The organism is Luteolibacter rhizosphaerae (assembly GCF_025950095.1).
Taxonomy (GTDB): domain Bacteria; phylum Verrucomicrobiota; class Verrucomicrobiia; order Verrucomicrobiales; family Akkermansiaceae; genus Haloferula; species Haloferula rhizosphaerae.
On record NZ_JAPDDR010000008.1, the window covers coordinates 229,849 to 343,658 of the forward strand.

General features: G+C 62.9%; 102 protein-coding genes and 1 tRNA gene (2 of these 103 only partly in view). 64 read left to right on the plus strand and 39 right to left on the minus strand.

Annotated elements, in window-relative coordinates:
- The 15 genes from OJ996_RS16430 to OJ996_RS16500 all read left to right on the plus strand — a co-directional run.
- Window positions 1-960 carry the 3' portion of a C39 family peptidase gene (locus OJ996_RS16430; RefSeq protein WP_264514715.1) on the plus strand. 327 nt of this gene lie to the left of the window's left edge, so the window shows 960 of its 1,287 coding nt (coding positions 328-1,287); its start codon lies beyond the left edge, outside the window; its stop codon occupies window positions 958-960.
- Window positions 961-1,663: 703 nt separating this feature from the next.
- The gene (murG, locus tag OJ996_RS16435) at window positions 1,664-2,770 is read left to right on the plus strand and encodes an undecaprenyldiphospho-muramoylpentapeptide beta-N-acetylglucosaminyltransferase (protein ID WP_264514716.1); all 1,107 of its coding nucleotides are present in this window, start codon (window positions 1,664-1,666) and stop codon (window positions 2,768-2,770) included.
- A complete protein-coding gene (murC, locus tag OJ996_RS16440; RefSeq protein ID WP_264514717.1) occupies window positions 2,767-5,058 on the plus strand; it encodes a UDP-N-acetylmuramate--L-alanine ligase in 2,292 nt (763 codons plus the stop codon). Before murG ends, murC begins: the two co-directional genes overlap by 4 nt.
- A gap of 4 nt (window positions 5,059-5,062) precedes the next feature.
- Window positions 5,063-5,986, plus strand: a complete 924-nt coding sequence (locus OJ996_RS16445) for a D-alanine--D-alanine ligase (RefSeq protein ID WP_264514718.1) — start codon at window positions 5,063-5,065, stop codon at window positions 5,984-5,986.
- Between the two features lie 22 nt (window positions 5,987-6,008).
- Window positions 6,009-6,977 (plus strand): cell division protein FtsQ/DivIB, encoded by a 969-nt coding sequence (locus OJ996_RS16450; RefSeq protein ID WP_264514719.1) that lies wholly within the window; start codon window positions 6,009-6,011, stop codon window positions 6,975-6,977.
- A gap of 8 nt (window positions 6,978-6,985) precedes the next feature.
- Window positions 6,986-8,197: a cell division protein FtsA gene (ftsA, locus tag OJ996_RS16455; protein WP_264514720.1), complete on the plus strand. Its 1,212-nt coding sequence runs from the start codon at window positions 6,986-6,988 to the stop codon at window positions 8,195-8,197.
- A 39-nt stretch (window positions 8,198-8,236) separates the two neighbouring features.
- Entirely contained in the window at window positions 8,237-9,973 is a 1,737-nt protein-coding gene (locus OJ996_RS16460) for a cell division protein FtsZ (protein WP_264514721.1), read from the plus strand.
- Window positions 9,974-10,211: 238 nt separating this feature from the next.
- Window positions 10,212-11,444, plus strand: coding sequence for an efflux RND transporter periplasmic adaptor subunit (locus OJ996_RS16465; RefSeq protein ID WP_264514722.1), 1,233 nt, complete (start codon window positions 10,212-10,214; stop codon window positions 11,442-11,444).
- Window positions 11,441-12,139: an ABC transporter ATP-binding protein gene (locus tag OJ996_RS16470; RefSeq protein WP_264514723.1), complete on the plus strand. Its 699-nt coding sequence runs from the start codon at window positions 11,441-11,443 to the stop codon at window positions 12,137-12,139. The genes OJ996_RS16465 and OJ996_RS16470 overlap by 4 nt, the downstream gene beginning before the upstream one ends.
- An 18-nt stretch (window positions 12,140-12,157) precedes the next feature.
- Window positions 12,158-13,318 carry an ABC transporter permease gene (locus tag OJ996_RS16475; RefSeq protein ID WP_264514724.1) on the plus strand — a complete coding sequence of 387 codons (1,161 nt, stop codon included), beginning with the start codon at window positions 12,158-12,160 and terminating at the stop codon, window positions 13,316-13,318.
- A gap of 25 nt (window positions 13,319-13,343) precedes the next feature.
- Entirely contained in the window at window positions 13,344-14,531 is a 1,188-nt protein-coding gene (locus tag OJ996_RS16480) for an ABC transporter permease (RefSeq protein ID WP_264514725.1), read from the plus strand.
- Window positions 14,532-14,586: 55 nt separating this feature from the next.
- Entirely contained in the window at window positions 14,587-14,898 is a 312-nt protein-coding gene (locus OJ996_RS16485; protein ID WP_264514726.1) for a Dabb family protein, read from the plus strand.
- Window positions 14,899-14,908: 10 nt separating this feature from the next.
- On the plus strand, window positions 14,909-15,910 hold the full coding sequence (locus tag OJ996_RS16490; protein WP_264514727.1) for a galactitol-1-phosphate 5-dehydrogenase: 1,002 nt from the start codon (window positions 14,909-14,911) through the stop codon (window positions 15,908-15,910).
- Window positions 15,911-15,918: 8 nt separating this feature from the next.
- Window positions 15,919-16,341 (plus strand): DUF7685 domain-containing protein, encoded by a 423-nt coding sequence (locus OJ996_RS16495; protein ID WP_264514728.1) that lies wholly within the window; start codon window positions 15,919-15,921, stop codon window positions 16,339-16,341.
- The gene (locus OJ996_RS16500) at window positions 16,342-17,124 is read left to right on the plus strand and encodes an SDR family NAD(P)-dependent oxidoreductase (RefSeq protein ID WP_264514729.1); all 783 of its coding nucleotides are present in this window, start codon (window positions 16,342-16,344) and stop codon (window positions 17,122-17,124) included.
- A 1-nt stretch (window position 17,125) separates the two neighbouring features.
- Here OJ996_RS16500 and OJ996_RS16505 read toward each other — a convergent pair whose 3' ends face one another.
- Complete coding sequence (locus OJ996_RS16505) at window positions 17,126-17,569, minus strand: GNAT family N-acetyltransferase (protein ID WP_264514730.1); 444 nt, start codon at window positions 17,567-17,569, stop codon at window positions 17,126-17,128.
- Window positions 17,570-17,753: 184 nt separating this feature from the next.
- Here OJ996_RS16505 and OJ996_RS16510 point away from each other — a divergent pair, with 184 nt between their 5' ends.
- Both OJ996_RS16510 and OJ996_RS16515 read left to right on the plus strand, forming a co-directional pair.
- Entirely contained in the window at window positions 17,754-20,675 is a 2,922-nt protein-coding gene (locus OJ996_RS16510) for a PVC-type heme-binding CxxCH protein (RefSeq protein ID WP_264514731.1), read from the plus strand.
- A gap of 126 nt (window positions 20,676-20,801) precedes the next feature.
- On the plus strand, window positions 20,802-22,025 hold the full coding sequence (locus OJ996_RS16515; RefSeq protein ID WP_264514732.1) for a M10 family metallopeptidase domain-containing protein: 1,224 nt from the start codon (window positions 20,802-20,804) through the stop codon (window positions 22,023-22,025).
- Window positions 22,026-22,138: 113 nt separating this feature from the next.
- On the opposite strand, the gene OJ996_RS16520 is transcribed toward OJ996_RS16515, so the two are convergent.
- A complete protein-coding gene (locus OJ996_RS16520) occupies window positions 22,139-22,519 on the minus strand; it encodes a hypothetical protein (protein ID WP_264514733.1) in 381 nt (126 codons plus the stop codon).
- Window positions 22,520-22,831: 312 nt separating this feature from the next.
- Here OJ996_RS16520 and OJ996_RS16525 point away from each other — a divergent pair, with 312 nt between their 5' ends.
- Complete coding sequence (locus tag OJ996_RS16525) at window positions 22,832-23,038, plus strand: hypothetical protein (protein ID WP_264514734.1); 207 nt, start codon at window positions 22,832-22,834, stop codon at window positions 23,036-23,038.
- 4 nt (window positions 23,039-23,042) lie between these two features.
- Here OJ996_RS16525 and OJ996_RS16530 read toward each other — a convergent pair whose 3' ends face one another.
- From OJ996_RS16530 to OJ996_RS16540, 3 genes are all read right to left on the minus strand, one after another.
- The gene (locus OJ996_RS16530; RefSeq protein WP_264514735.1) at window positions 23,043-23,864 is read right to left on the minus strand and encodes a PhzF family phenazine biosynthesis protein; all 822 of its coding nucleotides are present in this window, start codon (window positions 23,862-23,864) and stop codon (window positions 23,043-23,045) included.
- A gap of 104 nt (window positions 23,865-23,968) precedes the next feature.
- Window positions 23,969-25,819 carry a M48 family metallopeptidase gene (locus OJ996_RS16535; protein ID WP_264514736.1) on the minus strand — a complete coding sequence of 617 codons (1,851 nt, stop codon included), beginning with the start codon at window positions 25,817-25,819 and terminating at the stop codon, window positions 23,969-23,971.
- Window positions 25,820-25,878: 59 nt separating this feature from the next.
- Entirely contained in the window at window positions 25,879-26,343 is a 465-nt protein-coding gene (locus OJ996_RS16540) for a hypothetical protein (protein ID WP_264514737.1), read from the minus strand.
- A gap of 152 nt (window positions 26,344-26,495) precedes the next feature.
- Between OJ996_RS16540 and OJ996_RS16545 the strand changes: the two genes are divergently transcribed.
- From OJ996_RS16545 to OJ996_RS16555, 3 genes are read left to right on the plus strand one after another with little or no spacing between them, the layout of a single operon-like run.
- Entirely contained in the window at window positions 26,496-29,033 is a 2,538-nt protein-coding gene (locus OJ996_RS16545) for a histidine kinase (protein WP_264514738.1), read from the plus strand.
- Window positions 29,030-29,677, plus strand: coding sequence for a response regulator transcription factor (locus OJ996_RS16550; RefSeq protein ID WP_264514739.1), 648 nt, complete (start codon window positions 29,030-29,032; stop codon window positions 29,675-29,677). Before OJ996_RS16545 ends, OJ996_RS16550 begins: the two co-directional genes overlap by 4 nt.
- 5 nt (window positions 29,678-29,682) lie before the next feature.
- Window positions 29,683-29,895, plus strand: a complete 213-nt coding sequence (locus OJ996_RS16555) for a hypothetical protein (protein WP_264514740.1) — start codon at window positions 29,683-29,685, stop codon at window positions 29,893-29,895.
- Here OJ996_RS16555 and OJ996_RS16560 read toward each other — a convergent pair whose 3' ends face one another.
- Both OJ996_RS16560 and OJ996_RS16565 read right to left on the minus strand, forming a co-directional pair.
- Window positions 29,896-30,543 (minus strand): DR2241 family protein, encoded by a 648-nt coding sequence (locus tag OJ996_RS16560; protein WP_264514741.1) that lies wholly within the window; start codon window positions 30,541-30,543, stop codon window positions 29,896-29,898.
- Window positions 30,530-31,351, minus strand: coding sequence for a CbiX/SirB N-terminal domain-containing protein (locus OJ996_RS16565; protein ID WP_264514742.1), 822 nt, complete (start codon window positions 31,349-31,351; stop codon window positions 30,530-30,532). Before OJ996_RS16565 ends, OJ996_RS16560 begins: the two co-directional genes overlap by 14 nt.
- An 82-nt stretch (window positions 31,352-31,433) precedes the next feature.
- Between OJ996_RS16565 and OJ996_RS16570 the strand changes: the two genes are divergently transcribed.
- The 3 genes from OJ996_RS16570 (at window position 31,434) to OJ996_RS16580 (ending at window position 32,880) form a co-directional block, all read left to right on the plus strand.
- Window positions 31,434-32,078, plus strand: coding sequence for a lipoyl protein ligase domain-containing protein (locus tag OJ996_RS16570; protein WP_264514743.1), 645 nt, complete (start codon window positions 31,434-31,436; stop codon window positions 32,076-32,078).
- Window positions 32,079-32,141: 63 nt separating this feature from the next.
- A tRNA-Pro gene (locus OJ996_RS16575) sits at window positions 32,142-32,218 on the plus strand.
- Window positions 32,219-32,325: 107 nt separating this feature from the next.
- On the plus strand, window positions 32,326-32,880 hold the full coding sequence (locus OJ996_RS16580; RefSeq protein WP_264514744.1) for a hypothetical protein: 555 nt from the start codon (window positions 32,326-32,328) through the stop codon (window positions 32,878-32,880).
- Between the two features lie 117 nt (window positions 32,881-32,997).
- Here OJ996_RS16580 and OJ996_RS16585 read toward each other — a convergent pair whose 3' ends face one another.
- The 3 genes from OJ996_RS16585 to OJ996_RS16595 are packed head-to-tail and all read right to left on the minus strand — an operon-like array spanning window position 32,998 to window position 35,773.
- Entirely contained in the window at window positions 32,998-34,395 is a 1,398-nt protein-coding gene (locus tag OJ996_RS16585) for a sulfatase family protein (RefSeq protein ID WP_264514745.1), read from the minus strand.
- Window positions 34,392-35,522 (minus strand): family 43 glycosylhydrolase, encoded by a 1,131-nt coding sequence (locus OJ996_RS16590; protein WP_264514746.1) that lies wholly within the window; start codon window positions 35,520-35,522, stop codon window positions 34,392-34,394. Before OJ996_RS16590 ends, OJ996_RS16585 begins: the two co-directional genes overlap by 4 nt.
- A complete protein-coding gene (locus tag OJ996_RS16595; RefSeq protein ID WP_264514747.1) occupies window positions 35,519-35,773 on the minus strand; it encodes a hypothetical protein in 255 nt (84 codons plus the stop codon). The genes OJ996_RS16590 and OJ996_RS16595 overlap by 4 nt, the downstream gene beginning before the upstream one ends.
- A gap of 9 nt (window positions 35,774-35,782) precedes the next feature.
- Between OJ996_RS16595 and OJ996_RS16600 the strand changes: the two genes are divergently transcribed.
- Window positions 35,783-36,322, plus strand: coding sequence for an RNA polymerase sigma factor (locus OJ996_RS16600; protein WP_264514748.1), 540 nt, complete (start codon window positions 35,783-35,785; stop codon window positions 36,320-36,322).
- Between the two features lie 5 nt (window positions 36,323-36,327).
- Window positions 36,328-37,689 carry a FecR domain-containing protein gene (locus tag OJ996_RS16605; RefSeq protein WP_264514749.1) on the plus strand — a complete coding sequence of 454 codons (1,362 nt, stop codon included), beginning with the start codon at window positions 36,328-36,330 and terminating at the stop codon, window positions 37,687-37,689.
- On the opposite strand, the gene OJ996_RS16610 is transcribed toward OJ996_RS16605, so the two are convergent.
- Both OJ996_RS16610 and OJ996_RS16615 read right to left on the minus strand, forming a co-directional pair.
- Window positions 37,673-38,524: a methyltransferase domain-containing protein gene (locus tag OJ996_RS16610; protein ID WP_264514750.1), complete on the minus strand. Its 852-nt coding sequence runs from the start codon at window positions 38,522-38,524 to the stop codon at window positions 37,673-37,675. The two genes, OJ996_RS16605 and OJ996_RS16610, sit on opposite strands and share 17 nt — an antisense overlap.
- 72 nt (window positions 38,525-38,596) lie before the next feature.
- The gene (locus OJ996_RS16615; RefSeq protein WP_264514751.1) at window positions 38,597-39,811 is read right to left on the minus strand and encodes an MFS transporter; all 1,215 of its coding nucleotides are present in this window, start codon (window positions 39,809-39,811) and stop codon (window positions 38,597-38,599) included.
- Window positions 39,812-39,872: 61 nt separating this feature from the next.
- Between OJ996_RS16615 and OJ996_RS16620 the strand changes: the two genes are divergently transcribed.
- The 3 genes from OJ996_RS16620 to OJ996_RS16630 are packed head-to-tail and all read left to right on the plus strand — an operon-like array spanning window position 39,873 to window position 42,315.
- Window positions 39,873-40,805, plus strand: a complete 933-nt coding sequence (locus OJ996_RS16620) for a LysR substrate-binding domain-containing protein (protein WP_264514752.1) — start codon at window positions 39,873-39,875, stop codon at window positions 40,803-40,805.
- Between the two features lie 60 nt (window positions 40,806-40,865).
- Window positions 40,866-41,120: a hypothetical protein gene (locus OJ996_RS16625; RefSeq protein WP_264514753.1), complete on the plus strand. Its 255-nt coding sequence runs from the start codon at window positions 40,866-40,868 to the stop codon at window positions 41,118-41,120.
- A 16-nt stretch (window positions 41,121-41,136) separates the two neighbouring features.
- The gene (locus OJ996_RS16630) at window positions 41,137-42,315 is read left to right on the plus strand and encodes a hypothetical protein (protein ID WP_264514754.1); all 1,179 of its coding nucleotides are present in this window, start codon (window positions 41,137-41,139) and stop codon (window positions 42,313-42,315) included.
- A gap of 3 nt (window positions 42,316-42,318) precedes the next feature.
- Here OJ996_RS16630 and OJ996_RS16635 read toward each other — a convergent pair whose 3' ends face one another.
- From OJ996_RS16635 to OJ996_RS16650, 4 genes are all read right to left on the minus strand, one after another.
- Window positions 42,319-43,926 carry a hypothetical protein gene (locus tag OJ996_RS16635; RefSeq protein WP_264514756.1) on the minus strand — a complete coding sequence of 536 codons (1,608 nt, stop codon included), beginning with the start codon at window positions 43,924-43,926 and terminating at the stop codon, window positions 42,319-42,321.
- Window positions 43,923-44,693 (minus strand): ABC transporter ATP-binding protein, encoded by a 771-nt coding sequence (locus OJ996_RS16640; RefSeq protein ID WP_264514757.1) that lies wholly within the window; start codon window positions 44,691-44,693, stop codon window positions 43,923-43,925. The genes OJ996_RS16635 and OJ996_RS16640 overlap by 4 nt, the downstream gene beginning before the upstream one ends.
- A 62-nt stretch (window positions 44,694-44,755) precedes the next feature.
- Window positions 44,756-45,382 carry an HD domain-containing protein gene (locus OJ996_RS16645; protein ID WP_264514758.1) on the minus strand — a complete coding sequence of 209 codons (627 nt, stop codon included), beginning with the start codon at window positions 45,380-45,382 and terminating at the stop codon, window positions 44,756-44,758.
- Window positions 45,383-45,410: 28 nt separating this feature from the next.
- Window positions 45,411-46,283: a LysR family transcriptional regulator gene (locus tag OJ996_RS16650; protein WP_264514759.1), complete on the minus strand. Its 873-nt coding sequence runs from the start codon at window positions 46,281-46,283 to the stop codon at window positions 45,411-45,413.
- Between the two features lie 76 nt (window positions 46,284-46,359).
- Here OJ996_RS16650 and OJ996_RS16655 point away from each other — a divergent pair, with 76 nt between their 5' ends.
- From OJ996_RS16655 to OJ996_RS16665, 3 genes are all read left to right on the plus strand, one after another.
- Entirely contained in the window at window positions 46,360-47,541 is a 1,182-nt protein-coding gene (locus OJ996_RS16655; RefSeq protein ID WP_264514760.1) for an MFS transporter, read from the plus strand.
- Window positions 47,542-47,641: 100 nt separating this feature from the next.
- The gene (locus tag OJ996_RS16660) at window positions 47,642-48,592 is read left to right on the plus strand and encodes a LysR family transcriptional regulator (protein WP_264514761.1); all 951 of its coding nucleotides are present in this window, start codon (window positions 47,642-47,644) and stop codon (window positions 48,590-48,592) included.
- 17 nt (window positions 48,593-48,609) lie between these two features.
- A complete protein-coding gene (locus OJ996_RS16665) occupies window positions 48,610-48,873 on the plus strand; it encodes a DUF2917 domain-containing protein (RefSeq protein ID WP_264514762.1) in 264 nt (87 codons plus the stop codon).
- Here OJ996_RS16665 and OJ996_RS16670 read toward each other — a convergent pair.
- On the minus strand, window positions 48,870-49,313 hold the full coding sequence (locus tag OJ996_RS16670; protein WP_264514763.1) for a GNAT family N-acetyltransferase: 444 nt from the start codon (window positions 49,311-49,313) through the stop codon (window positions 48,870-48,872). The genes OJ996_RS16665 and OJ996_RS16670 overlap by 4 nt on opposite strands.
- Window positions 49,310-49,831: a GNAT family N-acetyltransferase gene (locus OJ996_RS16675; RefSeq protein ID WP_264514764.1), complete on the minus strand. Its 522-nt coding sequence runs from the start codon at window positions 49,829-49,831 to the stop codon at window positions 49,310-49,312. Before OJ996_RS16675 ends, OJ996_RS16670 begins: the two co-directional genes overlap by 4 nt.
- Window positions 49,832-50,027: 196 nt before the next feature.
- Between OJ996_RS16675 and OJ996_RS16680 the strand changes: the two genes are divergently transcribed.
- The 3 genes from OJ996_RS16680 to OJ996_RS16690 all read left to right on the plus strand — a co-directional run bounded on the left by OJ996_RS16680 (window position 50,028) and on the right by OJ996_RS16690 (window position 54,208).
- The gene (locus OJ996_RS16680) at window positions 50,028-51,767 is read left to right on the plus strand and encodes a cation:proton antiporter (RefSeq protein ID WP_264514765.1); all 1,740 of its coding nucleotides are present in this window, start codon (window positions 50,028-50,030) and stop codon (window positions 51,765-51,767) included.
- 79 nt (window positions 51,768-51,846) lie between these two features.
- Window positions 51,847-52,818, plus strand: a complete 972-nt coding sequence (locus OJ996_RS16685) for a TerC family protein (RefSeq protein ID WP_264514766.1) — start codon at window positions 51,847-51,849, stop codon at window positions 52,816-52,818.
- A 67-nt stretch (window positions 52,819-52,885) separates the two neighbouring features.
- A complete protein-coding gene (locus tag OJ996_RS16690) occupies window positions 52,886-54,208 on the plus strand; it encodes a hemolysin family protein (RefSeq protein WP_264514767.1) in 1,323 nt (440 codons plus the stop codon).
- Window positions 54,209-54,214: 6 nt separating this feature from the next.
- On the opposite strand, the gene OJ996_RS16695 is transcribed toward OJ996_RS16690, so the two are convergent.
- Window positions 54,215-55,015: a TatD family hydrolase gene (locus OJ996_RS16695; RefSeq protein WP_264514768.1), complete on the minus strand. Its 801-nt coding sequence runs from the start codon at window positions 55,013-55,015 to the stop codon at window positions 54,215-54,217.
- 31 nt (window positions 55,016-55,046) lie between these two features.
- A complete protein-coding gene (locus tag OJ996_RS16700; protein ID WP_264514769.1) occupies window positions 55,047-55,310 on the minus strand; it encodes a hypothetical protein in 264 nt (87 codons plus the stop codon).
- Between the two features lie 114 nt (window positions 55,311-55,424).
- Here OJ996_RS16700 and OJ996_RS16705 point away from each other — a divergent pair, with 114 nt between their 5' ends.
- From OJ996_RS16705 to OJ996_RS16740, 8 genes are all read left to right on the plus strand, one after another.
- Window positions 55,425-55,979, plus strand: coding sequence for a sigma-70 family RNA polymerase sigma factor (locus OJ996_RS16705; protein WP_264514770.1), 555 nt, complete (start codon window positions 55,425-55,427; stop codon window positions 55,977-55,979).
- Entirely contained in the window at window positions 55,976-57,349 is a 1,374-nt protein-coding gene (locus tag OJ996_RS16710) for a hypothetical protein (protein WP_264514771.1), read from the plus strand. The genes OJ996_RS16705 and OJ996_RS16710 overlap by 4 nt, the downstream gene beginning before the upstream one ends.
- Window positions 57,350-57,448: 99 nt before the next feature.
- Window positions 57,449-60,220 carry a DUF1549 and DUF1553 domain-containing protein gene (locus OJ996_RS16715; RefSeq protein WP_264514772.1) on the plus strand — a complete coding sequence of 924 codons (2,772 nt, stop codon included), beginning with the start codon at window positions 57,449-57,451 and terminating at the stop codon, window positions 60,218-60,220.
- 150 nt (window positions 60,221-60,370) lie between these two features.
- Complete coding sequence (locus OJ996_RS16720; RefSeq protein ID WP_264514773.1) at window positions 60,371-61,798, plus strand: DUF1501 domain-containing protein; 1,428 nt, start codon at window positions 60,371-60,373, stop codon at window positions 61,796-61,798.
- 133 nt (window positions 61,799-61,931) lie between these two features.
- Entirely contained in the window at window positions 61,932-62,423 is a 492-nt protein-coding gene (locus tag OJ996_RS16725; protein ID WP_264514774.1) for a HEAT repeat domain-containing protein, read from the plus strand.
- Between the two features lie 207 nt (window positions 62,424-62,630).
- Window positions 62,631-62,936, plus strand: a complete 306-nt coding sequence (locus tag OJ996_RS16730) for a hypothetical protein (protein ID WP_264514775.1) — start codon at window positions 62,631-62,633, stop codon at window positions 62,934-62,936.
- 126 nt (window positions 62,937-63,062) lie between these two features.
- Entirely contained in the window at window positions 63,063-63,710 is a 648-nt protein-coding gene (locus OJ996_RS16735; protein WP_264514776.1) for an SMI1/KNR4 family protein, read from the plus strand.
- Window positions 63,711-63,822: 112 nt separating this feature from the next.
- Window positions 63,823-64,341: a hypothetical protein gene (locus tag OJ996_RS16740; RefSeq protein WP_264514777.1), complete on the plus strand. Its 519-nt coding sequence runs from the start codon at window positions 63,823-63,825 to the stop codon at window positions 64,339-64,341.
- A gap of 480 nt (window positions 64,342-64,821) precedes the next feature.
- Here the strand turns inward: OJ996_RS16740 and OJ996_RS16745 are convergent, their stop codons facing one another.
- From OJ996_RS16745 to rpmB, 6 genes are all read right to left on the minus strand, one after another.
- The gene (locus OJ996_RS16745; RefSeq protein ID WP_264514778.1) at window positions 64,822-65,010 is read right to left on the minus strand and encodes a hypothetical protein; all 189 of its coding nucleotides are present in this window, start codon (window positions 65,008-65,010) and stop codon (window positions 64,822-64,824) included.
- Window positions 65,011-65,440: 430 nt separating this feature from the next.
- Window positions 65,441-65,815, minus strand: a complete 375-nt coding sequence (locus tag OJ996_RS16750) for an NADH-quinone oxidoreductase subunit A (protein WP_264514779.1) — start codon at window positions 65,813-65,815, stop codon at window positions 65,441-65,443.
- 175 nt (window positions 65,816-65,990) lie between these two features.
- The gene (locus OJ996_RS16755) at window positions 65,991-66,299 is read right to left on the minus strand and encodes a hypothetical protein (RefSeq protein ID WP_052573795.1); all 309 of its coding nucleotides are present in this window, start codon (window positions 66,297-66,299) and stop codon (window positions 65,991-65,993) included.
- Between the two features lie 166 nt (window positions 66,300-66,465).
- Entirely contained in the window at window positions 66,466-66,813 is a 348-nt protein-coding gene (locus OJ996_RS16760; RefSeq protein ID WP_264514780.1) for an aspartate 1-decarboxylase, read from the minus strand.
- Between the two features lie 60 nt (window positions 66,814-66,873).
- Window positions 66,874-67,989, minus strand: a complete 1,116-nt coding sequence (locus OJ996_RS16765; RefSeq protein ID WP_264514781.1) for a mechanosensitive ion channel family protein — start codon at window positions 67,987-67,989, stop codon at window positions 66,874-66,876.
- 180 nt (window positions 67,990-68,169) lie between these two features.
- A complete protein-coding gene (gene rpmB, locus OJ996_RS16770; RefSeq protein WP_264514782.1) occupies window positions 68,170-68,433 on the minus strand; it encodes a 50S ribosomal protein L28 in 264 nt (87 codons plus the stop codon).
- A 154-nt stretch (window positions 68,434-68,587) separates the two neighbouring features.
- On the opposite strand from rpmB, the gene OJ996_RS16775 reads away from it, so the two are divergent.
- Window positions 68,588-69,352, plus strand: a complete 765-nt coding sequence (locus tag OJ996_RS16775; protein ID WP_264514783.1) for a GYF domain-containing protein — start codon at window positions 68,588-68,590, stop codon at window positions 69,350-69,352.
- 67 nt (window positions 69,353-69,419) lie between these two features.
- Here the strand turns inward: OJ996_RS16775 and OJ996_RS16780 are convergent, their stop codons facing one another.
- The 6 genes from OJ996_RS16780 to OJ996_RS16805 all read right to left on the minus strand — a co-directional run bounded on the left by OJ996_RS16780 (window position 69,420) and on the right by OJ996_RS16805 (window position 78,723).
- Entirely contained in the window at window positions 69,420-70,574 is a 1,155-nt protein-coding gene (locus OJ996_RS16780; protein WP_264514784.1) for a TlpA disulfide reductase family protein, read from the minus strand.
- 43 nt (window positions 70,575-70,617) lie between these two features.
- Window positions 70,618-72,204: a hypothetical protein gene (locus tag OJ996_RS16785; RefSeq protein WP_264514785.1), complete on the minus strand. Its 1,587-nt coding sequence runs from the start codon at window positions 72,202-72,204 to the stop codon at window positions 70,618-70,620.
- On the minus strand, window positions 72,201-74,078 hold the full coding sequence (locus tag OJ996_RS16790; protein WP_264514787.1) for a hypothetical protein: 1,878 nt from the start codon (window positions 74,076-74,078) through the stop codon (window positions 72,201-72,203). The genes OJ996_RS16785 and OJ996_RS16790 overlap by 4 nt, the downstream gene beginning before the upstream one ends.
- 57 nt (window positions 74,079-74,135) lie before the next feature.
- Window positions 74,136-74,540 (minus strand): DoxX family protein, encoded by a 405-nt coding sequence (locus tag OJ996_RS16795; protein ID WP_264514788.1) that lies wholly within the window; start codon window positions 74,538-74,540, stop codon window positions 74,136-74,138.
- 63 nt (window positions 74,541-74,603) lie between these two features.
- Window positions 74,604-76,877 (minus strand): hypothetical protein, encoded by a 2,274-nt coding sequence (locus OJ996_RS16800; RefSeq protein ID WP_264514789.1) that lies wholly within the window; start codon window positions 76,875-76,877, stop codon window positions 74,604-74,606.
- Window positions 76,878-76,977: 100 nt separating this feature from the next.
- On the minus strand, window positions 76,978-78,723 hold the full coding sequence (locus tag OJ996_RS16805; protein ID WP_264514790.1) for an ABC transporter ATP-binding protein: 1,746 nt from the start codon (window positions 78,721-78,723) through the stop codon (window positions 76,978-76,980).
- A gap of 148 nt (window positions 78,724-78,871) precedes the next feature.
- Here OJ996_RS16805 and OJ996_RS16810 point away from each other — a divergent pair, with 148 nt between their 5' ends.
- The 3 genes from OJ996_RS16810 (at window position 78,872) to OJ996_RS16820 (ending at window position 80,777) form a co-directional block, all read left to right on the plus strand.
- Complete coding sequence (locus tag OJ996_RS16810) at window positions 78,872-79,651, plus strand: hypothetical protein (RefSeq protein WP_264514791.1); 780 nt, start codon at window positions 78,872-78,874, stop codon at window positions 79,649-79,651.
- A gap of 50 nt (window positions 79,652-79,701) precedes the next feature.
- Window positions 79,702-80,511, plus strand: a complete 810-nt coding sequence (locus OJ996_RS16815; RefSeq protein ID WP_264514792.1) for a hypothetical protein — start codon at window positions 79,702-79,704, stop codon at window positions 80,509-80,511.
- 74 nt (window positions 80,512-80,585) lie between these two features.
- On the plus strand, window positions 80,586-80,777 hold the full coding sequence (locus tag OJ996_RS16820) for a hypothetical protein (protein ID WP_264514793.1): 192 nt from the start codon (window positions 80,586-80,588) through the stop codon (window positions 80,775-80,777).
- An 892-nt stretch (window positions 80,778-81,669) separates the two neighbouring features.
- Here the strand turns inward: OJ996_RS16820 and OJ996_RS16825 are convergent.
- A complete protein-coding gene (locus OJ996_RS16825; protein WP_264514794.1) occupies window positions 81,670-82,110 on the minus strand; it encodes a 23S rRNA (pseudouridine(1915)-N(3))-methyltransferase RlmH in 441 nt (146 codons plus the stop codon).
- A gap of 85 nt (window positions 82,111-82,195) precedes the next feature.
- On the opposite strand from OJ996_RS16825, the gene OJ996_RS16830 reads away from it, so the two are divergent.
- The gene (locus tag OJ996_RS16830) at window positions 82,196-82,501 is read left to right on the plus strand and encodes an EF-hand domain-containing protein (protein WP_264514795.1); all 306 of its coding nucleotides are present in this window, start codon (window positions 82,196-82,198) and stop codon (window positions 82,499-82,501) included.
- Window positions 82,502-82,928: 427 nt separating this feature from the next.
- Here the strand turns inward: OJ996_RS16830 and OJ996_RS16835 are convergent, their stop codons facing one another.
- A complete protein-coding gene (locus tag OJ996_RS16835; protein ID WP_264514796.1) occupies window positions 82,929-84,509 on the minus strand; it encodes a glycine--tRNA ligase in 1,581 nt (526 codons plus the stop codon).
- A gap of 375 nt (window positions 84,510-84,884) precedes the next feature.
- Between OJ996_RS16835 and OJ996_RS16840 the strand changes: the two genes are divergently transcribed.
- From OJ996_RS16840 to OJ996_RS16885, 11 genes are all read left to right on the plus strand, one after another.
- The gene (locus OJ996_RS16840) at window positions 84,885-85,991 is read left to right on the plus strand and encodes an L-dopachrome tautomerase-related protein (RefSeq protein ID WP_264514797.1); all 1,107 of its coding nucleotides are present in this window, start codon (window positions 84,885-84,887) and stop codon (window positions 85,989-85,991) included.
- Window positions 85,992-86,333: 342 nt separating this feature from the next.
- On the plus strand, window positions 86,334-86,417 hold the full coding sequence (gene kdpF, locus OJ996_RS26425) for a K(+)-transporting ATPase subunit F (RefSeq protein ID WP_345783793.1): 84 nt from the start codon (window positions 86,334-86,336) through the stop codon (window positions 86,415-86,417).
- 13 nt (window positions 86,418-86,430) lie between these two features.
- Window positions 86,431-88,194, plus strand: a complete 1,764-nt coding sequence (gene kdpA / locus OJ996_RS16845; protein ID WP_264514798.1) for a potassium-transporting ATPase subunit KdpA — start codon at window positions 86,431-86,433, stop codon at window positions 88,192-88,194.
- A 24-nt stretch (window positions 88,195-88,218) separates the two neighbouring features.
- Window positions 88,219-90,240, plus strand: a complete 2,022-nt coding sequence (kdpB, locus tag OJ996_RS16850; RefSeq protein ID WP_264514799.1) for a potassium-transporting ATPase subunit KdpB — start codon at window positions 88,219-88,221, stop codon at window positions 90,238-90,240.
- A 2-nt stretch (window positions 90,241-90,242) separates the two neighbouring features.
- Window positions 90,243-90,833 (plus strand): K(+)-transporting ATPase subunit C, encoded by a 591-nt coding sequence (gene kdpC, locus OJ996_RS16855; RefSeq protein WP_264514800.1) that lies wholly within the window; start codon window positions 90,243-90,245, stop codon window positions 90,831-90,833.
- Entirely contained in the window at window positions 90,830-91,195 is a 366-nt protein-coding gene (locus tag OJ996_RS16860; RefSeq protein ID WP_264514801.1) for a hypothetical protein, read from the plus strand. The genes kdpC and OJ996_RS16860 overlap by 4 nt, the downstream gene beginning before the upstream one ends.
- A gap of 32 nt (window positions 91,196-91,227) precedes the next feature.
- A complete protein-coding gene (locus OJ996_RS16865) occupies window positions 91,228-93,873 on the plus strand; it encodes a DUF4118 domain-containing protein (protein WP_264514802.1) in 2,646 nt (881 codons plus the stop codon).
- Window positions 93,870-94,535 carry a response regulator transcription factor gene (locus OJ996_RS16870; RefSeq protein ID WP_264514803.1) on the plus strand — a complete coding sequence of 222 codons (666 nt, stop codon included), beginning with the start codon at window positions 93,870-93,872 and terminating at the stop codon, window positions 94,533-94,535. The genes OJ996_RS16865 and OJ996_RS16870 overlap by 4 nt, the downstream gene beginning before the upstream one ends.
- A gap of 155 nt (window positions 94,536-94,690) precedes the next feature.
- The gene (locus OJ996_RS16875) at window positions 94,691-95,248 is read left to right on the plus strand and encodes a DNA-3-methyladenine glycosylase I (RefSeq protein WP_264514804.1); all 558 of its coding nucleotides are present in this window, start codon (window positions 94,691-94,693) and stop codon (window positions 95,246-95,248) included.
- Between the two features lie 250 nt (window positions 95,249-95,498).
- Window positions 95,499-97,367: a GNAT family N-acetyltransferase gene (locus tag OJ996_RS16880; RefSeq protein WP_264514805.1), complete on the plus strand. Its 1,869-nt coding sequence runs from the start codon at window positions 95,499-95,501 to the stop codon at window positions 97,365-97,367.
- Window positions 97,364-98,308, plus strand: a complete 945-nt coding sequence (locus OJ996_RS16885) for a histone deacetylase family protein (RefSeq protein ID WP_264514806.1) — start codon at window positions 97,364-97,366, stop codon at window positions 98,306-98,308. Before OJ996_RS16880 ends, OJ996_RS16885 begins: the two co-directional genes overlap by 4 nt.
- Window positions 98,309-98,459: 151 nt before the next feature.
- Here the strand turns inward: OJ996_RS16885 and cls are convergent, their stop codons facing one another.
- The 4 genes from cls to OJ996_RS16905 form a co-directional block, all read right to left on the minus strand.
- Window positions 98,460-99,893, minus strand: coding sequence for a cardiolipin synthase (gene cls / locus OJ996_RS16890; protein ID WP_264514807.1), 1,434 nt, complete (start codon window positions 99,891-99,893; stop codon window positions 98,460-98,462).
- 54 nt (window positions 99,894-99,947) lie between these two features.
- Window positions 99,948-100,463, minus strand: a complete 516-nt coding sequence (locus tag OJ996_RS16895) for a 3'-5' exonuclease (protein WP_264514808.1) — start codon at window positions 100,461-100,463, stop codon at window positions 99,948-99,950.
- A 38-nt stretch (window positions 100,464-100,501) separates the two neighbouring features.
- Entirely contained in the window at window positions 100,502-102,145 is a 1,644-nt protein-coding gene (locus tag OJ996_RS16900; RefSeq protein WP_264514809.1) for an Aq_1262 family (lipo)protein, read from the minus strand.
- A gap of 95 nt (window positions 102,146-102,240) precedes the next feature.
- Window positions 102,241-103,746, minus strand: a complete 1,506-nt coding sequence (locus tag OJ996_RS16905; RefSeq protein ID WP_264514810.1) for an alkaline phosphatase PhoX — start codon at window positions 103,744-103,746, stop codon at window positions 102,241-102,243.
- 233 nt (window positions 103,747-103,979) lie between these two features.
- Between OJ996_RS16905 and OJ996_RS16910 the strand changes: the two genes are divergently transcribed.
- From OJ996_RS16910 to OJ996_RS16930, 5 genes are read left to right on the plus strand one after another with little or no spacing between them, the layout of a single operon-like run.
- Window positions 103,980-105,161 (plus strand): cysteine desulfurase family protein, encoded by a 1,182-nt coding sequence (locus tag OJ996_RS16910; protein WP_264514811.1) that lies wholly within the window; start codon window positions 103,980-103,982, stop codon window positions 105,159-105,161.
- A gap of 12 nt (window positions 105,162-105,173) precedes the next feature.
- Complete coding sequence (locus tag OJ996_RS16915) at window positions 105,174-107,210, plus strand: thioredoxin domain-containing protein (protein ID WP_264514812.1); 2,037 nt, start codon at window positions 105,174-105,176, stop codon at window positions 107,208-107,210.
- A 57-nt stretch (window positions 107,211-107,267) separates the two neighbouring features.
- Window positions 107,268-107,558, plus strand: coding sequence for a hypothetical protein (locus OJ996_RS16920; protein ID WP_264514813.1), 291 nt, complete (start codon window positions 107,268-107,270; stop codon window positions 107,556-107,558).
- Between the two features lie 48 nt (window positions 107,559-107,606).
- Complete coding sequence (locus OJ996_RS16925) at window positions 107,607-110,423, plus strand: PD-(D/E)XK nuclease family protein (protein WP_264514814.1); 2,817 nt, start codon at window positions 107,607-107,609, stop codon at window positions 110,421-110,423.
- Window positions 110,420-113,560 (plus strand): UvrD-helicase domain-containing protein, encoded by a 3,141-nt coding sequence (locus tag OJ996_RS16930; protein ID WP_264514815.1) that lies wholly within the window; start codon window positions 110,420-110,422, stop codon window positions 113,558-113,560. Before OJ996_RS16925 ends, OJ996_RS16930 begins: the two co-directional genes overlap by 4 nt.
- Before the next feature lie 85 nt (window positions 113,561-113,645).
- Here the strand turns inward: OJ996_RS16930 and hpf are convergent, their stop codons facing one another.
- Window positions 113,646-113,810, minus strand: partial view of a ribosome hibernation-promoting factor, HPF/YfiA family gene (gene hpf / locus OJ996_RS16935; protein ID WP_264514816.1) — the end only. The gene runs 423 nt beyond the window's last position; the window shows 165 of its 588 coding nt (coding positions 424-588); its start codon lies beyond the right edge, outside the window; its stop codon occupies window positions 113,646-113,648.

Here is a 113,810-nt window from a genome sequence, read left to right on the forward strand (position 1 = left end):
TTCGGCTACTTCGACGAGGAGATGCCGGATGGCCTGAGCCGGCGGGAGATGCGCAAGGAGGTGGCGGCACGTTTGGCGGAAAAGCAGGCGGAGTTTACCAAGCTCTACGGCGAATCGCGGATGGCGCTGCGCGAGGCGATCGGTGCGGCCTGCGGAGGGAAGGAAGCCGAGGAAGTGGAGATCGGGAGGACGCGGGGCTTGCGGAGCCCGGTGGAGGAATGGCGGAAGGACGGACGGCGGATCCGCCTGCTGGCCGGAGAGAACCGCCTGCTGCGGGTGACGATCCTGAATGCGGACGAGAAGGCAGACCAGTGGCTGGACCCGGCGCTCTCCAGATTGGAGCCGCGTGAGAAGGTTGCGAAGCTCGCGGAGGGTGTTGCGCGGGAGAGCGATGGAACCGTGCACCTGCCGGGGCTGAAGCCGATTCCCCAAGGATACCGGCCCTACTGCGGCCTGAACACGCTGGCGATGGCGGCGCGGCACTTCGGCCTGCATTTGGACGAGGACTGGCTGGCGGTGGCGAGCGGGTTTAAGAACACCGGCCGGGCCGATGGCGCGAACATGGTGAAGCTCTACCACAGCGTGGCGGCAGAGGCGGGCTTCGGGCTGGACCGCTCGACGAAGTTTGACGCAGGCGCGGCGACACGGGCGCTATCGAACGGCTTCCCGGTGATCGTGTGGCGGCGTTATTCGGCGGAGCGGAATGCGTTGCATTCGCGCTTCATGCGGGACTTCGGCAAGGATCCCTCGGCGACTCTGCCGGATCCGGCGGGAGCGGAGGAACGGGCAAGTTGGCCGGGGGAGAAAGCCCCGCTGCACGCTTCCGTGATCGTGGGCTACCACCCGGGACGGAGGGAGTTCCTGTTCCTCGAAAGCTGGACGGGGAAAGACAAGCCGCGACGAATGCGGGTGGAGGAGCTAACGGCTACGACCTATCTGAGCTTCGTCTTCAAGCCGTGAGGCTGCCTGGATCGGGAGCCTCTGAAAACCCGGAGGGTTTAGTGGCAGTCCGCCCGGCGGATCGGGGGATTTGACCCGCCGGGCGGCTGACAACACACACTAACACACACACTTAACCGGGGGAAATCTTCCGGCTCGCAATCGGGGGGAAAGGAGCCGGTTTCCGGCGAACCGGCCTCGGGATTTGGGGGGCTCCCGTGGTCGGTTCGTCTCTTGATCCTCTGTCGTCTGCCGGGGGGAGCTTCGGACTCGGGATGTTCGCTGGGAACGGGGCGATCCAACACTCTCGGACCGCGTTTCGGCAAGTTAATTCGCATAACGCCATCGCGTGTGTGAGTTATGGTTCTCTTTTTCGGCAGTTTGGCGTCTTTCGCTTTTATTTCATGTAAGGCTTTGTAAATGAGTAAAAAGTGAATTTGGTAAGGATAAGTGAAATATTTATGATTCTGTTGGTTTGCTTCCTTGCTTGCTGGTGCAATGGAATGTCGATGTATCGTTCGCAAAATCCGACGGGTGAAGGGTTTCCGTGCGATTCGCAGCGGGTGGGTGGTGAGCGATGACGGGTGCTACGGGAGGAGATGGCGACGAGCGGGGCGCATTCGATCTAACCGGTGGTTTTCGGATTGCCTGATATTTAAGATTTGTTGCATTGTTTGTCGTCGCCGCTCGACGCCTAGGGCTGGGGGTCTCGGGACACAGCAATATGCAACGTACATGCGGCAATGCGTCCTTGGTGATCGCGTGCGGCGGCACGGGGGGGCACCTGTTCCCCGGGCTCGCCGTGGCTGAGGAGTGGACAGCACGCGGGGGGAGGGTGCTCCTGTTGGTTTCGGAGAAGAAAATCGACCAAGAGGCGCGGCGGAAATACACCCAGTATCAATTTGAGACGGTGCCCGCGATGGGGAAGCCGTCGAACCTCTCGCCAAAGATGCTGCCCTTCGTGTGGCGGCTGTGGCGGACGATGGGCCGCTGCCAAGGGATTCTGAAGGATTTCAAGGCGGATGCGGTCTTGGGAATGGGAGGCTTCACTTCGCTGCCACCAGCCTGGGCGGCGAAGAAAGCGGGCCTGCCTGCCTTCATCCATGACTCGAACGCGCTCCCCGGAAAAGCGAACCGGCTGACTGCCCGATTCTGCTCGAAAGCCTTCATCGGTTGGGAGGCGGCGCGGGCCTACTTCGGCCAGCGCGAGGTAGTGGTCACCGGCACTCCGGTGCGTGCGGAGATGCGTGATCTGCCGGACCGCTACACGGCGGCGGCGAAATTCGGCCTGCATCCGACCAAGCCGACCCTGATGGTGACCGGCGGCAGCCAAGGCGCGCGGCGACTGAATTCCTTGGTCGCACAAGCCTTCGACAGCTTCCCGCCGGGGACGCAGGTGCTGCACATCGCCGGACCGGGCGACCAAGAGCGGGTGGAAGCGGAAGTCGGGCCGAAGGAAGGCTACCGGGTGGTGGGATTCTGCGATGACATGCCCTCCGCCTATGCGGTGGCGGATGCGGTGCTCTCGCGCTCCGGCGCCTCGAGCATGACGGAGTTGTCGTTCCTGGGCCTGCCCTCGATCTTGGTGCCTTTCCCCTTTGCCGCGGATGACCACCAGACGCGGAATGCGGAGGTTTTCGCCAAGGCCGGGGCCGCATTTTTGGAGCCGGAAGCGGCGCTTGATGCTGCAAAACTGGCAGAGCGCGTGACGACGCTGATGAGCGACTTGCAAACCCGCGACCGCATGGCACAAGCGGCCCGTTCGCTCGCCGTGCCGGATGCCGCCGCACGCGTTTGCGACGCCATCGAAGCGACCCTTTCCCGGAAATGAACGATCTGAATCTCACCGACCGCGACCGACCACTGCGCATCCACCTGATCGGGGTGGCGGGCTCGGGCATGAGCGGGCTGGCGCTGCTGCTGCTGGGCATGGGCCACCGGGTGAGCGGATCGGACAAAGTGACCTCCGCGGAAACCGAGCGCATGCAGCGGCTCGGGCTGATCTTTTCCTCTCCCCCCACGGCGGAAGCGGTGAGCGGTGCGGATGTGGTGGTGTACTCCTCCGCGATCCGCCCGGAGAATCCTGCCTATGCGGCAGCTGTTGCGGCGGGGATTCCGGTGATCCGCCGGGCCGAGTGCTTGGCGGCGATCCTGCACACGAAGAAAGGCATCGTGGTATCCGGCACGCACGGCAAGACGACGACCTCCTCGATGGTGGCCCATGCGCTGCGTGAAGCGGCGCTCCAGCCCAGCCACTACGTGGGTGCCGAAATTCCCGTGCTGGGTGCGAACGCGAAGTGGTCCGAGGACGGCGAGTGGATGGTCGCGGAAGGTGACGAGAGCGACGGGACATTGGCGCTGTATCGTCCGGCCTGCTCGATCATCCTGAACATCGAGGCCGAGCATTTGGATCACTACAAGGATCTGGATGAGATCAAGGCGGTCTTCGCCACGCTGGTGAAGCAAACCTCCGGTCCGGTGGTTTACTGCAAGGAATGCGCGGTGGCGACGGAGGTGGCGAGCAAGTCGGCGCAGCCGGTGAGCTATGGCTGGTCCGGCGCGGATTACACGGCGGCGGAGATCCGCGAACTGCGCGGTGCGACGGCTTTCACGGTGGTGAAGAACGGCGAGATGCTGGGCGACGTGGAACTCGGGATTCCGGGTCGACACAATGTGCTGAACGCGCTGGCGGCGATCGCCACGGCGGACCAGCTCGGGGCTGACTTCCGTTTGGTTTCGCGGGCTTTGAATACCTTCGCGGGTGCGAAGCGCCGGTTCGAGACCAAGTATCTCTCCTCGCGGGTGCGGATCGTCGATGACTACGGTCACCACCCGACGGAGCTGGCGGCAACGCTGCAGACGGCGCGCTCGCTGAAGCCGGGGCGCGTGGTGGTGCTTTTCCAACCACACCGCTACACCCGCACGCAGGCGTTGGCTGATGACTTCGGGAAGGTGCTGCAAGCGGCGGATCATGTCTTCGTCACGGACGTCTATCCGGCGAGCGAGCCGCCAATCCCGGGGATCAGCGGCGATACAATCGTGCAGGCGGCGAAGAAGCTGGGCTGCGATCACGTGGTATCGCTGCCCAGCTTGGCGACGGCGCATCACACGGTGGGCAATTTCCTGGAGCCGGGTGACCTGCTGATCACGCTGGGTGCGGGCAACGTTCACGAGGCGGGCACGAAGATCGCACAGCATCTGAAGGTGCTGGAGGAGATCATCGGCCAAGCCCCGCGCACCGACATCGATGCGAAGCTTTACGAGCCGATGCGACGTCACACGACGATGCTGGTGGGTGGCCCGGCGCAGTATTGGATCGAGCCGCACAGCTTCGAGGCCTTCGCGGCGGTGGTGAATTGCTGCCGCGAGCGCGGTATCGCGATGCGCGTGGTCGGCCGCGGTTCGAACCTGCTGGTGCGCGACGGGGGGATCCGCGGTGCGGTGATCCACCCGACGGGCGGGGCCTTCACGGAGTGCCGTGCGGAGGATGGCAAGATCATCGCGGGTGCCGGTGTGCGCTTGAAGAAGCTGGCGAGCGTCGCGCAAGCGGCGGGGATCGGCGGCTTTGAGTGGATGGAAGGCATTCCCGGCAACGTAGGGGGTGCGCTGCGGATGAATGCGGGCGCGATGGGCACGGAGACTTTCGACCAGGTGGTGAGCGTGACCTTCCTCGATGAGGACGGGGAGATTCGCACGCGCTCGCGCGAGGCGATCGTCTCGAACTACCGGGATGTGCCAGAGCTGCGGCGGAACTTCGCGCTGCAAGCGGTCTTCGAAGGCAAGCCGGACACGGCGGAGGCGATTCAAGGACGCTGGGATGCCTCGCGTGCCAAGCGCCGTGCCTCCCAACCGGTGGCGGCGAGTGCCGGATGTATTTTCAAGAACCCCACCGAAGTGCCGGCGGGCAAGCTAGTGGACGAGCTGGGCCTGAAGGGGAGCGGCGAGGGCAAGGCCCGCGTCTCCGAGGTCCACGGCAATTTCATCGTCAACGGCGGTGGTGCGACGGCAAGCGACGTGCTTGCGATGATCGAGCGCATCAAGGCCTCGGCCCGCGAGACCCGCGGAATCGAACTCGAGACCGAAGTGAAGGTGCTCGGGGAAGATGATTTCACTTTCTGACCCCATGATCCCCGACAATCTCCTCATCGCCGTCCTGATGGGCGGTCCCGGTTCCGAGCGCGAAGTCTCGCTGGCTTCCGGGAAGGCCGTGCTCAAGGCGCTTCAAGCTGCGGGCTGCAATGCCGTGGGCGTGGATGTGAAGGATGCCGACTTCGAACTGCCGGAGGGCACCGGGCTGGCCTACAACGTGATTCACGGAACCTTCGGTGAGGACGGCCAGCTCCAGTCCCTGCTGGAGAGCCGCGGTATTCCTTACACCGGTGCGGGCGTGGCCAGTAGCAAGACCGCCTTCGACAAGAATCTGGCGAAGGAGAAGTTCCTGGCGGCGGGTGTGCCGACGCCGGCTTCGGAGATCGTGGATGTGTCAGGCGGCGTGCGCTTGCCGTCCATCCCCGTGCCCTTCGTGGTGAAGCCGCCGCGCGAGGGATCGAGCGTCGGTGTGACCATCGTGAAGGAAGAGAGCCAAGCGCTGCCGGCGATGGAAACCGCGGCGAAGTATGGCAACGACATCCTGGTCGAGGCTTTCGTCGAAGGTAAGGAACTGACCGTCGGGATCCTGGATGATGCGGCGATGCCGATCGTCCACATCGCACCGCGCGATGGCTTCTACGACATGGCGAACAAGTATCCGTGGCTGTCCGGCGGGGTCGGCAGCGACTACTACTGCCCGGCTGATCTGGATGCCGAGACCACGCGACGCGTGCAAGAGGCCGCGCTGGCCGGGCATCGCTCGCTGGGCGTGGAGGTTTACTCGCGTGTCGACGTGCTGCTGGACGCCGCGGGCAACCCTTTCGTGCTGGAGGCGAACACCATCCCCGGCATGACCGAGACCAGCCTGCTGCCGAAGTCCGCCGCAGCGCACGGAATCGATTTCCCGGCCTTGTGCCTGCGCATCGCCGAGCTCTCGCTGGCCGCCCGTTCGAAGTAATCACCCTTCCCGCTTCGCCCCCATGTTCAAGAAACGCACCACCCGTGTCCGTCACAGCAAGGAGCTCACCCGCTTGCAGGTGAATGTCCTGTCGCCGCGCATCGTGTGGTTCGGCTTCCTGAAGGCGTGCCGCCAGACCGTGAAGGTGGCAGTGCTGGTGACCTTGGGGGTGGCCGCGGTGTGGGGGATTCGTGAGCTGATCCAGAAGGGTCTTGTAGAGAACAAGGAATTCCAACTGCAAGCGATCGAGCTGACGCCGAATCCGGCGATCGACGAGCGGCGCTTGATCAAGGTGGCCGGCATCGACATCAACGGCAGCCTCTTCGATTGCGATGCGGGCAAGATCGAGGAGACCCTGCGGGCGCTGCCGGAGCTATCGGCGGCATCGGTGCGGAGGGAGTTTCCCGGAACCTTGGTGGTCGAGGTGATTGCTCGTGAGCCCTACCTCTGGGTGGCGAGCACGAATCAGGAGGTGCAGCCGCGCGACCCTGAGAAGGGCTTGGTGGTGGATCGGCAGGGAATCGTCTTCCATTGCCCGCCCGCGCTCCATGCCAAAGCGGAACTGCTGCCTTTGATCCAACTGAGCGAGGGCGGTGAACCGCTCGTGCCCGGCAAGCCGGTGGTGCATCCGGAGTATGATCGTCTGCGGCGCTTGTATCAGGTGGCCTGCCGGGAAATCCCGGTGGCGGAGTCCTGGGTCTATCTTCTCCGCCAGAGCCGCGAGTGGTCGCTGGAACTGGTTTCACGCGACGGGACCGAGGCCTGCTTCGGTCTGGGTGACCACGAGCGGCAGATGAAGGATCTCAAATCCGCCTTGGATCACGCCCGCGAACGCGAGCAGCAGATTGCCTCGATCGAATTGATCCCCGAGCGAAACATCCCGGTGAAGCTGCGCGGCGGCGTGCCCCGCGCGATTCTCATCGACGAGCCCGCCCCCGCAGGTGTGCCGGACCGGCGCGCCCGCGATCTCAACGACCTCCTCAACCGTTAATCACGTACATGGCCCGCTCGAAAATCCACGTCGGCCTCGAAATCGGCACCAGCAAGATCTGCATGGTGGTCGGCGAGGTGAAGTCGGATGGCTCCGTCAAGATCCTTGGCGTCGGCCAATCGAAGTCGGTCGGCGTCAAGAAAGGGGAGATCTACGATTTCCCACAGGTGCGCGCCTGTGTGAAGGACGCGCTGGTGAAGGCGGAGGACGCGAGCGATGTGGAGATCGGCAGCGTCTATCTGGCGATCACCGGCGCGCACATCCAAGGCGTGAACAACCGTGGCAGCTTCCGCCTGCCGGACGACGAATCGGTTATCGCGCCGTCCCACGTGCAGGAGGCGAAGGAGATCGCCCGCGCGGTGGCGATCCCGCCGGACCATGTCTACCTGCACCACATCATCCGGCGCTATGGCGTGGATGGTTTCGAGCATGCGACCACGCCGATCGGGCTTTCCGGCAAGACGGTGGATGCGGACTTCCACGTGATCCACGGCATCCGCTCGCGGATCGAGAACCAGATCAAATGCGTGCGGGAGATGCCGCTTGATATCGATGACCTGGTGTTTTCCCCGATCGCCTCCGCGCAGGTGGCGCTCGACCGTGAATCGAAGGAGCGTGGTGCGCTGGTGATCGATATCGGCGGCGGCACCACCGACTACGTCCTGTATCTGGATGGAGCGGTGGAGGCGACCGGCTGCATCCCGGTGGGTGGTGACCACGTCACGAACGACATTCACCTGGTGACCGGCCTGGCCTTCTCGAAGGCGGAGATCCTGAAGATCCGCGAAGGCGATGCCTCGGCGGATCCTGCGCGCTCGGTGGGCCTGATCAAGGTGGCGGACGAGAAGGGCTTCGCCGAAGCCGAGGTGAAGCGGCAGTTGCTGAACGACATCATCCGCCAGCGTCTCGAAGAAACCTTGCGCCTGCTGCAGCGGCGTTTGCCGGATGGAGCGGTCGAGCGGATCGGCACGGGCGTTTTCCTCTCCGGGGGGACCAGCCTGATGCGCGGATTCGGCGAATTGGCGCACGACATCTTCAAGCGGGACATCTACCGTCCGGAGCCGCCGGAACTCAGCGGCGTACAAGCGAATTTCAAGGACCCCCAATTCACCACCGCCATCGGCCTGATCCGCTATGCGCAGATCATCGAGGCGGAACGCGAGCCAAAACGTGGAGTCTTCCGCAAGCTCGGTAATGTGCTCTGGCCCTTTTCACGATAAACCCTCACCAGGCGGCCTGTCCGCCCCACTTCGAACGCCATGATCGAATTCCCACGCGACCTTCAGAACACCATCCCCTCCTCCTCCGTGAAAATCGTCGGTCTCGGCGGTGCGGGGACCAACATGCTCGACCGGGTCGTCCTCGACGGCATGGACGGCGCGGAAATGCTGGCGATCAACACGGACATCCGCACGCTGTCCGGATCGGTGGCGCGGGACCGGATCCAGCTCGGCCGCAACCTGACCAAGGGTCTGGGTGCCGGTGGTGATCCGGAGCTGGGCCAGCAAGCGGTGCTGGAAGCGGAGAGCGAAGTGCGTGCCTCGCTGAAGGGGCGCAAGATCGTGTTCCTCTGCGTGGGTCTCGGCGGTGGCACCGGCTCCGGTGCGGCGCCGATCGTGTGCCGCATCGCGCGTGAGGAAGGTGCCTTCGTGGTGGTGTTCGCGACGATGCCCTTCAGCTTCGAAGGCCGCCGCCGCCGCGAGCAGGCGGATACCTCTCTGAACGAGCTGGCGGTGCTCTCGAACGCGTTGGTGACCTTCGATAACACCCGCATGGGTGATCTGGTGCTAGCCAAGCAAGGCATTCACGAAGCCTTCGCCGCGGCGGACCGGATGATTTCCGAAAGTATCAAAGCGGTGATCCGCTTGGTAATCCGCCCGGGCCTGATCAACGTCGGCCTCGACGACCTGATGGCCGCGCTGCGCACGACGCGTTCCCGCTGTCTGTTTGGTTCCGGCATCGCGACCGGCAAGGACCGCGCGCAGAAGGCGCTGCGGAATGCGCTCAACAGCCCGCTGCTCGACCAAGGCGCGTTGCTGCGCGATACCGAGACGGTGCTGGTGCACCTGTGTGGTGGCGAGGACCTGACCCTTTACGAGATCGAGCTGCTGATGCAGAGCCTGTCGAAGCATGTGCCCGAGAAGGCACACGTGCTCTTCGGCGCGGCAGTGGACCCGAGCATGGGCGACCACCTGAGCATCACGATGATCAGCTCGCTGCCCGAGGACCGCCTGCACATCCCGCGGACCTCCCCGATCGAGCGTCCGGGTCTGCTGGAGCCGACGGTGGGATTCGCGGATGACGTCGAGGAGGAAGAAGAAGAACCGGTGGCGATAAAGCCGGTGGCCCGCGAGAAGAAGCCTGCCGTGAAGGCGGCGGTGACCGCAGCCAGCCTGTTCGCCGATCCGGCACCCGCGCCGGTGGTGGCGGAATTTACTTCTCGTGCCGCCGTGGTGGTGGATGAAGCTCCCTTTGCGGAGCCGGAGCCATCGCCCTTCACGATCGACCCGATCAAGCCTGAGGAAGAGGAAGACGAGGAGGTTTTTACCAGCCTGAGGAAGGAAGAGCCGGAGCTTGAAGTGGAGCCGGAACGGGAGCCCGAGCCTGAACTTGAATCCGAGCCGGAAGCGGTGTCCCTGCCCGAGATCGAGGATGAGGATTTCCCGGAGCTGGAGGCTCCGCCGGTGTCCGAGCCCGAGGAAGAAGAACCTGCGTTCTTCTCGATCGCCGACGATCAGGAAGCTGCAAACGAGAAGGAGCCCGAGGGCGAGAAGCCGGTGGTGCTGCCGGGCGTGTTCGATGATCTGGAGGAGGAATTCGCGGATCTGGAAGAGCCGGTGGTGCTGGAGAAGCCTTCCGGCAAGCCCAAGTCGGGCAAGGCTCAAACGGAACTGAGCTTTGAAGGCGGCCCGCGCGGAAAGTTCGAAGGGGCTTCGCCGAGCTTGTTCGAAGGCGAGGATCTGGATGTACCGGCCTTCCTGCGGAAGAAACGCTGATTTCGCGGGGTTTCACCCATTTGCTATCGCGGTCGCACCGGGACATGGCTTTCCGGTGCGACCGCTTTGGTTTGAGCCCGTGTTCGAGGAAGGGGGAAAAGGCCCCGGGATTTGTAGGGCTCGGGTCAAGCTTGCGATATCAACAGGTTGTGTTGATGGGGCGGCGGGTGATGTCACCTGACATCAGACGGGCTTTGCATTCTTTCCAACAGAAGTCATCGTCCCGGCCAGCCGACCGATGGAATCCAAGCCGTCCAGTCTTGAAAGCCTGCGGATCGACCGCTCGCAGACGCCGCTGAAAAGCAGCAGCGGAAAGGCTTGGTGGGTGATCCTGACCGTGATCCTGCTGGCCGCCGGAGCCTTCTTCTGGACGAAGCGACCACAAGCCGTGGCCGTGAAAACTGCCCCAGCGCGGGTGCAGCAAGGCACGGGCGGAAGCTCGGCGAAGACGCTGCTGAACGCGACCGGCTACGTGACGACCCGCTTGGATGCCACGGTATCCTCCAAGGTAACCGGCAAGGTGGCCGAGATCCTGGTGGAGGAAGGGATGAAGGTGGAGAAAGGTCAGGTGCTGGCGCGGCTCGATGACTCGAACGTGCAGACGGCGCTGCGGCTGGCGGAAGCGCGGCTGGAATCCAGCAAGCGCGCGCTGGAAGAAGCGGAGCCGGCGCTGGCCTATGCCGAGGCCGAGCTCAATCGCCTGCGCGGGCTGGAGCAGACCCGGGCGGTGAGCAAGACGGACTACGAACGGGCGGAAGCGGAGGCCCGGGGACGGCGCGCAGGGCTGGAAAGGCTTCGTTCCGAAGTCACGGTGTCCGAGCGCCAGGTGGACGACTGGAAGCAGCAGCTCGACGACACGATCATCCGCGCGCCCTTCGCCGGGGTGGTGACGACGAAGGATTCGCAACCGGGTGAGATGATCTCGCCGATTTCCGCGGGCGGTGGCTTCACGCGCACGGGCATCTGCACGCTGGTGGACATGAAGTCGCTGGAGATCGAGGTGGATGTCGGCGAGAGCTTCATCAACCGCGTGAAGTCCGGCCAGCCGGTGGAAGCGACCCTCGACGCCTATCCCTCGTGGAAGATCCCGTGCAAGGTGATCGCGATCATCCCGACGGCAGACCGGCAGAAGGCGACCGTGAAGGTGCGCGTGGGCTTCGATCAGCTGGACCCGCGGATCCTGCCGCAGATGGGCGTGAAGGTGGCGTTCCAGAGCGACGAGGCACCGGAGCCGGTGGCCGCGAATGCCGTGCTCGTCCCCAAGGATGCGGTGGCGAAATCGAGCGCGGGCAAGGATATCATATGGGTCGTGCGGGAGGACAAGGTGGAGCGGCGCGCGGTCACCCTCGGCCCGGAGCAGGGCGGAGATCTGGTAGTGAAGGCCGGCGTGTCGTCCGGCGATGCCGTGGTATTGAATCCACCTTCCACCCTTGAAGACGGCGCGAAGGTTACCTTAGAAAAATCACGATGAGCGATTCCCGTCCCACACTCGTCCGCATCGACAACGTGACCCGGACTTTCACGCGGGGTTCCGAGCAGATCCCGGTGCTATCCGGACTTCATCTCGATGTGAAGGAAGCGGAGTTCCTCGCGTTGATGGGGCCTTCGGGGTCCGGCAAGTCAACACTGCTAAACTTGATCGGAGGCTTGGACCGGCCGAGTTCCGGGGTGGTGCAGATCGGGCCGGACCGGGTGGACCAGCTTTCGGATGGGCAACTGGCGGCGTGGCGCGCGCGGCATATCGGCTTCGTGTTCCAGTTCTACAACCTGCTGCCGGCACTGAACGCGGAGCGGAACGTGGAGCTACCGCTCCTGCTTACCCATCTGAACAAAGCGAAGCGGCGCCAGCATGTGGCGGCGGCTCTGGATGCGGTGGGCCTGTCTCATCGCGTAAAGTCCTTTCCGCGCACCCTCTCCGGCGGTGAGCAGCAGCGGGTGGGCATCGCGCGGGCGATCGTGACCGATCCCACGGTGCTGCTCTGCGACGAGCCGACCGGCGACCTCGACCGGAAGTCGGGTGACGAGATCCTTTCGCTGCTGCAATCGCTCAACCGCGACCACGGCAAGACCATCATCATGGTGACCCACGATCCGCATGCTTCGGCACGCGCGACACGGACGGTGTATCTGAACAAGGGTCAACTCTCCGACACCCCGGAAGACTAAGCCAAGCGCGACCACGCCATGAAGTTCCTACCTCTGATTTGGGCGGGCCTGAAGCGGAAGAAGCTCCGCACGGTGCTCACGTTCCTCTCGATCTTCGTGGCCTTCCTTTTGCTCGGCTTCCTGGGCATCATTCACACCGGTCTAACAGGCGGGGTACAGATGGCCGGACAGGACCGGTTGATCATGCGCCACAAGGTCTCGCTGATCATGACCTTGCCGCAGGCCTACAAGGCCCGGGTGCTGCAGATTGACGGCGTGGAAGCGGTGGCGCACCAGACCTGGTTCGGCGGCATCTACAAAGACGACCCGAAGAACGCGATCGGGACCTTTCCGGTGGAGCCGGACGACTTCTTCGACATGTATCCTGAGATCCTTCTGAAGGAGGATGAGAAGGCTGCATGGAAGGCGGCACGCACGGGCGCGATCGTCGGGCGTACGGCAGCGAACCGTTTCCAATGGAAAATCGGTGACCGGATCGCGCTGAAATCGCCGATCTGGGGTCAGCCCGCCGGGATGGAGCAGTGGGAATTCGACATCGTCGGTATTTATGACGGGGCGAAGAAGAACACCGACACGAGCGGCTTTTACTTCCGCTACGATTACTTTGAGGAAGCGCGGCAGCGGGAGAAGGGAAAGGTGGGCTGGTACTCGGTGCGCGTGAGCGACCCGAACCGCGCCGCCGAGATCGCCGGGAAGATCGACGATGAATTCGCGAACTCTCCCTACGAGACGAAGACCGAGGCGGAGGGTGCTTTCTTCCAAGGCTTTGCCAACCAGATCGGGGATATCGGTACGATCGTGATGTCGGTGGTGAGCGCGGTGTTCTTCACGATCCTGCTGGTGGCGGGAAACACGATGGCGCAATCGGTGCGTGAGCGGACGGAGGAACTGGGCGTGCTGAAGGCACTGGGCTTCACGAATCTGCGCGTGCTGGTGATGGTGTTGATCGAATCCTGCGTGATCGCGACTCTCGGCGGCTTCGCCGGCTTGGGAGTGGCATGGCTGATCGTGCAGGCGGGCAATCCGATGCCGCAGGTGCTGCCGATCTTCGACCTGCCGGATCAATTCGTGATCGCGGGAGCGATCACGGCAGTGGCGCTGGGTCTGGTAGCGGGAGCCATTCCCGCGTGGCAGGCGATGCGCCTGAGAATCTCCGAGGCCCTGCGCAAGGGCGGCTGATGAATCGCTAAATCCTCATCGAATCATGTCCGGACTCTATCAGGTCATCTCGGCCGCCCTCTTCAATCTCCGTTCCCTGCCGGAGCGGAAGGGTTCGGCCATTACCGCGGCGATCGGCATTGCCGGGGTGGTAGGTGTGTTGGTCGGCGTGCTGGCCATTGCGGAGGGATTCCGCAAGGCGATGACGGTTTCCGCCTCGCCGGAAGTGGCGGTGGTGCTGCGCAGCGGTGCGGACAGCGAAATGACCAGCGGCCTCGAGCGCGAGGCCACGCGGGTGATCAGCGATGCGCCGGGGATCGCGCGCGGGGCGAATGGTCCGCTGACTTCCGCGGAGCTTTTCGTGATCATCAATCTGCCGAACCGGAAGACCGGCACGGATGCGAACGTGCCCCTGCGTGGCGTGCAGCCCGGGGCCTTCGAAGTGCGTGGAAATGTCGAGATCGTGGAGGGCAGGCGCTTCGAGACGGGCAAGAATGAGATCATTGTCGGAGCAGGGGCGGCGCGCTCTTTTATCGGCTTGGAGGTAGGCAAGGAGATCAAGATGGGCCAGGTGACCTGGACCGTGGTGGGTATCTTCACGGCGGAGGGAGGAATCGCGGAGTCCGAGATTTGGTCGGATGCGGATGTGCTGGCACCGGCCTACAACCGCAGCGAGGGCTTCCAATCGGTGTATGTGCGCCTTACGGACAAGGATGTCTTCGAGGACTTCAAGGACACGCTCACGGCGGATCCGAAGTTGAGCGTGAAGGTTTCGCGGCAATCGGACTTCTACGAGGAGCAGGCCACGATCATGACGGACTTCATCACCAAGATCGGCGTATCGATCGCGGTGTTGATGGCCCTCGGCGCGCTCTTCGGGGCGCTGAACACCATGTATAGTGCGGTGGCGGCACGGACGCGGGAGATCTCCACGCTGCGGGCGCTGGGATTCGGCACCGGGCCGGTGGTGATCTCGGTGCTGGTGGAGTCGGTGATGCTTTCGCTGCTGGGCGGGGCCATCGGGGCGATCGCGGCCTACCTGCTCTTCGACGGCTACAAGGCCTCGACGATGAACTTCCAGACCTTCAGCCAGGTGTCCTTCGCCTTCAGCGTGACGCCGCGTCTGCTCCTGAATGCGATCCTGTTCGCGACGGCGATCGGCTTGTTCGGCGGGATCTTCCCGGCGATCCGCTCGGCGCGGCTGCCGATCGCATCCGGCCTGCGCGAATCGTGATGCCCCGCGCGGCGCTTGCGGTGGCGGACCGGCGGGTCTAGAGCATGCGCTCGATATGGAACACCACGTGTATTTCTGGCTGAAGGACGAGCACAAGAACGAGGCCGATCTGGCGACCTTCGAAGCGGGTCTGGATGACCTGTTCAAGGTGAAGGGTTGCACCGGCGGCTTCTGGGCCGTGCCGGCCAAGGTGATGGAGCGCCCGGTGATCGATCAGTCCTGGGACTACGCGACCACCATGACCTTTCCCTCCGTGGAAGCGCAGGACATTTATCAGGAAGACCCCGATCACTACGTCTTCATCAACAAGTTCAAGGACTGGTGGGCGAAAGTGGAGGTGAAAGACCTGGAGCGGAAGATGAAGTAAGGAGACCTGCATGAAAGCGCTGCAACTCGTCGCCCCGTCCGAACTCGCGGTGGTGGATCTGCCGCAACCCGAGCCGGCTGGCGGCGAGGTGCGCCTGCGGGTAAAGGCCTGCGGGATCTGCGGCAGCGATCTCCACGGCATGGATGGCAGCAGCGGCCGGCGGATCCCGCCGATCGTGATGGGCCACGAGGCCAGTGGTACGGTGGATGCCGTAGGTCCGGGCGTGACGGCATGGAAGCCGGGCGACCGCGTGACCTTCGACTCCACGGTCTGGTGCGGCGAGTGCGGCTACTGCCGGGAGGGAAAGGTGAACCTCTGCGATTCCAGGCAGGTCGTCGGCGTGTCCTGCGCGGAGTTTCGCCGGGACGGTGCTTTCGCGGAGTATGTGACGATTCCGCAACGGATACTCCATCGCCTGCCGGAGGGGCTGTCATTTGAAGAAGCAGCCTTCGCCGAGCCGGTAGGGGTGGCCCTGCATGCGGTGCGGCGCGCGGGGGAAATCGCCGGAGCTACGGTTCTCGTCGTAGGCGCGGGCTTGATCGGCTTGCTCATCATCCAGGCGCTGAAATATGCCGGGGCTGCCAAGGTGATCGCGGTGGATCTGGATGAAGGCCGCTTGAAGCTGGCCCGGGATCTCGGTGCGGATGAGACTCATCTTTCCGGCCGCGATACTCCCGCGCTCAGCGTGGACATCGCAATGGAGGTTGTGGGTGCCGCTCCGACCGTGGACCTCGCGATCCGTTCGGTGAAGAAGGGCGGCAGGGTGGTGCTGGTGGGGAATCTCTCGCCGAGCGTGCCGCTGCCGCTGCAGATCGTGGTCACGCGCGAGCTGGACGTGCTCGGTTCCTGTGCGATCGCCGGGGAGTATCCGGAGGCGCTGGAAGCGATTGCTTCCGGTGCGATCCGGGTGAAGCCGCTGATCACCGCGAGCGTGGGTTTGGAGAAGGGCGCGGAAGCTTTCGTGAAAGCGAAGGCCCCGGGTGCGCTGAAAGTGCTGGTCGTGGAAGATTGATCCTAGCGATGGACTCTTCCGAAGATCCGCTCTGCACCTCCTGCGGGAAGAATCCAAGCAGGCACCATCTGGCCATCGTCAAGAATGGGAGCAGGGATAGTCAGAACTTGTGCGACGATTGTTTCGAGGCCGAAGCTCCGCAGGAATACAAGGACGAGCTTGCCGCCATCCGGGCGGCCAGTTGCGGCTATTGCGGTGCCCAAGCAGCCCTTAAGGCGAGCACGATCGACACGATCATCGGCCGACCGGCGGACCGCTTCGCCTGCTACTCCTGTTTCCAAGAGCATCACCGGTTTTTGTTAGAACGGCTGCACGGTATGGAAGCCGGGCTGACAGATGCCAAGGCCTCGGACCAGATCCAAGTGCTGCAGCGGCTCTCGGAGGAAACCGAGGCCCACATGCGGGACTGGGTAAGACAACGCGACAACTGAATGAACCTCTTCGATCTCAGCGGTAAGACCGCCCTTGTCACCGGAGCCAGCCGCGGGCTGGGCAAAGGATTCGCCCTGGCCCTGGCGCGTGCCGGTGCGGACGTGGTGGTGACCAGTCGCACGCGCGAATCGCTGGATGCTACCGTGGCGGAGATCCACGCGCTGGGCCGCAAGGCATGGGCGGTGGTGCTCGATGTTCGCGACCAAGACAGCATCACCGAGGCCGCGGAGGCGGCATGGGCGGCGGCGGGCAAGCTCGACATTCTCGTGAACAACGCGGGCTGCAATGTCCGCAAGCCGGCGCTGGAAGTGACTTGGGAGGATTGGAACCTCATCCTCGATACCAACCTGCGCGGGGTCTTCTTCATGGCTCAGGCGGTCGCCCGGCGGATGGTCGAGCGCGGCTACGGACGCATCGTCAATATCGGCTCCGTGACCTGCGTGAACGGCTACGCGGGCCTGGCTCCTTACGGTGCGAGCCGCGGCGGCGTGAAGCAGCTCACCATGAGCCTGGCCGACGATTGGGGGAAGCACGGCGTGACGGTGAATTGCCTCGCTCCCGGCTGGTTCAAGACCGCGCAGAACGCGGTGATGTACGAGGACGAAGGCTGGGTCGACTACCTGACCGACCGCATTCCTCTCAAGCGGCCGGGTGCCCCCGGCGACCTTGATGGCACCTTGGTTTTCCTCGCCTCCGATGCCAGCGCCTACATGACCGGCCAGACCCTGCTGGTGGATGGAGGGATCTCGGTAGGTGCGGTGAAAGCGGTACCGAAAAAGTAGCTCACACGCTACGCTTCCAGAGCCAGACCGGGCCGTCTTCCGGATGGTCGATCGCCCCTTCAAAGGTGAATCCCGCCTTCTCGCAAATGCGGGTGGAGGGGCTTTTCTCCGGGAGGGTGTGGGCGATCAAGGTGCTCACTCCCGCGGCTTCCTTGGCGATCTTCACCAGTTGCCCGGCCATCCATGATCCGTAGCCCTTGCCCTCGTAGGGAGGGAAGGTGAACCATGCGAGCTCCACCGTGCCGGTCTCATCCGGTGGCCCTTTGAAGGCGCAGGTTCCCACCACCGACTTATGCTCCGTGAAGCCGAGATAGCCGCACCATGGGGGGGTATTGCCCATCGCCACGGTGCCATTGATCACGTCCATGAGAATTTCGGAAACAGCTTCGTAATTCTTGCAATCGAACTCCATGTCCGGAGTGATCGGGATGAGTTGGGGCGTCATGTGAAGGCCTCTATCATCTCGCGGGAATGCCGCTTGCCAAGTTCCTTCCTTGTCCGGGGCTGCTTCGAGGCGTAGCTCGGGCCCGGCGCGGAACCCCGTGATCTTTCAAGATCTTCGGGATGGCGCGATTTTAAGCGATTTTGATAAACCCTCCGCCCTGAAACCGACGAGTGTAGGGAAACCCATGATACGTCTCGCTTCATTCACCTGCTGTTTTGCGTTTGCCGCCGTCGCGCTTGCGGAGGAAGGCATGGTCAAGGGCGCTCCCGCGAAGGAGGCGGCGGGCCGGATGAAGGTGCCTGCAAATTTTGCGGTGGACCTGATCGCCGCCGAGCCGGACGTGGTGCAGCCGATCGCGATGAGCTTCGATCACCGCGGCCGGATCTGGGTGGCGGAGGGCATGACCTACCCGAAGCGCGCGCCGGAGGGCGAGGGCAAGGACCGGATCCTGATCTTTGAAGATGCGGATGCGGACGGGAGCTTTGAAACCAAGAAGGTTTTCGCGGAAAACCTGAACTTGGTGAGCGGCATTGAGTGCGGATTCGGCGGGCTCTTCGTGGGTGCGGCACCGTATCTCATGTTCTTGGCAGACAAGGACGGCGACGACCGTGCGGACGGGCAGCCGGAGATCCTCTTGGACGGCTTCGGTTACCAGGACACCCACGAAACGTTGAACTCCTTCATCTGGGGACCGGATGGCTGGCTCTATGGCTGCCACGGTGTCTTCACCCACTCGCGGGTCGGTAAACCGGGGACACCGGACAAGGAGCGGGTGCCGATCAATGCCGGGATCTGGCGCTATCACCCGGTGACGCGGAATTTCGAGGTCTTCGCATGGGGCACATCGAATCCGTGGGGCCTTGATTTCAACGACCGCGGCGAGGCTTTCTGCGAGGCCTGCGTGATTCCGCACCTGTGGCACATCATCCCGGGCGGCTACTACCAGCGGCAGGCGGGCTCGCATTTCAACCCGCACATCTACGATCCGATCGAGACGATCGCGGATCACCGCCACTGGGTGGGGGATATCAAGGATCACGCGCACTGGGGACACGAGAATGCGATCCCGAAGAATGTCTCCGAGGCGGGGGGCGGACATGCCCATTGCGGATTCGTGGTCTGTCTCAGCGATGCCTTCCCGAAGGAATTCCGGGACAGCGCGATCTTCTTCAACGTGCACGGCCATCGCCTGAACCGGGACACGCTGGTGCAAAAGGGCTCGGGCTTCGTCGGCAAGCATGCACCGGACCTGATGCTTTCGATGGACGAGTGGTTTCTCGGCGTGGCGCTGGAGGCAGGGCCGGATGGCGCGATCTATTTCACGGACTGGCACGATGAGACGAGCTGCCATCGTCCCGACCCCGAGCGCTGGGACCGGGGGAACGGTCGTGTCTTCCGCTTGCGGCACGGCGAAGTGAAGCCATGGAAGGGTGATCTCTCAAAGCTGTCCGATCTGGAGCTCGTGAGGCTACAGGCAGGCCGCGACGAATGGGCGCTGAGGACCGGTCGACGCATCTTGCAGGAGCGTGTGGCAAAGGGGGCCGAACTTGACCCGGCGGCGCGGGAGTTTCTGGTCAAGACGCTGCTCGATCATCCGGATGAAACGCGGCGTCTGCGGGCGATGTGGTGCTTGGCGGCAAGCGGCGGCATGGGCAAGGAGCCCTTGTTCAAGGATGCGAGCGAGTGGGTGCGCGCGTGGTCGGTCAGGCTGGCCTCGCAGGCATCGCGTTCGATCGATACCGCGGCATGGCATGAGCTGGCGGAGAAGGAGGAATCGCCGGTCGTGCTGCTGGCGCTGTGTTCCTCGCTCCAGAAACTCACGCCACGGCGTGCGATCGAGATCGCGGAGCGGATCGCACCCAAGATGAACGCGGAGGATGCGAATTTGACGCGGATGTTCTGGTTCGGCTTCGAGGCGCTGGTGCCGCGGAATGAGAAGCGCGCGGTGCAGATCGCGCTGAGTTGTCCCGATGGACGTCTGCTTGAATGGACGGCCCGCCGTTTGGCCGCGCCGGATGCGTTGCTCGAAGCATTGCCGACCGCGGGAGACAAGACTACTGCACTGCTCGCGGCCCTTTCGGGAAGGCTCGACAAGGCGCCGGATGAACGCCTCAAGCCGGAGCATCTCGAAGTGCTGGCGAAGCTTGCCGCTTCCGGCGATGCGGGCATGAAGGAGAAGGCGGAAGCACTCGCGGCGAGATCCGGCGACAAACAGGCAGCGGGCAAGCTGTGGTCCACGGTGGAAGACCGCAAGGCGGGTGCCAAGGAGCGCTTGGAGGCGCTGAAGCTACTGGCAGGTAACTTAACCAAGAATGATGAAGGCCGCTTGGGCGGACTCTTGGATGATCCAGCACTGCGCGTGCCGGTGCTGCTGGCGCGGCCGGATCTGCTGGACCAGCCGGCGGCAGGTGACCGGGTGGCTGGATTCACCCCTGAGGAGAAGCTCGCCGTCAGCCGCTTGGCTGCGGGTGAGGGCAAGGTGGCGCGCGTGATCGAATGGCTGGAGGCCAAGAAGCTGCTCGACAAAGATGTGCCCGCCGACGCGGTGGCACGGCTGCGGGAAGTACGAGATGCATCGTTGTTGGCAAAGGTGGAGGCGCGCTGGGGCAAGCTGAGCTCCGATCAGGCGGCGCGGCGTGCATTGGTTGCCGAATGGCGTGGCAAGCTGAAGCCGGACATCCTGGCGAAGGCGGAACTGCCGAAGGGCCGCGCGATCTTCGATCGCACCTGTGCTGCCTGTCACAAGCTCTTCGGTGAAGGCGCGGAGATCGGGCCCGAGCTCACCGGTGGCGAGCGCGGCAACGTCGATCACTGGCTGGACAACATCCTCGACCCGAACGCTCTGATCGGGCAGGGCTATGAGCTGCATCAGATCGAGAAGAACGACGGTACCGTGGTCACCGGGATGCTTGCCGCGCAGAATGACAATGAAGTCACTCTGAGAATGGTAGGGGTCGAAACCCGGGTGGCGAAGAAGGACATCAAGTCGGACAAAGCTCTCGGGATGTCGATGATGCCGGAGGGCCTGTTGAGTGGGCTCTCGGATGCGGAGGTGCGCGATCTGATCGGCTATCTGATGGCACCTGCCCAAGTGAAAGCCGAGTGAACCGGTTTTGCCGCTTGGCTTGATTACGGTTGATCATCAGCACCGGCAGGTTTTCCGGATGCGCGGTGGAAGGAACTAATCCTTCACCTCGGGGGGGCAGGACGCTAGTTTACCGCCACCCCTCCCATGAAATTTGCAATTCCACTGATGCTTGTGGCCGCGGCTCCTTGCACGGAAGCCATCACCATCGAGATCCGCTACGAGCTTGCCGGCAGTAGCTTCTATAACCAAGTGGGGGCGAAGGAGGCTCTGAGAGCCGCGGCGGACTTTTATGAGGATCTGATCTCCGATTCGCTCGGTGCGATCAACCCCGCTCAGTATCCCAGCGCTGCATGGACTCCCACCTACGCCAGTCCGGTGAACGGGAATACGGTGAGCATGAACGCCCAGGCGAATCTGGTGGTGCCGGCGAATACCATCATCATCTATGCCGGATCGATGAATCTGGGTTCCGCCGCCGCGCGTGCCGGGGCTGGCGGCATCAATCTCGGCGGCAGCTCCTTGGCGTGGTGGAATCAGGTCTACAACCGGGGCGAGCCGGGTGCGGTGCAGTTGGTGCAAATCGGCGGCAATGTGAACTTCACATCGAACCCGACGGACTTCGCTCCATGGGGAGGTGTGATCTTCTTCAATTCCGCGATCGCGAACTGGAACTTCTCCACCAGCAACGCGACCGGAACGGCAGGGCCGGATGCGCTCTCGGTGGCGCTGCACGAACTCGGGCATATCCTGGGTCTGGGGACCTACCGCGCGGATTGCAGTTGGACCACCCTGATCAATCAGGCCAACGGGAAGTTCATGGGTCCGCTAGCCCTGAATTCCTTCGGGGTGAATCCGCAGACGGATGCCGTCCACGTGCTTCCCGGGGTGACGAAGAGCCGTGCCTATGGTTGCTTCGGTGTTCCGCACGGGACCGCCGTGTTTCCGCTGATGTCGGAGAGCTTGCCGGTGTCCAATACCTTCGATGTGCCGACGGATTTGGATCTGGCGATGCTCCGGGATATCGGCTGGGAGCTGACCCTGCCGGAGCGGCAGATCGGCATTTCCAAGGGCGCAGGTGCCGCGAGTGTCTCGGTGCCGACTTCGACCGGATTCAACTACGAGATTCGTCGTAGTACGAACCTGTCTTCGTGGGGTTCCCCCGTGGCCACGCTACAGGGCAACGGGCAGGTGAAGTCATGGGCCGACTCCACGGTACCTTCCAAGGCCTTCTACCGGGTGACACGGGTCGCAGCCGCACCGGCGGGTGCGGCTGCGCCAATGGTGGCGGTGAAGGATACGGGGGATTCAGGTCTGGTCCCACCCCCGGCGCCCGAGCCGACGCTGTGCGGATGCGGCGGGACTCATTGAAGAATGGCAGGGCGTGAGGTGAGATCGGCGCAGGGACGGCTCGTTTGGGTTTTCGCCCCCGTGCCCTCCCTCATTCGGAAGGCACGGGGGCGACAGCCATCAATGCGGCCGGATCAGATCCGGAGTTGCCACATGGCTTCGGTATCGCGGTCGCGCCACGCGGGGCGGCGGGCGATTGGATCCTGCAGCGTGCGCACGGCCTTGCGGCCGCCGGTGTAGACGAAGCTTTCGACTTCGATCTCCACGACTTCGAGACCCATGTAGTACGTGTCGCGAAGGGTCGTGACGGATTCGGCCCCGAAGGCGCGAGCCAAGTGTTCACGCAGCAGGGATGCTTCTTTCTTTCCGAGGAAGAGGAATGCCGGTGTCTCACCGAATTCGCACTTCGAGCGGATCAGTTCGGAGACGGCAGCGGTATTCCAGGTGCCGTCGAGTTCCAGTTCGGCAGTGAGGGTGGCACTGTCGGGGAACGTGATGTCGTGTTGTGTGTTCATGCTATCGTGTGGGGTTGGGAGCCCGTCCGAGGGCGAGCAAACTACGCTACCCGCCCCCGGTTTTATCAAAACGGGCGGCATGATCCGGGTGAAAGGATCAGTGAGTCGACCCGTATGGCGGCGCCATTTCAGGCCCTAAAAGGCCCCGAAAAAAAGTTCTGCTAGGCCACGATCCCGCCACTTTGGAGGCATCCGAAACACGTTTGATATGAGCGGATTCGATGATTCTTGCGCTGGAGTAATAAGCAAAGTCATCACGGCGCAGGGTGCCCGGGGGATTGCGGCCGGGGGATTGCTCCTCTTCGCCTTGCCATGAGCAACTACGGCTCCCCTCGTAAATTCCGCTCGCGCTATCGCACCTGCCATCGTCAGGCAGCCGCACGTGCCTTTACATGGGAGCAGTGGGCCCGTGAAAGGCGGCACCCTGAAGCAACGCGGAAGGCGATCACGTGGTGCCTTGCCACAGTGTCGATCTGCCTCCTCCTTCTCAGTCTGATCTATCAGCTCGCGAGCCGTTGACCTGTTAGGCGGGCCGCTCTCCCGTGAGCCAAGCCTTGCGCTCCGCTGCCAGATGAATGCTTCCGGTCAGATAGGTGCGTGCCCGGCCGGAGATCGCGACACGATCTTCCCGCAGCAGGCAAGTGAGCTCGCCACCGCGCGCCGATACCTGCCGTGCGGTCAATTCCTGACGACCGATCTGCTCCGCCCAATAGGGGGCCAGCGTGCAATGGGCGGAACCGGTAACCGGATCCTCGTTGACTCCGGCCTTCGGCGCGAAGAAGCGCGAGACGAAATCGCATTCCATGCCGGGCGCGGTCGCGATTACTCCCAGACCCTCGAGTCGGGAGAGTTCGGCGAAGTCCGGCTTGAGTGCCCGGACATCCTCTTCGGACTCATAGACCGCGAGCAGATCGCGGGACTTCGCCGTGAAGAGGGGAATTTTCCCGAGTCCCTTCACCAGCGGTCCCGGAGGATCGCAGGCGGTGGGCGGGGTGCTAGGGAAGTCCAGCACCAGTAGCTCGCCGCGACGGAGAACGCCGATCTCGCCGGACTTTGTCTGGAAGCTCACCTCATCCCCTTCGAGCCCGCGATGGCGGAAGAGAACATGCGCTGCCGCGAGAGTGGCATGACCGCAGAGGTCCACCTCCACGGTGGGGGTGAACCAACGGAGTTCGAAGCCCTCCGCTCCCTGAGCCACGAAGGCGGTTTCGGATTGGTTGTTCTCCGCGGCGATCGACTGGAGCGTCTCGTCGGGAAGCCAGGTTTCCAGCAGGCAGACGCCTGCCGGATTACCGGAGAAGAGCCTGCTGGTGAATGCGTCGATCTGGAAGTAGGGCAGGTCCATGGTCGGGATGCGGGGTGGGGAAATCAGATCGGATGATCTGCATTCCTCTATAACCCGGAAAGGACCCCGGCGTCATGGAAATCCTTTGTGCTTCCCCGTGATTGTTAGCGCTTCAACAGGAGCGAGCCCTCGGAACCCATGACCGCCTCCGCTGTCCGTGTCTCGTCGCCGTCGTGGAGGATCGCGAGGAAATGGGCATCGACGAAGATGCCCTCGACCACTTCGCGAAGGATCTCCATGGCTGCTCCGTCCCGCATGCCACGCGGGAAGGCCAAAACGAGAACATAGCTGCGCCAGGCGGGATACTCGGAGACCTTCTTCCTTGCGACCCAAGCTCCGCGAATCGCTTCGTGCCGCTGTAACAGGGTCATCAGGTGGGATTGCTCTTCAGGTCCGAGTTCCGGTGGGAGGAACCGATCGCTTGTCCTCGTCGAGTTCCGTTCTTCGAAGGCCCGCTGCATGCTTGCGAAGTTGAAGTGGGCGCGATTCTTGAGCGTGCTGATCTCGCTGCTCCGCCCGAGACGGTCATAGAGACCGGCAAGCATGTTGAGCGATCCTTCGAAGAGATCGGGACGCTCGGATGCTTTCTCGAGATGGGCGATCGCAGCCGCGTCAGCCTCGCTTGCCAAGTGCATCCCCCGGAAATAGTTCGCGGGAGGGTGCTCGGGGTTTTCGATGAGGAAGCCGAGAAGCTCTTCTTGGATCGACTTCACTCCATGGAGCCGGGCGCGCATGAAAAGTTGCTGCCACTTGCCCTCCCGGGTGGATGGCGAGATGCCCTCCAGGAGGGCATGGATCTTGCGCTTCGTTTGATGGTCCTCCTGCCATCGCGGGGAAACATGCTCCTGCCACTGTAGGCTGAACTTGTCGCGAGCAGCCATGGCCACCGTGGTGCCGAGGAAGGCATCGGAAGCACGGATATCCAGTTTTCCGGTGGATCCGGCGGTCGCGCTTACTCCCAGCGCTGCGAGACGGTCCTTGAGGCCAGGATGAGTATCCGCGGTGCCTGTCTCGATCGACAAAGCATCCTCGAGCCAGCGGTTCTCCAAGTGTGGATCTGCCGCCGTGCCGAGAAAGGCGTGCATGCGGTGGAAGACATCTTCCGGCGGCCGCGGGGTGCTGGCCGTGGAGCGGCCGATATCATTCCAGAATCCTTCATCCAGGCGTTGGGATTCGATGGCGATGCGTTGCAAGGCCATGGCGGATGACTGCGGTGAGGTGACCTTCGCGGCAAAAGCGTCGGCCTGATATTCTTGGGCGCGGGAGAGGACGAAGGCGCTCGCGTTGAAGCGCGGCCAGAACCAGTTGATGAAGGCGATGACCGGTCGCGGTGCTCCCTGCTCGGAAAGGGAAGCCATCACCTTTACCCATGACACCCGCAGGCGGTAGAGCCAGTTCCCCAGCCGCCCGTGCCGATGGGAGAGGTGGGCGAACTCATGAGCCAAGACTGCGGTGAACTCGTCCGGGGTGAGGGCATCCAGGAGAGGGACGCCGAGGATCAGATAGGTCTTATGCCAGCCGAACACCCCTAGCCGGGGAATCTGGACAACGGCCGCATTTAGTTCGCCAGTGAGTAGAACCTGGTTGAATTTCACGCCGCCAGCTTGCCGCGAGATCGAGTCGATAAGCTGGAAGAGCTCCGGGCAATCGCGACGATGGACCGGGATACCCTCGGGTGCCGTCAGTCGGACCCACAGCCCGCGGATGATCGCAAAGGTGAGGATAGCTGAGGGAATACCGACCACGAGCCCGACCTTGATCGAAAGGAAGCTCGGCGCGTAGAGGATCCAGGCGGCTGCGAGGAGGGTCAGCGCTAGGCCTGCGATGAGAAAGAAAGCGAGCCCGCCATAGCCGAGGATGGCAAGAAAAGCAGAGCGCCGCGCCAAGGCGGGGTGGCGTCCTTTGTAAGCGGCTTCGAGTTGGGATACGAGGGCATCGAACTGCGCTTCAGTCACGCCATTCCCATAGGGAAGAGATAGGATTCTGTCAGGCTGAAAGCCGGGATCTCCCGATCTCAGTTCCCCGCCAGCGCGCGCGGGATCGACTTCACCTGTTTCTTCAGGGCGCGAATCACCTTGGGGGCGGCGAGCACGAAGATGCGGACGCGGTTCTCATTGTCGCGCGACCACTGGAGGTCGATCTCGCTGCGGACGCCGCTGACCTTTACCGGGAAGAGGGCGTTCTTCGCCGCGTTCGGCCGCGGCTCTTCAATGCGGTCGAGCAGGTTGCGGACCTGCTTTTCCTCGAAACCGGAATCCACATTCTCCACGATGCAGCCGAAAACGTAAGGGAGATACTCGCTCTGGGTGCGGATCTCGATCCCGCGCCGCGGGGTGTAGGCCAATTCGAGCTCATCGAGGATCTCCTCGGAGCTGCCATGTCCGCGATAGTAGCGTCTCTCCAGAATCCGCGCGAGGATCCACCCCGCGATGAGCCCGCAGCACACGATCGCGGGCAAAATCAAATAGGCGTAAGGCATTCGGTTCTCTCTTTCCGGTCATCTCTCGGGGGGAGTGGCGGTTCGGGGGGCACTAGGTATGACCCGGCGGAAGGCTCCCGCGTTCAATGTTCGCGGTCTTGAAGCGTGTCACCGCTTGCCACGGAGCCCGTGCATGTTTCTCTTTGGATCGCATGCTTTTCCGGCTGGGTTGCATCTTGCTCTCCGCGGTGGCGGCCATCACGGCCTCCGCCGCACCTGCCTTCCTGCCCTATCAGGCGGACGAGCACACGCTGCACCTCTGGCACCTTGATGAGGCGGGAGCGCCCTTCAAGGACGACGGCATCAGCCCCACGCCCCTGTTGGGCCTGTTGCACGGGGCGGAAGCAGGCAAGTCTCCCTTCCCGGGGTTTGGTGCGGCGGTTTCCTTTTCCCTCGCCTCGGATTCGACCCCGGGGATGCGTCGCTCCTACGGGCCGATTCTGCTGGCGAAGCCGGCTCTCGATTACGGCCCGAAGGACAACGTGGATCCGCCCTTCCCGGTGACCGGCCATGACGGGGCCTTCACCTTCGAGGCGCTGGTGAAGCTGGATTGCCTGCCACAGGACGCTCCGGGACTGGCGCTGGATATCGTGAGCATGGACGACGATGCGGGCGCGAACCGGGTCTTCATCTTCCGGATCGAGAAACCGGGCTTCCTGAGTTTCCTGCCCATCTCCGGGAGCGCGGTTCGTGGCGGCGGTCTCGCGACCATTCCCTCCACCGGTCCGCATGCGGTGGCGGTGGGCGAGTGGTTCCACGCGGCGGTCGCCTATGACGGTCGCGAGACCGCGGTGAACAACCTGAAGCTCTACTGGACCCGGCTCTCCGCAGGCAACGAGGTGGCAAACCTGATCGGGCAGGGAACCCTGACTGCCGACCTCTCGCCGATGCTCGGTGACTTTGCGATCGGGAACTCGGGTGCCTATTCGGGAGGCGGCGGACCTTGGGAGTTCTTCCCCGGTTCCATCGATGAAGTGCGGATCAGCGGGACCGCGCGCCAGCCATACGACTTCTGTTTCGTCAGCGAAGACGCGAAGTACCGCGCGGTCGAGCTGTCGCGGCGGCAGCCGGTGAAGACTCCGGAGTTGGGGATGATGCTGCGGCAGGTATCCGTGGCGGAAACGCCGGTGGCCATGCCGCAGCCGGGCAAGCCGCTGGTGCTGGGCTGGGGCCTGCACCGCTTGGATTTCGATTTCGGGTTGCTACCCGGCGTGAATGCCGACCCGCTGGCCGTGCGCTGTCGCCTGGAGGGGCTGGACGACGAGTGGCACCCCTCGGCACGCGGGATGACGATGGAGTGGGAGATGCTCGACAGCAGCGGCAGCTCCCTCGCTAGGCGACTCTTTGCGGTGACCGGGTCCAGCACCGGCTGGGAGATCGATGCGCTTGGCTCGCCGCTGGTGAATCGCACCGAACCTCTTTTCGTCCCGGAAGAGACGAAGAAGATCCGAGTGACGGTGTCCTCCGGCACGCCGGACACGACGGGCACCTGGGTGATCGATGATCTCTCGCTCGCGCGGTCCAGTTCGCCGGGCACCAACCTCTGGCCCAACGGGCACTTCGGGATCGGCGAGCGGATCAACCAGATCGGTGGCATCCCCGCGGGCTGGGAGCGGCGTGGCACGGAGCCCGCGATCGCCCGCGTGATGCAGCTCGGCCGCAGCTCCGCGCTGGGTTTGCTGGATGCGGAGCAGGATCACTCGGCGCTGTGGACTTCCACGCAGGAGCTGCCGGTGAAGCCTGCCAAGGGCGGCGAGACCTTCCTGCTTTCCTGGGCGGAGTCTTACAACGTGATTCCCGGTGCCTCGCTGCGGGCGACCTATCTGAACGTCCCGGCGGGGCACTACACTTTCCGCGCGATCACGGTGGGGAATGCGCCTGAAGCCGGGACCACGCATCTGTCCTTCCCGGTCATCGTGCGGGAACCTTTCTGGCAGCAGGGCTGGTTCGCTCCCGCGGTGGTCGCCGCCTGTGTGCTGATGGTGGGACTGGCATCCTTCGCGGCCTACCGCCGCCGTTCTCGGCATCGCTTGGCGGCGATCAAGCTCCAGCATGCGGTGGAGCGCGACCGGGCGCGCATCGCACGGGATATGCACGACGATCTCGGCACTCGTGTCACGGTGCTGAATCTCGCCGCATCCTTCGTGCGGCGCGCCATCGGCGGCGATCCCGAGAAGGCGCGGCAGCAGATCTTGCGGCTGGAATCCGCGGCGCGGGATCTGGTGAATGCGATGGACGGGCTGGTGTGGGCGGTGAATCCCTCGAACGACACGCTGGACCATCTGGCGACGCACCTCTCCGCCGTGGCGCAGGAAATCTTCCGTGATAGTCCGGCGAAGATCCGGATCTCGATTCCGCCCGATCTCCCCGCCGTGCCCCTGCGCTCGGACTTCCGCCATCACTTCGCGCTCGGGGTGAAGGAGGCGCTGCACAATGCGCTCAAGCACGCGGGGCCCTGCGATGTTTCCTTCCGGCTCTCCGTGGTGAATGGCGATCTCATGGCGGTGATCGAGGATAATGGCCACGGCTTCGATCCCGCCGCGCACCGCGAAGGTAACGGTTTGAGAAATCTCGCAACCCGGTTCGAAGAGCTGGGCGGCACTTGCAACATCGATTCCACCCCCGGGAAGGGTACTCGTGCGGTCTTCCGTTGCCAGTTGCCCCAAGTTCCGGCATTGCCTCGTTCATGACCTCCGGCAAACGCTCCATCGCCATCGTGGAGGACGACTCCGTCCTGCGCGAATCGTTCCGCGAAGCTCTTAACGCCTCCGACTCCTGGAAGGTGACCGGCTGCTACGGTCGCGCGGAGTCCGCGCTGCCCGCGATCCAGAAGGAGCCGCCGGATGCCTGCGTGGTGGATATCCAGTTGCCCGGGCTCTCGGGGATCCAGCTCCTGCGCAAGCTCAAGCCGCTCTGTCCGCAGACGCAGTTCCTGATGGTGACCGTGTTCGAGGATGCGGACCGCGTCTTTGAAGCACTGGCAGCGGGGGCCTCCGGCTACGTGCTCAAGAAGGACATCGATTCGAAGCTGCTCGAATCGCTCGATGATGTGGTCGCGGGCGGTTCACCCATGTCGAGCGGGATTGCGCGCAAGGTGGTGCAGCACTTCCAGATCCCCGTGGCCGAGCCGAACGAGGAGTACCACCTGACCCAGCGCGAGAAGGAGACTCTCGACCTGCTGGCGAAAGGCTATCTCTACAAGGAGATCGCCCACGAACTGGGCGTGCGCATGGAGACCGTGAGCTTCCACCTCGGAAATATCTACCGGAAGCTCCACGTGCGCACGCGCACCGAAGCGGTGCTCAAATACATGAACCGTCAGCCTGACGCGTGATCGCCATGGAAACCGAGCGGAAACAGTTCAACCTCTTCATCCGGCGCTGGCAGGCGCGGCTCTTCATCGCGGGACTGATCTTGCCGGCAATCATCTTCGTGACCCTCGGCCTGGTATTCCGGATGGAAGCGGACACCTCCGTGATAGCAGCGCTGATCGTGGGCGGGAGCTTCCTGCTCGTCGCCCTGATCTTGCAGGGCTGGCGCTATGAGCGCTGATCAGCGCGCGGCATCCGCCTCGGCCTTGGATGCCTTGCGGGCTTCGGCCACGAAGTGATTGCAAGCCTCGCGGCAGAGCAGGGGAATCGCCGCATCCGGCGCGATTCCACCCACGACACCGTCATAGCGGCTAGCCTCGCTGTCTTCGAGCGGAGTGGCTTCATCAATCTGCCAAAGGATCTTCTTCACGCAGCAATTGCCGGGTCCGCAGACTTCCTTGACGAGGCTTTGCGCACCCGCATCGCTGAGATTGCGGGCGAAACGATACATCCCGGTCTGCCGGTTGAGCTTGGTACGGAGATGCTCGACTTCGATGCGGTCGTCCTGCGCGGCGAAGTGCAGTCCGATGGCGGCGGGATAGAACAGATCGAGCGCCTGCTTGAGCTCATCCGCCGAGGAGAGCTTGAGCGCCCAACCCCGGATCAGGGAAAGCTCACCCTTCGTGAATCGATAGTGCCCATCCGAACCCCACGTGCAGATGTCGCGTGCCTTCTCCGGATTCTCATGCAGCTCCAATTCCGCAAGAGGCAGACTCTCGTCGTCGATGTGGCGGAGGGTATATCCTCCTGCATCCGCTTCGATCGAGACTTGGCCGATGCGGTGGACACCGGCGGCGATGGCTCCAGCCAGGCGTTCAGCGAGCTTCATGATATTTCGCGTCGAAGTCGGTCACTTGATCGAGAATCACATCCGCCATGTTCCGGCCGGTGCCGATCGCGGAGGAGTAGTAGAGCGTCTTGCCCCGCAGGTGATGCGGATTGTGGCGGAAAACATCGCGCTGGCTGGCAGCCTCCCCGGGCTCCGCCTCGATTCCCAGCAGCACCGGGATGTCCTGATAGCTGTGCAGACCGTCCGCGATGAAGAAGGGCACCACCACCACATTCGGCGTGGCGGCGAGCTTGTCCCATTCCGCGATGAAGGGCTGCTCTTCCATGTAGGCATCCAGAACCTCGGCGTAACCCGCACCGGACGCCTTGATCAATTCCGCCTGATCCCGCACCGCCTTGGTTGAGTTCTGGTTCAGGCCGGTGCCGTGACCGACGATGAAAAGCGTCGTCTCCGCCGGGTTCGCATCCGGCGCCACCTCCCGCGCGCGTTGCAGCAGTAGTCCGGTCATCGAACGATGCACGCCCACCGGCAGCGTGTAGTGCCAAGTCTTCCCGGCGCGGCGGGTGCTAGGCCCCTCCAACTGCAATTCCCGCGGGATCACATCCTGCGTGAAGTAGCCCTCGCTGATGAAATCCGGCACCACGTAGACCTCCTCCGCGTCGATCATGTATTTGACCTCGCGCATCGAGGGTTCCTCCTTCCAGAAGCAGCAGTGGACCTCGCCGAAAAGACCGCGGGAGCGGATCTCCTCCGCGTGCTCGAAGTAGGGCGTGGAGGAATCCGGATTTTCCGTCGAGCCGTGCCCCACGATGAGGAGGGCCGCATGCGGCTTGGGCGAGAAGGACATGCCCCCGAACTTGAGCGCGAGGGCCGGGGATGCAAGGGTTTGTTGTGCTTTGCAAAGCGGGCACGGGATCACAGCCTGCCGCGTGCTTCCGCGCCTCCAGCTTTGGATCGACCCTGTCCCGCGCGAGGGCCCGGAGAACATGGCGGTGGACCAATGGCTTGCGGAAACTTCCCGTGTGCCGGTCCTACGCCCCTACCGCTGGACTGAGGGCTGGGGGAGCTTCGGTTACTTTGTGAAGCACGCCGATCTGCCGCCTAAGGATCTGCGCTGGGTGCGACGCTGGACCGGCGGCGGGATCGTCGATCACCGTGCGGACTGGACCTACACGCTCTTCATCCCGAGGGGACTAGAGCTGGCGGAGGCCCGCGGTGCGGAGAGCTATCGGGTGATCCACGCGGCAGTGGTGGCGGCCTTGAATGGGGCGGGGATTCCCGCGCGGCTCGCAGGTCCGGCGGCACCGGCAGCCGGGGGGGAATGCTTCATCCAGCCGGTGGAGCATGACGTGCTCGATGCAGAGGGCCGGAAGATCGCCGGGGCGGGCCAACGGAGGACCGCTAGGGGGCTTTTACATCAAGGCTCCGTCGGCTGTGTCCCCCCCGCGGCGGAGGCGCTGGCCTCGGAATTGTCCGTAGAGGTCGATTTGGTGAGCCTTGAGCCGCCTCCGGAGGTGATTTCCAACCTCGCCGGAGAGCGCTACGGCAAGGAAGGATGGACCTTCCGGAGATGAATCGCATATCCGCAGGCTTTCGCCTTGCCAGCAGGGGGGAGCTTGGAGATTGTCCCGCCCGTCCGGGGCGTAGCTCAGCCTGGTAGAGCGCCTGCTTTGGGAGCAGGATGTCGTCAGTTCGAATCTGGCCGCCCCGACCACTTTTCTTTCACGGAGAGGTCCAAGCCCTTGGTGAGATCGCCGGGGTCTTTGTTATCCTGAGGCTGAATCCTCTCGCATCGAGACTCCAACCACTGCTCTCCGACCCATGAGAACAATAGAATTGGTGAGATTTCTCTTACCGACTCTGATGCTCGTTTTTCCGCAAGCTAGTTCTTTGGATCAATTGCCGGATCAGAGGACCGAGCTACAGAAGAGGGCTGCCATAGAAAGGGAGGCTCAGAAGGCCGAGGTTCAAGAGATTCAGAGAATCTCGGATGAGGCAGAGATCTGGTACCTCGAGCCGACAACAAAGGATTGGTCCAAGTTCCGTTGGAAGAAGATCCGTGGGAATGCAAAAAGTGGAATCGCGCGATTGATCAAAGGTGCGATAGTGTCCGACAGAGCGGGGATGTCGTTTACGCTGGATCTGCCTGCCGAGACCAAGCGAGAGCGAGCCGAAGGATTCGCGATCCTGAAGGGGCCTGACGGAGGCTTCAGCGGATTCGTGCGAAGGGCCAACTTCGAGGAGAAGTCTTCATTGAAGTTGATTACGGTGAACTCCTTCATCAGCGAGAAGGAAGTATTCTCATGGTCACCCAAGCCATGGTTTGTGGGGATCGTAACGGAAGTCTCCATCACGTCGCTTCTCAGGGCCGATTAAAGCGAAGAGGACGAGCAAGTTCGCGACTGAAGCCGGCCCGAGCTTCCTTTGCTGCCGAAACTACTATTGGTTTCAGCAGCAGTTCCGGGCGCCCCGACCATTTTTCCCTCAAGCCCTTTATGGCTTGCCAGGATACACCGGCTTCAATTCCTCCGCGGCACGGAAAGCTTCCGGCGTGTCGAGGATGACTCCGGGATCGAGTTGTTCACTCAGATTGCGGTCCAGCGCGGCTGCCAGTCGGGCCTTGGTTTCCGCATGCTTCGGATCGGCAGCCAGGTTCGTCAGCTCGAAGCGGTCCTCCGCGGTGTGATAGAGTTCTTCGGCGGGACGGTGGAGGAAGCGCTCGACCAAGCGCAAGGTGCGCGGGTTCTCCGTGGCGGTGAACATCCACGAGCCCCAGTAGGGATTGTGCTCGGTGCGCCCCATCAGGTGTTTCTCGATGTAGGTGCGTTCCGGGGCGAGATTCCGGATGTAGCGCCACTCGCCGTCGCCGATCGAGCGGATGGGATAGGGCGGGCCTTCGGGATAGTTGTTGTGCATCCCGTAGACGAAGTCTCGGTGCTTCTCGCTCTGCCCACGCAGCACGGCAGCGAAGCTGCTACCATCGAAGATCGCGGGGTCGGGCTTGCCCCCCGCGAGCTCGATGAAGGTAGGCAACATGTCCGCGTATTGCACCAGCGCCTTGGTCCGGCGTCCTGAGGGGACGACCTGTGGCCAGCGGGCTACGATCGAGGTGTGCAGGCCGGCATCCCAGTTCGTCCACTTGTTACCGGGGAATTGGGCGCCTTGCTCGCTGGAGAAGATCACCAGCGTGTCATCGGCCCGCTTGGTCTCGTCTAACAGGCGGAGCAGTTCGCCGACCTGCCCGTCCATGTAAGTGATCTCCGCGAGGTAGCGGGAGAAGCTCTGCCGCGTCATCGGCGTGTCTGCCAGATTCGCGGGCAGCTTGATCGACTTCGGCGGGTAGGCGGAGGCATCGCCCATCACCCAGGGAGCATGCGGCTCGGTCAGGGCCACGACGAGGCAGAAGGGCTGCTTCTCATCGCGGGTGATGAATTGCCGCGTGCCGCCGAGGTCGTGCGGGTTGGTGGGATCACGCACGCAATTCTCATCGAAGCCCGGGACCTTCTCGAAAGGGAAGGAGGCGGCTGGCTTGATGTGGGTCTTGCCTGCGAGGCCGACACGGTAGCCGAGATCGCCGAGGAAGTGCGGGATGCTGCGCGTGCCGGGGCGGCAGGTGCTCTGGTTCCATGCGCAGCCATTCCGCAGCGGCAGACGGCCGGTGTAGAATTCGGAGCGGCAGGGCGAGCACATGGCCATGCTCAAATAGCCCCGCTCGAAGACCGTGCCCTGCTTCGCCAGTCCGTCCAGATTCGGCGTGCGGGCGTTCTCGCCACCGTGGAAGGACAGGTCGCTGTAGGTGCAATCGTCCGCGAGGATGACGAGGATGTTCGGCTTCTCCGCCGCGACCAGGGGAGTGGCGAAGAGGAAGGAAAGGAGCAGTAGCGACTTCATTGGAACTTCTGGGCTTCGTCGGGACCGGGCGTGGCGTAGGCGGGATCCTTCGCGCGGATGAAGGCATCACCATCCTTGGTGCCGACTTCGATCGGCACGATGGTGACCCCGCGCTGGTTGATCGTCTGGGCATTCGCGGAGAGATCGCGAGTCTCGATTCCGTCACGCGGCAGCGGTGGCACGTTCGCGTTGAAGAAGGCGGTGCACCACCATTTGCCGTCGCGGGTCTGGAAAGGTGTGCCATGACCGAGGAAGCGTCCGGCGAATTTCCGCGGGCCGTATGGACCGGTGATCTTGTCAGCGCTGCAGTAGTAGAGATTGTAGGAGCCCTTGCGCCCCTTGTCCGTGGACCATGCGGTGCCGATGTGGACATACTTGTCGCCCACCTTGAGCATGGTAGCGCCTTCGTGGCCGATGCGGCTGATCGGCTTGCCCTCCGGGCCCGGGCGGCTCCCGGCGGGATCGATCCGCAGGGCTTCCCCGGCGAATCCGGTGAAGCCTTTCTCAAGCGGCGCGATCAGTGTGTCCGCCCAGAGCAGATACCAGGTATCGCCGTCTTTGAAGAGCGATGGGTCGTGCTTATCGCCCAGCTTGCCCTTCATCGGGTGGCTCCATGGGCCCTTCAGTTCGGGGCCCGCGCTCAGCGCGAGATTCGCCTTCGCGGCGGGGCAGTGGACCAGTGCCCAGCGCTCTCCGGTCCAGTGTAGCTCCGGTGCCCACACCAGCTTCCCGGGTTTCGGGCGCATGCTGTCCTTCATCGTGAAGGGCGTGCCGAGCGATTCCCATTCGACAAGATCCTTGCTGCGCCAGACCTGCACCGTGCCGCCCACGATCGAGTTGTCGCCCAGGCCCACATTGTAAGGATCGGATTGCTCGCGTGGATCGCCGACATCGGGGGTGGTGCCGGTGAGATAGTAGAAATCATCCGGCCCCAGCACGATGTAGGGGTCGCGGATCCAACCGGTCTTGATGAAGAGGGCGCGCTCGTGCTTGGCCAAGCCGCTCTCGATCTCCGTGCGGCTCATCACGGTAGGCAGCGGTCCGGGCTCGGGGGAGGGGTAGATCTCGGCTCTAGCCTGGAACACCAGGCTACCACCGAGCATGAGGAGTGAGGGGATGAGTTTCATTGGGCGTTCTCCCGGTTCTTCTTGTTGCGCTTTGCTTTGGGTTTTGGTGTGGCCATGTCCGGGGTTCTGTATTTCAGCTCGGGCTCGCGATTCTCGGGCAAGGGAATCGCCGGCTTGGAATGACCTTTCATTTTGCCAAGCGGACAAGTGTTGCCGGAAATCTCCGGGAGCGGCGAAAATTCCTGCTTCATGCGGAACACGTCACGCCTTGGCAAAATCCTCCTTTCAAGGACCGGTTTCCGGTCTTCCATTGTCCGCAGATGACCCGCCGGGAAAAAGACCAGCAGATCGATGCCGCCGTCCGCACGCATCACTCCGGATTGCGCTATTTCATCCGCTCGCTCGGCGTGAGCGATGCCTGGGTAGACGACCTCGCCCAAGAGACCTTTCTGATCGCGCATCGCAAATGGGAGGAGCTGGATCACCCTGACCAAGCTCCGGGCTGGCTGCGCCAGATCGCACGGAACCTGGTGATGAACGAGCTGACCAAGACCGGCCGCCGCCAGCGCCTGCTCGACGAGAAGGTGACCACGCTCCTGATCCAAGCGGATTCCCCCGTGCCCGCGCCGGGAGCCTTGCAGGACGCCGAGATCCGCCATGAGGCGCTGCGCGAGTGCCTCGACGGTCTGCCCGGCAAGGTCCGCTCCGTCATCAATGCCCGCTACTACGACGACCGGAACGCCACCGAGATCGGCGAAGAGCTTTCGATGAATCCGGCAGCTGTCCGCAAGTTGCTCTACCTCGCGCGCAAGACCCTGGCCGAATGCTTGGCCAGCAAGCAGATCCACGCCTCCTCCTGAATCCGATGAGTGACACCACCTCCGAGTTTGAAGAGCTCGCCGCCCGCTATCTGGATGGCTCGCTGACGGACACGGATCGGGACCGCTTCGTGGAGATGCTCGAGGCCGATCCTGCGCGGGTGGAGGAACTGCGTGCGCAACTCAAAGTCTCCGGCGCGCTCGCTCGCCTGCGCCCGGAACTCAGTGACGATACCTTCCTGAACGCGGTGCTGCCGCACTTGGGCTCTCTTACGGAAGAGCCGGAGGATGCCTTCGCTGGTCGCGTGAAACAGCGCCTGCGGATCGCACGTTGGCGGCGGAGCGGTCTTGCGATCGCCGCGGCAGTGGCTCTCGGCGCAGGACTAGCCCTCTTCCTATCGCGGGACGCGGGGGGCGAAGGCGAGGTGGTGGCCCAGATTTTTGAAGGAGGCGATTCACGCCCGGTTCGGAAGGGCGAGAAGCTGGCCTTGGCCTCGGGGGTCAGCCGCATGGAATTTACGAACGGCGCGGTGATCGCGATCGAGGCCCCGGCGCGCCTCTCGATCCGCTCGGCGGACGAGGTCTCGCTGGAACGCGGGCGGCTGAACGCGTGGTGCCCGGAGACCGCGCACGGCTTCCGCGTGGTGACCACCTCCGCTACGCTCACCGACCTCGGCACTTCCTTCGGCGTTTCCGCCGCGGACGATGGCACGGCGGATTTCCTTGTCTTGGACGGCAAGGTAAGGGTGGCCAAGGACGGGGAGACACAGACGATCGAGAAGGGCTCCGCACTGCGAACGGGTCATGGCAAGCGCCTGAGCAAGGTGGCCTTCGAGCCATCGCCTTTCCTGCGCACTTGGTCCGTCGCGTCCGGCATCAACCGGACCTCCGGCGAGGTGATCCCCGCACCGCCGGGAACGCCGGAGTCCCTCGCGGCGATGGAGGACGATGATCAGATCCTCGTCATTCCGGAACGCCGTGACCTCAAATTGAGTGAGCCGCTCCGCGTCGATATCCGCAAGCCCGGCACGTACGAAGCAGCTTCCCTGTTGGCTCCGGAAGACTTTCTGCCGAAGGAAGGCGTCAAGGTGCGCAGCTACTTGCTCCGCTACAATCCGGTGGGAAAGGCGAAGTCGCATACACGGCGCTTCGAGGGCTCCGTCACCTTTGATCGCCCGGTGCTGGCCATCATCGTGGGCAGCGGGAAACTCAACCGCAGCGATGAGCTGCTCTCGAAAGCGCCGCTGCCCAAGTTGAATTCCAAGGATAGCGACTTGCGCGGGCTTGAGCGGGGCCAACTTCCTTATCTCGATCGTGTGACGCTCTCGAAGGACAGGCGCACCATCGAGGTGACCTTCTACGCTGGCGAGTCGATCGACGAAATCCGGGCCATCACGAGGGACCGGTAAGCGGCGGCTTGGTGGCGGTGAAGACCACGTAGCGCATCGCGCCCGTGACGTAGGCGATCCAGATGCGCATCAGGGTGAGCGCGAAGATCCGGTTGCGGGAGAAATCGCTGAGCAGATAGCGCCGGAGCGAAGGGTCCGCGAAGAACCCTGCGAGGGTGCGGCGGATGCAGATTGGCCAGGTGCGGCGGACCTTCCGGCTGATGTCCTCTTCGGATTCCATGGCCAGCCCGGCATCCGCGATCCAGCGTTCATAATCCTCCTTGTTTCCCATGCCGACCAAGCAGCCTTCGCGGCAGATCGGTTTGAGCAGGTGCCGGACTTCCCATGGCTCCGGGTCCGGCCCGGCCATCCAGGCGCAGATCACCAATCGTCCGCCGGGCCGAAGCACGCGCGACATTTCCCGGACGCCATGGGCAACGTCCGGCAAATGTTCCGTGCTCTCGATCGCGATGACCGCATCGAAGGATGCGGAGGGGAAATCGTTCTCCATCCAATCGCGGAGGACGAAATCCGGATTGGCTCCGCCTTGCGCGATGGCCGCCTCGTACTGCTTCGGGGACACCGTGATGCCGGTAACCTGCGCCCCGTAGCTGGCCGCCAGCAGATGCGCCGTGCCGCCATAGCCGCAGCCGACATCGCAGACACGCATTCCCTCGGTAATGCCGGCACGTCGTGCGACCGTGTGGCTAAGGGCGATCACCGCTTCCTGCGCCGACTCGCGACCGGTTTCCCACAGGCCATGATGAACATGCTGTCCCCACAGGGAGCGGTAATAGGGGTCGAGTTCGTCGTAGTGGGATGCGACGGCTTCACCCGTCGTGGCCGCGGAGATCATGGCGGCGGGGACCCTAGCACCGATCCCCGCAAGCAACCCGCGAAATTCTCACTCGTGTGGATACCGCCTGCCTCATTCGCTCGCGAGAGTTGCACAAATCGGGGCTTTGCGTCGCTCGCGTCGCATGCTCCACAGGGCCACGGCTACCGCCCCGGAGGTAATCAAGGCCGCGATCCACGGGATGGCGGAAAGCCCCGGGCCGCTGGAGAGCACCCAGCCCCCGGCCCAAGCTCCGATAGCATTGCCGAGATTGAAGGCTCCGATGTTCAGGCTCGATGCCAATGTTTGGCCGGCATTGCCTGCATGCTTCAGCACGCTCAGTTGGAGCGGTGCCACGGTGCCGAATGCCGCGGCTCCCAGCAGTCCTACGAATACCACCGCGCTCGCCTTCTGGTGCATCGCCAGTCCCATCAAGCTGAGGACGGCTGCTAGCAACACCAGCGAACCTAACAGGGCCGTGCGGAGTCTCCGGTCCGCCAGCTTTCCTCCGAGCAGGTTTCCCGCGATCATGCCTGCGCCGAAAAGCAGCAGGATTCCCGACACCGCCTCATCGCTGAAACCGGCCAACCGGGTGAGCATCGGCTGCACGTAGGTAAATACCGCGAACACCCCGGCCCAGCTCAGCACGGTCATCAACAGAGCCGTGAGGACTTTGGCTCCGAGCACCTCGCGCACTCCTCGGCCATGGCCTTCATCCACCGCTTGAGCTTCCTGTTTCGGCACCAGCAGTGCGACCGCCAGCAATCCCAAGATGCCGAGAATCGAGACGGCCCAAAAGGTGGCGCGCCATCCAAGCTGGAGTCCCAGCCATGCTCCGGCAGGCACGCCCACCAGCGTCGCGAAGGTCAAGCCCGTGAACATCACGGAGATGGCTGAAGCCTTCCGATCCTCCGCCACGAGTCCGGTCGCCACCACCGATCCCACGCCGAAGAAGGTCCCGTGTGTCAGGGAGGTGATCACCCGTGCCACCATCAGCAGGGCATAGTTCGGTGCCAGCGCGCACACCACGTTCCCCACGATGAAAATCCCCATCAATGCCAGCAGCACCTGCTTCCTCGGCCATCGAGCACTCAGCAAGGTCAGCACCGGCGCTCCGATAAAGACCCCCAGTGCATAACCGCTCACCAGCAGGCCTGCCGCCGCCAAACTCACCTGTAGGTCTGCCGCGACCTGCAGCAATAGTCCCATGATCACGAACTCTGTCGTGCCGATCCCGAAAGCCCCCACGGTGAGCGCGTACACTGCCGCAGGCATGCGCCTGCCGTCCGAAGCGGATGAAGAATGCATGGCCCGAGAATGCATGCCGGGACTTGATTCACCCAATCTCTTGATTTAATCATAACGATAGATGCCAACGATCAAAGAAGGGGTGGCCGAACTGCGCCATCTCCGCTACTTCCTTGCAATCGCTTCGGAAGGCAGCTTCCGCGCGGGTGCCCGTAAGCTCTTCCTGTCCCAGCCCACGCTCTCCCATCAGATCCAGCAGCTCGAGATGCAGATGGGGGCCACGCTCTTCGAGCGCCTGCCGCGCAGTGCCCGGCTCACTGCCGCCGGCCGGGTCCTCCATGCCCGCGCGATCCGCATCCTGCGTGAGCTTGATGACGCCAAACGCGAGATTGCCGATCTCCAGCAGCTGTCCGCTGGCGAGCTCCGCATCGGCATCGTTTCCACCGTGAACGTCGCGGTTATCCCCGAGGCGGTCGGCAACTTCCGCAACGCTCACCCGAACGTCTCCGTCTCCGTTCGCGAGCTGCCCATGGAGGCACTGGAAGCTGAACTTCTCGCCGGGCATCTCGATCTAGGAATCAGTTTCCTGCCTGCCAAGAGCGGTCGGCGCATCGAAGCCGAGCCCCTCTTCATCGAGAATCTTGTCGCCGTTCTTCCCCCGGGACACGCCTTGGCCCGCCGCCGCCGGATCACTCTGCCCGAGGTGCTTGATCACCCCATGGTCTTGCTCAGCCACGGCTTTTGCACTCGCGAGCTTGTTCTCGAAAGCGTTGCCCTCCAAGGGCTCGAACATGTGCTCAGGCCCGCCATTGAGATGAATTCCATCGAGGGGGTTCTCGCCACCGTCCGGCAAACCGGAATGCTCACCCTCATGCCTGATGCCGCCGTGCGCTGGGAGCACCATCCCGATCTCGTCATCAAGCCTCTCCGCGATGCCGCCGAGCAACTCTCCTTCCGCCGGGTCGGGCTCATCTGGGTTTCAGGTGGTCATCGCACTGCCGCCGCCTGCACCTTCGCCGAGGGCGTTAAATCCGTGCTCAAGTCACGTGACTGACGGAGATGATAGGCAGGATGCTTGCGGGACCGTAGAGGAGGCCCCAAAGCTCCAAGCTGCATGAGATCCTTTCTGCTTCGCGTCATCTGTTGGATCGTCGGCATCGGCACCCTTGCTGCCGAGATCGTGGTTCCCGCGGGCGGCAAGGAGCTGGTTAGAGATCCCTCACTCAATGCCTTCGCGGACGAAGCTCATGCCTCGGCCAGCCGCTTTGATAGTGGCGGCTGGAGGGTGGTGACAAACAAGCCGGATGAGGCTCGCGCCTATCGCGCACAGGTTCTTTTGGGCGGCAGCTTCGAAGCTCTCTCCCGGTGAAATAGTGCTCGCCTTGGTGAGAGTTCGGTCCACGGGAGGCAAGGGCTTGATCGAAGCGAAACTCCAGCTCGGCGAAGCCCCCTTCACGCCCGCCGCCGCAACGACTACTTTGGAACCCGGCTCCGATCTCGTGGAACTGCCGGTGATGTTTTGCGTCACCGAAGCGATAGCCGCAGGCAAAGCGACGCTGACATTCCTCTGCGCCGCGAAGGCCCAGACCATCGAGATCGCCTCCGTGCGTGCGTTTCACTACCCTGCTGGAACCGACACCTCCAACTTCCCGCGAATCCGCAAGACCTACCCCGGCCGCGAGCCCGGAGCTCCTTGGCGGGTCGCCGCGCTCGAGCGGATCGAGAAACACCGCAAGTCCGACTTCGAGCTGCGGGTGATCGGCGCCGATGGCAAGCCGCTCGCCAACTCGGAACTGAAGCTGAACCTTCGCCGCCATCGCTTCGGCTTCGGATCCGCGGTGACGGCGGAATTGCTGACGGCGGATAGCGAAGACGCCCGCCGCTATCGCGAGATCGTCGATCGCCTGTTCAGCCAGGTCGTATTTGAGAACGACCTGAAGGACTTCGGTTGGGAGCAAGGGGCCGCAGGAAAAGAGGAACATCTGAAGCGCCTCGAAGGTGCCTTCGCGTGGCTCGCGGAAAGGAAGATCGGTGTTCGAGGCCACTACCTCATGCAGGTCGCCGTTCCACCGAATCTCGCCGAGGTGAAGGATGGTTGGCGCATGGTGGAGGAGGATGTGGAACTCCGCTGCCTGTGCTGCGCGAATCTCCGCCGGTCGCGGGTGCTGGATTGGCGGGTGATGGGTGAGGAGGGGCGGCGGATCTTGCGCTATTCAGAGGCTGCTTCCGTGTTCTCCGCGGACTTTCCGGAGTTCTCCTGCGGCCACTACTGGATACCGCGGAACGAGGAATCGCTGGCACCAAACCTATGTGGTCCGGCTTGGGGATTCGGAGGGAAGTATTCGGAGGACGGATTGCTGCGTGAACGGGTGCGGGAGGAACTCTCCCAAGGACGGCTTGATCGCGAGTCCGTGATCAAACGGGTGGAGGGTGAATGGGTCGACGACCAAAGCCCGGGGCAGGCGATCCTCGATGAGATCGAATATGGTCCCCCGCCGCCTGTCTTCGATCCGCTGCCGCTGAGCGTTTCGGAGCCTCTGGTGACGGGCTTGCGCCCGCGCTAACTGCTACTCGAGCGGATCCCACTTCTTGTGGTCGATCGCCCTCGAGAGCGTCCAGCAAGCGATCCCGACGACGATGATTTCCGCGATCAGAAAAGGGCCGAATAGGTCGTGCTTCCTCGCCACGAGGGCCAGCCCGGGAATCACCAGCGAAACCACCATTAGCAACACCATGATCCCGCCGCGAGCCGCGGACTTCGCTTCCTCGGTCGGTTTCGACAGAGGAACCGTTTTCTCGATGGCGCCCGGTATCAGGGCGAAAGCAGGCATCGCCAGCAGACCCGGAAGTAGCAGCGATGCCTTCGCCATGCCGCCTGGCATGAGACAGACGCCGGTCAAGATGAGAGCGATGACCGGCAAGGCGAGCAGGAAGCACACGGCCCGCGTGGCGCCGTGGATGAAAGGCCCGGGTCCCACCACCGGAGCCAAGCGGTAGAGATCCGCAGCCTGCCAGTGCTGGGAGAACTGGACCAGATTCATCGCCATTAGCGGCAACATTCCAAGGTAGCCACCACCCAAGGCGATGCCCCAGCCCTCGTCGCGTCTGCTCATGCCCTGCACGAGGAAGACCATGGGCATGACCATGACCGGAGCGAGCCCGGGATAGAGCCGCAGCTTCATGTCACGGTCCCGGAAGAGATAGGCGGCGGTGAGTCGGAAGGAAGCGCGCGTGATGGGTTCTCTCAGAAGCCAGCGGAGCAATGGCCCATCCATCAGGCGGTCGAGCACGCGCTTGTCCCCGCTACTGCGGACCTTGCGTGGCTGGCTTTCCGCGAGAGTTTGGAGGCCTTCTTCGTAGGTCCGCGCCATCCTCCCGAAGGCCAGGGCTAGGATCACGCCGGTGATCATTACCCCGGCACCGGCCATCACGAGGGTCGCCTCGGTGCCGCGGCCCAGAAGCGCCTCATCCAGGGCCGCGAACCACGCCGGAGGGAGGAGAAAGAGCCATGACTTGCCCGCCACCGGATCGATCGCCCCGCGCATGCCGCTCATCAGCTGCGGGATGAGCTGGCTGCCCGCCACCATCATGATGGCCAGCAGGACCTGGGCCGTGGTCATCAGGTTGTCGAGCCGCTCGCGCCCGAACCAGCGCAGGCAAAGCTGGTAGAGAAGTACGACACTCCCCGTACAAAAGAGCGAGGTGAGGCAGGTGGTGAGGAAATGCACCGGCGCGAACCACGGGGAACCATTGGTCACGACGCTGCCGGCGATCATCCCCGCAATATTGAAAGCACAGGTGATCCAGAGCGAGACGCGCACCAGCACCCCGACCTTCGCCCACAACAGGGTTCGGGAGTTCACCGGACGATGAAGCAGGATCTCCGCCTCGTCCTTGTTGAAAAGGATCTCTCCCGCGGACGCGGCGATGAACATGCCGAGAAAGAGCAGCGACATGCCGTGCAGGTAGAAGGACAGGACGAAGCTGCCTTCAAAGGAGAAGGGCACGGCAAGAAGTCCGATGAGACCGTAGATCGCGAGGGTGCCCCACAGCTTGGTGCCCACGGATTGCGGGGCCTTGTCCTTCTTCAGCCCGCGCGAGCTGCGCCCGCGCAGGAAAAGCGTCAGATAGAGCCGCTGCAGCGTGGCCGCTTGGGATGGAACCTTGCTGCTCACGGGCGGAAGGTTTTCGCGAAGTCCTCCGCCTTGCGCTCCAGGTCGTCGCCCCCGGTCAGGCTGGTGAAAAGCTGCTCCAGGGAGCGGGCGCCATGGAGCGCCACCAGCTCCGCGGGAGAGCCATCGACCTGCAGGCGGCCCTTGTCGATGATCAGCACGCGGTCGCAGACCCGCTCCACCACGTCGAGGATGTGCGAGCTGTAAACGATCGCCTTGCCTTCGCGCGCGAGGGTCTGGATCAGTGCTTTGAATCCCACCGCGGCATTCGCATCCAGGCCGTCGAGCGGCTCGTCAAAGAAGACCACCGGAGGATTGTGAAGCAGCGCCGCGGTGATCACCACCTTGCGGCGCATGCCCTTCGAGTAGGCGCCCAGCAACTTGTCGGTGAGCGTGTCGAAACTGAGATCGAAGAAGGCGATGAACTGGCGGATCCGTTCGCGGGCCGCCTCCGCCGGTATGCCATACAGGGCGGCCACCATCTCCAGGTATTCCAGACCGGTCAGCGACTCGAAGACGGCCCCCGAATCCGGCACGAATCCCACGCAGCGCTTCACCTCCATGGGGTCCTTCAGCAGATCATGTCCGCAGATTGTCGCGGTTCCCGAGGTAGGCACCAGCAGCCCCGTCAGCATCTTCAGCGTGGTCGATTTGCCGGCACCATTCGGGCCCAATAGTCCCACGATCTGGCCTGCAGGGATATCCAGTGAGAGTGCATCCACCGCGACCTGTGAGCCGAAGTGCTTGGTAAGTCTTTGGAGGGATATCACGCCGGGCTCAATCTGGGCGAGGAAGGGCGGGGATACGATGAGAAATCATCTCGCTTGGGACTTCACGATTTGAGCCACCCCGCCAACTGCGCGGCTGCCACCAGGGATTTCACATGCTGCCAGAGCTCCGCGGAAACCCCCTCGATCACGCCCGCGCGTCCGAGCACCTGTTCCGTCGTGATGCCGTGCTCGGACCAGGTCCCGCCACCATTCGCATGGTTCTGGATCAGGGGCATCACCCGGTCGAGCGCGTTGGCAAACTTCGCCTCCGGCGTCGCGGCTTCCTCGAACTCATGCCAGAGTTCCATGAACTCCGCCGCGCGCTCCGCAGGAAGCAGCCCGAAGATCCGGTCCGCTGCCGCCTGCTCGCGCTCAGCCTTTCCGCTCTGGTCGGCATAGCAGAAGGTATCTCCGGCATCGATCTCCACGATGTCGTGCAGCAGCAGCATCTTGATCACCCGCAACATGTCCATGGCGGGATTGATCTCCGGACCCAGCGTCATCGCCATCAGCGCCAGCGTCCAGCTATGCTCGGCCGAGTTCTCGCGGCGCGGCATGCCGATGGGGCGCGAACGGCGTTCCACCGCCTTGAGCTTCTCACATTCGATGATGAAGCTTAGCGCCGGAATGGTCACGGCGGCTGGCGGGACTTCCAAAGGATGGGCTTCGGGGTCGATGGACGGAGCCATAGCGGGGTAGGGGAGAAATGTAAATCCGCTAGGGGCGCTGTTTCATCTCCTCCTTCAGGAGGCCTAGGAAGCGGGCCAGCGCGGGATTGGAATCGCCCTTGCGGCAGGCTGCCGCCACTGACCAAGCCGCGTCCTTGTCGCGGGAGGAATGAATGCGCATCCCCGGGAAGCGGCTGATGCCCACCGATTCCGGAATCACTGCCACGCCCAGCCCCGCCTGTACCAGCGCCAGCGCCGTGGTGAATTCCGGCACCTGCTGGACCACGCGGGGGTGAAAGCCATGCTTCGCGCAGAGCCGGATCATATGGCTGACGAATCCCGGCGAGCGTTCCTCGGAAATACTGACGAAGGGCATGTTCTTGCACTCCGCCAGACCCGCATTTGGCGGCAGCGGCAGCGCGGTGGAAGAGACCAGCACGAGACGGTCCTTGATCGCCGGCAGTAGCTTGAAGTTTTCCTTCGTGGGCAGCCGGATGAAGCCCAGATCCAGATCGCCGGAGCGTAGCGCGGCCTCTTGCTCCGCGGTGGACATGTCGCGCAGGCCGACCTCGATTCCCGGCGCGATCTCCCGCAACTTTACGATCAGCCGCGGAACCAGCTCCAGCGTGTGGAAGCCGAAGCCGATATTCAGCCGCCCGCTTTCGCCCGCGGCGGTGTTGCGTGCCCGTTCCATCAGCCGGTCGAATTCCGTCACCGCAGTTCTCGCGTCCTTCAGGAACTGCTTGCCGAAACCGCTCAACGCCGTGCCGTGACGCCCGCGCTCGAAGAGCGGGCTGCCCAGCTCGTCCTCCATTCTCCGGATCTGCTTGGTCAGTGCCGGTTGGCTGAGGTGCAGGAGCGAGGCCGCGCGACCGAAGTGCAACTGCTCGGCCAGCAGGACGAAGGATTTCAGTTCACGCATTTCCATAACCTGAGGCTATCACAGTCATGAGAAGTTGCCATTGGAAGAATCGGGGCATTTCCGGCATGGTCAACGCGTGAATCAGGAAGCCGCTTGCAACGCACTCCCGGGCACGCTCGCGAACAATCACGCCCGCACCCGCTTCTCCGCTTCGCTCCTCTTCCTTGTCGATGGCATCGGCTTCGGTACTTGGGCGGCTCTCATCCCCTCGATCAAGCAGCGCTTCGCGCTCGGCGAGTCCGGTCTCAGCATCGTGCTGCTTGCCATTGTCGCAGGCGCGTTGCTCTCGATGTCTTTGGTTGGCCGCGCGCTCGCCAAGCGCGGAAGCAAGGCCATGCTGAGCGGGCTGGCTCCGGGCTACGGCATTGCTCTCGCCCTGCTCGTCCTTGCACCCGGCTTTGGCTGGCTGCTTGCCGCCGGGGTTCTCTTCGGCGCTTTCAAGGGGGCTCTGGATGTCTCGGTGAATGCGCAGGCGATCACGATCGAGAACGCGATGGCGCGCCCGATCATGTCCACCTTCCAAGGGCTCTGGAGTCTCGGCGGTTTGATTGCCGCGCTGCTTGTCGGCCTCGCTCTCCGGCAGGGCATGTCCGGCGTGGTGATCGGATTGGGCATCGCGGCCGCCTTGGTTGTCGTGGCGCTGGCCAGCGTCGGAAGCTTGGCGACGGGGGATGCCTCCACGGTCGAGCGCAAGCGTGGCTTCGCGCTGCCCAATCGCCGTCTCCTGAAGATCGGCGCGCTCGCCTTTCTCGCGCTCTTCTCGGAAGGCGTGATGCTGGATTGGAGCGCGGTCTACGCCCGCAGCGTCTCCGGCGCGGCGGAGTGGCTGGCACCGCTTGCCTTCGGCGTGTTCTCGCTCTCGATGGCTACCGGGCGCTTCATGGGCGATTGGATCGCGGCACGCTATGGCGGTCCTTCGGTGATGCGTTTCAGCGGGGTGCTTGCTTTCATCGGCATGCTTCTGATGATCCTCGTGAAAGTCTGGCCGGTGACCTTCCTGGGTTTGGGCTTCATGGGCATTGGCGTGGCGAATCTCGTTCCCGTCTTGCTCGGGGCCGCGGGTCGCGCTCATGAGCAGAGCGTGGCGCAGGGTGTCGCCACGGCCTCGGTCATCGGCTACTTCGGCTTCCTCGCCGGACCGCCGGCCATCGGTGGCCTCAGCCACTGGATCGGCCTGCCCGGGGCCTTCTCGGTAGTGCTGCTCTTCGCACTTTTGCTGGCTATTCCGGGCCCGAAGATCCTCCGATCCGCCTCCTGATCGCTGCCATCGGCGGGACCGATCGCCCTTATCGGAAGATGCGATTGGCCGCCGGATCGGTTTCGGGGAATGATGGCGGCCAGTCAGCACTCTTGCCGCCATGGAACTCTACCAACTCCGCACCTTTCTCGCCGTCGCTGAAGAGCAGAACCTGACGCGCGCCGCGGAGAAGCTTTTCACCAGCCAGCCCGCCGTCAGCGCGCAGATCAAGTCGTTGGAGGATGAAGTGGGCGTGCGCCTTTTCGATCGCGGTGCGAAGGGTATGAAGCTGACCCGCGCCGGCGAGGTGCTGCGCGAGCAGGCCCGGCGGATTGTCGATGCCGCCCGCGATTTCAAGCACAGCGCGGACAATCTCCGCGGCGCCGTTTCCGGCGAACTCGTCTTCGGCGTGAACAACCGGCCGGAGGTGCTGCGCCTGGTGGAGATCCTGCGCTCGATCACGTCCGAGCATCCCGAACTTTCCTTCGAACTGGTGAACGGCAGCAGCGGCGTCGTGCTGCAGGGAATCGAGGATGGCTCGATTTCGATCAGTTTTTTCGAGGGCGAGTGCAGCTCGTCCAAGGTTGCATTCTATGAACTCGATCGCATCGAGCTGTGCATCGCGGCTCCGGTGGCTTGGGCGGAGGAGCTGGCGCTTCCCGATTGGAAGCTGCTTGAGACGAAACCCTGGATCTTCGTTTCGCAGGCTTGTTCGTACTCGCGTTACATCCAGCGCATCAGCGAGGAGCAGGGCCTTCAGCTCAATCGCCGCTTCCAGGTGAACGAGGATCTCACCGTCCTGAATATGGTCGCAGAGGGCCTCGCCCTCACCGTCACCGCCGTGAATCAGATCGAAGCGAACGGCTTCCAGGATCGCGTCGTCGCCCTGCCTCACTTCCGCGCCTCGGTGCCTCTGTGCATCGGCTACCTCGCGGCGAATGAATCCGATCCATCCATCGCCGCGGTGCTGAACCACGTCCTCCGGGTCTGGAATCATCCCGCGGCCCAAGCTCCCGCCCAGCCGGATGTCATTCCATTCCGGGCCTCGGGCAAATCCCGCAAACGCTCATGAACGCCTGTATCCCTGCCATGAATCCCTTTGTCCAAGTGCCCGCGGCTTTTCGCCGTGGCAAGGCACCGTCGATGCGGCTCGCGTACGGCCAGGTGTTCTCCCGTTTGCTCGATGCCTCGGAGACCCTCCGCTTCCGCGTGATCTCCGGGCATCTCTGGATCACCATGGAAGGCCGGCGCGAGGACTATCACCTCAGTTCCGGGGAAATCCTTTCCATGGACGGACCGGGACGCTTGGTTGCCGAGGGCATCGAGGATGGTGCCGTGGTGGAGATCGCCTAATAGCGTCTCGCCATCATCACCATCTTCGGGCTCAGGTAAAAGCCTTCCTTCTCGTAGAAGCTCTGCGCCGCCGTGTCGCGCGCGGTAAGCGTGTAGATCCGTGCCACGCCCGCCGCCTGCAAACGCCGGTGGAGGTCCGTGAGCAAGCTGCTGCCGATACCCTCGCGCTGACGCGTGTTCGCGACGCAGAACTCCAGCAGGAAGTAATGCATCTCCTCCTGATAGCGCTGCGAGTAGCCGAAGGCCATGCCCACGATCTCCGCTCCATCCTCCGCGATCAGTCCGAGAAAGTGGGGCGTCCGCGCGCAATCGGCGATTCGCTGCAGGGCGCTGTTGGCGGTCCATGCCTCGTTCCATGGTGGCGCATTGAAGGCCTCCATGAAGAAGTCGGCGCAGTCCGTCCAATCGGCGGGGACCGTCTCGCGAATGGTGATGCTCATGGGGCGGGCGAGGGGTTCAAGTGCTTCGACAGGATCACGCTGATGTAGTTGGTCGAACTCCAGTCCACCCGCTCTACCTCGCGGAAGCCGCAGCGTCCATACCAGTCGCGCAAATGATGCGCCCCTTCTGCCGTGTCGAGCGCAAGCTCTTCGGCATCTCGCGAGCGCGCCTCGTCCTCCATCAGCCTCAGAAGCCGTCCACCCAAGCCGCGACCCTGCCAGTCCGGTCTAACCCCGAATTGCCCGAAAGAGAACACCCCGGGCCTGCGATACCATCCGCAGGACGATTCCGGATCGCTGCCATAAAGTGTCACCGTGGCCACGATCTCGCCCTCCACTTCTGCCACGAATGGGAAGCCGCGCTTCAAGCGCATCAAGGTGACTTCGTCGTCTTGATGGGTCGCCGTGTAGCGTAGCCCCATCTCCGCCAGCTTGGCATAGGCCGCATGCAGCATCGCGGTGATCGGAGCAATCGCATCGTCCTCCCGATAGGCACGGATCACGGGAGTGGCGGGCATGACCGGAGTCTAACCGCTTCTGTGCGTGCCTGTCGATTCACTGGCTTTCATTGCGCGCGAGGTCGCCCCTACGCTGTAGTGGAAACCCCTAAAAGGCCGATATCGTGCAAAAAGTCGCAGACAAGAGGTCGAAGCTCCGTAGGGTGGGGCGGCGTTTTTCTCCCTACCTCACCACAGCTTATTTCCCTGTCCCGACATGCATGATTTGATCCTCACCTTCACGGGTGGCCTTGGTGCCGCGGTCCTTCTCGGCTTCATTTCCCATCGCATGGGCCTCTCGCCCATCGTCGGGTATTTGCTCGCGGGGATCGTGGTGAGTCCCCACACGCCCGGCTTCGTGGCGGACCGGCATCTCGCGGAGCAGATGGCTCATATCGGGGTGATCCTCTTGATGTTCGGCGTGGGCCTGCACTTCCATTTCAAGGAGCTGCTGGCAGTGAAACGGATCGCCGTTCCGGGTGCCGTGGTGCAGAGCGCCGTGGCCACCATCTTGAGCATGCTGATCATGCGCGCTTTCGGTTGGTCGTGGACAGAGGGAGCGGTCTTCGGGATGGCCATCGCGGTGGCCAGTACCGTGGTTCTCACCCGCATCCTGGTGGATAACAACCACCTCCACACCCCCACCGGGCACATCGCCATCGGCTGGCTGGTGGTGGAGGATATCTTCACGGTTTTCGTGCTCGTCCTGCTGCCCGCGATCTTCGGCGGAGACGCCAACGCCGGGGGCGGCGGGATCGCGATGGCCTTGGTGTGGACCACCCTCAAGATCGGCGCGCTGATTGCTTTCACTTTCATCGTCGGCGGCTGGGCCATTCCCCGCTTGCTCACCTTGGTTGCCCGCACCGGCTCGCGCGAACTCTTCACGCTCACCATCCTCGTCCTCGCGCTGGGGATTGCCGTGGGCTCGGCGAAGTTCTTCGGCGTTTCGATGGAACTCGGCGCCTTCCTCGCCGGAATGGTGGTCGGACGCTCCGAGTTCAGCAACCGGGCCGCCATCGATGCCCTGCCCATGAAGGATGCCTTCGCCGTGCTGTTCTTCGTTTCGGTCGGCATGCTCTTCGATCTCAAGAGCTTCTTGGACAATCCTTGGCTCGCCGCGGCCACCCTCGCCATCGTGGTCATCGGCAAGCCCTTGGCCGCCATCGCCATTACGATCGCGCTGCGCTATCCGCTCCGCACCGCCCTGTCCGTGGGGGCTGTCCTCTCCCAGATTGGCGAGTTCTCCTTCATCGTCGCTACCCTGGGCATGCAGTACGGGGTGGTGAACGAACAGGCCTTCAATGCCCTCGTCGCCACCGCGATCCTCTCGATCACGCTTTCCCCGCTGCTCTACAAGGCGGTGGGTCCCGTCGAACGCTGGGTGGCCGCCCGTCCGGCCCTCTGGAAACTGCTCAACCGCGTGGAGATCAAGGACAACGGGGACGGCGAACCGGAATCGGACGGCTTCACCCGCCGCGCGCTGGTAGTGGGTTATGGTCCGGTCGGCCGCACCTTGGCCAGGCTGCTGAAGGACAACGGCTTCTCTCCCGTGATCGTCGAGATGAACGTGGATACGGTGCAAGGCCTGAAGTCCTCGGGAGAACGCGCCTTCTACGGCGACGCCAGCCACCCCGAGACTCTCAAATCGGCCGGGGCCGCCAAGGCTGACATCCTGATCCTCAGTGCCTCCAGTGTCAGCATGGGCCGTGAGGTGATCATCGAGGCGAAACGCCTGAACCCTTCCATCAAGGTTCTGGTCCGCACTTCCTACCTTCGGGAGGCCGACGAGCTTCTCGATGCCGGGGCCGACGAGGTTTTCTCGGGCGAGGGTGAGGTGGCTTTGTCCATGACCGAGAGTGTCTTACGGGGATTCGGTGCGACTGCCGAGCAGCTCGACCGCGAGAACGAACGCGTCCGCCGGGAGTTCTTCCCGCACCACGAACCCGCCGTCCGCTGAGGAATCCGGCCTCAATTGGAAAATCCATGCAGGTTTTCCAATTGAGCGCATCTTCCTCAAATCGTTCTCTTCAAGGTTCATGCTTGCTGAAACAACCGCTGCAATCCCCGTCTCTTGGTGGGTTGCCTTCAATGGCTTCGTCATCTTCATGCTCGCCCTCGATCTGGGCGTCTTCAATCGCAAGGCCCACGTGGTCAAATTGAAGGAGGCCCTTGGATGGACCGCGGTCTGGATCGCCTTGGCGATGGTCTTCAACCTCTGGGTCGGCTGGAAGCTCGGAGCCGACGACGCCAAGGAGTTCTTGGCGGGTTATATCCTCGAGAAGTCGCTGTCCGTGGACAATGTCTTCGTTTTCGCGGTGATCTTCTCCTTCTTCAAGGTGCCGCGGGAGTACCAGCACAAGGTGCTCTTCTGGGGCATCTTCGGCGCCCTCGCCCTGCGCGCCGTGATGATCGCCGGCGGTGCCGCCCTGATCACGAATTTCGCCTGGATCATCTACATTTTCGCCGCCCTGCTGGTCTTCACCGGCTTCAAGATGTTCTTCCACGACGAGAACTCGGTGGACCCGGGCAAGAGCATCGCCATCCGCCTTCTAAAGAAGGTGATGCCGATCACCCCCGGCTACGAGGGCAGCAAGTTCCTCGTGAAGAAAGACGGCCGCTGGTTCGCCACCCCGCTCTTTGCCGTGCTGCTTTGTGTGGAAGTCACCGACGTGATCTTCGCCGTCGATTCCATCCCCGCGATCTTCGCGATTACGACCGACACCTTCATCGTCTACACCTCTAACGTCTTCGCGATCCTGGGCCTTCGTTCGCTCTACTTTGCCATCGCCGGAATCCTGCCCTACTTCCATTTCCTCAAGTATGGCCTGGGCGTGATCCTGATCTTCGTCGGCGTGAAGATGTCCTTGGCGCACAGCCAGTGGAAGATCGATACGAACATCTCGCTCGGCGTGATTGCCGGTGTTCTCGCGATCTCCGTGATCGCCTCGATCATCCATCGCAAGCGCCACCCGCTGCCCGAGAACACCTTGGAATCCGGAAACGAATAAACCGGATTTCCAAGAATCTTGGCTGAAATTCGCGCGCTGCCGTGCTTAAGGTGGCGCGCCAAATCACATGACCGTCCTACTTGAGATCGCGCTGATCTTCGTCCTGCTCTTCTGCAACGGGCTCTTCGCGATGACCGAAATCGCCATCGTTTCCTCGCGCCGGGGGGTGCTCCAGGCTCGGGCTGAAGCAGGAAGCAAGGGCGCGGAGAAGGCGATCTTGCTGGCCGACGCGCCGGACCGCTTCCTCTCCACCGTTCAGATCGGGATCACCCTCGTCGGCATCTGCGCCGGTGCCTTCGGCGGCGCCCGGCTCTCCGATCGCCTTGCCGATGTGCTTGATCCGATTCCTTACATCGGCGCATGGTCGGGCGGCATCGCTTGGGTGGTCGTCCTCGGCATGATCACCTACCTCCAGCTCGTCGTCGGTGAGCTGGTGCCGAAGCGTCTCGCGATGAAGCACCCGGAGTCGATCGCCTCCGGCATGGCCGGCTTCATGTCGAAGATCGCCTCCTGGACCAGCCCCGCCGTTTCTCTCCTGGCGTGGTCCACCAGCGGCATCCTCCGCCTCTTCGGTGTGAAGGACAGCGAGGAGTCCAAGCTCTCGCGCGAAGAACTCACCGTCCTGATCCGCGAGGGCATGGTCGCTGGCGGTGTCCAGCACTCCGAGTCTCGCATGATGGAAGGCGTCCTCGAGTTTGAATCGCTCGACGTCTACGACATCATGATCCCGCGCCCGAAGATGGTGTGGATCGATCGCGACGAGAAGCATGCCGAGGTCTGGCCGCGCATCGTGAAAAGCACCCAAGGCTTCTTCCCCGTCTATCAGGGCCAGCGCGACAACCTTGTCGGAGTCATCTCCGTGAAGGACTGCTACGCCCAGCTCGCCGCCGGCATCGAGGTCCGCTTCGCGAATCTCATGCAGCCGCCCCTGCTCGTCCCGGAGGTGCAGAAGGCCAGCCTCCTGTTAGAAGACTTCCGCCGCACCGGCCACCACGCCGCCTTCGTCGTCGATGAATTCGGCGGCGTGATCGGCATGGTCACCCTGATCGATCTCATGGAAGCCATCGTCGGTGACGTCCCCTCGAAGGAGGAGCGCCTCAGCATGCCGATCAAGCAACGCAAGGACGGCTCCTGGCTCATCGACGGTCTTTTCGAGATCGAGAAGCTTGAGAACTTCCTCAAGGGCTTCGTGATTCCGGAAGGCGCGGGCGACGAATATCAGACGATCGCCGGATGGTTCTCGCAGCGCCTTGCCCGTGTCCCCACCGAGGGCGACATCATCGAGGAAAGCAACTGGCGTTTCGAGATCGTGGATATGGATGGCATCCGGGTGGACAAGGTCCTCGCCATGCGCATCCCGAAATCCGCCAAGACCCCTGCCGCCGTCTAAGCCGAGTCAGAGCTTGAAGTTCTTCGACTGGCTGAGGAAACGCTTGGGGTTCTCGTAGAGCACCCTCTCGATTTCCTCCGCCGTCTTCTTCCGGCGCTTCATCTCGAAGCCGCACTTCACCACCGCCAGCGGATCGGATACACCCCAGTCACAGGCGGAGTTCAGCCACAGTCGGTCGCTGTCGCAGGTCTCCAGCATGTCGATCGCCCGGTTCGGCGTGCACTTGCTCTCCGGGTAAAGGGTCATCCCGGCCCAGTAGCCCTGCTCAAGTACGAGGTTCACCGTATGTTCCTCCACGTGGTCGATGATTACCTTGCCGCGGTCCAGCTTCGAGAAGGACGCCAGTGCGTCGAGAATCAGCCGCGTGCCCTTCAGCTTGTCCTCCAGGTGCGGGGTGTGGATCAAGATCGGCAGGTCACGGTCCAGCGCGAGCTGCACGTGCTCGTGGAAGATCGCCAGTTCGTTCTTCGTGTTCTTGTTCAGGCCGATCTCGCCGATGCCCAGCACCGTGGGCTTGTCCAGGAACTCCGGGATGATTGACATCACCTCCCGCGCGAATCCCGCGTCCTCCGCCTCCTTCGGGTTGATGCACAGCCAGCAGAAATGAGGGATGCCATACTTCGCCGCCCGCTTCGGCTCATACTCCGTGAGCTGCCGATAGTAGTCGTAGAATCCGGCGGGGGATGAACGGTCGAAGCCGGCCCAGAACGCCGGTTCACACAGCGCCTCGCAACCGGCCAGGGCGAGCTTCTCATAGTCGTCCGTCGTGCGGCTGACCATGTGCGCATGGGGCTCGATATATTTCATGGAAGAAGCGGGAAAAGAAAGATGGGGAACCTCAAGCCTGCGGAGCACCGTAGGCGAACTGGATCGTCGCCGCCTCGGCCGCTTCGGTCGAGTGATCGGAGAGAGCCTCCAGCACCGCCTTCGCCCGGCCCGGCTGATCGGAGAGTAGGATCGGCAGCGCCTTCTTCAGCCCTTCAAGCCGGAAATCCGCCTCACCGGCGTGACGCTCCACTCGGTCGAGGAAGGCCGCCAGATCGATCAGCTTGTAGCGGGCGTCCATGAAATGGAGGTCCAGGATGTCCTTCTTGCTGGGCATGGCGGGAATGTAGGCAGGCTTTCGCGGATTCCAACGGGAAAGAGGTGGCAGGGAAGAACCGCACTCCGAATCTAAACCTTTCACCCCGCCCCGACATCCCCTCTACTGGAGAGCATGGACCCTGCCCCGAACCCGGCATCGCCCGAGGTTTCCGAGACCTTCGTGCGCGAGCTGACCGACCACCAGACGGCCATGCTCGCCTTCATCCGTGCCCTCATGCCCGGGTCCTCTGCCGCCCGCGACTTGCTTCAGGAGGTAAATATCATCCTCTGGCAGAAGCGGGAGCAGTTCGAATCCGGCAGCAGCTTCAAAGCCTGGTCGTTTCAAGTGATCCGCTACCACCTCATGAACCATCGCCGCCGCCTCGCTTCCAGAGGCTGGCTGATCTTCGACGACGAACTGGTGGAGAAGATCTCCCCCGCGCTTGAAGCGGATCCCGGCGAGCTCGAGGGCCGTCATCAGGCACTCAATCATTGCCTGCAGAAGCTGCGCCCGAAGGACCGCGAGCTACTCCAGCACCGCTACTCCAGCGGCGCGCCCCTCAACGATTACGCCAAGGCGATCAACCGCAGCGCCGGGACCCTCAAGGCGACCCTCTTCAATCTCCGTGCGGCGCTCCGCAAATGCATCGAGCGCCGCTTCCATGAACAAGGCCTCCCCCTTCAATGAGACTGACCGACCACCAGCTCGTCGCCGCCGCCTTCGAAGGAGCGCTGGGTGAAGGCGAGTTCGATACCCTCCAGCGCCGCTTGGCCGCCGAGCCCGATCTCTTGGCTCTATACCGCGAACATGCGCTGCTCCATCATTCGCTCTGCGAGGAATACGAAGGCCGCGATTCCCTCTCCGATCTCTCTCCTCCCACCGGCCGCGCGCCCCGCTGGTTGTTGCCCCTGCTGATCATCCTCGCTTTGGGTGCGCTGGCCCTCGCCGCATGGAAGTTGACCCGCCCGCCCGCGGGGGCCGCCCTCACCGCCGGCTCCTCGCTGTCGAAAGATGGCCGTGCCCTGCTCGACGGTCAGCCGATGCTCGATGGCTCCGGCTTCTCGCCGGGCTCCCGTCTTGCGATCGAGCGCGGCTGGGTCCGGCTCAAGCTGCCCGGCGGCACCATCGCCATCGTCGAGGCACCCGCCGCGGTCGTCTATCAATCGGACCGCCGCCTTCTTCTGGAAAATGGCCGGGCTCGCTTTCAAATCTCCTCCGGCGCGGAGGGCCTCACCGTGGGGACGGCCAATCTCACCGTGCAAGGCCCGGGCCCCGGCTTCGGACTGGTCAGCCGTCCCGGCGGTGCCGACGAAGCCCATTGCTTCAGCGGCGAAGTCAGCGTGCAGGCCGCGACAGGCAAGGCGACTGCCTCCTTGAAAACGGCGGAAGCCGCCAGCATCGACGCGAGCGGAACTCTCAACCGCATGCCCGCGCGTGAGAACGAATTCGCCTCGCTCACGCCGGAGCAGCGCGTGCTGATCGAGGACCGCTTCGAGAGCGGAACCATGGAAACCGGTCGCCGTCCCCGGATCGGGGCGAGCCATTGGCGCTTGGAGAAGGGCTCGCCGACCATCGTTGGCCAGCACCTCGAGGGCTCCGACTTCGAGGCCTACTTCTGGCTGCCCGCCGATGCCATGTCAGCAGCCCGCCCCATCCTCCTCGTCACCGTGGAGACCGTCCCGGGCAGTGGCAGCCTGCCCTTCCATTCGCAGCAGTTCGCGGGCTTCAGCTTGTATCAGGAAGGTTACGAGGTCTGCTTCTTCGGCGATAGCTACGGGCCGGAAGAAACCTGGTCGCTCGATGTGAAGCGCAATCTGGTGCCCCTGGTCCCTGCCACCAAGGTCAGCGGCCCGCGCACCATGACCCTGCGCTACGACCGCCGTGATGGCACCGTGGAGCTCCATGACGGCCCGGAGCCCGGAGGCGCACCGCTGGTCCGGTCAAAGCTCCTGCCGGGCCTGAATTTTGATCAGGTCCGCATCGCCGCCGGTCCTGGCGCCTCGCTCGGGCTTGCGTCTTTGAAGGTGAGTGCCATCGAAGACACGGGCTCCCCCTGATCGCGCCGCAAACCCCGTAAAATCGTGGATTCCGCCGCTGGCGATCTTGCGCATCCGTGAAAGATTTGGCCGGGAAAATGCGTCCCGCCTGTCGATATCATGCGTCTCTCCGTCGCCATCCTCGCCCTCGTTTCCTCTTCCCTCGCGGAGGAGCTGCATTGGGCTTACGCACCGCCGGTGAAAGCCGCGGTTCAGGAGGCTGCTCACCCGGTGGATGCACTCCTCGCGGACCTGTGGCAGAAGAATCATCTCAAGCCCGCCCCGCCGGCCCCGCCCCGCCAGTGGCTGGAGCGCGCCGCCTACACGCTCACCGGCCTGCCGCCTTCGGAGGACCAGCTGCGCCGGATCGAGGCGAGCCCGGATGAGGCGACATGGAAGGCCCTGATCGACGAGCTGCTCGCCAGCCCCGCTTACGGCGAGCGCTGGGCCCGCCACTGGATGGATGTCGCGCGCTATGCCGACACCCGCGGCTACAATTTCGATCAGGATAACCGCTATCCCTTCGCCTACACCTACCGCGATTGGCTGATCAAAGCCTTCAATGAGGATCTCCCCTACGATCGCTTCGTGAAGCTCCAGCTCGCCGCGGACCTGCTCTCGGATCGGCCGGATCATCCGGACCTTGCGGCTCTTGGATTCCTCACCGTCGGCCTGCGGAACGGCCCCGTCGAAACCCTCGATGATCGCGTCGATGTGGTCACACGTGGATTCCTTTCCTGCACGGTCGCCTGCGCCCGCTGCCATGATCACAAGACCGACCCGATCTCCATGCGGGACTATTACTCGGTCTACTCCATCCTGGAGAATACGAACGAGCCGGACGACAAACCGGTGATCGGCAAGCCCTCGGATGAAGGCGCGTTTGCCAAATATCAGGAGGAAGTCGCGAAGCTCGATGAGATCGACCGCGATGCCCGCCAGAAGATCGTCGATCACGTGCGGGCCAAGGAGAACTTCGCCAACTACATCGACATCGCGTGGACGGCCAAGAAGGAGAACTGGGATCAAGGCAAGGCCACGGCCGAGGGCTTCAAGCGCGGTAAGCTGCGCGCCCGGGCGATCATCGCGTGGCGGGATTTCTTGAACGAACAGGCGTGGACCGATTCCGGCTCCGCCAGACTCAAGCAGTGGGCGGCCGAAATGGACGCCGCTGCGGATGCCGCGGCCCGCAAGACCCTCTGCGATGCGCTCGTCGGCGAATGGCTCGGGGCAGGGGAGGGCAGCGAGCTCGCCACCTTGGGAGCGAAGGGGAACTGCCCGCTGAGCTACGATGTGAATCGTATCTCCGAATTCATGGATCAGGAGGATGGCAACCAGCGCCGCCAACGCGGCAGTGCCATGAGCAAGGTGATGGCGGAGCATCCCGGTTCCCCGCCGCGTGCGATGAGCCTGAGCGATCGCAAGGATTGGTCGCAGGCCGTGATCTTCCTACGCGGGAATCCCGCGGCGCGCGGTGATACCTTCGAGCGTGAATGGCTGTCCTTCCTCGGCGGTGGCAAGTTCCCGGAGGGTAAGAACCCGCGTCTCTCCTTCGCCGAGAAGATTGCGGATCCGGCCAACCCGCTCACCGCCCGCGTCTTGGTGAACCGCGTCTGGGCATGGCATTTCGGCGCCCCGCTTGCGGAGCCCGGCGACTTCGGCCCTCAGACTCCGCGTCCCGAACTGTTGTCCCTGCTCGATACCCTCGCCATCTCCTTCAATGAGAAGGGTGGATCGATCAAGGAACTCCATCGCCTCATTCTGACCTCGCGGGCCTTCCGCCTCGGCGCTGTCGGCCCTGCGGAGAACAACTCGATCGACGAAGCGAACACGCGCTTCTGGAAGTGGAATCGCCGCCGTCTTGATTTCGAGACCATGCGCGATCGCGTGCTGGCTACCGCTGGCGCTCTGGATACCAGTCGCACCGGCGGGCGCTCGGTGCGCTTGGAGGAGGAATCCTCCGACCCCCGGCGCAGCCTCTATGCCTTTGTGGACCGCTATGCTCTCCCGGGCACCTTCGTTTCTTTCGATCTGCCGCACCCGGACCACCATAGCCCGAAGCGGGTGGAGACCACGGTGCCTCAGCAGGCCCTCTACTTCCTGAATGGCCCGCTGGTCTTGCGTCAGGCTTCGCGGCTCGTTTCAGATCCGGCCTTCAAGGGACTCGCCGATGACCGCTCCCGGGTGAATGCGATCTATCGCAAGCTCTTCCGCCGCGATGCGACCATGGAGGAGTCTGCCTTGGCGCTTGATTGGCTCGCGACCGCAAATCCTTCCGACTATACTCCGCGGCTTGGCGGTCACTGGGAAGTGCGTCACGGCCCCGAAACCGGCGCTCCCACCGAAGACCTCGCCAGCTTCCCCATCTATGCGGACAATGTCTGGAAGACCGGTCCCGATCCGTCCACCGCACCGATCCGCTGGCTCAATGTGGGCGCGGGTGGTGGTCACGTCGCGGCCAATCACGTGATGGTCCTCCGCTGGCGTTCGAATGGCGCCGGTCAGGTCAGGATGCTCGGCAACCTGAAGCGCACGCAGCAGGGCGGGAACACGCTCGCTTGGCGCATCGATGCCCAAGGCAAACCCGCGGCGGAGGGCAGCCTGGCACCGGATTCATCCATCGATGGCAATGGTCCATGGATCGATGTGAAGGCCGGAGATACCATGGATCTCGTACTTCGCGCCCCTGAGGGCGACTCCTGCGGCGGCGTGGCGTGGAATCTCCGCGTCGAAGGCCGCGAGTCCCCGCAGGCACCGCTCGAGGAGATCGCCAGTTTCAACCGCCAGTTCCCCACCTCGAATGACCCGGCTCCCGGCGCCACCGCCGCCAATCCGTGGGCCGATCTCGTCCAGATGCTCTGGGCTTCGAACGAATTCCACTTCATCGACTAGGGTCATTCCCTCGTTTGCGAACCATCTCATGTCCGCCTCTTCCATCCCCGCGGCAAGCAGCACTTGTAGGAACGGATCCACTTCCGGACTCCGCAGTGGTTTAATTTTCGCGCCTTTTGCGATTTTTCGCGGCTAGAATCAGCAGTTCTCATGTCCCACCACGCCTTCACCGCACAGGACCTCGTCCTCGACCGCCGCGACTTCCTCCAGCGCTGCGGCACGGGCTTCGGCATGCTCGCGCTAGGTGGCCTGATGAGCGGCAGGGCGTCCGCCATGCCCGCTGGTGGTGGCATGCCCGAGCCTCACTTCGCACCGAAGGCGAAGCGGGTCGTCCACCTCTTCATGAATGGCGGGCCCTCGCAGGTGGATACCTTCGATCCCAAGCCCAAGCTCCAGGAGTATCACGGCAAGACCATGCCGCTGGAGGGCCTCAAGACCGAGCGCCCGACCGGTGCCGGTCTCCGCACGCCTTTCGAGTTCAAGCGTTACGGTCAATCCGGCTTGGAGGTCAGCGAGCTCTTCCAGCACACGGCGAAGCATGCGGACGATCTCTGCGTGATCCGCTCGATGCATGCGGACGTGCCGAACCATGAGCCCTCCCTGATGCTCATGAACTGTGGGGATGGCCGCTTGCCGCGCCCCTCGATGGGCTCGTGGATCAGCTACGGTCTCGGCAGTGAGAACGAGAACCTGCCCGCTTACGTTTCCCTCTGCCCCGGCGGTATGCCGATCAAGCGGGCGGAGAACTGGCGCTCCGCCTTCCTCCCCGGGAACTTCCAAGGCACCTACCTCGATAGCTCGATCGAGCAGGTGGACAAGATGATCGAGAACCTCCGCAATCCCGGGGCCCGCGATTCGCGTCAGGCTCGGCAGCTCGAGTTTCTCCGCGGTCTTAATGAGCGCCACCTTGCCTCGCATCAGCACGATCCTCAACTGGAAGCGCGCATTCGCAGCTTCGAGCTCGCCTACCGCATGCAGAGCGAGGCGACGGATGCCTTCGACATCACCAAGGAGCCCCAGCATGTCCGCGACATGTATGGCCCCGGTGCCTTCGCCCGCCAGTGCCTCATGACCCGCCGTCTCCTGGAGCGCGGCGTTCGTTACATCCAGCTCTGGCACGGCAATGGCCAGCCTTGGGACAGTCACGACGACATCGAAGATCACCGTCGCTTGGCGAAGGAGTGCGACCAAGGAATCGGTGCCTTGCTCGCGGATCTGAAAATGCGCGGTCTCCTCGATGAAACCCTCGTTCTCTGGGGCGGCGAGTTCGGGCGCACCCCCGCCGTCGAGCTTCCTCAGGCCGGTTCGAATGCCGGGGTGATGAAGGGGCGCGATCACAACCACTTCGGCTTCACCGTCTGGATGGCGGGCGGCGGCGTGAAGGGCGGCCATGTCCATGGCGCCACGGATGAGTTCGGCTTCAAGGCCGTCGATAAGCCGGTCCACGTGCACGACCTCCACGCCACCATGCTCCACCTCTTGGGCTTCGACCACGAGAAGCTCACCTACCGCTACTCCGGCCGCGACTTCCGTCTCACGGATGTTCACGGCCACGTGGTGAACGACATCATCGCCTAGTTCGGCCCGGGAGCGCGGAACTCCGGCTTTGCGGAGTGGTCCGACACGGATTTTCTCTCTCCTCGGACAAGCTCTGGCCCGCAGAACGAACCTTGCGCGATCTCGCCGTCTTCGCCATTCATCTCACTGGAAGATGAAAGTCGATTGGACCCGCATGTCGGAAGAGTTGGGAGGTGGCGAACGAGGTGGCACGGATCTGGCCGAGCGGGCCCTCGATAGCATTCTCGGAATCGAGCTGATTCACGGCGCGATCGATCACTACATCAACCATCTTCCAGGCTTTGAACTGGCCCGTTCCTTCCTGATTCACGTCAGGTCTCCGGCAGCAATGGATTACTGCTACCGCCTTTACAAGGAGCACCCGGACATTGAATGCCGGCGTGCAGCGGTAGAGCTTCTCAGAATGATTTGCGACCGAAGCAAACTTCCATGGGTGGACGAACTCTTGGAAGATCCCGACCCCTCTATCCAAGCCTTGGGCGCCTCAATGCTCGATCAGCTGCTATTTGCGGGATCTGTTGATGCATCGGAATGCGCCGGGCTTCTTACCAAGCTGCTCCATCATCCCAACGCGCATGTCAGACACTACCACTCCTTGATCATGCAAGCGGCCGCATCCGCTTGAACCCACTTCAATTCCGCCAAGTCAGCGCGCCCTTCGACCCGTCTCCATGGGGATCCAAGTGAAATCCTACCCTGAGGAGATCCATCCAGTGGATTGACATGCAACGGCTTCCTCACTTGGATGCGATTCAGAAATGCCGAGGCATCCTCCGCGAGCCGATATGCTCACTGGGCTAATAAACACTGTTCGGCAGAAAATCTTCACGATATGAATACCATTACCGATTTTGAAGGCTGGCTTGATCAAGTCGATCTCGGCGGAGAAGGCTACGAGGATGTCTATAGCTTGTATCGCTCCGTCACTGACGGCGGAAGGTGGGGCCGATTCGAGTGCAAGCACACTCCGAACGACACCAAATGGTTTGTTACGGCGGATTCGGTTGATGATCACCTGATGCTCGCATCGGAGAAGGCCAGAGACTATTTTCTCGCCTATATTACCAAGGAGCACTGCGGCGACATGGAGATGGAAAGTTGGTACTACTACCATCACGCGATGTCCAAAGATGACTAATCCAAGCCGAACAGGCCGCCTGACCCGCTCCGAGTCGAATTTTCACCGTGATTACCGACCCTAACCCACAGTCATCGCGCGGCTGCCGTCAGGCGGTTGGTGTGCTATGACGTTGTGCCAAAGAATATGAGCGCTGAATACGCGAAGGCTTTTGATGAGGTGACCGCGTTCCTGAGGTCGCAAGGCGTCGAGCCCGAGATTGAGAGGTCCGCTCCGGTGACACTCGAGGAAGTTGCCAGATTTCAGGAGGCGACGGGCATCGAGCTGCCGCCTGCGTTCAGCGAATTCTTTACGGCCTTCGCCAATGGATACGAATTTGCGTGGGATAGCGATGGTGAGGGAGGGGCATTCTCGATGCCGGACCTCGCGACGCTGGCGGATCTGAGAGGAGATTGGGTCGAGCGAGTCTCTGAATTCGCTGACGACCCGGGCAGCATGGACCAATGCGTCGAGCCGGACTATCGCGATGAAGCATTCCGGATCTGGGGCAGGATGAGGTCTTGGGTCCCGTTCATCGAGGAGTCCAATGGGGATTCGTTCTGTCTTGATCTCGCGTCCGGGACCATCGTTTTCGACAAGCACGATTGGTTCGACGGATTCGGGGAAATCGCAGAGACGAACGGCATGATCGCCGGGTCGTCCCTTCTCGATTTCATCCGCACATGGGGCCGGTTCTCGTTCATGCCGCAGTGGTTCACTGATGCCCCTCATCCCGCGCCCCAAACGCACCTTGAATGGATTCCAGGTGACTCTCGCTTTGAACGCGAAAACTAACGGTACAACAAGCCATGGTAGGCAATCCCGCGGGCTGGTCTGCTCCGCTAGTGAATTCAGGCTCCACCTCAGCCCGCTGGTTGCCTACACTTTGAACGTTGGGCCAAGAAATATGACCTCGCCTTTCAACTTCGGACAGCGATTCATCGAGTCGAAGGGACAGCCGATCGCTCACGGAGCGAGCACCGTTCAGATGATCGACAGGTTTCCCGCGAAGCTTGGCGAGGAACTTGAGGTGACGATCGAGTCCACCGCTTCACTCTTCAGGCAAGGAGTGGGCTTCTCGGAAGGGGTGGAGGTGTTTGGCGAGCGCCAGAAGAAGGCCGTCGTATTCGAGCACTTTTCGGTGCCTCCCGAAGAGAGGGAAAGTGTTCGCTCTAGGCTGCCATTCACGTTCACCGTCACCTGCCGGAATCGAACGGGGTTTGTGCAGTTCTACAATATGGCTCTCGTTTCGGGACGCCAGGAGTGGTGGCATGGAGGCTCGGCGATGATCGTCGAGGAGGTCGACGGTGGACGCCGTTATCGCTGCAATGATTTCGAGTTGGATGACGACTTCAACGACCTCATCTTCACCGTAAAACCCAAAAGCCCAACAAGCCGTGGTAGGCAACCCCGCGGGCTGGTCTGATCCAGTGGTGAATTCAAGCTCCACCTCAGCCCGCTGGTTGCCTACACTTTTATCGTTAGGCGGCAACCGAACTGTATGCTTCTTTCCTTCACGATCGATGACGATCTGGCCACTCAGGAGACGGGTGGCGTCGAAGTCACCTTGCACCTAGATACCGGTGAGCGCCGGTGGTGCTACTTCATGACGCCCGCGGCGCTGGCAGCATGCGGTGACTGGATTTCGGGAACCACCGTTAGGTTCCACTATGGGGCTCCGCACATGATTGTGGTTGCGGGTCACCTAGATCGTCCGTTGATCGAGCGTGTGCTGCGGGATATCGACGCGTCTGGGGAGCTCACACAATGCTCACGCAGTTTTGAGGACGCGTAGCCAATGAGGAACACAATAGATGCCGCGTGCCAGCCGCCTAACAAGCAGTTGGAGCGGACGGTCATACGTCGGTGCGCTTGCTGCGCGCTGGACAGCGCGGCACGCCGCCGCTCAACTGCGGCGTTCTCCAAGAAAATGAATTCCGCTGACAGCGCCCACGCCGAGGATCATGTATCCGCGCACAAGCGAAGCAGTTGGCACCGCCGCGAACTCATTGCCGCTCAATGGTGCGGATGTTTCCACTGTTGTGAGATCTATTCGCCTGAGACCATCGATGAATGGGTTGATGACGACGACCAAGGTCAGGGGCAGACAGCAATGTGCCCGAAGTGTGGAATTGATTCGGTGATAGCAGTGGCTGGTGACACCGCCGAAGTTAGGGCGTTTCTGCAGAAGATGCGGAGGCACTGGTTCGGCGAATGAGAAAAAGACCGGAGAACAAGTCGCTGGTGGCAAGCGGCGACAACGCTCCAGTTTGAATTCGAGCTTCCTCTCCGCCGCTGCCACAGCTATTACGTTCGGCTGAAAATGAGCGCCCACTACTTAGCCGATGTGAGGTGAACTGGATTTCTGGACCAACAACCTCCAGAGTCCATGTCCATGAAGTCCAAGCCCCGGAAACGCGATACCCCGGAGTTCAAAGTCCAGGCACTCCAATTCCCAACGAGCATGTCAGACACTATCACCCGCTGATCACGCAAGCGGCAGCATCTGCTTGAACCCCCCCGATTCAATTCCGCCAGGTCAGCGCGCCCTTCTTGAGCGCATAGACGTAGGCGAAGGCCAGGATACCCGCAAAGCCAGCCATCGACACCAGCGGCACGGCATTGCCACCGGCCACCAGATCGCGGAATTGCACCGCCCACGGATACATGAAGACCACCTCGATGTCGAAGATCACGAAGAGCATCGCGACCAGGTAGAACTTCACCGAGAAACGCGGTGAACCTTCACCGATCGGAAGCATCCCGCACTCGTAGGCGCTGTCCTTGATCTTGTTCGTCCGCGCCGACTTTCCGAGCAGCACGCTCAGGGTCAGGCTCACCGCGGCGAAACCGATGGCGACCAGGATCTGGACGAAGACGGGAAGGAACTGCGAGGACATCCGCGCGAGTTCTTAAGGACCGGCCGCCGGGCTGGGGAGCAAAAAATCCGTGTTGGCGCAATTAGCCGCATTGCGGGAATCGCCACACCGGGAAAAAGAAAACCCGCGTCGGGGCAGCCGACGCGGGTCATTCCAAAAGGGGAGGCAAACGGGCACCTTGTGGCGCCTTCTGGCATCAATCTTCCTGCTGCTGCGCGAGGTATTCGCTCGACGCTTCATGAACACGCTTGGTGCCCTTGTATTCCTTGCCGATCTTTTCGACCAGACCGCGGGTCACCAGGTTCTGAAGTTTCTCATAGGCGCGCAGGCGAAGCATCTCCTCGCCACCGCTCACGGCATTGCGAACCTTGAGATTGTCGAACACCCGTTCGAACAGATCGTTGAAGCCAAACACCTTGTCTTCCGCGAGGACGTTGCAGAGCTCATCCGTGACGTGATCGGGAAGCCGGCGTGAAAACCGGGTGCGTTTCGTGGTGGTTGCCATAGCGCCGCAATCATAGCAGCAAATTGCCCGACGCGCGACCCAAAAAGAGTCGTGCATTCAAAAAAATCCTTAAGATTTCTCAAGCAAAATTTTTTAAACAACTCATCAGAATCATGACGTTATGAAAATCAGAGCATGTTTCAAACGGAAACCTGCCGATTTTGGACTAGCGTCCGTCACGCAGGATTCGATTTTCTTCGTCGAGGACGACCTTCTGCGCAAGCACAGGTGTCTCCGAAATGCCGAAGGCCATGATGGCGACGCGTTCGCCCTTTTTGATCCGGTGCGCAGCCCCGCCGTTGATGATGATGTTACCCGTGCCGGCCGGTCCCGGTTGCACGTAGGTCTCCAAGCGGTTGCCGGTGGTAATGGATGCCACCAGCACCTTTTCTCCGGCCCACAGGCCGACCGTTTCCATGAGATCCGTCGGGATCTCGATGCTGCCTTCGTACTCGACGTCGGCGGCAGTGATCATGGCACGGTGAAGCTTGGATTTGAGCACCTGGCGGAACATGGCGGGCGGGAAGAAATCGGGGTCTCGGGGTAGCGTCAAGTGACAAGGAGACAAATCCGCTTATGCGGGTTGCAGTGATTTGGAATCTCGTTCCAGCACCACCGGCGGCGATGGCGAGGCGAAGCCCGCTCCTTCCCCGGTAACGATGTCCATGATCCCGAGGAACACCTTCTCGCGAACCTCTAGGAACAGGTTGAAGTCGCGCGTCTTCACGTAGGCGAAGATCTCGATCTGCAGGGCGGACTCGGTGATCGCGATGAAGCGCACGCGGGCCCCCTCCGCGATGTCGTCCCGCTTGGCGAGCATCTGACGGATCCCCGCGAGAATGGCCCGCATCTGCTGCGGTGAGTTGTCGTAGCTGATTCCGATCGTGGTCTTCAGCAGGATCCGGTCGCGGTAGGCGAGGTTCTCGATCTCCATCTCCGAGAACTTGGAGTTCGGGATGGTGATCAGGGTTCGTTCCGGCGTCCGGATGCGGGTGGAGCGCAGTCCGATGTCTTCCACCGTGCCAGTGCTGTTGCCGTACTTGCAGACGTCTCCCACCCGCGCAGGTTGGTCCACGACCAAGGTGGCCCCGGCGAACAGATCCTCCACCGTCTTCTTGCTGGCGAGGGCGAGGGCCAGACCGCCGATTCCGAGACCGGCGAGCATCGCACCCACATCCACGTCGAAGTTCTGCAGCAGGAAGATCAGGCCGAAGAGGACCACCGCGGTTTTCACCACTTTGCGCAGCAGCGGGATCACCGCCTTGGCGTGGGAGCGCCCGCTCCGGTCGAAGAAGCTCGCGAGCCGGTCGCAACCGAAGCTGGTCAGCCGCACCAGCAGCCAGATGCCCACCACCGTCCATGCCGCGAGCTCGCAGTAGCCGAGAAATACTTTGGTATTCTCCGCCATCGGCATGAAGGAGCGCCCGATCTTGAAGATCCAAACGCCGAAGGCGAATTCCGCCGGGGTGCGAACCGCCCGCAGCAGACCGACGAGGCGGGCGGCACGGGGTTCACCTCGCCGGATCACCGAGTCGGCCACCCGGCCAGCCAGCTTGGCGAGGAGGAACGCCACCCCCACGAGAAAGGGCAGGCAGATCCAGACCCACAACGGCGTGCCGTAATATTCTGCCGCGGCCCACGGGGTGATGGCGAGGGCTCCCGCCGCGTGAAAGAAATGATGCAATCCCATGCCGCTTCCTTTGCGGCACGGGTGCCAAGCCGAAGTTCACTCACCCTGAGAGGGTAATAGGCCGTTCTCGGAAGGTGGGGGATGCAATTTGCCTGTTTGGCAGGGTCCGGAGGGACGGGTACGCAAAACGGCCCGGAGTAGCTCCGGGCCGCTTCAAATCTCGGAAATGGGATCGGATCCTTAGATCAGGCCGGCTTCCTTGAGGGTCGCGTGGGCACCGTTCTTGTTGATCGTCTTGATCGCCTTCGCGCTCAGGGTGAGGCGGACCCAGCGGTTCAACTCGGGAACCCAGATGCGCTTGGACTGGAGGTTCGGAGCGACCTTGCGCTTCACGACCTTGGTCACGTGACGACCGATACCGCCCTTCTTCTTGGCGAGACCGGAACGGTTGATTTTGCCGCCGGAACGGACTCGGCTTCCTCGGATGCTGCAGACGCGGGCCATGATAAGAATTGGAAAGGGGTTGCTTGCGCGGGGCGGGGAGAATGGCGGTCGGCGACGGGGGGTCAAGGCAAATTTTGACGGGAATCGCCACAAGTCGCCGCTTCCTACCCCAGTATGTTTGACGTTTCTAAAAATTTTGGATACATGAACTGCCGTGATCGCCCGCGACCAGCAGCAATGGTTCTATGCCACCCCGGATGGACAAAAAGTCGGTCCGGTGGGCTTTGATTATTTGATCGAGCTCTCCCAGTCGGGTCGTCTGGATCCGCGCAACGATCTGGTCTGGAGCACCGCCTTGAACGATTGGGAGCCTGCCGGCGAGGTCGAAGGTCTCTTCGAGCGCCGGGCGGTAAAGCGGGATTCCGATTCGCTCGCCGGCACCGAAACGCTTTCGCAAACCGGCGAGTACAATGCCGCCCCGATCGTTTCCAAGGGTCATCCCGCGGGAGTCGGCCGGGTCGGCTTCCTCATGGGCGCGATCGTCGTTCCGATGGCGATCGCACTCGGGTGGGGCATGGTGACCGGCTACATTCTCCCCTATGCTCCCGAGAGCGTGAAGCCCTACCTGCCGATGATGGCGCTGCCCTTGGCGAACCTGCTGTCCTTGGTCACCACCATCAAGCGGCTCCAGAACGTCGGCATGAGCGGATGGTGGTTCTTCGGCTTCTTCATACCCCTGCTGAATTTCTGGCTGCTCTATCGCTGCATCGCCTGTCCTCCGGGTTACGCGGTGGTGAAGAAGCTGGGGGCGATGGGTATCCTCCTTGCGATTCTCTACTGGGGTAGCCTCGTGGCCTTCGGCTCGCTCCTGGCTCTCGGTGCACTCGGCTCCCTGGGCGAGTTGAAAAGCTCGGGCACCCTCGACGAACTCCTCAAGCAGTTCAACGAGCTCCGCGACTCGGCGGTTCCGAACCGCTGACCCAGCCAAGCAAAACGGCTTCCCCGCAATTGCCGGGGAAGCCGCTGAAGTAAGACTGAGGTGAGGATTAGTTCTTGGTCGCCGCTTCAGGAGCCGGCTTCACCTCCGCCGCCGGGACGGCAGGCTTCACGGCGACGCTCGAAGCTTCCTTGATCCAGCCCGAAAAGGTGGCGTCATCCGGGATTTCTCCCTTTTCGACCGCTTCGGCGAAACGCTCGAAGGGAACCACCGGGAACTTCGGGTTCTTCGCGGCCGCCTCACGGGCGTATTCCGCGCCCTTCTTGGCGGAGGCTTGGGCCGCCTCCTTCTCGCCGAGTCCCCACTGGAGCTTCACCAGCGTGGGAATCAGGAAGGCCTGCTTGTTCGTCTCCAGCACCGAGGACAGCTCGGTGGCCACTACCTTGCGGAAGCCCGCAGGCATCTCCGGCTCGGAAGCCGTGCGTGCCGCCTGCATGAGTACCATGATGGCAGATGGTTTCCCATGAAGCTCCATGATCTGGGTCTCCGCCGCCGCCCAATCCTGCTTCGCGATGCTGACCTCCATCTTCAAAGCCGTAAGGTTGGGATTTTCCGCATCCAGCGTCCCAAGCTCGCCAAGAGCCTTCTCCATCCCGGCGATGTCCTTGTTCTTCGAGGCCGCGCGGAACTCCTGGAAAACCTTCGACATCTTCTCCTGCTCCGCCTGCTTGGCCTTGATCGCCTCCAGCGCCTTCGCCTCGCCATCACCGCCGGAAAGCAGAGCCTCGATCACCTCTTCGCTGAGTTGCGCCGGGTGGCTCGTGAGCACCACCTTGCCATCCTTCACGATGAACGCGTGCGGGATGCCCTTCACTCCGGCCGGCTCCAGCCACTCCTTTTCGAAAGCGCCACCTTTGCCGGTGTAGGCGATCGGGTATGACATGCCGTCGCCCTTCGTCTTCACGAATTCGGCCACCTTGTCCTTACCGTCTTCCCAGACGTTCACGCCGATCACGCCCAGACCCTTCTCCTGATACTTGTCGTAGAGGGCGTCGACATGCGGGATGGCGGCAATGCAGGGACCGCACCAGGTGGCCCAGCATTCGAGGATATAAACCTTACCGGGCTCCCAGGAAGCCGGTGCTTCACCCTTCACCCATTCGAGCTTGCCGAGGGATTCGGGAGTGACCGTGTCTCCCTGCTTCTGGCCAAAGGCCGCGGTGGCAGAGAGGGCGAGGAACAGTGCTGCAAACGACGTTTTCACCCCTCCAAGCTGTGTCGAGCTGCCGGGGCCTAGCAAGGGTATTTCAGCGTATAAGTTGGCGCACTTCCTCCGGCACGGTGCCGCCGCTTTTCGTCTGGTAGTCAGCCATCTTGCGGAGTCCCGAGATGGCGCTCTCGCGCAAGCCGCCCCAAGGCAGATTGGAAATCCACCCGGCCGCTGCGACCGGATCCTTGCGATACCAAAAGTAGGCGATCCGTTGGGCTCCGTCGCCCGTGGCGAGCTCGGGACGGGAATCGAAAGCCGCCGCCGCTTCAGCGGGAGAATCGAGAGCCCAGCGGGTGTAGGCGGTCTCCAGGATCGGTCCGCGACGAGCGGTTGGGAGCGTGGCGATCCAATTGAAAGTTCCCTCGCGATCTTGCATCAAGCGGTTCACGGCAGTGCTGACCGTGGCGGGTGGCAGGTCCGGAGAATCGGGAGAGGCAAGGAAGCTGCGAAACGATTCAGGATTGGCCTGAATCCATGCATTCCCGATGTCGGAGGCCGATCCGAAGAAGTTGTTGTCCTTGAGCTGGTCCTTCCCTGCATTAGCGAGCCACCATCGGACAGCTGCATCCGGCTCGGTCTTCAGCCAGTGTCCGACGATGCTGGCGGCTGCCAGATTCTTGGCGCTGCCGGGAGGCAGTTCCTCCACCATGCCGCGTGCAGCGGGCAGATCGCTTTGGACCATCTGTGTGACAATGCCTTTGGTTGCCTCGGCCAGTTGGCGGGAGGAGAGATTGTTGCCCGCCCATTCCATCGCAGCCTTCGGGTCGGTCTCTGCAATCGCCGTGGCGAGGGAAGTTCCGAGCTTCTTCTTGATCGATGTTGGCGCCTCGTCCGTCAGCCAGGCGATGGCTGCGTTCTTGCTTTCGGGTGTGGCTTGGAAGGCGTTCCGGAGCGAATTCGTTGCGAACTTTTCCATGGCCGTTGTTCGTAGCGGTTCCGGGGCTTGGCTAAGCCAAGCGGAAGCGGCGGAAAAATCCCGAACCAACCATGTAGACGCGAGTTGCTGGAGCAGGATGTCCCGGGAACGCCCTTCCGGGAGGCTCATGAGAAGATCGACTCCCGCTTGGGATGGTTCCGGTAGGTGGGCGTGGGTGAAATTATTGCCGAGGCAGGTGACGATCTGGTCGAGATGCTTAGCGACCGCCGCCCGGTCCTCCGGTTTGCCTTGGGTGAGCTTTCCCATGATCGCACCGGCAAGCTCGCTACGCTCAAAGAAGTCCACCGTGGAGATCCGGGCCAAAGTTGCATCAGGATTCGAGCTGAACCATACCTCTGCGACGATTTGGAGATACCGTCTTTTCTCTTGGAAGGGATAGTTCTCCTCGATCCATTGCCATGTGCCTTCGGGATCTTGCCCCGCCGCTTCACGAATCGCGTTCTGCAGATCATCTTCCGACAGGGAGCCGCTGCGATGAAAGCGGTCGAGCAAGGCGACGGAGCTGAAGTCTCTTGAGGCAAGACGTTCGGCCTGGCGGGCGAGACCGCGAGGCTCGCTGCGCTTTCCCAACACGGTTTGGACGCCGGCGGTGACGCTCGGTGGCCGCGACGGATCCTGAATGTTCCGGAGATAGCGAGCCGCGAAAAATGCCAGAAGGCAGGCGAAGAGTGGCGGCAGATACTTCATGATCCGGTGAAGCAGGAGGAAAGTTTGGAGACTTCTGCTGCGGAAAGCCCGGAGGAGATCTGGCGGTAGGCGGCTTGGGCGGCGTCGGGATCCTGCACGGCCCAAGCCTTGAGAGCGGAGGCGCGGGCTTCCAGTCGCTGCCCGGAGGCTCTGATCGAATTCGACCATGCCCAAGCGGCTTCGGCATCGGTCTTGGCGAGATTCTGGACCAAGGGCAGCGCTGCCGCATCACGATCGGGCGACTCCTTCTGATCGGCCAGCCAATCGGCCGCCGCGTAGGGATTATGGTGAGCCCAGCCTTCGAAGGCAGAGGTGTAAACGGTCTGGCGCTGCGTGGGATCCTTCAAAGTGGCCGCCCATGCCAGCGCAGCGGAAGGATCTTGCTCGCCCCAATCCAAGGAGATGACCTTTAGAGAGCGATTGAGTTCATCCGAGGGCGGAAGCTTCTCGAAAAGAGGAGCCAGCAAGTCTCCTTGGAGAGGGGGGCCGGAGTAATTGCCTCCGCCATAGCCCTCGCCCACCTTGCGCTCTCCATACCGAAACACGTAGGTGCTGAATGCCGCGGCGCGATCTCCCTCGGGAATCATGGCCAGCAGCTCTGCTTGATGCCGCGGATCTGTATGGCCGCCGTAGGTGGCACGAAAAAGCCCGCTGTAAGTCCGGGCTTTGAGATTAGGATCGGAGATTTCCGAGATGAACGCCAGGGCTGCCTGCGGATCCTGCCTCAGCCATTCATTTGCGATGCCGCCCAACGCATCGTCCAGACGATCGGCGCTTGGTTCAGTAGAAATCGCCCGTGCTGCTTCCGCCAGTTGGTCGCCGGATAGTCCGCGCCAGAGAGAGGGCAGCGTGTTCAGCCCGAGAACGGAGTATTGAGCCTTGGCTGAGGAGATCAGGCGGTAGGCTTCGATCGGGGATAGCTTCCCACTGGCGACCAGATGGGGAAAGGAGCTGCGAACGGCTTCGATGGCCTCTGTCCGGTCGGCTTGAATACCGGCCTCGCGGATCAGTTCGATGGCTTGCGCGGGATTCTCCTTGGCTAGCTTGGTCAGCACCAGCTTGCCGATCAGCCGCATGGTCGAATCCGGAATCTTCCCGTCCGCCCTAAGATGCTGCCAAACGGCCAAGGGATCGGTTTCGCTCCATTGGTAGAGAGCGGAACTGAGCGCGCTATCGCGGACCATGGAGTCAAGGCCTTGCGCCCATTGACAGGCGGCCTCCGGATCCTTCAAAGCGCGGACGCGGGCGATCAGGGCGAAGAGTCCGGAGTACTGATTGCTGCGCCCGCCGGTGGCGGCAAGTTCAGCAGTAAGGCCATTCGCGACCTCCTCGAATTCGGAGAGATGACGTTCAGCCACGAGCAGCCATGCGGGGTCTGCATCCGGCATGGGTCCGCGGACTTGGCGGAACCACCACATGAAAGTGTCTTGATCCTCGTTCAGGAGCATGCGAGTGACGGCTTGGCGCTCATAGCCCCCTTCCTTGCCCGCCGGGATCGTAGCCCAAGCGGCATCGGAATCGAGGAGCGCCCATTCTTTCAGTAGGTGATGCCGGGCGATGGTCGGAACCTTGTTCGCCTCGAAGAATGCGAGCGCCCCCGCAGGATCGAGTTCCGCCCAGCGGGCGCACAGGAGCTTGAGCGGGTCGGTCCAGTCCGGAGAGTCCTGATTGGCGAGAAGTGCGAGGAGTTCCTTTTCGAGATCGGCGGTGGTCGCCTTCTCGAAGCGTGCGGACCATGCGCGGATTTCGGCGGCGCGGGGTGAACTGGACAGGCTGGTTCCGGCTTTGTTTTCCGGGCCGGTGGTTGGGCGCGCGGTCTGATAACCGGACCATGCGGCCAGCGGGATCAGGAGCCAAAAATAGCCGGGCTTCATCGGGCCGCAGGGTGATCCCGGGGCCAGCCGCTGTCAGGCATTTTTGGCGGGGGGCGCCTAGCTCTTCTCGATGCCGTATTTGCCCCCGCCGCAGAGGAGGATGGCGAGAAAGCCGGCGAGGTAGATGAAGGCGAGTTCGCCATTGCCGGGCCCGGAAAGCGCCATCTTGTGGCTCACCGCCCAAGCGATGGCCATGGTGCAGGCGAGCATCAAGGCGGAGAAGCGGGTAAGGAAGCCGAGGACGAGGAAGGCGGAGAGAATAAGTTCGGTAAAGACGGCGAGAATCAAGGTGGGTACGGGGCCGATACCAATGGGATCTCCGATTCTGTCACCGTCGAGGAGCTTCTGCAGCTTGCTCCAGCCGTGCAGGCCGATCATCGAGCCGCCGAGCCAGACGCGGAGCAGAAGGAGGCCGATGGAGGGATTGAGCGGGATGAACTTGAGCTGCAGGAACGATTTCACGGGCTTGCGAGGTGAATGGACCAAGGTTGCTTCCGGGAAAGTTCCGGGTCGAGGGGAATGAGGTCACTCGCAATGGAGCACGATGGTGCTGCGGGGCGCGAGTTTGGCGGTGGCGCCGGGTTTGACATCCTTGCCGGTGACGAGGTTGCGGATCTTGCCGCTGGGAGGGGCTTGATAGTCGAAGGTCTTGTCCGCGCTCATGTTCATGGCGATGCGGTAGGAGCCGTAGTCGAGGCGGTAGAAGTCGCCGCGGCCAGCGTGGATGTTCTCTTGGCCGGGTTTGAAAGCGATGCCCTCGGGAATGCGGGCAATGGGGAGCTTCTCCCCGGTATGGGCGGATATGAATTCCTTCGGGTAGCGGTGGCCGCCATTCGCGAAGCCGAAGTTGGTCCAATCGGGGCGGGTGTAATCCATGCCGGAGGGGGTGAACTCGACCTGCTGATAGACGGTGGCGATCCGGTCGATCTCCGGGGTCAGGTAGTGGATGCGAGCGAGCGAGTTCACGGCGTGGCGAGCCCGCCAGTAGAGGGACGCGTAAAGGATCTCGTCGCCGTTCTTCAGGGCGATCACGCCATCTTCTTCATCGCTGAAGACGAAGTCCGGCTGGCCGGGGGACATGGGGAGGCGTTGTGGAGATGCAGGTTGGGCGAGGACGATTTCGAGGTGATCCGGGATGGCGAGCAGGCCGGCGCTGGTGCGGAAGCCTTTACCTTCGACCGCATCCTTGAGTGTGGCGTAGAGCTGGCGGTCTTCGATCATCTGTTGGACACCGCCGACAAGCTGTGGATCGAGGGTGGCGGCTGCGGCTTCTACGGGGGAACCGTCCCATGAGGGGCGCTGGCTGTAGGTGACATCGCCGGGGTAGTGGACATCCCGCCAGCCGACGGGGGTTTCCTGGATCATTGCGCGGAAGCCTTCCCGGTCCGGAAGCGGATAACGGAAGGGCGCGCGGGCGCGGGCGATCTTTATCAGTTGCTCCTTCAATCGCTTGTCGCCGTCCTTGTCGGGTGTGGGGCGGGTGGCCTCATAGATCTGGGTGGTCCAATCGAGGACTTCACCATAGTTGCCGACAAAGCCGAGTTCCTTGGTTAGACCCTTCGTCGTGAGCTGGTAGTAGAACTCTCCGAGCGGTTTGAGAGGCTTGCCGTCCTTCTCGCTGCCGAGCCAAGGTTCGAGGCCGACCGATTCATAGAGATAGCGGAGAGCCTTGGGTTCGGGCAGGGCATCGGCAGGTGCGACCACGGCGAGACCCCGGTTGGCGAGGTAGATGCCGTAGAGGTCGTTGATCATCGACTGGTTCGTGTACTGGCGGCGGTTCTCGCGGTGCCAGTCGCAGCAGGCGAGAAGCATGGCGCGGAAGCCCTCGCGGCGCTTCACCTGCTTGCCGCTGCCGTCGTCGATCGTTTCGTCGAGGCGGGGAGTGAGTTCCTTTTCGAGGAGCTGGATGACTTGGCCTGCGGGACCGAGGCCGAACCAATTGGGATTGTAGGTGGAGGGCTCGGCTTGGGCGAGCTTGGGGTCCGCGACGTAGGAGCGGTAGAGGTGGTCGAGGCTGAGGAGGATCTTGGCGAAGGTCTCGGGCTTCCCGGCGGCGCGGGTCCATTTGGTGTGCCAGGCCTTTGCCAAGAAGAGCGTCTGCATCTGGCTGGCCGGTTGATCGGGGTGGCGGAGGAGGCGGTCGATCTCGCCATTCACGCGGCCCTTGATGGCATCGACGACTTCCGGGCCCGGGGATTGGCGGACGACTGGTGGCGGGGGCGTGCCTTGTTTCTCGGCGGGGTCGGGCTGGAAGAAGCCGTCGGTGTGGGTGTAGGCGCGGTAGAGGTTGCGGGTGGGTTCGGTGATGGGTTTCTGGTATTGCTCGAAGTTGCGGCCGTAGCCCCAGATCGGGCCGGTGGCGCGGATCTCGCAGGTGATGCTCTGCTTGCCGGTGGTGAGCGAGAGCGGGAGTGGACAGGTGCGATAGGTGAAGCGGCCGGGGTAGGCGGGTGCGTCGGTGCCGATGTCGAGGGCTTCGATGTCGCCGAGGTGGCGGTAACCGATCTGCTTGCCCTCGACGTGGAGGGTGAGCTGGTTGTGGTTCACGTCGCCGCCCCAGAGGCGGAGGGTGAAGTAATTCTGGCCGGCGGGGTCGACCTTGGCGGTGAAGCGGAGGGTGCCGCCGCGCCATGGGTCCGAGCCGCCGGGGAGAAGCTGGCGGGATGGTTCGGAGAGGGCAGCGGGGATGGCTTGGGAGAGTTCGGCGGTGAGGGTGTGAGCCGACTCGGAGGCGGGGTCGCCGAAGGTGATGGTATCGAGGGTCGAGGCGGAGAGGGTGCCGAGGAGGAGGAGGGGCAAAAGGTCAGGAAATGTCTGTCTCATCAAGAAGCGTGTCTGGGGGAGAGAACGGGATGGGGACAAGGCTTCCTTCTGATTTGTATGACAGATCAGGCTGATCTTAGGTTAACGTGGTAACTGGCTCTTGGTTGAGGAAGGATTTGCGGCAGAGTTCGGCATACTTGCCACCGCGGGCCCAGAGTTCGTCGTGGGTGCCTTCCTCGATCACGCGGCCTTTTTCGAGAACGTAGATTTTGTCGGCGTTGCGAATGGTGGAGAGGCGGTGGGCGATGACGAAGGCGGTGCGATTTTCCATCAGGCGATCCAAGGCGTCCTGGATCTGGCGCTCGGTCTCGCTGTCGACGGAGGCGGTGGCCTCGTCGAGGAGGAGGATGGGAGCGTTCTTGAGCAGGGCGCGGGCGATGGAGAGACGCTGCTTCTCGCCGCCGGAGAGCTTCACGCCGCGCTCGCCGACATTGGTGTCGAGGAGCTGGGGCAGCTCGCGAACGAAGCGGGAGGCGTGGGCGGCTTCGAGGGCGGTCCACATCTCCTCATCGGTGGCCTCGCGTTCGGCGAGGGCGAGGTTCTCGCGGACGGTGCCATTGAAGAGGAAGGGTTCTTGGGTGACGTAGCCGAGATGGCTGCGGAGCGACTGCTTCGAGAGGCCGGCGATATCGATGCCGTCGATGCTAACGGTGCCGCTGTCGCGTTCGTAAAAGCGGGTGAGGATGGAGAGGACCGTGGACTTGCCGGCGCCGGTGGAGCCGACGAGGGCGATGGTCTGGCCGGGCTTGGCCTCCAGATCGACGTCGTGGAGAGTGGGCTGGTCGCCGTAGGCGAAGGAAACCTTGTCGAAGCGGACGTGGGCCTTGATGGCGGCGGGAAGGGTTCCCCCGGCGGTGGCATTCGGCTCGACTTCGGAATCGAGGATCTCGAAGACCCGGTCCGCGGCGGCGCGGCCGGAGAGGATCATCTGGTTCAGGCCGTTGAGACGGTCGATCGGATCGTAGAAAAGGGAGAGCGAGAGGAAGAAGGCGGCGAAGTCCCCGATTTTGAGGGTTCCTTCCATCACCGCCCGACCGCCGAATGCGAGGACGAAGACGTAGCCGGTCATGCGGACGAAGGACATGAGGGGCGAGTAAATGGCCCACCATTTCATCATGCGGAGGCTGGCGCGGCGGAGGGCTTCCGAGTAGCGGTTGAAGCGGCCAAGTTCGGGCTCTTCGGCGGCGTATGCTTTAATCTGACGGATTCCCGAAATATTATCGTGGAGGATCGCGTTCAAATCCGATGACGCGTCGCGCTGGTTGCGGTAACGGTCGCGGCCCTTCGTGGAGTAAAACCAAGCCCCGATCGCGAGGATCGGAACAGGCAAAGTGGCCCAAGTGGCGACCACGGGATTCAGGTAAAAAAGGAAGATTCCGACCCCGATGACTTGGAGGGCGGCGACGAGGCCCTGCTCGATGCCGTCGATCAAGACACGTTCCATATTGGTCACGTCCTCGACCACGCGGGTCATCACGTCGCCGGTCCGGCGGGTATCGAACCAGCGGAGGGGGAGCTGCTGGATCTTGGAGTAAAGGTCCTCCCGGATATCGTAGATCACCTTCTGTTCAAAGGTGTTATTGACGAAGATGCGAAGGGAATTGAGGCCGTCCTTGAGGAAGAAGCCTAACAGGGAGAGGCCGATCCAGAAGCCGAACTCGCCGTGACGGGCGGGATCCGGGATAACCCGGTCGATGACGATACGGGTGGCATTAGGGAAGACGAAGACGGCGAGAGTCATCCCGATCGCGCAGGCCAATTGGGCGGCCGCGAGGCCCGGATAATGGCGTAGATACGAGAAAACGCGGGGTATGGAACTCATCGGAGGGTGTGGGGTGCTGCGGTGTCCATCCTTTGTAAAGTCACGTTGCACAATCGCGAAATTTGGTATTGCCGGGGCCAATGGGGCGTCCCTAGTTTGCGCCTTAGAACAAGAAAACAAGACCCAACCAGTCACCTGTCAAAACCCCATGGCCAACGTATTTGCCATTTTGAGTGCGATCGCACTCGCCGCCGCCGCCTTCCTTGCCGTCAAAAACAAGGATGCGTACAAGAATGAGATTGCAGCCCGGCAGAACGAGCAGGACCGCAATACCAAGCTGACCGCGGAATATAACGCGCTGGTCGACGACTTCAACACCACCGAAACCGAACGCAAGTCGACCGAGACCGAAACGGTGGGCCTGCGTGAGAAGGAAACGGCGGAGACGAAGAAGAATTCCACCCTTGAGACCGAGAAGGGTTCCAAGAGCAAGGAAGCCGAGGACAATGCCGCCAAGATCGGCAAGATCGAGGAAGAGCTCAAGGAGTTCGGCAGCATCGAGGAACTGGTGGACAAGCTGAAGGCGACTCAAGAGTCGCTGCAGGGCCTTGACCTGGACATCGCTTCCGCGACCGCGAAGCAGGCCGACCTGACCAGCGAGAAGACCCGCACGGAAGGCGTGGTGAACGCCTACACCGTGAAGAACACGAACTACTCCAGCAAGAAGTCCTTCTTCAGCAGCACCCGCGTGAGCGCGATCTACCCGGCTTACGGTTTCGTGACGCTGCCGGTGGGTGGCACGGCCGGCGTGGTTGCCGGTTCGCCGCTCGATGTGGTGCGCGACGGTGCGGTGGTGGCCAAGCTGCGCGTGAGCACGGTGGAAGCCGGTCGCGCCGCTGCCCAGATCGTTCCCGATTCCGTGGCCGAAGACACGACGCTGATGGTGGGCGACCGCGTGGTCCCCGGCTCCGAGCCCGCCGCCAAGTAATCCGAAGCCCGTCCCGAACAGCCCGACACAAATTTTCCTAAAAGCCCGCCATGAAAGCCATTTTCTACGCTCTCTCCCTTCTCGTCACGGGAGCGGCTGCCTTCTTCTCCTATCAGAACGTTGGTAAGTACCAGGTTCAAAAGGAAGAGAAGGAAGCCACGATCGGCAAGAACGACACGCTGACGAAGCAGAAGACGAAGCAGCAGGCCGACCTCGACGAAGAGAAGGTAAAGCTGGAAACCGCCAATCGCGATCGCGAGTCGGTGAAGCAGTCGATCTCCTCGCTGGAGTCCAAGGGCAAGGCTCTGGTTCGCGACATCGCGACCCTTAATGCCCAGCTCGAAGAGCAGAAGGCCAAGTTCGCCGAACTGAAGAAGTCCGAAGAGCAGCTCAACCAGATGCTCTCCGAGCAAGGTGGTGGCGTGACGCTTGAGACCCTCCCGGCCACCGTGCAGGAGATGGAGACCAAGAAGCAGGCGAAGACCAAGGAGCTGGAAGAGCTCAAGACCGGTATCGAAGCGCTCGAGAAGGCCGTGGCGAAGAACCAGGAGGAGATCTCCCGCTTGGCCGAGCGTGACACGACCCGCGACAGCCGCATCCGCCGCAACTCGATGGAGTCCGTGGTGACCGCAGTGAACGAAGACTGGGGCTTCGTGATCATCGGTGCTGGCAGCAACACCGGTTTCACCCCGCAGACCAAGCTGCTCGTCAAGCGTGACGGCCGCCTGATCGGCATGGTGAAGCCTTCCTCGATCGAGCCTTCCCAAGTGGTGGCCGAGATCGACAACGACACGGTGGCTCCGGGCGTGCGCATCCAACCGGGTGACCGCGTGATCCTGGCCGAGCCGGCCGCCAACTGAGTCGATCCGACTGAAGTTCACTTTCAAGGCCTCCGCGAGCTTGCAAGCCGCGGGGGCCTTTTTATTGTCGGGCCATGCGATTCTTTCTAGCCGCCCTCGCCGTGACCGCCGTGATGCCGCTCGTTTCCTGCAAGACGGGGGATGAGGAGGAAGTCCGCAAGCCGGTGGGTCCGCCGAGCCAGTCGAGCCAGATTCCATGGAACAAGCCGGTGCCCGGACAGGGTGGCGGTGCCTTCGGTGCCCTGCCGCAGCAGCCCCGCCGCTGAGGTGATGATGGCGAGGTGGGTGATACTGGCCGGAGTGGTGATGGTTTTGGTGGCTTGTGCAGGGCACGAGCCGCAGCGCGGTCCGGTTTCGGAGAAGGATCAGAAGTCGTGGAGCCGACCGGAGCCGGGTCGTGGTGGCGGGGCATTCCGGGTGATGCCGCAGCAGCCGCGGAGGTGAGGGGATGGACGGGGATGCCGGGGTGATGGCTCCGTGTCGTCCCTGCCGGGACTCGGGTGGTTGCCCCTTGATACCGGTGGCTTACGCCACCGGCTAATATCTGTCGCCCCTGCCGGGGCTTTGTTCCGTAGTTCCTCTGCGACAGTGATGGTTTGAAGGGGGGCTGGAGGGAGAGGGTGGATTCAGAAGAGCGGGCAGCCTGTTCCAAGCAGTGGTGAGGTGAAGTGGTGGTGTGGGGCAAGCTGGGGTGGCTGCTTCAGGGGCACGCGGGACGGTACGGACCACTTCTTATACCATCTCCAATGGTTCATGTGTCTTTTGGGTAATGCGGGCCAAGCGACCACGGATTTACGGATTGGACGGATTACGCGGATTTTGAACCGATGGACGGGCTGGGATTCACCTCCTTGCCCGAGGAAATCCGTAAATCCGTTGAAACCCGTACCATCCGTCGCTACTGCCCGAAGCAGCGAAAAGTCACCTTATAGAATCGACTTGGTATTAGATCGTGCGGGACGCGAATGGAGAGAGAACCGGGGCCGTATCCGCTGCTTCACGGCAGCAGGCTGCCTGCCGAAAGCGGCAGCAGGCTGCGCGCAGTCCAAGGCGGCGGTGCCGCGGGAGGAAAGGCGTCGGGGGTGGGGCGGGATGACAGATGGCTTCGACCGCCTGAAGGCGGGACTACGTGCCCTTGGTGGCGGGCGGCTAGGGTGGCTAGCGGTGGTAGGGCTCGCCGCGGCGGAGGGTGGCGACGCGGTAGAGTTGCTCTAGCAGGACGACGAGGGCGAGTTCGTGCTGCATGGTGAGGCGGGAGAGGGACCAGACAGCGTCGCAGGTTTGGCGGAGTTCGGGGGTGTGGCCGTCGGAGGCGCCGATGAGGAAGCTGAGGGCCTTGATCTCGCCGCGCAGCTCAAGGGAGGCGAATTTGTCGGCCCAGGCCTGGGTGGCGAGGACTTCGCCGCGCTCGTCCATGGCGATGCGGAAGTTTCCGGCGGAGCGCTCTAACAGGGCGGCGGAGACGGTGGCGGAGTCGCCGGCCTTGAGGTATTCGAGTTCGTAGGCGCCGTAGCGGGAGAGGCGCTTGAGGTACTCCTCGACGCCGCTCTTGGCGTAGGCGAGGGCGGGTTTGCCAGCGGCGAGGATGCGGATACGCACGCGGGAGGGTCCGGCGCGAAGGGAGGGGGAGTCAATGCGCTTTCCCGCTTGTCGCGCGCGGAGGTTTCGGGAAGAAGGTGGGTCGATGAAATACCTGTCGCTGCTGCCATTTCTGTTCGTTGCCTGTGCTCATCAGGATCCCCACTCCGAGGCGGCGCACGGGCGGAAGATGATGGCGCTGATCGAGAAGTTCGACCGCTTCGACTACAATGCGAACGGCTTGCTGACGCGGCAGGAGATCGAGCAAGGAATCAAGGAGACGGACGTGGAGGGGGTGAGCACGGAGGAACTTGACGCGATGATGAAGTACTACGACGTGAACAAGGACGGGTCGATCTCGCGCTGGGAGTCCGAGCATGTGTTAGACAAGCCGGTACCGGATTTGCACTGAGGTGGCGCTGTTCCGTGGCTGTGGAGTTGACCGCGGAGGCGCAGAGGTCGCGGAGAAACGCAGAGGGGGAGAGAAAGGATTTTCGGGGGCCCGCCCGCTTTGTGCGTTGGCGGGCTTTTCTTTTTCTCTTTGGGGGGGGCGCGGATGAGGAGGCTGGGGCCAGGATAGGAGGGATCAGGATGATCTGCGGTTGAGATCTTTCGGTGGAGATGGCGGAGCCGTTTCAGGTGGGGCGGGGCGCGGACGGAGGGAGGCCCGGGACCATGAGCGCTGCTTCACGGCAGCAGGCTGCACGCAGTCCAAGGAGGCTGCGCCTCGAGAGGTGAGGTGAGCCGGGATAGCGGCTTCGTCCGCCTGAAGGCGGGACTACTTACCCTTGGTGGCCGGCGTTGGGGGTTGGGGCGCGAGACGCGCCCCCTCCTTGGGATTAGCGGACGCGCTCGAGGAGCCAGGGGAGGAGAGCATCGATGGCGATGCGCTCTTGTTCCATGGAGTCGCGGTGGCGGATGGTGACGGTGTCCTTCAGCTCGGGGCCGTTTTCGCCGAGGGTGTCGAAGTCGACGGTGATGCAGAAGGGGGTGCCGCACTCGTCCTGGCGACGGTAGCGCTTACCGACGGAGCCGCCGTCGTCGTAGAAGACGGTCATCCACGGTTGAAGCGTCTTCTGGATCTCCTTGCAGATGCGGACTTGGTCTTCGTTCTTCTTGAGAAGAGGGAAGATGCCGACCTTCACGGGGGCCATGCGCGGGACGAAGCGGAGGACTTCGCGGGAGTCGTCCTTGCCCTTGTCATCGGTAAGCTTCTCGAAGTCGTAGGCCTCGCAGATAAGGGCGAGCACGGTGCGGTCGCAGCCGGCGGAGGGCTCGACGACGTGCGGGAGGAAGCGCTCCTTGGTTTCCTCGTCGAAGTATTCGAGCGGCTTGCCGGAGCCCTTCTGATGGACGCCGAGGTCGTAGTCGGTGCGGTAGGCGACACCTTCCAGCTCCTGGATGCCGAAGGGGAACTCGTATTCGATGTCGTAGGTCTTCTGCGAGTAGAAGGCGCGCTCGCCATCGGGGATGTCGAGGATGTGGAGCTTCTCGCGCGGGATGCCGATGTCGCTGTAGAAGTTGAGGCGGGCTTCGAGCCACTCGTCGGTGAGGCGGAGGCCGTCTTCCGGACGGCAGAAGTACTCGATCTCCATTTGCTCGAACTCGCGGCTACGGAAGGTGTAGTTGCGCGGGTTGATCTCGTTGCGGAAGGACTTGCCGATCTGGGCGATGCCGAAGGGCAGCTTGATGCGGTTCGAGTCGAGGACGTTCTTGTATTGGACGAAGATCGACTGCGCGGTCTCCGGGCGCAGGTAGGCGTCGGAGGACGGATCGTTGTCGTCCGCGGAGGCACCCATCTTGGTCTTGAACATCAGGTTGAACTCGCGGGGCTCGGTGAGGAGGCTGCCGTTGTCCGGATTGAAGGAGGTGGTGCCGGTGACTTCCTCGCGGCGGTCTTCGATCAGCTCGAGTTCCTTCGGGGAGATCTTCTTGTCCGGCATGAGCTCGCCGTAGAACTTGCGGGCGGTCTTGTGGGACTCGATGGGGTCCTTGCCGGGGGCGACGAGGACGGCGAAGGGGCGCTCGACGCTCCAGCTGGTGGCCGCGTGCTTGGCGCCCTTGAAGTAAACGGCGGTGCCGTCCTGGGCGGGGACCTGGTCGGCGCGGAGGCGGGCCTTCGAGAGGAGGCAGTCGCACATCGGGTCGCTGAAGCTATCGAGGTGGCCGGAGGACTTGAGGACCTGCGGCATAGTCAGGATGGCGCCATCCATGCCGAGGACGTCATCGCGCTCCTGGACGGTCTTGCGCCACCAGTAGTCCTTGAGATTGCGCTTCAGCTCGGCCCCGAGCGGACCGTAGTCCCAGCAGCCATTGAGACCGCCGTAGAGTTCACCGGCTTGGAAGATGAAGCCGCGGCGCTTGCAGAGAGAGACGATTTTCTCCATGCGGGCGGGGTCGGTGAAGTCCTTGTTGGCCATAGGGTCGAGCGGGTTGGGGGGCGGATGGAATCAGGCCGGGGGGCGGGGGGCAAGGCGGGATTGTGGAAGCCGGGAAGCGCGAATTACCAAGCACTAGTTTTCAAACGGGAGTGGGGCTGGGTTGGGGGGAGGCAGGGTGCCGAGCAAGTGGTGGGCGGTGGGAGACTACCGCGGAGGCGCAGAGATCGCGGAGGAGCGCGGAGGCAGGCAACTACCAATGGCCAAGCACCCTTGAGGCGGCCGGAATGAAGTGACATTTCCGGGGTCTCCCGCCGCCGCCAAGGGAGGGCGAGGAGTCCTGAAGGCTGAACGCTGAACTCCGGATTTCGAACGGGAGGGTGGCGCGGAGGAATAGAGGGGATAGGTTGGCCTCTGATGAGCATGTACCGAAGGATCTTTTGCGGGGTGCTGGGGATGGTGGTGATGGCAGGGGCGGCTCGAGCGGAGGAAGCGGGGAAGCTGGAGGAAGTGGCGGCCTTCGGGAAGAACCAGCCGATCGGGATGGCGGTGGCGTCGAAGCCGAACCGGGTGTTCGTGTCGTTCCCGCATAAGGAGCCTTTTTTGTACGGGCTGACAGAGATCGTGAACGGGGAGCGGAAGCCATTCCCGAACGAGGAGTGGAACCGCTACGATACGACGAAGCCGGAGAGCCACTTCGTGAACGTGCAGGATCTTTTCGTGGATGGCGGGGATGACCTGTGGGTGTTGGATTCGGCACCGGGGGCGGCGGGTTCGATCTTCGGGAAAGAGGGCGGGGCGAAGGGCGGCTACTTCAAGCTGGTGCGGATCGATCTGGAGAAGAACGAGGTGGCGCGGGTCTATGATTTTCCGGATCTGGCGAAGGAGAAGAGCGGCCTGAATGACGTGTGCGTGGATCTGGGTCACGGGCTGGCCTATTTGTCGGACCCAGGGCAGAAGGCGATCGTGGTGCTGGATCTGGAGAGCGGGAAGACGCGGACGGTGCTGCAGGAGCATGCATCGACGCTGGCGACGCCGGGCTTCAAGCTGAGCTACGAGGGCAAGGAGATGGTGGATGGGGAGGGGAAGCCTTTCAGCTCGAACGTGAACGGGATCGCGCTGACAAAGGATGAGAAGTATTTCTACTACCGGGCGATCAACCAGACGAAGCTGTACCGGATCGAGACGAAGTATCTAGCGGATGCGGGACTGAGCGCGGAGGAACTGGGGAAGAAGGTGGAGACTGTGGCGGAGACGGGGGTGTGCCACGGGATGGTGACGGATGCGAAAGGGAATGTTTTTCTAACAGATTCGATGAATCAGGCGATGAAGTATGTGACGCCTGAGGGAGAGCTGAAGACCCTGGTGACGGATGAGAGATTGATCTGGCCGGATTCGCTGGGGGTGGGGTCGGACGGGTATCTGTACCTGACCTGCGCGCAGATGAACCGGCTGCCGAAGTATCACGGCGGGGAGGACAAGGTGAGCTATCCTTACCGGGCTTTCCGGGTGAAGTTGCCTTGAGGGGAGGAAGAGGTTTTTGAACAGGAAGGAAGGGAGGAGAGGTGAGGTTGGATGGGGGAGTGGTGTTCTTCCCGAAGGTTCGGATCGACTGAAGTTGTTCGATCCATCCAAGAATAGGCAGTCGGACCTCTTCGATTCGCGAAGCGGGCGCAGCCAGTGGTCGGGTGGCGGGCTGGCTTTGATGCTTTTTTTACGGGGTCGGGCGGGGCTTTGACTCCTGCTTCGGGAAAGGCGTGGGACGATGGTGACGAATGAACGACCTCGTTTACCTCGCCGTGACGGCCGGCTTCTTCGGGCTGGCGGTCTTGTACTCCCGCTTCTGCGGCAACCTCTGAACCCGCCATGGAAACCATCATCGTCGGGCTGATTGCCCTTGCCCTGCTTGCCTACCTCTTCACGGCCATGATCCGGCCGGAGAAATTCTAACAGACCTGACATCATGCATGCGAAGGACTGGATACAATTGATGCTCTTCCTGGGAGTGCTGGCGGCGATCACAAAGCCGCTGGGGATCTATTTGAGCAAGGTGCTGGATCCGGAAGGGAAGACCTGGCTCGACCCGGTTTTGAAGCCGCTTGAGCGGCTGAGCTACCGGGTGATGGGAACGGAGCCGAAGAAGGAGCAGGACTGGAAGGGATACACACTGGCGATGTTGGTCTTCAGCCTGACGGGCCTGGTCTTCACGTATGCGATCCTGCGGCTGCAGCATCTGCTGCCGATGAATCCGGAAGGATTGCCGGGCCTGAGCCCCGCACTGGCTTTCAACACGGCGGTGAGCTTCACGACGAATACGAACTGGCAGAGCTACGGGGGTGAAGGGACGATGTCCTATTTCTCCCAGATGGTGGGGCTGAGCTTCCACAACTTCGTGTCGGCGGCGACGGGGATCGGGATCGCGGCGGCGCTGGTGCGGGGTATTGCGCGGCAAACGACTTCGTCGCTGGGGAACTTCTGGGTGGATCTAGTACGATGCACGTACTACTTGCTGCTGCCGATCTGTGCGGCTCTGGCGGTGTTCCTTGTCTCGCAGGGGATGATCCAGAACTTCAAGAGCTACGATGTGGCCCAAGTGGTGGAGCCGCAGGTGGTGCAGGTGGAAGATGCGGAAGCGACGACGGTGGGCACGCAGAAGATCGCACAGGGTCCGATGGCCTCGCAGGTGGCGATCAAGATGCTGGGAACGAACGGCGGCGGCTTCGTGAATGCGAATGCGGCGCATCCTTATGAGAACCCGACGCCGCTGTCGAACTTCGTGCAAATGCTTTCGATCTTCGCAATCGGTAGCGGGCTGACCTGGTATCTGGGGAAAGCGACGGGGAACCAAGGGCACGGGTGGTCGGTGTGGGCGGCGATGATGGTGCTCTTCGTGGCAGGCACGCTGGGCTGCTGGTGGGCGGAAGCGCGGGGGAATCCGATTCATCACGGGCTGGGGCTGGCGATGGCGGACGGGAACTTCGAGGGGAAGGAGGTGCGCTTCGGGATCTTCAATTCCTCGCTGTTCGCAGTGGTGACGACGGCGGCTTCGTGCGGAGCGGTGAACTCGATGCACGACTCTTTCACGGCGCTCGGCGGACTGGTGCCGCTATTCATGATGGAGCTGGGCGAGGTGGTGATCGGTGGCGTGGGTGCCGGGCTCTACGGGATGCTGGTCTTCGTGGTGTTGGCGGTGTTCATCGCCGGATTGATGGTGGGGCGCACGCCGGAGTATCTCGGCAAGAAGATCAACGCCTTCGAGGTGAAGATGGCGATGCTGTCGCTGCTGGTGCTGACGCTGACGATCCTCGGCTTCACAGCGTGGGCCTCGGTGAGCGACTGGGGTTTGGCGGGCTTGAACAATGCGGGACCGCATGGCTTCAGCGAGATGCTGTATGCCTATAGCTCGGCGACGGCGAACAACGGCAGTGCCTTCGGGGGGCTGACGGCGAATCCGGCGAGCGGTGATCCGCACTACAATGTGACGCTGGGGGTCGCGATGCTGGTGGGGCGCTTCCTGATGATCGTGCCGATCCTGGCGATGGCGGGTTCGCTGGCGAAGAAGAAGACGTCGCCGCCGGGGCCGGGAACGTTTCCGGTATCGGGCGGGACCTTCGTGGTGCTGCTGATCGGCACGGTGCTGCTGGTCGGTGCGCTGAACTTTCTGCCTGCGCTGGCGCTGGGTCCGATCGTCGAGCACTTCCTGATGCTGGGTGGCAACCTGTTCTAACAAAAATTTCAAAGGATTACGATCATGTCTGCAAATGCTCCATCACTCTTCGACAAGGCGATTCTGGTGCCTGCGATCGGAGATGCTTTCAAGAAACTGGATCCGCGCCTGATGGTGAGGAACCCGGTGATGTTCGTCACCGAGGTGGCGGCGGTGCTCACGACGGCGGCGATCTTCACCACGCCGGGCGAGCGGGGATTCATTTTCCAGCTGGCGGTGTGGCTGTGGTTCACGGTGATCTTCGCGAATTTCGCGGAGGCGGTGGCGGAGGGGCGAGGCAAGGCGCAGGCGGACAGCTTGCGGAAGGCGAGGAAGGACACGATGGCGCGGCGCCTGGTCAAAGGTCGCGAGGAGAAGGTGCCGGCGAACTCGCTGGAGAAGGGGGATACGGTGGTGTGTGAAACCGGTGATGTGATCCCTGCCGACGGCGAGGTGACCGAGGGCATCGCGAGCGTGGATGAAGCGGCGATCACGGGTGAGTCCGCGCCGGTGATCCGCGAGAGCGGCGGGGACCGCAGCGCGGTGACGGGCGGCACGCGGGTGATCAGCGACCGGATCGTGATTAAGATCACGTCCGAGAAAGGGAATACTTTCCTGGACCGGATGATCTCGATGGTGGAGGGGGCGAAGCGGCAGAAGACGCCGAACGAGATCGCGCTGACGATCCTGCTTTCGGCGATGACGCTGATCTTCCTGCTGGTGTGTATCACGCTGAAGCCCTTCGGTGTCTATGCGGGCATGGAGTTCACGACGCCGGTGCTGGTGGCGTTGCTGGTGTGCCTGATCCCGACGACGATCGGTGGTCTGCTGAGTGCGATCGGGATCAGCGGGATCGACCGGCTGATCCGGAGAAATGTGATCGCGACGAGCGGCCGTGCGGTGGAGGCGGCGGGTGATATCGACGTGCTGCTGCTGGACAAGACGGGGACGATCACGATCGGGAACCGGATGGCGTCCGCTTTCCTGCCGGCACCGGGAGTGGGCGAGCAGGAACTGGCGGATGCGGCGCAGTTGGCCTCGCTGGCGGATGAGACGCCGGAAGGGCGGAGCATCGTGGTGCTGGCGAAGGAACAATTCGGCATACGCGGGCGGGAGCTGCAGGCGCCGCATGCGAGCTTCGTGCCCTTTGCGGCGCAGACGCGGATGAGCGGCGTGGACCTCGATGGACGAAGTATCCGGAAGGGTGCGGCGGAGTCGGTGCAGCGCTGGGTGGAGGAGCAGGGAGGGAGATTCCCCGAGGAAGTTTCGGCTGCGGTGGAAGCGGCGGCGCGGGCCGGGCGGACCCCGCTGGTGGTGGCAGAGGGGAAGAAAGTGCTCGGCGTGGTGGAGCTGAAGGATGTGGTGAAGGGCGGGATCAAGGAGCGCTTCGCGCAGCTCCGGAAGATGGGCATCCGCACGGTGATGATCACCGGCGACAATCCGATGACCGCGGCGGCGATCGCGGCGGAGGCGGGTGTGGATGATTTCATGGCGCAGGCGACGCCGGAAGATAAGCTGAAGCGGATCCGGGCAGAGCAGGCCGCAGGTCACCTCGTCGCGATGACCGGCGATGGCACGAACGATGCACCGGCATTGGCCCAGGCGGACGTGGGCGTGGCGATGAACACGGGCACGCAGGCGGCACGCGAGGCGGGCAACATGGTGGACCTGGACAGCAACCCGACGAAGCTGATCGAGATCGTGGAGATCGGGAAGCAGCTGCTGATGACGCGCGGTTCGCTGACGACCTTCTCGATCGCGAATGATGTGGCGAAGTACTTCGCGATCATCCCGGCGATGCTGATGGTGACCTTCCCGGCGATCTCGCCGCTGAACGTGATGAAGCTGGCCTCGCCGCAGAGTGCGATCCTGAGTGCGGTGATTTTCAATGCGCTCATCATCATCGCGCTGATCCCGCTGGCGCTGAAGGGAGTGGCCTACAAGCCGCTCGGCGCGATGGCGGTGCTGCGCCGTAACCTGCTGGTTTACGGACTAGGTGGCTTGTTGCTGCCCTTCGCGGGGATCAAGGCGGTGGATCTGGTGGTTTCAACTCTCAAACTTGTCTGAACATGAATGCATTTGTTTCTGAGATTCGCAGTGCGGTCGGAGCGACCGTGGTGCTGGGTGTGATCTGTTGCGGTGCCTATCCCGTGGTGGTGACGGCGATTGCGAAGACGGCGTTCGCCGAGAAGGCGGATGGCAGCTTGATCCGGGATGGCTCGGGCAAGGTGGTGGGCTCCGCGTTGCTGGGGCAGAACTTCTCGGGTGAGAAGTATTTCCATCCGCGGCCTTCGGCGGCGGGGGTGAATGGTTACGATGCCGCGAGCTCGAGCGGCAGCAATCTGGGGCCAACCTCGCAGAAGTTGGCGGACTTGCTGAGAGAGCGGGTGGCGGCTTACCGGGTGGCGAACGGTCTCGCGGCGGACCAAGATGTGCCGGCGGATGCGGTCACGGCATCGGGGAGCGGCTTGGATCCTCACATCAGTCCGGCGAATGCGGGGCTGCAGGCCGGGAGGGTGGCAAAAGCTCGGAATCTTCCGGTGGAAAAAGTGCGGGAGCTGATCGAAGCTCACACCGGGAAGCCCGATCTCGGAATCCTGGGAGATGCCGGGGTGAATGTCCTGCAACTGAACCTCGCGCTCGACGCGATCTCGCCATGAAAATGCCGGTGTTGTGTTTCCTCTCGGTGATGATGCTCGCGAGTTGCGGGAAAGAGGGCGAGCTGCCCGATGAGAAGAAGGTGGCGATGGAGCGGCTGGTGGAATCGCAGTCGGGGCCGCGCTACTTTCAGGCGGTGGAGGGGAAGGCGGTGCCGGACGAGCAGGGGGAAGTTTGGATCGATGTGGGAGAGGCTCGCGAGCAGGTCGAAAGGATTGTACGCGAGAGAAAGGGTAATCAGGCAATGAAGGAGCGGATCTACAAGCTGATCGACGAGGCGGCGACTCCCCATCCCTCGCGGGCGGTGGGTGGCGAGCGGGCGAGCCTCGCGAAGCTGAACGTGGCGCTGGATGCGGCCCCGTGAACTGCTAGGGTGGTGACAGGCAAGGCCAAGCGATGAGCGACGACTACCGCCCGGACCCCGACCTTCTGCTCGCGCAGATGCAGCGCGAGGAGCGGGGGCGTCGCGCGGGGCGACTCTTCATCTTCCTGGGCATGTGTCCGGGGGTGGGGAAGACCTATGCGATGCTACAGGCGGCGCGGCAGCGGCGGAACGAGGGGATCCGCGTGTTGGCGGGAGTGGTGGAGACTCATGGCCGGGCGGAGACAAAGGCGCTGCTGGAAGGGATCGAGGTTCTGCCACGTAGGAAGATCGAGCACGGCGGGCATCTGCTGGAGGAGTTCGATCTGGATGCCGCTTTGGCGCGGAGGCCGGAGCTGCTGCTGGTGGATGAGCTGGCACACACGAATGCGGCGGGCAGCCGCCATAACAAGCGTTATCAGGACGTGCTGGAGCTGCTGGACAGCGGCATCGACATCTACACCACGCTCAACGTCCAGCACATCGAGAGTCAGGTGGACATCGTGCGCCAGATCACGGGGGTGGCGGTGCAGGAGACGGTGCCCGACTCGGTGCTCGATCGCGCACATGAGATCCAATTGATCGACCTGAGCGTGGAGAAGCTTCTGCAGCGCTTGGCCGAGGGGAAAATCTATCAGAGTGAAAGGGCGCACGCGGCTTTCGACGGGTTCTTCCGTGAAGGGAATCTGACGGCATTGCGCGAGATGGCGTTGCGCTTCACGGCGGAGCGGGTGGACCGGGATGTGGAGGATTTTCGCCGGGCAAGGCGGGATCCGAGTCCGTGGAAAACGAATGCGCGCTTGCTGGTGGGAGTGGCGCCGACTCCCTACTCGGAGAGTTTGGTGAGGTGGACGCGGCGTGCGGCAACGAGGATCGGCTGCCCGTGGATCGGGGTGTGGGTGGAGGGCGTGAGGAAGCTGGGACCGGGCGAAGAAGAGTTGCTGGCGCGCGGACTGGCGCTGGTGAGGAAGCTGGGAGGAGAGGTGGTGCATGTGACAGGTGAGGATGTGGCCAAGGCCCTGTTAGAGGTGGCGCGGGATCGGAACGTGAGCCAGATCGTGGTCGGTAAGTCGGACGGGAAGAAGCCGTGGAAGCGGACTCTGACCGACCGGGTGATCGCGGGGAGCGGGGATATCGATGTGTGTGTGGTGCGGCCCTTTGCGGGGAAAGCGGCGCGAAAGGTCGATGAAGTTCCCGAGCCGATAAAGTCGGCGTGGGGCGATTACACGGGGGCGGTGGTCCTGACTGGCGTAGCGACAGGCTTGGGCTTGGCCGCGCAGCCATTCACCGGATACACGGTTCCGGCGTTTATCTACCTGCTGGCGATCGTGCTGGGCTCGATGCGTTGGGCGAGAGGCGCGACGCTGATGATGGCGGCGATCTCGGCATTGGCGTGGAACATTCTGTTCATCCCGCCGAAGTTCACGGTGAACGTGGACCAGCCCGAGGACATGGCGATGCTGGTGATGTTCTTCGTGGTGGCACTGGCGATGGGGCAACTGACGACGCGGCTGCGGATGCGCGAGGTGGCGGAGCGGCAAAGGCAGCGACATACGGATGCACTGCTGCGGGTGACCCAGCAGGCGGCGCTGAGCCCCGAGACGGGGAAAGGCTTGGAATCGGCCTTGCGCGTGATCGAGTCGATCTTAGGCGGGCAAGTGGCGCTGCTGCTGCGGCAGGATGACCACTCGCTGGGCCGGGTGCCTCACGCAGCGAGTGCCTTTCAGCCGGAGGAGAGCGAGTTTGCGGTCGGGGCGTGGAGTTTCACGAACCACCGGCCGGCGGGGCGCTTCACGGACACGCTGCCTTCCGCGCAGGCGACATGGTTTCCCCTGCAGACGGCGACATCGACGATGGGAGTGATCGGCCTGAAGCGTGACAAGGAGACGCTGGTCTTCACGGAGCGGCAGGCGATGGAAGCCTTCGCGCTGCAACTCGCTCTGGTGCTCGAGAAAGAGCATTTCATCGAGGCGGTGCAGCATGCGGAGAAGCTGGAGGAAGGGGAGAAGCTGAGGCGGGCGCTCTTCGACAGTGTCTCGCATGAATTGAAGACGCCGATCGCGGTGATCCGGGCGGCGGTGGAAACGGGGGAGTCCGATCCGCGCCTGGCGGAGATCGACGTGGCTTCCCGGAGACTGCAGCGGATCGTCGAGGGTCTGCTCCAGATGACGCGGCTGGAGGCTTCCGTGATCGAGCCCAGGCCGGAGTGGTGCGATGTGAACGACATCGTCTCGGGTGCGCTGGAGGTGACGCGGGAGCCGCTGAAGCATCGCGAGGTGAGCTTGGACATTCCGGCGGATCTGCCGCTGGTGAAGACGGACCACGGCCTGCTGGAGCAGAGCCTCGCGAACCTGCTGCACAATGCGGCGGTGCATACGCCGGAAGGTTCGGCGGTGGAGCTGTCGGTAGCGCGGCGGGCGAGGGGGATCGAGTTCGTGGTGAGGGACCATGGCAAGGGGCTGGCGGAGGGCGAGGAGCGGAAGATCTTCGGGAAGTTCTATCGGGCTCCGGGTGCTCCGGCGGGGGGGACGGGGCTGGGCTTGTCGATCGTGAAGGGATTCCTGCGGGCGCTTGGCGGGGAGGTGCTGGTGCGCAATCATCCTGCGGGTGGCGCGGAGTTCACGATCCTCTTGCCCGCGGAGACGATGGATGCGAACACCTTGACCCCTGCGACGACGTGACCGCTTTGATCATCGATGACGAGGTGCAGATCCGGCGTTTGCTGCGGCTGGCGTTGGAGTCGCGCGGCTACTCGGTGCAGGAGGCGGGGAACGGCCAACTGGGGCTGCAGGCGGCGGCGGTACACCGGCCGGATGCCGTGCTACTTGACCTGGGCCTGCCGGATATGGACGGGCTCGAGGTGCTAAAGCGTCTGCGGGAGTGGAGCGAGGTGCCGGTGCTGATCCTGTCTGTTAGAGACGAGGAGAAGGGAAAGATCGCGGCGCTGGAGAACGGGGCGGACGACTACGTGACGAAGCCCTTCGCGACCGGCGAGCTTCTCGCGAGGCTGGTGGCGATCCAGAGGCGGCGGCACGGGAACGATACTCCGGAGATTGTCTGCGGGCCCTTGTTGGTGAGGCTGGACCGGCATGAGGCGATTTTGAAAGGAAAGGAGATGAAACTGACGCCGACGGAGTATGCGTTCCTGAAGACGCTGGCTCGGCATCCGGGGAAGATCGTGACGCAGCGGCAGCTGCTGAGGGAGGTGTGGGGACCGCAGGCGGAGGATCAGACGCACTATCTGCGGGTGTATGCAAACCTGCTGAGGAAGAAGCTGGGGGATCTGCTGTTGATCCGGAACGAGCCGGGGATCGGTTACCGTCTGGTGGAGCCTTTGGAGTGAGGGTTTTGAACAGGAGGGAAGGGAGAGAAGGCAGGAGAGAATGTTTAACCGGGAATGGACGCGAATTGGCGCGAATGGATTGAGATGAGGAAGAGAAGGCTTGAGGGCTGCCTTTTGGGGTTGGATCGGGGGGAGGGATTTGAAAGATGGCGAGGATGACGCGTTGTCCTTGGTTGCCGGTGGATCGTGAGCTGTATGTGGAATACCACGATACGGAGTGGGGGGTGGCTTCGCGGGACGAGCGCTATCTATTCGAGATGATCAATCTGGAGGGGGCGCAGGCTGGCTTGTCGTGGTGGACGGTGCTGCAGAAGCGTGAGCACTACCGGAAGGTCTTTCACCATTTCGTGCCGGAGAAGGTGGCGAAGATGAAGGATGCGGAGCTGGAGAAGCTGGCGCTAGATCCGGGAATCATCCGCCACCGGGGGAAGATCGAGGCGGTGCGGGCGAACGCGAAGGCATGGCTGGCGCTGCGCGAGAAGGAAGGGGATCCGGTGGAGTGGATCTGGAACTTCGTGGGAGGGAAGCCGCGGGTGAATTCGCCGAAGTCGATGGCCGAAGTTCAGGCGAAGACGGAGGAGTCCGATGCGCTGAGCAAGGCGCTGCGGAAGGCGGGATTCAATTTCGTGGGATCGACGACGATGCATGCGTTCATGCAGGCGGTGGGCATGGTGAACGATCATACGAGGGACTGTTTCCGGTATGGGAAGTGACGGGTGGTGGATTCTGCCGCAAAGAGGCGCAGAAAGGCGCAAAGATTGAGTGGGGTAGTGAGTGAGGTTCTTGAGTGGCTTATGGTGTGGGAGGAATATCAAGGGGTCTCGGCAGGGCGATGAGCGGGGTGAGGTCGATCAAAAGCGGCGATGCTCGCCGCACTCCATAGCGGCTGCGCCGCGAAAGGGGATACTCGGGGTGAATGGAACGCGGGCTGGTTTCGAGGGATGCTTGTGTTAGGCTGGCGGGGTGATTCCGCTGGATGAACGTGAATGGCCGCGACTGGTGAGACCGGGGAGCCGGGTCTTTATCGGGGGCGGTGCCTCGGTGCCGCAGGCCCTCGTTGGATCGATGCTGATGCATGCGGAGGGGCTGAAGGATATCGAGATCGTGCACATCCACGGGCTTGGGGATGTGCCGTGGATCGATCCGCGTTATGAGGGGATACTGAGAACGAATTCGTTTTTCCTGACGCCTGCGGTGAGGAAGGCGGTGGAGCGAGGCCAGGCGGATTATACCCCGTGCGCGATGTCCGAGGTGGCGGGTCTATTCTCAAGCGGGCGGATGCCTCTGGATCTGGCCTTGATCCAAGTTTCGCCGCCGGATGCGGAGGGCAACTGTTCGCTGGGGGTGAGCGTGGACATCGTACGCTCGGCGGTGAAGGCGGCTCGAATGGTGATCGCGCAGGTGAACCCGCTGATGCCGAGGACCTGCGGGGATACGGTGCTGCCAGCGCGGAAGATTGCCTACTATCTGACGCACAGGGTGGCGCTGCCGGAATGCGTGAAGCCGGACTTCGACGACCGGCACGAGCGGATCGGGCGCTATGCGGCACAGTTGATCGACGACGGAGCGACGATCCAGGTGGGACTGGGCAACACGCCGGAGGCGGTGGTGCGGGCGCTGCGGAAGCACCGGAATCTGGGGATTCACACGGGGATGTTCAACGATGCGCTGATGGAGTTGGTCCGCTGCGGGGCGGTGGACAACTCGCGGAAGAACTACAAGCCGGGCAAGATCATCGCCAGCCATGTGATGGGGAGCCGGAAGCTCTACCGCTTCGCGAACGGGAACGTGGATCTGGAGTTGCACCCGAGCGATTGGGTGAACGACCCCTACCGGATCGCGAAGAACGACCGGATGGTGGCGATCAACGGTGCGCGGGAGATCGATCTGACCGGGCAGGTGGTGCGGGATTCGCGCGGTCATCGATTCTACGGAGGGCTGGGTGCGCTGCAGGATTTCGTTCGCGGGGCCGGGCGCAGCAAAGGTGGCAAGCCGATCGTGGCGCTGACGGCGACCTCCGATGACGGGACGGAATCGCGAATCGTGGCCGGGCTGAAGCCGGGTAGCGGGGTGAGCACGAGCCGCGGGGACGTGCACCACGTGGTGACGGAGTACGGGATCGCTAGTATTTACGGCCTGAGCATCCGCGAGCGGGTGGCGAAGCTGGTGGAGATCGCGCATCCGGACCACCGCGAGAAGCTGCTGGAGGGGGCACGGATGCGGGGATGGCTGCCGCAGTTCTTCACGATGCCGGGCGGGACACGGAGCGGGGTGGAGTCGGTGCAGGTGGATTTCCCGATCGGGAGGTTCCGGCTGAGGCCGCTTTACCCAAGCGACATGCATGCGCTGCAGGATTTCTTCTACTCGCATGACGAGGAGACGGTGCGGCTGCGCTATGGCTACCAGAGGGACCGGATGAGCGGGGAGTCCGCCTACAAGCTTTCGGCGATCGATCAGGCAAAGGACCGGGCACTGGGTCTCTTCGTAGAACACTCGGGCCGTGAGGAGCTGCGGGCGATCGCGCGGTTCTATCTGGATGAAGGCGGGGAAAGCGCGGAGGTGGCCTTCGTGGTGCACGAGTCGGCGCGGCGGGCAGGGATTGCGGGTTACCTGCTAGGCGAGTTGGCGAGGACGGCTTCCAAGCGGGGAATCAAGCGGTTCTGGGCGAGCGTGCTGCCGGGGAACCACGGGATGGCGGCACTGCTGGAGCAGGCGGGCGGGGTGAAGACAGGGGTGGATGAGGAGATCCAGTATGAGATTGCGATCCCGCGTATCTTGCGCTGGCGCAAGGGCTACCTGCTGCGCAAGAAGATCCAGGAGATGGCACGATGAAATCCAAGAGAATCGGTATTCACTATGACTCCTGCTATGAGGCGCATGATACCGGGCCGGGACATCCGGAATCCGCGGAGCGCTATCGGGTGCTGAGAGCGGCGCTGGAAGCGCTGCCCGAGGATTACCCGCGCCTGCAGGGGAGGAAGGCGACGGTGGGCGAGGTGCTGCTGGCGCACGAGGCCTACTACCACGATGTGGTGTACCGGGATGTGGAGTCCTGCGCGGACGTGCTGCGGACAGGCGATACGAACCTGTGCACCGAGAGCTACGATGTGGCGCTGGAGGCGACGGGGGCGGTGCTGAATGCGGTCGATGCGGTGATGAGCGGCGAGTTGTTGCGTGCCTTTTGTGCGGTGCGGCCGCCGGGACATCACGCGACCTCACAGCGCGGGATGGGATTCTGCATCTTCAACCATGTGGCGATCGCGGCGAGGTATTTGCAGAAGCACCACGGCGTGAAGCGGGTGGCGATCGTCGACTGGGACGTGCACCACGGGAACGGGACCGAGGAGATCTTCTATGGCGATCCGAGCGTGTTCTATCTCTCGCTGCACGAGGCGGGGATTTATCCGTATACCGGAGCGGCGGAGGATCGCGGGATGGATGCGGGGATTGGAGCCACCTTGAACTTGCCGCTGAGGCATGGTTCCGGGGGAGAGGGGGCGCTGAGGGCGTGGGACGAGGTGGCGGAGGCGGCTTTGGATGCCTTCGCGCCGGAGTTTGTGCTGGTGTCGGCGGGATTCGATGCGCGGGTGAGGGATCCGCTGGGAGGACTGGATTGGGAGGATGAAACCTTTGTCGGTCTAACAGAACGAGTGTGCCGGCTGGCGGAGAGGCATGCGGGGGGAAGGGTGGTTTCCTCGCTGGAGGGGGGATATTATCCGCCGGGTCTGGCCTCGGCGGCGGTGGCGCATGTGAGAGCGATGAGGGGAGGATAAGAGGGCCTTGTGATGGGGGGGCACGGGAGCGTCCGCAACGCCTTCGGCGTAGACGATGTGCGGTGGGACGAACCCCCGGGTAGGCCTGCGGCCAACCCGGGGCTTTGTTCCGTAGTCCCGTTGGGACATTGAAGCGTGACGGGGCGGGAGGCTACTGGACGGGTGCCATGAGGCGGGCGGCGCGGCAGGCGAGACGGAACCAGAAGGGGCGCTTGGTGAAGTCGGTAACTTTCACCGGGGTGGAGTGCTCGAAGTCGATTTCGAGCATGTGCGCGACTTCGTCGACGAAGGCGGGGTCGGGGGAGAGGCCGGAGATCTCGAAGTTCAGGCGGAAGGAGCGGTTGTCGAGATTGGCAGTGCCGACGCAAGCCAAGGTGTCATCGACGAGCATGACCTTCTGGTGGAGGAAGCCGCGCTTGTAGCGGTAGATCTTCACGCCGAAGGGAATGGTCTGCTCGAAGTAGGTGAAGGCGGAGAGCCAGACGAGGAGGTGGTCGGGCTTCTCCGGGATGAGGATGCGGACATCCGCGCCGCGGATGGATGCGGTGAGAAGCGAGGTGAGCACGCCACCGTCCGGCACGAAGTAGGGTGAGGCAATCCAGAGGCGTTCGCGGGCGGAGTTCGCGGCTTCCGCAACGACGAGTTGCCACGACTCCGCGGGATCGGCGGGACCGGTGGGGATGATCGCGGCGATCTGGTCAGCGGTTTGAGCGTGACCCGACCAGTTGAGGTCTTCCGGGTGGCTGTCCGCGGCCCAGTTCCAATCCTCCAGGAACACGAGTTGGATGGCCTGGACAGCGGGGCCTTTCAGTTTGAGGTGGGTATCGCGCCACTTGCCGAAGCGCTGGTCGCGACCGAGGTATTCATCGCCCACGTTGATGCCGCCGATGAAGGCTTCCTTGCCATCGACGACGACGATCTTGCGGTGATTGCGGAAGTTCAGCTGGAAGCGCGACCACCAGTGGCGGTTAGCGCCGAAGGAATGATGGACGATGCCTGCCTGCTCCATCTCACGAAGGTAGGAGCGTGAGAGCTTGTGAGAGCCGAACTCATCGTAGAGGAAGTAGATCTTCACTCCTGACTTGGCGCGCTCGATGAGGGCGTCCTTGAAGCGGGTGCCGAGGCGGTCGTTCTTGACGATGTAGAAGTTGACCAGCAGGTAGCGCTCGGCGGACTGGATCGACTTGAAGATGGCATCGAAGGTTTCCTCGCCGTCGATCAGGAGGGTGAGTTCATTGCCGCGGGTGTAGGGCAGGCCGCCGAGATACTCCGCGGCACGACCGAAGGCGTCCTGCTGCTTCATCTCGTAGTGACCCAAGCGCCGGTGCATGTCCTCGGCGAGCTTGCGGAGCTCGGCATCCTCGCCGCGGCGGGCGCGGACATAGCCGGAGAACTTGCTGCGGCCGGCGATCCAATAGAGAGGAACCGCCACGTAAGGCATGGCGATGAGGGAGACCATCCACGCGATGGTGCCCTGCGCCGTCCGGACCGTCATGAGGGCATGGACGACGTGGATCACCCCGAGGACATGGGCGATCACGATCCCGGCGCCGATCAGAAAGGGGGTGGATTCGGGTTCGGGCATCGACCGATCCTAACCGATGCCGGGGAGGTGGCAACGGATAGTGTGGTGCCCGGATCAAAGCCGGATGCCGAGTCCCATTTCCTTCATGGCCAAGAGGGCTTCGGCATTGCCCTTGGCGTCATCGACCGGGTGATGGGTGTGCTTGGTCTTCCTGAGATGCTTGAAATTCTTGAAGGTGTCGCGCACCAAGCCCTTGTAGAGCGATCCGAGATTGGTGGAAGAGAAGCCGAACGGGTTCTTCCCGGTGAAGTGGTGGAAGTACCAGTTGATGAACTGCCAGTCGAATCCGTTGTTGTCCGAGATGAATACGAGGCGCTCCTTCGAAATGCCTGCGAGCCAAGTGGCGAAGTCCTGCATGACTTCAGCGGGGTCGCGGAACGCGAGGGTCTCCTCACGGCTGAAGCCGCTAACCGCCAGTGCGCCGGGGACCCATTGTTCCGAGATGGGAAGGAGCTGCCCGTAGAAGGTGCGGGATAGCCCCTGCTCCACGACCACGGCGCCGAAGCAGATCATCGAGTAATCTCCGGGGATCGGCCCGTCCGACTCGATATCGACCATGATGTAGCTCATGATAGGAGAGTGGACGGGCCGGCAGGACGGTCAAGCTGCTAGCGATCCGTGGAGGGCGCGGGCCAGTCGAGCAGGATATTCCATTTGAAGATGCGTTCGGCAGGGAGGGTGGGTGAGTTCTCGTTGTCGATCTTGTCGTAGACGTTTTTCGGCGGGACGAGCACGGGATCCTTGCCGTAGATGAAGTCCTGATCCTCCACGATGGTCTTGTAGGCCTTGTTCAGCGCGAGGGCGCGTTCGCGGGACGGCGTGATGAGGTCGTAGACATCCTTGGCCGTGGCCAGCTTTTCGTGGTCGAGGGTGCCATTGTCACGGTACCATCTGGAGGTCATCTCATCGTTGTTGCGGAACTCGCTGCCGCCGCCGGCGCGGGCGAGGTAGGTGGCGATCTCACCGACGGTCTCGCCTTTGTTCGGGGCGTCCGGCATGCCCTTGAGATCAAGGTAGCCCCAGCCGGCGGGACCATCCATCTTGCGGGGGAAGCTGAAGGTTTTATCGATGGTGGAGCCGACGGAATTGTGGCAGCCCATGCACGAGAAGTTTTCCTCGTAAGTCATGGCGCGGAGGCGGCCCCGGTGGTCTTCGATGAAGCCATGGAGTGCCCAGCCATTGCCATTGTCGAGGCCGTAGTGGCCGAGGTCATAGTAAGCGGGCAGGTTGCCGGCCTCCTTCTCCATGGCTTCGAGGGCATACTTGCGGGCATACATGGGCTTCGAGTAGGCCTTGGCTTTCTTCGAGTAGCGGACCTCCTTCATGCGGGCGGATGAACCGATGAGGCCGTCCTCGGCGATGCCAACGTAGCGCACGGTGTGGAGGAACTCGGTGCCCTCCGGATAGAGGGACCGCTCGATGGGGAGATCGCGCGCCGCGCCGACCCATGCGGTGGTCTTCGCGATGCTGCGGACGACGCCTTGTTTGCCGTCGCCATCGAGGTCTTCGCCGATGACGGTTTCATCGACGGGTAGGGAGGCGATGCGGTCGAGGCCTTTGATGTTGGCTTCGAGGATGGCGAGGTTCGCCTTGTAGATTTCGGCGGATGGCTTGCCCTCCTTGTTGCAGCGGTAGCTTTGCGGGAGACGGATCATCACGTCGTCGGTGGATCCGTTGGTAGGCCAGAAGGTGCTGGGGAAAGGCTTGTAGCTGAAGGCGACCCATTGGCTGCCGTCCTTGGCGAAACCCTGCTCATCGAAGGCCTCGCGTCCGAGGTGGAGATTCTTGAGATCGGGGATCCAGCCCTTGAAGTTGGCCTCGCGGAGCCGGGAGGGGAGCTCGGAATAGTTGTCGCCCTTGATCCATGCGGTGATGTCCGCGTCGCTGATTTGCTTGATGCGGGAACTGCGGTCCTCGAAGAGGTTTTTCCAGTGGTTGGTCATGCCGACGTCGCTGAAGCTGTAGGCTTCCTGGAGGTCGGCGTCATTCATGACATTCTCGCGCCCGTCGATGGTGTCCTGATGGCAGACGTAGCAGGGATTGTTGAGCGTCTCGGTGCGGGTGTAGCACTGCGGGGGGACGACGGCCTCCGCGTTCGAGAGAGTGAAGACAGGAGCGGCGTGAGGGATGGGGGGAAGTACGGCATCGCTCGTACGAAGGGACTCGAGGATCTGTTGGTGGAGCGGAGATTCCTCGGCCGGGGAGGAGGAGAGGAGGGCTCCGGCGGCAAGAATACGGAGGGACGCTTTCATGGGACGATGAGGCGCAGTTAGGTAGACTCGACAAAGGGCGGACCCGTGCGGGTCCGCCCTCCGACATGAGCCTAGTGTCGGGGCCTGGAAGCGGATTACTGGTTGGTGTTGCGACCGCCCTTCCCGAGGTTCTTCACGAATCCTTGGTTCGGGATGTTTTCGAGGTTGAACATCCAGACGGAGTCGCCGAGGCCGTTTGGCACGGCGACGAGGTCGGTGCTTTGCGGGTGCTGCACGCAGACGGCGTATTCCAGCGGATTGCCGGGATTGAAGATCATGCCGGTCGCTTCCGAGCCGTTCACGCGGATGCTCATGAAGTGATCGAGGGATTCGGCCACGCCGTCGCTGTTCTTGTCGCGAACGAACCAGATGTCGCCGCCGGTGGAGGAGCCGTTCGGTGCGTCCTCGACGACGTAGACGTTGCCGAGGGAATCGAGCGCGATGTTGTCGGGCGAGTTCAGCACGCCGGTGGTGGGGGAGAATCCGAGGTTCTTGGGCGAGGAGGCATTGACCATGGTGCGGACGATTGCCTTGCCGGTGGAGACGACGGGCCTATTGCGCGGGCGGTCGTCGACGATCTCGATGGAGATCACGGCGTTCTCCGAGGTGATAGCAACGTAAAGCATTTCATTGCCGTTGCTGGCGCGGCTGACGGACATATCCTCCGGGCGGCCGAAGGGAGTACCGCCGGCGTCGTCGGCGGCCTTGCGTCCACCCAAGGTGGTGTCCGCGAAGGGGTCGGAGATGCCAGGGAGGGGCACGCCGTTCTTGTCGGTGAGCGGGATCCAAGTGGCGGTGCCGGTGCGGAGGGCGCCTGCAGGTTGCTGGTTCCAGTCGGTGGCGGGATTGCCACCGGCGGAGATGAAGCCATCGACGGAGAGGACGAAGCTCTGGCCGACGGTGTAGTCGCCGGGGGTCTTCATCACGAACTTGTAGATCGAGCCGGAGTTGAACTCGTCGATGAAGTAGATAGTGTCCTTGAACTTCTCGCTGAAATTGATGCCTTCGTGAGCGACGTTCGGGATGCTCTCGAGGACGCGGTGCTGAATTTCACCGACGGGGGCGAGGGGATTGAGGATCTCCACCACGCGGCCGTAACCGGCCCATTCCTCGGCGAGGAAGAGAGTGTCGTTCGGGGTCCAGCGGCTGGGGTCGAAGGCGCCGAAGTCGTTCGACCAATTGCCGGTGGCGCCCTGTTGGTCGCCGGCGAGGATGGTTTCGGCCTTGTTGTCGTAGAGGCTCACGCGGCTGCAGCCGGCGCCGATCGGGGTTTCGTGCGGGATGAAGAGGTAACTGCCGGTGGGATCGAAGGACAGCATGTCGAACATCGAGGCGCTGGTGCCTTGGCCCGGGACGCGAATGAGGGATTGGCCGGGGCTGAGCACCTGGTCTTCGACCTCGCGCAGGCTGACGATGTTCTTCTGGTAGATGCCTTCGGGAGTGACCCAGGGTGAGCCGAGTTCGGCGACATCGTGGACGGGAACGACCGGGGCGGACTGGGTCAATGGAGTGAACCAGACATCGGTGCCGGCGAAGGCGGCGTGCGAGGCGGCGAGGAGGGCCGTGAACGCGAGCTGGTTGCGCATGGTATGGTGTTTCATATCGGTCAAACGCTGCAATGTTTGGATTGTGGGAGGTATCGGAGAGCGGACACTCTCCCATAGCCGCCGTGATAGGCGCAGATGGCTTTGCAGGATGCATCGCTTTCGGTGTGGCGATGTTTTCACGTGGCAATTGCGTTGCAGGTGATGGCGGGTGAAGGGCTTGTGAGTGACGCGGGTGTTGCACATGGGGCGGGCTTGCAAGGAGGGGAGGCGGGGTCTAGGCTCGGCGCGTGATCTACCTTGATGCGAATGCCACGACCCCGCTGCTGCCGGAGGTGTTGGATGCGATGCTGCCGTGGCTGCGGGAGGGCTTTCACAATCCGAATGCCAGCTATCGCGGCGCGAAAGAGGCGCGGCGGGCGATCGAGGAGGCGCGTGCTCAGGTGGCCGGGCTGATCGGAGCAGATCCGGACGAGATCGTTTTCACGGGTGGAGGGACCGAGAGCACCAATGCGGCGCTGAAGTGGTTGGCGCGTCTGGTGGGGCGGAAATCCGGACGGGTGGTGACGAGTGCAGTCGAGCACAGCGCGGTGCTGAAGCCGGTAGAGACCTTTGCGGATGTCGGCTATGCAGTGGAGAAGGCGGGAGTGGATGCTGGCGGGCGCTTGAAGATCGATGAATTTGAAGCGGCCTGCGGGCGGGCGAAAGAGGGTGGCGGATTCGCCTCGCTGATGTGGGCGAACAACGAGACCGGCGTGATCCAGCCGGTGGACGAGGCTTGCGCGATCGCGAAGGAAAACGGGTTAGCCTTCCACACGGATGCGATCCAAGCGGTGGGGAAGATCCCGGTAAACGTGCGGGAGCTGCCCGTGGATTTCCTGTCGCTCTCGGCGCACAAGTTTCACGGGCCGAAGGGAGTGGGGGCGCTTTACATCCGCAGCGGGTGTCGCTTCGAGCCCTTGCTGCGCGGCGGTGGTCAGGAGAAGGACCGGCGGAGCGGGACGGAAAATACGGCGGGCATCGTAGGTCTGGGCAAGGCTGCGGAGCTGGCCGTGGCGCGGATCGCGGCGAAGGAAACGCCGCGGGCGTTGCGCGATGCTTTCGAGGCAAAAGTCGTGGATAGCCTCTCCGGCGTGAGCGTGAACGGCGACCTAATCCACCGCTTGCCGCATACCAGCCATCTTTCGTTCGCCGGATGCGAGGCCGCGGGTCTGTTGATCCTGCTGGATGAGATGGGTGTGGCCTGCTCTGCCGGTTCGGCGTGCATGACCGGGAAGCAACAGCCTTCGCATGTGCAGAAGGCGATGGGCTTCACCGATGCGAAGGCGAAGAGCAGCCTGCGCTTCGGTTTCTCGTGCATGAATACGATGGAGGAAGCGCTGGAGGCCGCCGGCGCCGTGACCAAGGCGGTGGAGAAGCTGCGCAAGGTGCAGGGCGGTGGCACGGGGCCGGTGGTGGTCTACTCTCCCTGAGCTTTCCTGATCATGAGCAACGCACTCGCGAACGAAACTTCACCGTATCTACTCCAGCACGCGCACAATCCGGTGGATTGGGTGCCGTGGAGTGAAGATGCCTTCACGCGTGCCAAGGAGGAGGACAAGCTGGTGTTCCTCTCGATCGGCTACTCGACCTGCCATTGGTGCCATGTGATGGAGCGGGAGAGCTTCGAGAACGAGGCGATCGCGGGGGTGATGAATTCAAACTTCGTGTGCGTGAAGGTGGACCGGGAGGAGCGTCCGGACATCGATGCCACCTACATGGCCTTCGTGCAGGCGACGACGGGTCAGGGCGGGTGGCCGATGAGCGTGTGGCTGACACCGGAAGGGAAGCCGGTAGTGGGCGGGACCTATTTCCCGCCGGAGGATCGCTACGGGCGGGCAGGCTTTCCCAAGCTCTGCGCGGAGATCGGGAGGCTGTGGAAAGACGACCGCAAGCGGATGGAGGAGAGCGCGGCGAAGGTGATGGAGCACCTGCGCGGTGAAGCGCAGGGCGATGCCGTGGTGACGGGGCTGCCGGGGGAGAAGGTGTTCGGTGATTTCCTGGATCGCTGCGAGGCGATGTTCGATCCCTCGCTTGGCGGCTTTGGCGGCGCGCCGAAGTTCCCGCGCCCGGTGGTGCCGAGGCTTTTGCTGCAGCTCGCCGATCGTTTCGGCGGCGAGGAAGCAGAGGCGGCGCTGCAGATGACGCAGCGGACCCTGCGGGCGATGGCGGCGGGCGGGATGAACGACCAGCTCGGCGGCGGCTTCCACCGTTACTCGGTGGATCGCTACTGGCACGTGCCGCACTATGAGAAGATGCTCTACGATCAGGCGCAGCTCGCGCTCTTGTATCTGGAGGCTTGGCAAGCGGGCGGGGATGATCGCGACCGCGAGGTGGCAGAGGAGATATTCACCTACGTGATCCGCGATTTGCTTGATGCAGGCGGGGCTTTCCACGCGGCGGAGGATGCAGACAGCCTGCCGGCGCCCGATGCCACGGAGAAGCGCGAGGGCGCCTACTGGACCTGGGAGTCGGCAGACATCTACAAGCTGCTGGATGCCCGGACCGCGGCGATCTTCTGTGCGGCCTATGGAGTGGAGGAGGGTGGCAATGCCCGGCCCGAGAGTGATCCTCACGAGGAGCTGGTGGGGCAGAACACGCTCTTCCGCGCGAAGTCGATGGACTCGCTGGCGGAGCAGTTCGATCTAACAGAGGCCGAGATCCAGTTGATCCTCGCGGATGCGAGGACAGTGCTGCTGGGAGCGCGGAAGCTACGGCCGATGCCGCATCGCGATGACAAGATCATCACCGCGTGGAACGGCCTGATGATCGCGGCGCTGGCCCGTGGTGGCCGGGTGTTGGCCCGGCAAGATTTGCTGGCGGCGGCGAGTGCGGCAGCCGGGTTTGTCCGGGAGAAGCTGTGGGATGGAACAAGCCTGTGGCGGAGCTATCGCGGCAAGCGCGGGGATGCCCCTGCCTTTGCGGCGGATCATGCCTTTCTGATTTCGGGGCTGATCGAGCTTCATGGCGCGGAGGGTGGGCCCGGCTGGCTGGAGTGGGCGGAAGAGCTTCAGGCAGCGCTCGATCGGGACCACTGGGATGAGTCGCGGGCCGGTTATGTGATCCGGGCCGAGCTTGGGGGGGAGACCTTGCTTACCATCCGCGAGGACTATGACGGTGCCGAACCGGCGGCGAATCACGTGGCCGCGGAGAACCTGCTGAAGCTGGCGGTGCTCCTAGATGAGCTTGCCTACGCGAAGCGTGCGGAGGCGATCCTGCGAGCAGGAGCGCGAGCTGCAGAGGCGCAACCTTTTGCCGTGCCGGTGCTGCTGGGGGCCTTCGACCTGCATTTGCGGGAAGCGGTGAAAATCGAGGTTCGGGGCGAGCCGGGGAGCGAGCTTACCGAAGCGATGAGAAGGAAGTGGATCCCGCTCGGGGTGTGGACCCGTTCGCAGGGTCCGGGGGATGTTATCATCTGCCGGGAACAAACCTGTCTTGCGCCGATTGAAACAGTTGAGGGCTGGAATCGAGCATTTGCGTGATTTTCCCCATTGAAAATTTCTCGAATAAGAGTGGATTGCCTACGTCGAAACGATCGTATGAAAAAAGCACTCCTCGTCGCCGCCGCTCTCGGTCTCCAAGCCGTCGCCGCCCAAGCCGCGAACATCGCGATCAAGAATGACACGGGTCGCCCGCAGAAGATCGCCGTCGTCCAAGGCGGGAAGATCAAAGGTTATGTCGAACGCCTGAAGCCGAAGAAGACGATCTTGGTGAAGGTGGACGATGCCGGTCCGAAGCCGATGATCGTCCTCAACGACGACGGCTATGTCTTCGTCCCGGCCAAGAACAATGCCTTCAAGTTCTCGTGGCTGCGTGACCTTGCCTGGTAAGGTTTTTCTTCCTTCCGCTGACCGCGGGCATGGCGTGAAATCCACGCCATGCCGGAACGCGTTTTCTTGGGGTGGGACAAGCCCTTGCTTGGACTGCTGACCGGCTGGCTTCTGGCGCGGGGCGATGAGCTTTCGCGACTGGTGGTGGTGGTGCCGACGGCGCAGGCCGGGCGTCTTCTGAGGCAGTCCTTGGCAGAGGTGGCAGGAGCGTTGCTGGCTCCGCGGGTAGTGACGCCCGAGCATTTCTTCCGCGCTGTGGACAGCTCCACGGTAGCGTCGCGGGTGGAGGCGAGGTTTGCCTGGATCGACGTGCTGCGCGGCATGCCGGAGGGCTCGGCACCGTCCTTGTTTCCGGTCGAGCCGGTGGACCGCTCCTTCGCGTGGGCGGCGGGAGTGGCCCAGGAGATCGAGAAGGTGCGCAATGTGCTCGCGGAGGGCGGGAAGAGCTTTGTCGATGCGCGGGCATTCAGTCCGGAGAAGGATCGCTGGGGCGATTTGATCGAGGTGGAGCGCCGGGCTCTCGGACGGTTTGAGAAGTGGCGGCTGATCGATCCGCTGGCTGCGAAGTTGCAGGCGGCGGAGTCCTTTGCGCTACCGGGCGACTGCTCGGGGATCGTGGTGGCAGGGGTGCCGGATCCGGTGCCGCTGGCCGTATCGGTTTGGAAGCGGCTCGATGGAACAAAGGTGCCGGTGCAAGTGTTGATCCATGCTCCGGAGGAAAATTCGGCATTGTTCGATGAATGGGGCAGGCCGGGCGAGAAGTGGGCCGAGAGGTCCACGCCCCTGCCGCGGGAGCGAGTCCATCTGGTCAGCGGTCCGCCGGAATTGGCGACAAAGGCGGTGAGTTGTTTCGATGGGCTCGCGAGCGATCAAGCGACCCTGGGTCTGTGCGATCCGGTCTTCGGACCGGCCTTGGAGACGGGTTTCACCGAAGCAGGGTGGCGCGCGTGGAATCCGGAGGGCAAGACGGCGGGCAGCGCGATGCTGTTGATGCTGCGCGGCTTCGCGGGATTGGCAGCGCGCGGCGAGCGCTGGGAGCCGGCGGCATCGATCCTGAGGAATCCGCTGATCGGGGAAATCTCCGGGAAGAAGTCACTGCATGCGGCACTGCTGGCGCTCGACGACATCGAGAAAAACTTTCTGCCGGGCAGTCTTTCGAGGGTGATCGATCAGTGCGAGCGACTGAAGGCGGAGCAGAATCCCGAGAAGCCCGACGAAGGGGCGCTCAAGCTCTCCGCCATGCTGGCGTGGTGTGAAGGTTGGCGCGACCGTTTCGTTCCGGGAATCTCCGCGGAGGCTCTGGGTGCGTGGGTGGGGGAGATGCGGAAGGGCCGGGTGAATGATGGAGCGGAAGGTCAGCTCCTGGATGCGCTGGCGGATGCAGTGCCTTATTTGAGGCGCCTGGAAGAGAGGGGTTTGTTGGACGGACCCGGTGAAGCCTTGGAACTCGCGCTGGCTTCGCTTGATGCTCTGCGCTCCGCGAGCGGTCGCGAGGATGCGGTGATCGATCTGCTCGGTTGGCTGGAGCTGGCCTATGCTCCAGGGCGGCGGATGGTGCTGGCAGGCATGCACGAGGGCAGCGTGCCGGACGGAAGCTTCGATGATTCCTTCCTGCCGGAGAACGTGCGGAAGGATCTGGAACTGCGCGATGCAGACACGAGGCACGCGCGGGATGCCTACTTGTTCCACTCGCACGCGGCATCGCGGGAGCTGGAGGTGATCGTGGCGAAGGTGGATACACTCGGGGAGCCGCGGCGGCCTTCGCGGCTCCTGCTGGTGTCCGAGGGTGTGGAGCTGGCGCAGCGGGTCATGGACTTGGCCGCAGCTCCTGCGTCCGCGGCGGCGCGCTTGGTCGCGTGGGAGCGCGGCGGATGGAAACTCGAACTATCCGATACGCTGAAGCCCTATTTGGATGGAGAACGGAAGCTGAGTCCGTCCGCGATCCGCGACTATCTCTATTGCCCTTTCCGCTTCTACCTGAAGCGGGTGCTGAAGTGGAAACCCTACGACGCCGGGAAGCTGGAGATGGACGAACTCGACTTCGGCAACTTGTGTCACGATGCGCTGGAGCAGATGGGCCGTCACCCCGTGATGGTGGCGACACAGGATGTGAAGCAACTGCGCGATTTCCTCTGGGCGACGATGGACGCACGGCTCGCGCGATATGGCCCTGCACTCTCGCTGCCGCTGCTGGTGCAGCGGGAAGCGGCGCGGACGCGGATCGAACGCTTTGCCGAGCTGGAGGTGGAGCAGCGGGTGGATGGCTGGCGGACCCAGAAGGTGGAGTGGAACATCGGGAAGGATGTGCCGTGGGACATCGAGGGACAGCCGATTTCGATGCAGGTGGACCGCATCGACTTTCATCCGGATCTGGGCTGGCGAGTGCTCGACTACAAGACCTCGGCCAAGGCGGACGTGCCGCGTAGCGCGCATCTGAGGCGGGCCTCCGAGAAGCGGCGGGAATTCGGGCCAACGATGATCGGCTCCCGCGGTGCGGAGGATGCGTGGAAGAACGTGCAGGTGCCGCTCTATGCCGCCTTCGTGAAGCAATGGCAGGGTTTGGAAAAACCACCGGCGATCGGGTATGTGAATCTGCCCGCGACCTTGAATGACGTGGCCTTCGAGATGTGGGAGGACTTCACCAGCGACAAGATGGACAACGCGATGGAGTGGTCGCGCGAGATCATCCGTGCGATGCGGGACGGGCTGCACTGGCCGCCGGTGGAACTGAGCGGTGCGGAGGCGGGTTACGATGAATTCGCACCGCTGGCACCGGATGGTTTGGAAGAGGCGGTGCAGGGGAGCTTGATCGAGACGATGAAGGGGATCGCGGTGGCATGGGATGCGGGAAGGAGGCTGGCATGAGCATGCAGAGCCTGATGATCCGCGCCTCGGCGGGATCGGGAAAAACCTTCCAGCTCTCGAACCGCTTCCTCGCCCTGCTCGCTGCAGGTGCGGATCCTTCGGAGCTCATCGCATTGACCTTCACCCGCAAGGCGGCAGGAGAGTTTGCGGACCGGATCCTGTCGCGATTGGCGAAGGGATCCTTGAGCGATGAAGAAGCGCTCAAGCTGACGCGCGAGCTCTCTGATACACTGGCAGGAAATACGGAGAACGGAATGCCGGCGCTTTTCCCGGCGGGCGACAAGATCGAGCCGGATCTGACGAGCTTTCGTGAGCTGCTGGAAAAGCTGGTGGCCTCGCTGCACCGGGTTTCGCTCGGCACTCTGGACAGCTTCTTCGTGCGGATCGTGAAGCGCTTCCCTTACGAGCTGGGATTGGCGGAGTTCCGTTTGCTGGAGGAGGAGGCGCTGCAGGCTGAGAAATCGCAGGTGCTGGCGCGGATCTTCCGCGAGGTGCCGGAACGCCAGCGCGAGGCCTTCCTGGGTGCCTTCCGCCTGGCGACGCATGGGAAGGAGCACAACCGGCTGTGCCGACTGCTCGATGACTTCCTGGACAAGCATCACCAGCGCTATCTCTCTGCTCCGCTCAGGGGGCAGTGGGGGAATCTCGATCTGATCTGGCCGGATGGCTGCCCATGGGAACACGTGGAAGACTTCCATCAGGCGGCGCAGGAGGTGATGGAGTTCCTCCCCTCCGTGGGAGTGGACAAGAAGCCGCATGCGACCTGGCTGAAAGGCTGGCAAAAGGCAGCGGATTGGTTCCGGCTCTACGCGCCGGGTGACGGTCGCAAAACGGAGCCGGCGATCGATCGCACGCTAGGCCTGCTGGCAGACCTGTCCCGCGGCCATGCGGTGGATGTCTTCTCGGGAATGGAACACCGGATCTCGGGACGACTGGCAGATGCGATGACGCGCTTGATCGGCGGTTATCTGCGGGGAGAGATCGAGGCGCGGGCGACGCGGACGACCGGGCTGTGGTCGCTGCTGTGGGCCTACGAGAGTATCTATGAGGCGGAGGTGAGGCGACGCGGCGGGCTGGGCTTCGCGGATGTGACGCGGCTGCTATCCGCAGGCGGACTGACAGACGACGGCCGGGCGCGGATCGAATCGCGGCTCGATGCGCGCTACCGGCACTGGCTGCTCGACGAGTTCCAGGACACAAGCCGCGGGCAGTGGGAGGTGCTGGAGGGTCTGTTGGACGAGGCGATCCTGGACCCGGAGGGGGAGCGCTCGCTTTTCGTGGTGGGCGATACCAAGCAGGGCATCTACGGCTGGCGTGGCGGAGAGCCGCGGCTCTTCGACGACCTGCTGCAGCGCCCGGGCTGGCCGGTGCGGATGAAGGAATGGGGAATGGAGACTTCCTGGCGCTCCTCCGTGGAGGTGCTGGGACTGGCAAACCTCGTATGTGATCCCGCGGTGATGCGCGGTCGCTTCCCGGAAGCGGCAGTGAGGCGCTGGAACTACGTGAACCATCGTAGCGCGCAGAGGGTCACCCCGCTGGCGGGATACGCGGTGGTGGTGGATACCGACGAGGACTCCGGAGAAGAAGAGGAGATCGGCGGTGTGGAGGGCGCTCTGCGGGATGTGCTAGCCCACGTGAACCCGATTGCACGCGGCCTGAGCTGCGCGGTGCTTGTGCGCTCGAACGACAAGGCGCGGAAGCTGGTGGACTTCATCCGCAAGGAGTTCCCCGGGATGCCGGTGGAGATGGATGCGGAGGTGGAGCTAGCCTTGGATAACCCGGTGGGGGTGGCCCTGATGGACTTCTTCCGCTGGCTCGGGCATCCGGCCGATCGTTTGGCGCAGGGTCATGTGATGGCCTCGCCACTCGGGCCGGTGCTGGGAGAATGGGCCGAGGGCCCGAGGCTGATCTGGCATCACTGTCGCAAGCGGGTGCTGGAGCGCGGAATGGCAGGAGTGATGCAGGACCTGGCTGCTGGCCTGAAGAGCCGCGGGGTGCTGAACCCATTCCTCGAAGGACGTCTGGGAGGAATTCTGCGAGCGGCACTGGAATACGATGAAAGCGGACGCCGCGACTTCGACGAATGGGTGCGCGTGATGGAGTCCCTGAAGCAGCGTGAGTACTCGGCAGAAGGCGCGCTGCAGGTGATGACCGTGCACAAGGCGAAGGGGCTGGAATTCGACATGGTGGTCCTCCCCGATCTGGCAGGTGGCGTTTTCGATGACCCCTCCAAGGCCGGGATCCTCGAGTTCAAGGACGAGAGCGGGCGGATCGAGAGCTTGCTGCTGTCGCCTTCCAAGAAGCTGCTGGAGGCGGATCCTGCGCTGAGTGCCAGGTTTGAGGCGTGGTCCGCGGAGCAGTGCTACGAGCGCTTCTGCAATCTGTACGTGGCCCTGACGCGGGCGAAGCATGCGACCTACGTGCTGCTGCCGAAGGCACCGGCGAACCCGAGCTCCGGACGCCGGCACGATCTGTGGATCCGCTCCGCGGTATCGGGAGGCGGAACGGTGGAATGGAACGGGCGGGTGCAACTGGTGCTGCACGAATCCGGCGATGCTGCCTGGTTTGCGGATGCGAGTGATAGGGGGGATACGGGAGCGAAAGAGGAGGAAGGAATCCATTTGGGCGCCGCCATCGCGAGGAGGGAGAAGGTGATTCCATCGGCGGCGAAGAAGGGCGGGTTCGCCTTCGCACCGGCAGGTGTCGCCTTTGGCAACGAGGTGCATGCGGCCTTCGAGCGGATCCGCTGGATCGATGGGGACGCCATCGACCTGCCGGGCAATACGGCCGGGCAAATGGTGCGGGAACTACTGGAAGTACCGGAGATCCGCAGTGTCTTCCTCCGCGAAGGGCGTGAGGTGGAGCTGAGACGCGAGCAGCCGGTGGATACGATTCTGGATGGCAAATGGTTGAGCGGCACGATCGACCGGCTTCATATCCTCCGGGATTCCGCGGGTGCGGTGGAAGCCGTCGAGATCGTGGATTTCAAGACCGACGCGGTGAGCAATGGCGAGGAACTGATCGCACGCTATGCCGAGCAGATGGCGGCCTATCGCGAGGCCGTGTCGCGAGCTTTCGGGGTGCCGGTGAAGTGCCGCCTGCTGTCGACGCGACTGAAGAAGTGCTTCGATTGTTAGATCCAACCGGCCGATTGGGGGGATTCTAACGAAAAGCCCGCCGCGAGCGAGTCGCGACGGGCGGATCGAGGATCGGAAATCGCGGTCAATCCTTGATATCAATGGCTCCGTACTCGCCGTCCTTGCGGCGATACAGGATGGTCAGGCAACCGCGGCGCGCGCTCTTGTAGAGCACGAAGGGTCGGTCGTTGAGTTCAAGCTCCATGACTGCATCTTCCTTATACATCGTGCGGAGGCGGTAGTTCTCCGG

Bases quoted from the DNA above. Each gene is read 5' to 3' on its own strand.
- OJ996_RS16665 (WP_264514762.1), top strand. From the start codon at position 48,610: ATGAATCCCTTTGTCCAAGTGCCCGCGGCTTTTCGCCGTGGCAAGGCA.
- OJ996_RS16720 (WP_264514773.1), top strand. From the start codon at position 60,371: ATGTCCCACCACGCCTTCACCGCACAGGACCTCGTCCTCGACCGCCGC.
- OJ996_RS16730 (WP_264514775.1), top strand. From the start codon at position 62,631: ATGAATACCATTACCGATTTTGAAGGCTGGCTTGATCAAGTCGATCTC.
- OJ996_RS16460 (WP_264514721.1), top strand. From the start codon at position 8,237: ATGATCGAATTCCCACGCGACCTTCAGAACACCATCCCCTCCTCCTCC.
- OJ996_RS16600 (WP_264514748.1), top strand. From the start codon at position 35,783: ATGACCCGCCGGGAAAAAGACCAGCAGATCGATGCCGCCGTCCGCACG.
- OJ996_RS16750 (WP_264514779.1), bottom strand. From the start codon at position 65,815: ATGTCCTCGCAGTTCCTTCCCGTCTTCGTCCAGATCCTGGTCGCCATC.
- kdpB (WP_264514799.1), top strand. From the start codon at position 88,219: ATGTCTGCAAATGCTCCATCACTCTTCGACAAGGCGATTCTGGTGCCT.
- OJ996_RS16785 (WP_264514785.1), bottom strand. From the start codon at position 72,204: ATGAAGTATCTGCCGCCACTCTTCGCCTGCCTTCTGGCATTTTTCGCG.
- OJ996_RS16540 (WP_264514737.1), bottom strand. From the start codon at position 26,343: ATGCCTTACGCCTATTTGATTTTGCCCGCGATCGTGTGCTGCGGGCTC.
- OJ996_RS16485 (WP_264514726.1), top strand. From the start codon at position 14,587: ATGGAACACCACGTGTATTTCTGGCTGAAGGACGAGCACAAGAACGAG.
- OJ996_RS16830 (WP_264514795.1), top strand. From the start codon at position 82,196: ATGAAATACCTGTCGCTGCTGCCATTTCTGTTCGTTGCCTGTGCTCAT.
- OJ996_RS16740 (WP_264514777.1), top strand. From the start codon at position 63,823: ATGACCTCGCCTTTCAACTTCGGACAGCGATTCATCGAGTCGAAGGGA.
- OJ996_RS16610 (WP_264514750.1), bottom strand. From the start codon at position 38,524: ATGATCTCCGCGGCCACGACGGGTGAAGCCGTCGCATCCCACTACGAC.
- OJ996_RS16920 (WP_264514813.1), top strand. From the start codon at position 107,268: ATGAAAAAAGCACTCCTCGTCGCCGCCGCTCTCGGTCTCCAAGCCGTC.
- OJ996_RS16585 (WP_264514745.1), bottom strand. From the start codon at position 34,395: ATGAAGTCGCTACTGCTCCTTTCCTTCCTCTTCGCCACTCCCCTGGTC.
- rpmB (WP_264514782.1), bottom strand. From the start codon at position 68,433: ATGGCCCGCGTCTGCAGCATCCGAGGAAGCCGAGTCCGTTCCGGCGGC.
- OJ996_RS16695 (WP_264514768.1), bottom strand. From the start codon at position 55,015: ATGAAATATATCGAGCCCCATGCGCACATGGTCAGCCGCACGACGGAC.
- OJ996_RS16835 (WP_264514796.1), bottom strand. From the start codon at position 84,509: ATGGCCAACAAGGACTTCACCGACCCCGCCCGCATGGAGAAAATCGTC.
- OJ996_RS16790 (WP_264514787.1), bottom strand. From the start codon at position 74,078: ATGAAGCCCGGCTATTTTTGGCTCCTGATCCCGCTGGCCGCATGGTCC.
- OJ996_RS16475 (WP_264514724.1), top strand. From the start codon at position 12,158: ATGAAGTTCCTACCTCTGATTTGGGCGGGCCTGAAGCGGAAGAAGCTC.
- OJ996_RS16580 (WP_264514744.1), top strand. From the start codon at position 32,326: ATGAGAACAATAGAATTGGTGAGATTTCTCTTACCGACTCTGATGCTC.
- OJ996_RS16905 (WP_264514810.1), bottom strand. From the start codon at position 103,746: ATGAAACACCATACCATGCGCAACCAGCTCGCGTTCACGGCCCTCCTC.
- OJ996_RS16895 (WP_264514808.1), bottom strand. From the start codon at position 100,463: ATGAGCTACATCATGGTCGATATCGAGTCGGACGGGCCGATCCCCGGA.
- OJ996_RS16605 (WP_264514749.1), top strand. From the start codon at position 36,328: ATGAGTGACACCACCTCCGAGTTTGAAGAGCTCGCCGCCCGCTATCTG.
- OJ996_RS16495 (WP_264514728.1), top strand. From the start codon at position 15,919: ATGGACTCTTCCGAAGATCCGCTCTGCACCTCCTGCGGGAAGAATCCA.
- OJ996_RS16680 (WP_264514765.1), top strand. From the start codon at position 50,028: ATGCATGATTTGATCCTCACCTTCACGGGTGGCCTTGGTGCCGCGGTC.
- kdpF (WP_345783793.1), top strand. From the start codon at position 86,334: ATGGAAACCATCATCGTCGGGCTGATTGCCCTTGCCCTGCTTGCCTAC.
- OJ996_RS16550 (WP_264514739.1), top strand. From the start codon at position 29,030: ATGACCTCCGGCAAACGCTCCATCGCCATCGTGGAGGACGACTCCGTC.
- OJ996_RS16815 (WP_264514792.1), top strand. From the start codon at position 79,702: ATGAAAGCCATTTTCTACGCTCTCTCCCTTCTCGTCACGGGAGCGGCT.
- OJ996_RS16500 (WP_264514729.1), top strand. From the start codon at position 16,342: ATGAACCTCTTCGATCTCAGCGGTAAGACCGCCCTTGTCACCGGAGCC.
- OJ996_RS16765 (WP_264514781.1), bottom strand. From the start codon at position 67,989: ATGGGATTGCATCATTTCTTTCACGCGGCGGGAGCCCTCGCCATCACC.
- OJ996_RS16840 (WP_264514797.1), top strand. From the start codon at position 84,885: ATGAGCATGTACCGAAGGATCTTTTGCGGGGTGCTGGGGATGGTGGTG.
- OJ996_RS16520 (WP_264514733.1), bottom strand. From the start codon at position 22,519: ATGAACACACAACACGACATCACGTTCCCCGACAGTGCCACCCTCACT.
- OJ996_RS16480 (WP_264514725.1), top strand. From the start codon at position 13,344: ATGTCCGGACTCTATCAGGTCATCTCGGCCGCCCTCTTCAATCTCCGT.
- OJ996_RS16755 (WP_052573795.1), bottom strand. From the start codon at position 66,299: ATGGCAACCACCACGAAACGCACCCGGTTTTCACGCCGGCTTCCCGAT.
- cls (WP_264514807.1), bottom strand. From the start codon at position 99,893: ATGCCCGAACCCGAATCCACCCCCTTTCTGATCGGCGCCGGGATCGTG.
- OJ996_RS16510 (WP_264514731.1), top strand. From the start codon at position 17,754: ATGATACGTCTCGCTTCATTCACCTGCTGTTTTGCGTTTGCCGCCGTC.
- OJ996_RS16505 (WP_264514730.1), bottom strand. From the start codon at position 17,569: ATGACGCCCCAACTCATCCCGATCACTCCGGACATGGAGTTCGATTGC.
- OJ996_RS16530 (WP_264514735.1), bottom strand. From the start codon at position 23,864: ATGGACCTGCCCTACTTCCAGATCGACGCATTCACCAGCAGGCTCTTC.
- OJ996_RS16660 (WP_264514761.1), top strand. From the start codon at position 47,642: ATGGAACTCTACCAACTCCGCACCTTTCTCGCCGTCGCTGAAGAGCAG.
- OJ996_RS16875 (WP_264514804.1), top strand. From the start codon at position 94,691: ATGACGCGTTGTCCTTGGTTGCCGGTGGATCGTGAGCTGTATGTGGAA.
- murG (WP_264514716.1), top strand. From the start codon at position 1,664: ATGCAACGTACATGCGGCAATGCGTCCTTGGTGATCGCGTGCGGCGGC.
- OJ996_RS16705 (WP_264514770.1), top strand. From the start codon at position 55,425: ATGGACCCTGCCCCGAACCCGGCATCGCCCGAGGTTTCCGAGACCTTC.
- OJ996_RS16805 (WP_264514790.1), bottom strand. From the start codon at position 78,723: ATGAGTTCCATACCCCGCGTTTTCTCGTATCTACGCCATTATCCGGGC.
- OJ996_RS16625 (WP_264514753.1), top strand. From the start codon at position 40,866: ATGAGATCCTTTCTGCTTCGCGTCATCTGTTGGATCGTCGGCATCGGC.
- OJ996_RS16545 (WP_264514738.1), top strand. From the start codon at position 26,496: ATGCTTTTCCGGCTGGGTTGCATCTTGCTCTCCGCGGTGGCGGCCATC.
- OJ996_RS16735 (WP_264514776.1), top strand. From the start codon at position 63,063: ATGAGCGCTGAATACGCGAAGGCTTTTGATGAGGTGACCGCGTTCCTG.
- OJ996_RS16900 (WP_264514809.1), bottom strand. From the start codon at position 102,145: ATGAAAGCGTCCCTCCGTATTCTTGCCGCCGGAGCCCTCCTCTCCTCC.
- OJ996_RS16930 (WP_264514815.1), top strand. From the start codon at position 110,420: ATGAGCATGCAGAGCCTGATGATCCGCGCCTCGGCGGGATCGGGAAAA.
- OJ996_RS16555 (WP_264514740.1), top strand. From the start codon at position 29,683: ATGGAAACCGAGCGGAAACAGTTCAACCTCTTCATCCGGCGCTGGCAG.
- OJ996_RS16620 (WP_264514752.1), top strand. From the start codon at position 39,873: ATGCCAACGATCAAAGAAGGGGTGGCCGAACTGCGCCATCTCCGCTAC.
- OJ996_RS16465 (WP_264514722.1), top strand. From the start codon at position 10,212: ATGGAATCCAAGCCGTCCAGTCTTGAAAGCCTGCGGATCGACCGCTCG.
- OJ996_RS16615 (WP_264514751.1), bottom strand. From the start codon at position 39,811: ATGCATTCTTCATCCGCTTCGGACGGCAGGCGCATGCCTGCGGCAGTG.
- OJ996_RS16710 (WP_264514771.1), top strand. From the start codon at position 55,976: ATGAGACTGACCGACCACCAGCTCGTCGCCGCCGCCTTCGAAGGAGCG.
- OJ996_RS16885 (WP_264514806.1), top strand. From the start codon at position 97,364: ATGAAATCCAAGAGAATCGGTATTCACTATGACTCCTGCTATGAGGCG.
- OJ996_RS16470 (WP_264514723.1), top strand. From the start codon at position 11,441: ATGAGCGATTCCCGTCCCACACTCGTCCGCATCGACAACGTGACCCGG.
- OJ996_RS16820 (WP_264514793.1), top strand. From the start codon at position 80,586: ATGCGATTCTTTCTAGCCGCCCTCGCCGTGACCGCCGTGATGCCGCTC.
- OJ996_RS16865 (WP_264514802.1), top strand. From the start codon at position 91,228: ATGAGCGACGACTACCGCCCGGACCCCGACCTTCTGCTCGCGCAGATG.
- OJ996_RS16650 (WP_264514759.1), bottom strand. From the start codon at position 46,283: ATGCGTGAACTGAAATCCTTCGTCCTGCTGGCCGAGCAGTTGCACTTC.
- OJ996_RS16450 (WP_264514719.1), top strand. From the start codon at position 6,009: ATGTTCAAGAAACGCACCACCCGTGTCCGTCACAGCAAGGAGCTCACC.
- OJ996_RS16760 (WP_264514780.1), bottom strand. From the start codon at position 66,813: ATGTTCCGCCAGGTGCTCAAATCCAAGCTTCACCGTGCCATGATCACT.
- OJ996_RS16560 (WP_264514741.1), bottom strand. From the start codon at position 30,543: ATGAAGCTCGCTGAACGCCTGGCTGGAGCCATCGCCGCCGGTGTCCAC.
- OJ996_RS16700 (WP_264514769.1), bottom strand. From the start codon at position 55,310: ATGCCCAGCAAGAAGGACATCCTGGACCTCCATTTCATGGACGCCCGC.
- ftsA (WP_264514720.1), top strand. From the start codon at position 6,986: ATGGCCCGCTCGAAAATCCACGTCGGCCTCGAAATCGGCACCAGCAAG.
- OJ996_RS16715 (WP_264514772.1), top strand. From the start codon at position 57,449: ATGCGTCTCTCCGTCGCCATCCTCGCCCTCGTTTCCTCTTCCCTCGCG.
- OJ996_RS16595 (WP_264514747.1), bottom strand. From the start codon at position 35,773: ATGGAAGACCGGAAACCGGTCCTTGAAAGGAGGATTTTGCCAAGGCGT.
- OJ996_RS16915 (WP_264514812.1), top strand. From the start codon at position 105,174: ATGAGCAACGCACTCGCGAACGAAACTTCACCGTATCTACTCCAGCAC.
- OJ996_RS16810 (WP_264514791.1), top strand. From the start codon at position 78,872: ATGGCCAACGTATTTGCCATTTTGAGTGCGATCGCACTCGCCGCCGCC.
- OJ996_RS16685 (WP_264514766.1), top strand. From the start codon at position 51,847: ATGCTTGCTGAAACAACCGCTGCAATCCCCGTCTCTTGGTGGGTTGCC.
- OJ996_RS16515 (WP_264514732.1), top strand. From the start codon at position 20,802: ATGAAATTTGCAATTCCACTGATGCTTGTGGCCGCGGCTCCTTGCACG.
- OJ996_RS16670 (WP_264514763.1), bottom strand. From the start codon at position 49,313: ATGAGCATCACCATTCGCGAGACGGTCCCCGCCGATTGGACGGACTGC.
- OJ996_RS16490 (WP_264514727.1), top strand. From the start codon at position 14,909: ATGAAAGCGCTGCAACTCGTCGCCCCGTCCGAACTCGCGGTGGTGGAT.
- OJ996_RS16445 (WP_264514718.1), top strand. From the start codon at position 5,063: ATGATCCCCGACAATCTCCTCATCGCCGTCCTGATGGGCGGTCCCGGT.
- OJ996_RS16565 (WP_264514742.1), bottom strand. From the start codon at position 31,351: ATGTCCTTCTCGCCCAAGCCGCATGCGGCCCTCCTCATCGTGGGGCAC.
- OJ996_RS16725 (WP_264514774.1), top strand. From the start codon at position 61,932: ATGAAAGTCGATTGGACCCGCATGTCGGAAGAGTTGGGAGGTGGCGAA.
- kdpC (WP_264514800.1), top strand. From the start codon at position 90,243: ATGAATGCATTTGTTTCTGAGATTCGCAGTGCGGTCGGAGCGACCGTG.
- OJ996_RS16860 (WP_264514801.1), top strand. From the start codon at position 90,830: ATGAAAATGCCGGTGTTGTGTTTCCTCTCGGTGATGATGCTCGCGAGT.
- OJ996_RS16525 (WP_264514734.1), top strand. From the start codon at position 22,832: ATGAGCAACTACGGCTCCCCTCGTAAATTCCGCTCGCGCTATCGCACC.
- OJ996_RS16690 (WP_264514767.1), top strand. From the start codon at position 52,886: ATGACCGTCCTACTTGAGATCGCGCTGATCTTCGTCCTGCTCTTCTGC.
- OJ996_RS16590 (WP_264514746.1), bottom strand. From the start codon at position 35,522: ATGAAACTCATCCCCTCACTCCTCATGCTCGGTGGTAGCCTGGTGTTC.
- OJ996_RS16645 (WP_264514758.1), bottom strand. From the start codon at position 45,382: ATGGCTCCGTCCATCGACCCCGAAGCCCATCCTTTGGAAGTCCCGCCA.
- murC (WP_264514717.1), top strand. From the start codon at position 2,767: ATGAACGATCTGAATCTCACCGACCGCGACCGACCACTGCGCATCCAC.
- kdpA (WP_264514798.1), top strand. From the start codon at position 86,431: ATGCATGCGAAGGACTGGATACAATTGATGCTCTTCCTGGGAGTGCTG.
- OJ996_RS16925 (WP_264514814.1), top strand. From the start codon at position 107,607: ATGCCGGAACGCGTTTTCTTGGGGTGGGACAAGCCCTTGCTTGGACTG.
- OJ996_RS16675 (WP_264514764.1), bottom strand. From the start codon at position 49,831: ATGCCCGCCACTCCCGTGATCCGTGCCTATCGGGAGGACGATGCGATT.